This window comes from Ulvibacterium sp. (assembly GCF_965248315.1).
Classification (GTDB): Bacteria; Bacteroidota; Bacteroidia; order Flavobacteriales; family Flavobacteriaceae; genus Ulvibacterium.
Genome location: NZ_CBDFIX010000002.1, coordinates 1,789,951 through 1,905,293 on the forward strand (window position 1 = coordinate 1,789,951; position 115,343 = coordinate 1,905,293).

Genomic DNA, 115,343 nt, shown 5'->3' on the forward strand with positions numbered 1-115,343 from the left:
AAGAACGTGAACTTTCCCAAAGCAAATATGATTTGGCCCTTACGGAACAACAACTGATCCAGGAAAGCAATAAACGACAAAAATGGATTATCTATTCCTTGATTTTTGGGATGATCCTTACCGCTTTGGCCGCCTTTTTCTTTTATAGAAGTAATCAACAGCAGAAACTGGCCAATAATTTGCTTGCGTTAAAATCGTTGCGCTCACAGATGAATCCCCACTTTATTTTTAATGCGCTAAATTCCGTGAATAACTATATAGCAAAGAGTGATGAGCGAAGTGCCAACAGGTATTTAAGTGAGTTCTCTACCTTAATGCGTTCCGTGTTGGAGAATTCCGAGGAGGACTTCATCCCGCTTTCAAAGGAACTGGAACTGTTGGAACTGTACGTAAAATTGGAACATTCCCGTTTCCCGGACAAGTTTGACTATGAGATAGTTGTAAGCGAAGATTTGGATATCGAATCCTATCAAATTCCACCTATGCTACTTCAACCCTACATAGAAAATGCAATTTGGCATGGCTTACGTTACAAAAAGGAAATGGGGTACTTAAAAATATGTTTAAAACAACAGGATAAGGAGACTTTGGAGATAAAAATAGTGGATAACGGGATTGGAAGGAAGAAATCAGCCGAGTTGAAGACCAAAAACCAAAAAAAACAAAAATCCAAGGGTACGGGAAATATCGCGAAACGGATTGCCATATTAAATGATATGTACAAGAATAGGATAGCGATTCATATTTCGGACTTGAATCCGGACGGTACAGGTACTCAAGTAACCTTTACCCTAAAAAAGAAGTAATGGAGATTAATGCAATTATTGTTGAGGATGAGGCCAGTAGCCGGGAAATCCTTAGAAACTATATAAACAAGTACACGAAGGAAGTTAATTTAAAGGGAGAGGCTGCTTCCATAAAGGAAGGATTGGACTTGATAAAAGAACATTCATTGGATTTGGTTTTTTTGGATGTGGAAATGCCTTTTGGTAATGCATTCGATTTTTTGGATCAGATTCCGGAGCGCACGTTCGAAACGGTTTTTGTCACTGCCTATGACCACTATGCCAAGGATGCGCTGAACCAACATGCTGCATACTATTTGATGAAACCCATTAACATTGATGAATTGGTCAAAGCCGTGGATTATGTGAAGGAAATTAAACAACGTGAGGCCTATTTGGAAGATCGGGTACTGCAACCGAAACTTAAGGCGGTGAAAGGAAAAATTACTTTGCCCCAACAGGATGGTTTTCAAGTGTTGAACGTATCGGATATTCTATATTGCAAAGCGGACGACAATTACACCGAAATCTATTTGGAAAACAAGAAGATACTGGTGAGCAAAACCTTAAAATATTTTGAAGAGGCTCTTTCGGATTTTTCCTTCGCCCGTATCCATAAGTCCTTTTTGGTCAATGTTAATGAGGTGGTAAAATATAGGAAGGGTAAGGGAGGTAGCGTAGTAATCTCAAATGGGAAGGAACTTTTGGTATCAGCCTCTAAAAAAAAGGAATTGTTATCCTATTTTTGAAAAGAATGAAGGTTTATGAAATACACTATTTTTTTCTTTTTTACCAAACACCAAACACCAAACACCAAACACCAAACACCAAACACCAAACACCAAACACCAAACACCAAACACCAAACACCAAACACCAAACACCAAACACCAAACACCAAACACCAAACACTTAACACCGAATCATGCCAATTATAAAGACCATTAATGGAAAAACCCCACAGATAGGAAAGGATTGCTTTATTGCAGAAAATGCGGTCATAGTTGGCGAAGTACATATGGGCGATCTTTGCAGCATTTGGTTCAATACAGTGGTTCGTGGGGACGTTCACTACATAAAAATGGGGGACAAGGTAAACGTTCAGGACGGTGCAGTCATCCATTGTACCTATCAAAAATCGCCTACTACCATAGGCAATAATGTCTCCATTGGCCATAATGCCATTGTTCACGGGTGTACTATTAAGGACAATGTATTGGTAGGGATGGGGAGTATTATCATGGACGATTGCATAGTGGAAAGTAATAGTATCATTGCCGCCGGCGCGGTTGTTACCAAGGGGACCCATGTACCTTCCGGAAGTGTCTTCGCGGGCATGCCGGCCAAAAAAATCAAGGACATAAGCCCTGAATTAAGTTCTGGGGAAATAGATAGGATTGCCAACGCCTACGTAAAGTATTCAAGTTGGTTCAAATAGCATGTCAACAGTCCTGTTTAGAGGGTACGGGTAAACTCCTGGATGGTAATCCAAAAAAGAGATAATCCAAATTAACCGACAATCTTTAATTCCTATATTTGTGGGGTCAAAACATAAATTATGAACGCACACGTATTTCCAGGTCAGGGGGCTCAATTTGTGGGAATGGGCTTAGATCTTTATGAAAAATATCCCATTGCCCAAGAGATGTTTGCACAGGCCAATGATATTCTTGGTTTTTCCATTACCGATATTATGTTCGAAGGTACTGCGGAAGACTTAAAACAGACCAAGGTAACCCAGCCCGCCATCTTTTTACATTCGGTCATTTTGAGCAAGGTTATGGGCGACGATTTTAAACCTGATAGCGTTGCAGGACATTCACTAGGCGAATTCTCAGCTTTGGTGGCCAATGGTACCTTAAGTTTTGAAAACGGGGTTCAACTGGTCTCCCGTAGGGCTATGGCCATGCAAAAGGCCTGTGAGCTAAAACCGGGAACCATGGCCGTGGTATTGGGGTTGGACGATGCAGCGGTGGAAAAGACATGCGCGGAGATTTCCGGTATTGTAGTTCCTGCAAATTACAATTGCCCAGGTCAGTTGGTCATTTCGGGGGAAGTGGATGCTATAAATGAAGCTTGTGTAAAACTAAAGGAAGCTGGTGCTAGAAGGGCCATGGCGTTACCTGTTGGTGGGGCATTTCATTCCCCATTGATGGAACCCGCAGGGGAGGAGTTGGCGGCAGCCATTGAAGAGACTACGTTTAGTGATCCAAGATGCCCCATTTACCAGAATGTAAGCACTACTGCAGTTAGTCATCCATCGGAAATCAAGAAAAATTTGATTGCTCAATTAACGGCCCCGGTAAAGTGGACCCAGAGCATACGGAATATGTCCAAGGACGGCACTTCCAAATTTATAGAAGTAGGTCCTGGAAAGGTATTGCAAGGGTTAATAAAGAAAATTGCACCGGATGTGGAAACCTTCGCTGCTGAAACGTAATAGTTCAAGTTTGCCATTGAATTCGGTATTTCATCCGAAAAACACCTATTTAATCTTTTAATTTAAGGACTGGATTATTTTTTTAGTAATATTGAGCCCATTTTGGATAACCTACCGACCCCACTTGAATTTGAATTCTTGGAATTCAATATCTGTTAGTTGTGCCGATGATTTGTACAAGTCAAAACGGCGTCGGCAAACTACACCTTAACTGTTTTTTGGGTTGAGGTGTAAACAAGTAAAAAGTGAAAAAGAAAAAAACTATGGACACCCCATCCAAAAACGCCCATGCCCTCAAAGACCTTTGGTTGTCTTTTCTATTCTTGTTTTTGGGTATTGTAGCGTATTCCCAGGAGTTTTCCGTTACTGCGATTGGTGATGCGAACGAAGATGGAAGTACAACAGCTACATTCAGATTTACACGTGGTGCCTCCCTTAACGGTAATGATATCACTGTAACTTTTTCGGTTGGTGATATTGGTGATACGGCTGCTTCAGGCGTCGACTACACACCACCTGCCAGTACATCCATTCTATTTCCGGGAAGTATTATTGCCACTTCAATTGATATTAACATTGCGAGTATTGCCGATTTGCTTATTGAAGGTGATGAAACCTTAACGGTGGCGCTGCAAACCGTTTCCGAAGGAACCATAAGCTTAACGGACAATAGTGCAGTGGCAAGTATCATCGATGATGATCAAGGTTTGGTTAGCATTTCGGTTTCCGATGGGGATGCAGCGGAACCTTCCAACGACGGGGAATATACCATTACTTTAGGCGGTGTCAACGGTACCGGTGGGGCAATCACCATATTTTTTGAGGTAGGAGGTGCAAGTACGGCCACGGAAGGTGTGGATTTTGCTACTTTTCCAGCTTCGATCGATATCATTGATGGACAACAGACCGCTACGTTGACTTTAGATGTTTTGGACGATACGGACATCGAACAACCTGAAATTGCTCGTATCCGAATGGATAATACAAGTAATACAACACTTTTTCCTATTGATTTGGTCAATGATCGCGTAGATATTACCATTCAAGACGATGACTGTTTTGCGGGATTTACCGCACCCACCATATTGGGAGGCAATCCGACCGAGTTTTGTGATTCCACTGGGGAAAGTTTGGATGATTTTGTGCAAGGAAGCGCGGGAAGTGCGCCCACAGGAGCTGAATTACGCTGGAGTACCAATCCGAATCCAGCCGGTGCAGGAGATTTGTTGGCTGCCAATCCGTCCGTAACAGTTTCGGACACCTATTACGCGGTCTATTGGGATGCTGCCAACGTTTGTTTTAGTCCGACATCATCCGTAACACTTACCTTTGGTACAACGCCTTCGATTACAGATACAACTGAGGATTCCAGATGTGGTCCGGGAACACTTACATTGAGTGCCACCGCTAGTGCTGGCACTCTAAGCTGGTTCGCTGCATCGACGGGAGGTTCAAGTATCGGAACAGGTACAAGTTTTGTGACTCCAAATATAACCACGACTACAACGTATTATGTAGAGGCCTCCCTAAATGGCTGTACTTCCACCAGAACAGCGGTAATAGCTACAGTCGATCCCATTCCGGTTATCACGGGCACCACCCCTGATTCCAGATGTGGCCCCGGAGTGGTAACATTGGGCGCTACTGCTAGTACTGGGACCCTAAGCTGGTATGCGGTACCCACCGGCGGTACGAGCATTGGTACGGGGACGAGTTTTTCAACGCCTAGTATAACAACGACAACCACCTATTATGTAGAGGCTACCCTAAACGGTTGTACCTCTGCAAGAAGTGCTGTTGTCGCCACGGTAAGCGATCAGCCATCAGCAGGGAATACTACCAACGCCAACGCTTGTACTGATGATAATTTTGGAGAGACGGAGATAGATTTGGACGATTTGATAGAAAATAATGATTCTGGGGATTGGGCATTTACTTCGGGTCCTGCCACTATTAACCCTGGAGGAGGCAATCGGGTGGATTTTGAAGGCGAACCACTGGGCACCTATGTGTATACCTATACTACCGATAATGCCGTAGTTCCATGTACCAACGAGTCTGTTGATGTAACCATTACTGTTATTGATTGCGACCCTTGTACCGCTGGAAACTTGGCACCGACCCTAAATCCTAGTGCCCCGGATACGGATTATTGTGGGGATAGTATTGTATTGGATTTGGATGATTTTGTTACGGGTAGCGGACCGGTGGGGACTGAATTGCGATGGAGTACCGTTTCCGATACTTCGGATGAAGCGGCCCACCTGTTATCAAGTGCTATAAACGTGTCTAACGGGGGATCTTACTTTGGTTTTTACTGGGATGATGTCAATAGTTGTGCCAGCCCGTTTTTGGAAGTGACGTTGGCATTACGGCCCATTCCGGTTATCACATCAACCACAGATGGTGAACGTTGCGGTCCAGGACCTGTGGAACTACAGGTAACTGGAAACGTTCCGGGACAGAGCCAACCCCCGACCTTTAATTGGTATACTGTGCCTACAGGTGGTGCGGCCCTTTTTTCGGGATCTACCGTTATGCCGGATTTAAGCGCAACAACCACCTATTATGTAGAAGCTACGGCGGATGGTTGTGTTTCATCACCGAGACAAGAAGTAATCGCTACCGTTGTACCTGAAGTTTCCCCCGGTATTGCAACCAATGGATCTTCATGTAACGATGCGGCTTTTGGCAGTACCACCCTAGATTTGGCAGATCAATTGACCGGGGAAGATGCCGGTGAATGGACGGTGACTTCACAACCTGCTGGCGGAACCATTGTAGACGGAATTAATGTAATCGATTTTGAAGGTCAACCGGATGGCGATTATGTGTTTACCTATACCACTACAGGGGCCCAGGCACCCTGTGTGAACGAATCTTCCACGGTGACCATTTCTGTAAGCAGTTGTGATACGGATGTAGACGGTGATGGCTTATTGGGTGGTGAAGAAGCCGCTCTAGGAACGGACCCAAATAATGCGGATACGGATGGTGACGGAATTGACGACGGTGAGGAAGTGGGGAACGATGTCCAAAATCCGTTGGACGAGGATGACGACGGTATTATCGATGCCCTGGACTCCAATGTTCTAGACAGCGATTTGGATGGTGTTGTAGATCAATTGGATCCCGCAAACGACAATCCATGTGTTCCATCCAGACAAAACGGCCAGTGCGATTTTGACATGGATGATATTTCAGATTTGGATGAAGAGGCCAACGGTTCTGATCCCGATGATCCCTGTGATCCCGATCCGGACCATCCCAATTGTAATCCAACCCCAATAGATTTAGAGATTACGAAAGTTGTGGACAATGCAAATGCCGTTATCGGCAGTCAAGTAACATTTACGATTACGGTAACCAATTTATCCGATCGGGATGCCAGTGGTATTTTGATAGGAGATCTTTTGGAGATGGGCTTTGAATTTGTTTCCGATGAACCTTCGGTAGGCACGTATGATGAAAATACCGGGGATTGGACCATCCCGGCACTGGCCGCGTCCGAGCAGGCCACCCTTACCATCATTGCCAATGTTTTGGAAGGAGGGCCCTATACCAATACCGCGGAACTTTTGGATTCCTTTCCTTTGGATGAAACTACGGCCAATAATAGCGCCACCGTTACTTTGAACATTGACCTCCCTGAAGGAATAGATTTGGTCATGCAAAAACTGGCACGAATCGGAAATGGTTCAAATTCCGTTAACATATATCCTTTGGTGGGACAAGAAATAACATTCGTATTGATTGTTACCAATGAATCTACTGAGGGTGATGTAATTTCCAATATAGAGGTGGAGGATATTTTGCCTTCAGGTCCGGATGGCCGGATAGATAATATTTCAGCTAGTGCCGATATTGGGACATACAATACCGACACTGGGATATGGCAAATTCCGAGCTTGCAAAGGGGGCAGGAGGCTACTCTTGAGATTACGGGAACCATACTTTCAGTTGTGGGTACTTTTGCGAATACCGCAACTATTTTAAGATCTTCCCCGGCGGATGGTAATCCGGGCAATAACCAGGCCACGGCCACGGTTACGGTTAGCTTACCTACCGAAGCTGATCCAGGATTTGTGTTCAACCAGTTTTCGCCCAATGGGGATGGCACCAATGATTTCTTGACAATAAGGGATATCGGAACCTTTACCAATACTTCTTTGGAGGTATTTAATCGTTATGGGAATCAAGTGTTCGCTACAAGTAATATGCAGGATGACAATGTTTGGGATGGGACTTGGAAGAATGAGCAAGCGCCGGATGGCACGTATTTTTACATATTAGATCTTGGGGACGGTTCCCAACCAAGAAAAGGCTGGATTCAGCTTATTAGATAACGTTTCAATGGCATACAACATAGGTATATCACCACCATATAAATACATTTATTTTTTCCTTGCACTTGTTGCTCTATGCAATACATATAGGGGTGAAGCCCAGAAGGAGCCCCAGTATACACAATATATGTACAATATTGGCAGCTTTAACCCCGCATATGTGGGTACCGTGGAAAACCCTGAGATTATTGGATTGTATCGCGCGCAGTGGTTGGATATTCCCGGATCGCCAAGAACCATTCGCTTTGGGGTCAATTTTCCATTTGAAAACAAGAAACACGGTCTTGGGTTTAATGTAGTTAACGATCAATTGGGACCCGTAACCCAAACTTACGTTGATCTCTCTTATTCGTACCAATTTAACGTTACCTATAATACTATGTTATCGTTTGGGATGGATGTTGGTGGAGGTTTTTTGGATGTTGATTTCTCTAAAGGAACATTTGAAAACCCTGGAGAACCAATATTGAATCGTAGTCCCCTCAACAATTTTTACCCCACCATTGGGGCGGGATTGTTTTTGTACAGTGAGGATGTTTGGTATTTTGGGCTCTCCATACCTAACTTTCTAACTGATGGAATTTATGATGAAGATGTCGCCGCCATTGTGGAGGACAACATACATTTGAATATTATTGGGGGATATGTCTTTGACCTATCGGAGACCTTAAAGTTTAAGCCGGCCTTTTTATTAAATTATGTAAGTGGGGCACCTTTGAACACGAATATCTCTGCAAATTTTTTAATTAACGATAGGTTTACGGCAGGAGCTTCCTATCGTATAGATAATGCCATTAGCGGATTGGCCGGGTTCCAAGTTTCAAGTAGCACCTTTATCGGATATTCTTACGACTATAACACCAATTTACTCGGGGAATTCAATAATGGTTCCCATGAAATTATTCTTAAGTTTTATTTAGGTAAGGGCAAGGGGCGTTCAAAAGATGAGAAACCGGATATTAAAGACCAACCAAAACAAATTGATACACCAAGGTTTTTTTAAATGATATTCCTATGAGAACACGACTTTTATTGTTGGCCTTTTGGGTAGTATCTACCGTTGGCCTGGCTCAGGAAAAAATGACAAAGGCGGACAAGTTGTTCTACAGTTATTCCTATGCAAATGCGATTGAGGCCTACCAAAAACAGATGCGGAACGGAAAATTGATGACCAACCATCAGTTTTTAAATCTTGCCGATTCCTATTTTCATACCGGAGATTATAAAAATGCTTCCAAACTGTATTTGCAGGTCAATGCCAAGGACACCATAATGTCCGTTCATCAATTTAACAAGATGTTACAGAGTATGGTCAAAAACTCGGAGAAGGACCGACTAAATGCGTTTTTGGACACAAAAAAGGAAATGCTTCCTATAGAGTTAATGGAAAATATGGACTTCAATTCCGAACTGCTCAAGGCTGAATCTGAATCGGATAAGGACTTTCAAATTTTCAATCTAGAGATAAATAGCCCTCAGGCCGATTTCTCACCTTCATTTTATAAGGATAGATTGCTCTTTAGTAGTTCGCGGCCACAAAAATCAAAAAAGATATATGAGCCCTCGGGAGATTCCTTTTTGGATATTTATGTAGGTAGGGTTGGATCCAACGGAGATGTGCTTAATGCCAATACCTTTGCGACTATACCGGACTCCAAATATCACAAGGCAACCCCTTATTATTCGGAAAGCATAGATCGATTTTTTTATATCCTTTCCAATACAGAGGATGATAGACTTGCCTTTGATGAGAACGGCAAAAATTCACTGGCCCTGGGTATGGTATACCCCAATGGGTTTTTTAGATTTCTCTTAAAGGATTTGAGTACATCGTTCTACTATCCATTTTTTCAGGATTCGACCAATAGGATTTATTTTGCGGCAAATTTTGAGGATAGTCTGGGAGGTACTGATATTTACTATGTAAATACGAATAATGGACAAATTATGTCTGAACCCTTTAACTTGGGTCCTCGTGTTAATACGGCTGGAAATGAAATAGCGCCCTATATTTTTGAAGGAAGCTTATACTTTTCCTCGGATGTCTTTTATGGCTTGGGCGGAATGGACATCTATAAAAGCAATATTCAGCCAGATGGAACCTTTACTATCCCTGTTAATTTGGGAAGTAGCATTAACTCCCCCTCTGATGATTTCGGTTTCATAATTGAAGAAAACGTTTTTGGCGGTTATTCTGGATATTTTTCATCCAATCGTAAAGGTGGTAAGGGAGGTGATGATATCTATGGATTTAAAATTAATCGTGTTCCGGGATTAAAAACCTTGATTTTACGTGGAAGTGTTGCCGAAATTGGGCAAAGACAGGAAATCGAAAAGGCATCCGTAAAAATTTTGGACGGAAATGAAAACTTGATCAAGGAAGTATATACTGATGAAGAAGGCAAGTTTCAAGTAGAGCTTCCTTGGAGAGATGTTGTACATTTGGAAGTTGGCAAAGACAGATATTCCGAGTTTAAGGCGAAATATGACGAAAAGGGCTTAGCAGAGATTCAAGAAAATCCTTTGGGTATTGAATTGCTGTACCTGGAAAGTGTGGTGACCGAAAAAGAGGACAAGACCGTTTTAAAACTAAAAGACTTTCTTTTTGCCAGGGGAGCCAGCAATCTTTCTCCGGATATTATGGCCGAACTAGATAAAGCCATAGTGGTTGCACAAAAATTTCCTAAAATGCGTCTTCGAATTGAATCCCATACGGATAGTCGTGGAAGTAAATATGCCAATAAAAGGCTATCCACCCAACGTGCGGAGGCAGTCCAAAACTATCTTTTGGGAAAAGGGGTGCCAGCGGCCAATATTTTATCTGTTGAAGGTTTTGGGGAGGAAAAAATACTCAACAACTGTACGGACGGGGTCTATTGTCTGGATTTTTTACACAATCAAAATTTGCGCACACTGATTGTGATTGAAAACTATGCGGAACTGGAATAAAAGTTTGCAAAACCCTTTCTATAGGTATAATTTGAGAATGGGGCTGTATTAAAAAACAATCATCCAAAAATAGAGGAGAGAAAAAAGGGATAGAAAAACAATTCCCAGATAAGTAAGGATTCGGAGTGCTTTTTTAGGGCGATGAGTTTCCGGAATTTCTTCACTCATAACGTTTTTGAGATTCATATATCCTATAATTGGGGCTACTACAAAGGATACAAAGGTTGCCAAGGCGACCAACTCTCCCATGTTTGCACTAAAAGTGGCGATTACCGCAAAATTGACAGCAGCCAGAACAAGAACGCCCAATGCGAAATAACCTTTTTTTCCGGTCAATTTAACTCGCGGATTCAATAAGTCCATAATGTCCAAAGCTACACGGGTAACGGCATCATGTGCCGTCATACAAGTGCTGAACATGGTTGCGAAAGCCGAAATGGCAATAAATATATAAGCCCAAGGTCCAATATGGGTAGTGAATAATTGTACTACTTGATCAGCAAAGGTTATTGCATTTCCGCTAAGTTCGGTTTGGGTCCCATAAAGTGTCATCCACCCGATTACCAGGAAAAAGATGGCCAACAGCGCCGTCATAAAATAGCCGGTATTAAACTCCTGCAATGACTCCTTTAAAGAAGGTTTCCCGTGCTGTCCTTTCCATTTTTCGATGCTCCATAGGCTTACCCAACTAGACGCTTCTACGGTGGTTGGCATCCATCCCATTAGGCTTATTAAGAACAAAATCCCGATTTCGTTAAAAATTGGAGGTGGAGTAAAATCCTCTACTTCCGTCACTTGTCCCTTAAAAACCACAAGAGCAGTGGTTACGATTAAGGCAATGAATAAAATTGATACTACAAATTTCAGGGAAACCTCTAAGAACTTATAACGGCCAACAATCAACAAGGAACTTATAAATGCAAATAGTCCCAAAGCCACCATGCCAACCGAAACGCCCGAAACCTTGAAAAGATTAATGAAAAGACCTGCGGTCACCGTATATAGGGCCGCCAAGATCGTAAATGTTGTTATTAATGTAATAAAGGCATAGAACCATAAATATCCCCTACCACGGTTCAGATAACCTTCTATAAGGGTTTTATTGGTGACATTGGTATAGCGTACACCAAACTCAAAAAAAGGATACTTGAACACATTGGCCAATACAATGGGAATAATCATGGCCCAACCATATTGGGCCCCTGCTTTGGTGGAAAGTACCAAATGCGAGGTGCCAATAGCCATACTGGCGAACAAGAGACCCGGTCCGAGGTTTCTCAAAAGCGTCTTGATTTTTGACATAGCTTAGGGGTTAGTTGGGCCTAAAATAAGGTATTTTGGATTAAACCAAGAAATGTATTATTTTATCTCTATGGGCTCTCCATAGAATTTGGGTTGGGTATTGAACAAAAGATCAAGAAAGACCTTGACCCTAGCAAAATATTCGCGAAACTGTACCTTAAAACCCTGTTGGCCGGTAATGTCCCGAGCATTATAACCAATGGCCCCAAGCCCTTTTTTTTCTGCTAGAAAAATGGCCCGCTCATTATGAAATTTTTGCGAAATTACCGTTACGCTATCCAATCCAAAAACTACTTTTGCCCGGACCATTGAATCTAGGGTTCGGAAACCGGCATAGTCCAAAAAGATTCTTTCTTTGGGAACACCATGTTTTACAAGGTCCTTTTTTATGGTAGAAGGCTCGTTGTAATAAATGGTAGCATTGTCCCCACTTACAAGTATATAATCGATTTTACCTGCTTTAAAAAGCCTTACCGTTGCAGCCACCCTAAAGGTATAATACGGATTTGCCTCCCCATTGATAAGTTTTTTAGACGTTCCCAGTACCAATCCTACGCGGTTTTTAGGAATCTCATCTACATTTGAGAATGTTTTTTCTTCTGCTGATGTATGTATGATAAAGTTGCACAACACAATGAGCAGTAATGGAAGTGAAACAAGCAAAATAAAGAACTTAAGGTATTTTCTTTTCATCTTGGGTAGGGGGGAATGGTACGTAAAGGTAAGGAATTGAAGGAAATTTAGGTAGTAAATAATACGAAAGCCCAATCAAAATATACCCTGAAGTAAGGGTTGGACTATTGGATTACCTTTTTCTCAACATGGCCTCTTTTCCAAAAGATGCTCTCCTCAGTTCGGCAATGGATAGCGCAAAGGAATGTTCTAGATACCAATTCCTATTTTGTACGCTTATTTTTTATTGACCAATCCCTTGGTGAACTCGTTTAAAGTTTCCACTTTTTCCTCAAAATCCCCTTTAATGGTTTTCCGGAACTCGTTTAGGTTTTTGACCAGATCATCAATGTTGTCGGGAATAACGTCCTCAAAAAACTGACGTAAGCGCTTGGCTGTAGTAGGTGATTTCCCATTGGTTGAAATAGCCACTTTTACATTGCCTTTGGTCACAATACCGCCCATATAAAAATCACAGAACGGAGGATTATCCGCTACATTGACCAGAATACTCCGTTTTCTGCAGTCATGGTAAACCAGTTCGTTCACGGAAACATTATCCGTAGTGGCTACCACTATGTGCTTACCTTCCAAGTAACTGTGGTCATAGGCGGCTTCAATCATTTCCACATCAAATTCCTTGGCCAATGCAATGGTATCCTCCCTGAACATTTTGGAGACCATTTTAACTTGGGCGCTTGGGCTCGACTTTAACAAAAAAGTAAGTTTTTCCAAGGCTACATTGCCACCTCCTACAATAAGGACGTTAAGTTGCGATACCTTTAGGAATATGGGATAGAGTTCATTTCGTTCCATTTAATACTGCTTTAGGGTTTCAGGCACATAATTTTCGATAACAATTTTGTTTTCATTCTTTAATGGCTTTGTTAACCAATTCATAGGCCCTTTTGGAAAGTGGTAAGCGTAATGCGGCTTTCTGTCCTTTTTCGGACATTTTACGCCAGGTTTTCCGGAGAATTTCCAAGCTCTTTTCTTTGGGGTGTTTTTCGGAGAAGGGTTCAAGGTAAAACTCCAAAAACACCAAACAAATAACATCTTCCAAAGTTTGGGTGTCCTCATTTTTTTTGAGTTGTTTCTTTTCCAGAAGAAAGGAAACCTTCTCAATACTATCCGCTCCATAGCCCACTTCTTTCAGAATTTCTGAGGCTTTTTGAACGTGAAACTTCTTCAATTCCTGTCGCCATTTCAAATATCCGATACGATCCATGGGATAGGAATTCCTAGGGATTTCCCAGCGTCGGATATGCTGGCAACGAGCGGTAAGTTGTAATGCCTCTGAAGCGTTCGGTGCAAAACCGTTCAGCTTTTCGGTCATACGGATGGCATACAGCAATTCCCTCGGGTAGGTTTTTCCCAAATGCTCTTCTTTATTCGGATCTTCGCTGTTGGCCTTATCAAATAGTCGAAAAGCTTTCGATAATTTGCCTAGGTCGGACATATCTATACATTTTGTTCGAAGATACAAAAAGACCACACCGGTTGCCCTTCAATTGACAGTTGGGATACTTTTTTACGGAAGTATTTAGAATTTGAGGTAGGGTTACCCCAATTTTCCTATAGCATATGCAGCTCAAAAATATAATAGGATTTATATATTAAACATAAAGAAGGGGATACATTGATGAAGTGTATCCCCTTTCCTTTCCATGTTTAGGCAGACCTTTTAGTGAAGGCAATAGGTCTGATCTGATCTTCGGATCCGTTTACTGTCTTGTATGTTGGATAGAAAAGCAAGCCTTCCGGATTCCATGGCTGATTGATTGATGAATGTTTCCATGATATTGTTCGTTAAATGATGATGTGCCTCCACCTAATTGGGATTAGCGGTTGAAATTTCTATACTGTGCCCATTGTGCCCTCTTGCTACTGCTAAAGGTTGAGAAGTATTGTCCTGTTTTTGATTCCGTTGCCGTTTTTGTAAATGATGCTTTCATGATTTCTAGTTTTTTTATGTTGTTGTTGTTTTAAATCTGTATTAGCGATTGAAGTTTCTGTACTGTGCCCACTTTGCTCTTTTACTTCCACTGAAAGAAGAAAAATATTGTCCTGTTTTTGATTCCGTTGCCGTTCTTGTAAATGATGCTTTCATGATTTCTAGTTTTTTATGTTGTTGATGTTGTTGTTTTTTAAATCTGTATTAGCGGTTGAAGTTTCTGTACTGTGCCCACTGTGCTCTTTTGCTTCCACTGAAGGAAGAAAAGTACTGTCCTGTTTTTGATTCTGTTGCTGTCTTTGTAAATGATGCTTTCATAATTTCTAGTTTTTAATAGTTTTCTATGTTGTTTTTTAATTGACTTCTGACTAATAGACGACGCAAAATATTTTTTGTTACAGTACTATGCATAAAAAGGTACTATTTTATATATTCTTTAACATTTGTTTCGTTCGAAATAAAACTCGATTCAAGTATAAATATTTAAAAATCAGAATGTTAAAGGAACTTTTTATTTCTTGTCGTTTGAATTAAAGACCATGGCATTTTAAAAAAGTTACACTAAACCTCATTTTTTTTTTAATTCAAGCTTGATTTTTTATTTGGGATAATTAGCCAAAAAGCGGATTCGGTTTCGGAGAATTCCAAAAAACAATGGAAGAAGGGCACTTGCAATTGAAGAGTATCGCTTCAAGGAAAGTTGGGAAACAAATGATATCGCGAAGATTCGAAGATAGGCCTCCTGGCGTGATATCCTTATATAACTATTCTAGGAACAGACGATCGACAAAACCATTTCAATGGGGCACTAATTAAATTCTTGCCAGTACTTTTTTATTTTTTTTCTTAAGAACAGAACGCTGCGTTCTAGTTGATCCATACCGTCAACGCCGTCCTCAATACTTATCCACCCGTCAAAACCCACGCGCTTTAATTCGGTAAAAATGGCATCATAATCATTAAGGCCTTGACCAATTTCTCCATGGCGCAATCGCTTGGCATAGCCTACGGAATCGTTTTCCTCTTTTCTTAGATCTTCCAGGGTTCCTTGAATAAGATAGCGATCGCTGGCATGCATGGTAACCACCCTATCGGATACCCTATATAACAATTCCAAAGGGTCTTCTCCAGCGAGAAATGTATTGCTAGGATCATAATTTACACCAAAGTAGGGATGATTTATTTTATCTACTAGGGTACAGAACACATCCATTTGCTGTGCAAATTCCGGATATTCCCAAAAATCGTCCTTGTAGTGATTCTCTAAAATTAGAGTTACACCCAATTCCTCGGCTTTGGGCAAACAGGCCTCAATACATTCAGCCGCGAGGTTTACGCCTTGGTGAATCCCCAGATTGGGCCGCCGTTGACCGGATAATACCCTGCAATACGATCCGCCCAGCGCATGGGTCATTTCTATCCAATGCAATTGCTTTTGAATTTCCATTTGCCGGAAGGAGGCATCGGGATGGGTAAAATCCGGGGAACAACAGAGCATGGGGATGCTTTTTTTACAGTCTTCTACCTGCTTTCTGAATAAGGGCCAGTTGGCTTTGTTTCCCATCTCTAAAAAACCGGCATACCATTCCAGGCCATGAACATCAAGATTGTTGGCCAATTGGATCCATTCGGAAACCTTCATGGTTCCATCTTTGCAAAGGGCCTGCATAAATGCTTTTGGAAAAACGGCTAATTTTGGCAAATTATAAGGGCTTTTAGATGATTTTAAATTACTGGTTTTCTACTGCCTTCAAATATCTATCCTTTATACGGGCCTACCAGGCTTTTGTTATATTTCGACCTATCATGGGGTATTGTTCCAGTTCAATGACCTGAGCGCTAACGGGACCGCACTCATCGGAAAGTAAAAAGACGGCCGCAGCTGCTATCTCCTCTGGTTTGAGTAATCTATTTGCGGGCGAAAATAGTTCTGGAAGTTCTTTATGCCAACCCTCCTGCTTTCCCGCCGCTTTTTGATTGGCCAATTCATTTTCCGTTAAAACCCACCCTGGATTGATCTGATTTACACGGACCCCATTTTCCCGGAACAGGGCATCCCCTAGATTTCGAGTCATGGTCATTAGGGCTCCCTTGGAAATGCTGTAAGCCAAGAGGCTAGGTTCGCCGCTCCACGCATTTATGGAACCTATGTTCAATACGCAGCCCTTGGTCTTTTCCAGATGGGGTAGGGCCGTCTGTATGATCGCAAAAGGAGCCAAGGTATTCACCGCTAACATACGCTTTAGAAAGTCCATGTCCGTAGTTGTGATATCGGAAGGCTTGATGATGGCAGCATTATTGACCACGGCATCCACCTTGCCAAAGGTATCAATGGCGACTTTTACAAGTTGTTCGGGAGCTGTTTCCTCCGTAACATCCTGGGTATGCGCCACCAGATTTTCAGTGCCCAATTCGTTGATAAGCTGTTCGGCCTTTTCTTCCCTCAGACCATTGACCACTAAACGGGCCCCTTCCCTAAGGCAAGCGCTGACAATGGCATTTCCAATTCCTGTATACCCTCCGGTAACTATAATAACTTTGTTTTCTAATCGCATGATTTATGAATTCGGTTGTAGAATACTTTTTATCACTTTTCCGGAATGCATGGCCGTAAAGGCGTCATGCCACTCCTCCACGCCCCAAATTCCACCAATAATTGGTTTTACATCAAGGCGACCTGATTGCAGTAAGGATAGTACTTTTTCCCAGATAGGCCAGTTATGGCTAAAACTACCTTGCAATCGTATATTTTTTTGAACCAAAGGGTCTAATGAAAAATTAAGGGGTTGTGGCCCCCAACCTACTTTTGTAATTTGGCCGTTCGGGCGAACCAATTGAAGGGCAACCTGCAGGGTCTGGCTCACGCCGGCCGCATCGACCACACAATCAACACCCAATCCATCTTTCTTTTTTGACCACTCCAAAGCATCTCCGATTATCGTATGGCAATTGTATTGTAGCGCAGTTTTTAGGCGTTCTTTATCGGATTCCAAGCCGACCACGGCCACTTCGGCACCACATAAATTGGCCATGGCGGCACAAAGGATACCTATGGTACCCGGACCTAGGACAATAACGCGATCTCCTGGGCCAATATTCGAATTTACGATAACCGCGTTGTAGGCCACTGAGCAGGGCTCTGTTAAACAAGCATGCTCAAAGGGAAGGTCTTTAGGAACCCTATGCAGGCATCTTGCCGGTACACGTACAAATTGCGTCATGGCCCCGTTCACACCATAGCCAAAACCTTTTCTATCCGGATCTAGATTATACAGCCCTTGTCGGGAGAGGGGGCTATTCGGGTTTATGATAGCCGCGGTTTCGCTGACTACGCTATCCCCTTCTTTCCAGTCTTTAACACGACTTCCTAATTCAATGATATGCCCTCCAAATTCATGGCCCAATACTACGGGGTAGTTTACCGGCCAGCTGTGATCTGCCGTCCATTGGTGTAGATCACTACCACATACCCCAACATGGGACACTTTTAGCAAAACATCATCTTCCCCAATGGTAGGTTTTGAAATTTCCCGTATCTCAACACTACCTTTTTCCGGTGCAAAATTAACTACTGCGGCGGATTTCATAAATACACGTTTCTTTTAGTTGGAAATTTGCCCATATCCGTGGATTTTTTCACAAATAAGTCGAAGTGAACCTTCAAGGTCACCCTCTGCCGTTTTGAAGGCATCGGCATCTATGGTTAATGGGGCGCCAAGAACGACCATAGGAGCACCATATTCCGGGCATTGAATGGCCTGTTCCAGGGAAAGTCCGCCTACGGCCTGTACGGGCACATTTACGGCGGCTACTATCTTTTGTAATTCATCCAATGGACTTGGCATGGGCAGTCCCGCTGCGGCTATCCCTCTTCTTTCATCGTACCCTATGTGGTGAATGATATAGTCACAACCAAGCCCTTCCAGTTGTTTGGCTCCCTCCACCATATCCGGGCAACCCAAATTGTCGCCCATTACCTTTACATTAAAATCCTTCCCGGCCTGTACCACCACTTTAATGGTCTCTTCATGGGCACGGGCCATCACCACCACATGGGTGGCGCCGGCTTTGGCCATCATTTCAGTTTCCAGGTACCCCCCATCCATGGTTTTCAAATCGGCTACAATGGGAACCTCCGGGAAGGCGGCCCTTAGTTTTTTTACGCCGTGTAGGCCTTCTGCCAAAAGTAGGGGAGTACCGGCCTCCAACCAATCCACTCCGGCACGCAGGGCCATTGCTGCGGTTTCCAGGGCTTCATCAATATGGGTAAGGTCTAGGGATATTTGAACAACAGGTCGCATACAAAAAGATTATTCTATAAATATAGAAATTTAGGAGCAAGGACGGTAGGGTAAAGTGAAGTGTTAAGAAACTATTACTTGAGGAACAAAAGAGGCTTGGTCTTATTAGTACTCGAGGCGGGAATTGCCCGGCCTTCCGGGTCTTAGCGAGTCCCAGTTCGAACGCGTTGAAAGTAAAAAATCAATTCAAACGAATTGATTTTATTTCACAAAATTTCACTCAAGTAAACTTGACTCATTTTGTTTCATAAAAAAACCAAGGCAAAAGCTTTGGTTTTTTTACTTATTCGTACTCGAGGCGGGTACCGCCATTCGGCGGCAGAGGTCACAAGTCCCGTTTTTATGTCATTACGTTCCATAAAAAACCCTGACACTTTGGTCAGGGTTTTCTCGTTGTACTCGAGGCGGGACTTGAACCCGCACGGCCATAATGGCCATTGGATTTTAAGTCCAACGTGTCTACCAATTCCACCACTCGAGCAGGACTTAACTATAATTTTTACTTCAATTAAAAAAAAACTCCACCCTTGGTGACTGAGCGGAGTCGAAGTCGAGCGAAAAACGGGATTCGAACCCGCGACCTCCACCTTGGCAAGGTGGCGCTCTACCAACTGAGCTATTTTCGCAGATCATTAAGAACGTAGTACAAAACTATTGCGCGTGCCTGCCTATCGTAAGGCAGGTGCAAATTTAAGACAATTCGGTAAAAGGCAAAGAAATTTAATTGAAAAACTTGTCTGGTCTCCTAGACCTGAAAGGTTTGATGCCTTTACGAGCTCACTTTTTGGTTCTTGGTCAGCAAACGTTTTATTTCATTCAATTTCATGAGGGCCTCTACCGGCGTAAGGGTATTGATGTCCAAATGGGTAATCTCTTCCTTAATCTCTTCCAAGAGCGGATCATCCAGGTTAAAGAAACTTAATTGCATTTCATTCTGAACGGATTGCAGTTTATGGGTCAGTTCTTCGCTGGAATGAGATTTTTCCAACTTCTTCAAGATTTTATGGGCCTTATGGATAACTTGTTGCGGGATTCCGGCCATTTTTGCCACATGGATGCCAAAGCTATGCTCACTGCCCCCGGGGGTTAATTTCCGAAGAAAAAGGACCTTGTCCTTTAGCTCTTTCACAGAAACATTGTAGTTTTTGATGCGCTCAAAAGTCACGGCCATTTCATTGAGCTCATGATAGTGCGTGGCAAAAAGGGTCTTGGCCCTGGCGGGGTGTTCGTGCAGATACTCCGAAATGGCCCAGGCGATGGAAATCCCGTCATAGGTACTGGTTCCTCGCCCTATCTCGTCCAAGAGCACAAGGCTCCGTTCGGAAAGGTTGTTCAAAATAGAGGCGGTCTCGTTCATCTCCACCATAAAGGTAGATTCACCCATGGAAATATTGTCACTGGCGCCCACCCTTGTAAAAATTTTGTCCACGACACCAATTTTTGCATCTTCCGCAGGTACAAAACTTCCTATTTGAGCAAGGAGCACAATCAATGCGGTCTGCCTTAAAATAGCCGATTTACCACTCATATTGGGCCCGGTAATCATAATAATCTGTTGATTTTCCCGATTCAACAATACATCGTTGGCAATATAGGCTTCCCCTAAGGGCAATTGTTTTTCAATAACAGGATGTCTCCCATTTTTGATTTCAATCTCGGTAGAATCGTTGATCAAAGGTTGTACATAGGAATTTTCCCGTGCCAATTGCGTAAACCCACAAAGACAGTCCAATTGGGCAATTTGATGGGCATTGTTCTGAACAGGTGCAATATATTCCTGCATCCAAACTACAAGTTGGGAGAATAACTGTTGCTCCAAGCTTAGGATGCGTTCCTCGGCTCCCAATATTTTTGCTTCGTATTCCTTAAGTTCCTCTGTAATGTATCGTTCCGCACTGACCAAGGTCTGTTTTCGGATCCATTCATCGGGCACCTTGTCCCTATGGGTATTCCGTACCTCAATATAATAACCGAATACGTTGTTGGAGGCTATTTTGAGCGAGCTTATACCCGTACGTTCGGTTTCCCGTTCCAACATTTTGTCCAAGTACTCCTTACCGGAATACGCAAGTTCCCGCAGCTGGTCCAATTCTTCAGAATACCCTTTGGCTACCGTGTTGCCCTTCTGTATGTTCATAGGGGCCTCTTCATGGAGCATTTCCTTGATTCGTGTTCTAAGCATATCGCAGGAGTGCAATTGATCTCCAATGGATTGTAGGGAAGGGTTGTTACTTTGTACAGCTAATTGTTGTATTGGGATAACGGATTCCAATGAATTTTTGAGCTGGATCGTCTCCTTGGGATGGATTCTGCCCGTGGCCACTTTGGAAATGAGTCGCTCCAAATCGCCCATTTGCTTAATATGATGCTGAAGTTTTTGAAGGATATCCTCATGCTGGGATAAATATGCAATTACCTGGTGCCGCCTTCTTATTTTTTCTATATTTTTCAGGGGTAAGGCCAGCCAGCGTTTTAGCATTCGTCCGCCCATTGGGGATAGGGTTCTATCTATAATATCTAAAAGCGTAACCGCTTCGGCATTGACCGAATGGTAAAGTTCTAGATTTTTAATGGTGAAACGATCCATCCAAACATGCTCCTCTTCCGCAATGCGTTTCAGGGCAGTAATGTGTTGCAATTGTCTATGTTGGGTCTCGGAGAGATAATGTAACACCACACCAGATGCCACAATACCGTAAGTAAGGTGATCCACGCCAAATCCCTTAAGTGTGGTCGTCTTAAAATGGGAATTGAGCATTTCCAGGGCATAGTCGTCTTGGAACACCCAATCCTCTATATAAAATGAATGATAATTGGTACCAAAAACTTCGGAGAACTCTTTTTTATGTGCCTTGGAAACCAATACCTCATTGGGCCCAAAATTTTGTAATAATTTATCGATTTGTTCCTCATCTCCCTGGGCCGTAAGGAACTCTCCCGTGGAAATGTCCACAAAGGAGACCCCCAATAGCTTACTTCCAAAGTGAACGGCACACAAAAAATTGTTAGTTTTTGCATGGAGGATATCATCGTTCATGGCCACCCCTGGAGTTACCAATTCGGTAACGCCCCGCTTTACTATGGTCTTTGTCATTTTCGGATCTTCCAGTTGATCGCAAATGGCAACGCGTTGTCCGGCCTTTACCAATTTAGGAAGATAGGTGTTCAAAGAGTGATGGGGAAAGCCGGCGAGTTCCGTACGGTCACCGCCATTGTTCCGATGTGTTAAGATTATACCCAAAATTTGGGAGGCTTTTACCGCATCCTCGCCAAAGGTTTCGTAAAAATCACCGACACGAAACAACAACAGGGCATCGGGATATTTCGTCTTGATGGTGTTGTATTGCTTCATCAAGGGAGTGACCTTTTTTATTTTTGATGTGTTGCGCAAAGCGATTTTAAACGTTTATTTTTACAAAAAATGACTCGAACGAATGTACCGATTTTACGAATCATTGAAAATGGATGTTGATATTTATGGATAAGTTTTCCCATACAACATATGACTCAAATTCCTTTGGGCTAGCGTACCATGGAACCAAAGGATGAATCTTGATGGTTTAACCTGAAATATAGAATCCCAATACCCAAAAATGCGTAAACTTAGAAACGAGGAATTGGAACGTTTGGATGTGATAACATTCAAAAGGACGCCTAAATCCCCTATAACCATTGTTCTCGATAATATCAGAAGTCTTAACAATATTGGTTCGGTATTTCGGACCGCGGATGCCTTTTTGATCGAAAAAATCCATTTATGTGGTATTACAGCGGTTCCACCACACAAGGATATCCATAAAACGGCCTTGGGCGCAACGGAGAGTGTATCCTGGGCATATCATAAAAATACGGTGGAGTTGGTACATGGGCTTAAAGCTCGGGATTTTTGCGTTATGGCCGTTGAACAGGTGGAACATGCTACAATGCTGAACCAATTCTCCATAGATGCCGATAAACAGTACGCTTTGGTTTTTGGCAACGAGGTAAAGGGGGTTTCCCAGGAAGTGTTGGATCTTTGTGATGGTGTATTGGAAATCCCGCAACATGGCACAAAACACTCTTTAAATATTGCGGTAAGTGTAGGCGTCGTCGTCTGGGATCTTTGGTCAAAACTGCATAAAATAAAAATGCCCTAACAAAAATGCTAGGGCAGAAATATATAGTTTGAGTTAGTTAGTTGCTCAATTGAGGGTGCAATAACGTAAATCCATAGGTATTGTGCAAGAAATTTGCCAAAATTGTGTTAATTGAATTGATGAAGTGCAAAGTTTTGGATAGTCCGTACCACAGTTTTGTAATCATCCCGATCCTCCACAAAATCCATTTGACTAATATCTATGGTCAGGCAATTATCCTTCGGGTAGCTTTTTAAAAAATCAAAATAACCCCTATTGATCTTTTCAAGATATTCTGGACCGATATTCCGTTCGTAATCCCGCCCCCGCTTCTTAATATTCTCCAATAGACGTTCCGTAGTTTGGTACAAATACACGTAGATCTGCGGTTTTTTCACTTCCTTGTACATAAAACCAAAAATTTTTCGGTACAGCTCAAACTCTTCTTTTTGCAGTGTGACCTGTGCAAAGATCAACGACTTAAAAATATCATAATCACTTATCATAAAACTCTTGAAAAGGTCGTACTGAGAGGTGTCATCCATAAATTGTTGGTATCGGTCCGCTAAAAATGACATCTCCAAAGGAAAGGCATAGCGACTTTGGTCTTCATAAAAATTGGGCAAAAAAGGATTTTCTGCAAACCTTTCCAAGACCAGTTTACCATTAAATTCAGTTGCCATTCTTTTGGCCAAAGTAGTTTTTCCAGCACCAATATTTCCTTCAATGGCAATAAACTGGACACTTGAAAAAAGTGCTTCCCGAGAGGGAAACAAGGTGTGATCGGTCTTTTTGGGAGTATTCCGATCTTTACATTCCTGCAGGAGATTGCGGGTATCCTTCTTCAGAAGGGGATGGTAATATTGTGGTGCAATATCTGCCAATGGCCTTAGAACAAAACGACGTTCATGTAATTTTGGATGGGGGATGGTGAGTTGGTCCGTATTGATTATCTCGTTTTCGTAATATAAAACATCGATGTCCACTGTTCTGGATGTGTACTCCTTTCCGTTTCGGCGTGTTCTCCCTAATCGCTTCTCAATGGACAACAGACAATTTAGAATGTCCAGCGGTGGTAGGGCAGTCCTAATGGATATACAGATATTATAAAAATCATCTCCTTCAAAACCCCATGACGCGGATTCGTAAATACAGGAAATGGCAGTGACTTCACCAATTTCCTCGTGAATGTGAAATAGAGCCTCTTGGATATTCAAAAATCGATTTCCCAGATTGCTGCCAATGGAAAGATATATCAGATTTGTTGCCTCCATAGATCGAACAAAATAAGTAAAACAAAATCACTTTGGTTATCTTTGGAAAGAATTCTAACAAAGCGTTGCGTGAAATTTTTAAGAAATCTGTTGGCCGCGATACTGGGATGTATGGTCGCCTTTGGAATCATCATGGTGATATTCATGGTATTCCTAAGTCTGGTAAGCAACATAGAGGATACCCCTAATATTAAGGAAAATTCCATTTTGGAACTTCAAATACAACGTCCGGTAAATGATTATGTGGGCACGAATGCCATGGATCCGTTTGCTGGAATTTTTGAGGATTCCCAAGGGCTGGACGACATTCTACAGGCCATTGAAACCGCCCGGGAAGATGCTAACATCAAAGGCATAAGTATCAGCAATAACTTTATCACGGCCGGACTGGCGCAAACCCAGGCAATCCGCAAGGCACTCTCTAAATTTCGTGAAAGCGGCAAATTCATCTATGCTTATTCGGATTACTTTACGCAAAAAGATTATTATTTGGCAAGTGTGGCCGATTCAATTTTTTTGAATCCTGTCGGCGGAATGGATTTCAAGGGGTTGTCTTCTGAAGTATTATACTTTAAGGATTTTCAGGAGAAGACAGGGGTGAAAATGGAAGTAATACGACATGGAAAATACAAAAGTGCGGTGGAACCATTTTTGTCCAATGAAATGAGCGATGCCAACCGAACCCAGATCAAGGAGTTGTTAGGATCGTTGTGGAACTCCATGGTAACCGAAATCTCCGAGATACGCAATATACCTGAAGAAAATTTGAATGTTATTGCGGATACCTTGGGCGGTAGGACTCCGGAATACGCAGTACGGAGCCGTTTGGTGGATTCCATCATATATTTTGACCAATACGAGGAAAAGCTTAGGAACGCTTCTGGTAGGGATACCGGTGAGACCCTAAATTATGTGCATTTGGATGACTATATAAGCTATTCCAATGCCCAAATAAGAACAACCGGGAAGGACAAAGTAGCCGTGGTTTTCGCACAGGGTGAAATTATATATGGTGAGGGTGGCCCCGATGTAATCGGACAGGGTATTATTAACGAAGCTATTATAAAAGCACGTGAGGACGATGCCATCAAAGCCATAGTACTCCGAGTGAATTCTCCTGGAGGTAGTGCCTTGGTTTCCGATATTATTTGGCGGGAAATTGAACTGGCCAAAGCGAAAAAACCGGTCGTTGTCTCCATGGGAAATGTGGCGGCTTCCGGAGGCTACTATATAGCTGCAGGGGCGGATAAAATATTTGCGGAGCCCACAACAGTAACAGGATCCATTGGTGTATTCGGAACAATTCCGAACATCGAACAATTGGCCGAGGATATCGGAATCAACGCGGAACAGGTGGGGACCAACAAAAACTCTATAGATTACTCCCTTTTTGAACCTATGACGGACAATTTTAGAAAAGTAGTACAAGAAGGCATAGAGGAGACCTACACCACCTTTTTACAGCGAGTATCCCAAGGTAGGGGTATTTCAATGGCCCAGGCGGATAGCCTTGCCCAAGGTAGGGTATGGAGTGGGGTGGATGCCAAACGACTGGGTTTGGTGGATGAACTGGGAACCTTGGAAGATGCTATCGGCGAAGTCGCTAAATTAGCTGAACTAGATCGCTATGGCGTTAAAAAATACCCAAAATACAAATCGGGTTTTGAGCGTTTCATGGAAGATTTGGGTGGTTCCAGTTCAAAGACCCGTGAAAGTATCATTGAAAAGGAAGTTGGCCTTGAAGCCTATAATATTATAAAACAGATAAAGACCGCCATGGGGCGAAAAGGTATTCAGGCTCGAATGCCTTTTATTCTCAATATTAAATAATTTATGACCAAAAAGGACAAGAAATTGGCCTACCAGATCTATCTCTATCTGGGGGCACTGTTCATTACCTCGTTGGTGGTGTCCAATCTGATTTTCCAAAAGTTTTTCTACTGGAATCCCTTCGGAAAGATAGAGCTTTTCGGAGCTCCCTTGTTTGAAATTTCAGTGGGTGTATTGCCGTATCCCGTTACTTTTTTGATTACCGATCTCATTTCCGAAATTTTTGGAAAGAAAAAAGCCAACCAGATTGTAACTGCGGGTATTTTTGCCTCCTTTTTTTCCATGGGATTCATTTACATTTCCGATGCAGTACCCGCTATAGCTTCTTCCCCTATTGATGATGCCCTTTTTAAAAAGGTCTTCGCTCTTTCTCCAGTAGCGGTTTTGGCTTCTATGCTGGCCTATCTTGCCGCTCAATATGTGGATATCGCTATTTATCATTTTTGGAAAAAATTGACCAAAGGAAAATACTTATGGCTTCGGAACAACTTTTCTACCTTTCTCTCACAATTTATTGACACGTTTACGGTAGTAGGGCTATTGTGCATTTTTGGCGTACTCCCTTGGAGCCTTTTTTACGGGCTTGTAATCAGTGGATTTGTTTTTAAGATTTTTATAGCATTTTTGGATACCCCTTTTCTCTATTTCTTCGTATATATTCTAAGAAGACGATTTAAACTTGCCATTGGTGAGGAAATCGACTTGGAAGCATAATAAAGAACGCTTTTTTAAGTTCTAATCGAAGAATATACATACTATGAAAAAGAAGGTCCTCCGAATTCTTGCTATTTTCTTACTGTTGGTCATTGCCCTATTGGTTGCGATTCCATTTTTTCTCGAAGCCAAAATAGGGGATATCCTTAAGAACAATGTGAATGCGAATGTAAATGCACATCTCGATTTTACCAATGCTCGTTTAAGCCTACTCGGCAGTTTTCCGAATGCCGAGGTCACCTTGGAAAATGTAACCTTGCTTACTAATGCACCATTTGAGGGAGATACCCTTTTTGCTGCAAGAATGATAGGTTTAAAAATGGGTTTGGGCGAATTGTTTAAATCACAAGGAGACCCTATTGGCATCAAAAATTTTCAAGTGGACGGGGCACAATTGAATATTAAAATTGATAGTGCGGAAAATGCCAATTATGACATTGCCAAGAAATCCGAGGTAGAGGACGTAGCGGAACAGCCTACAGATGGTTTCTCCTTTAACTTGGAATCCTATGGGATTACAGAATCCCAAGTTTCGTATACCGATTTGGCAACAGGTATCCGTTTGCTACTATCCGATCTCCAACATAGCGGAACAGGAGATCTTTCGCTGGAAACTTCGGAATTGGATACACAGACCCAAGCAGGGGTGACTTTTGGAATGGATGGCACCAATTATTTGAACGAAAATAAGCTGAAGCTGGATGCCTTGATAGGTATAGACTTGAAGGAGAATAAATATACCTTTTTAAAAAACGAAGCTCTGGTGAACCAACTACCCTTGATATTTGATGGATTTGTAAAAGTGAACGAAAATAATCAAGAGGTGGCTATTAGTTTTGAGACACCATCGTCTGACTTTAAAAATTTCCTGGCCGTAATTCCGGAAGAATATTCCAAGAATATTGAAAATGTAAAAACTACCGGGAATTTTACTTTGAAGGGGGATGTCAAGGGCGTGATTGATGAAACACATATTCCTAAATTTAACATTAGTATAAATTCTGAAAACGCCTCCTTTAAATATCCAGATTTGCCCAAATCGGTTCGTAACGTTTTCATTGATATGGAAATCAACAATACCACAGGTATAACCGAAGACACCTTCATAACCATTGAAAAATTGTCTTTTACAATAGATGAAGATCGGTTTAACATGACCTCAAAAATCTCCGAACTTATGGGCAATACCAAGGTCAATGCCCATATTGATGGCAAGATGAACCTTGCCAATATCTCCCAAGCTTATCCGGTTCCCGCTGATCTGGACCTAAGCGGAATCCTGAATGCAGATGTGACAACGGCCTTTGATATGGCCTCGGTGGAGAAAAACCAATATGAAAAGACAAAAACGGTTGGAAATGTTAGCGTACGGGATTTTGAATACAGCTCAGCCGAAATTGCCAAGCCCGTAAAATTGAATACTGTGGCCATGAGTTTCAATCCCGAAACGGTAAATCTTGAACAAATGAACGGCACTACGGGCCAAACAGATTTTGACATAACGGGCAAAATCAGCAATCTACTAGGGTTTATGTTCAATGATGAAAAGGTGCAGGGTAATTTCAATCTAAAATCTGGCACCTTCGCCTTAAATGATTTTATGGTGGAGGAAACAGCGGATACTACAGAAACCAAATCGGAAGCACCGGAAGCTATGGAAGAAAGAATAAAAATTCCTTCCTTTTTGGATGTCGGTATCAATGCTACGGCAAACACCGTGATCTATGATAATATTAGATTAAAGGATGTGAAGGGTAACCTGCGGATAAAGGATGAGAAAGCGATTCTGAGCAACATGACCTCCTCAATTTTTGATGGCCAAATGGCCTTTAATAGCGAGGTTTCTACCAGAGATGAAACGCCCACTTTTGCCATGGAACTGGATATGGACCAATTACAGATAGGGGAGACTTTTGAGGCTATGGAAATGTTTCAGGTCTTGGCACCCATCGCCCAGGTTTTAAAGGGGAAATTAGATGCCGAAATAAAACTTTCCGGAAATTTGACAGAAGATTTCACCCCGGACCTCTTAACACTGACCGGAGATTTGCTGGCCAATGTAATGACCCGGGAAATTAATGCCGAGCAGGCTCCATTGCTTTCTTCATTGGATGGTAAGTTGGATTTTGTTAACCTAAATGAACTGGACCTAAAGGACTTGAAAACGAAACTTTCCTTTGAGAACGGACTGGTTAGTGTAAAACCTTTTACTGTAAAATATAAGGATATCGCCATTAACGTGGATGGAGGCCATACTTTTAATAGAAAACTGGATTATAAGGCTACTATGGAAGTTCCGGCCAAATATTTGGGCAAACAGGTCAACGATTTAATAGCTCAAATTGATGATAAGGATTTGGAAACGCTTACTGTTCCCATAACCGCAAATATTGGAGGAAATTACTCCAGTCCTAATGTAAGTACCGATTTAACCTCCGGGGTCAAGAACTTGACCGCTCAATTGGTAGAGATCCAAAAGCAGAAACTCATCAATAAGGGAAAGGACAAGGCTACGGATTTAATCGGTGGATTACTCTCGGAAAACTCGGCTGAAAATGATTCTACTCAAAATGAGGATTCCAGTTCAGATGAAGTTAAAGCGGTGTTAGGGGGTATCTTGGGCGGAAACAAGAACGGAAAAGACAGCGCTCAAACTAATGTAGAGTCCCAGGCCACTCCGGAAAAAGACCCTGTGGAAGAAGCGGCAAAAGGTATTTTGGGAGGTTTGTTCGGAAAGAAAAAGGATACGGTGAAAAAGGAGTAGTTCAATCGATACTTAATCCAACGTAATATCCCTCGCTCCCACGAATATTAAAGACCGTATTATCCTCAAAAATGAGGTATTGTCCTTTAATTCCCTTTAGGATACCCTTATAGCTTGGTTTTTTATTAAGGTTTAGACTATTCACCTTTTCGGGATACTGAAGTACGGGAAACTGTAAATGGGTTTCTTGATTGGTATCAATATAATACTCCGAAGCCTCTTCCGGAATATATTCCTTTAACCGATTCCGCCAATCTACCAGGTTCTCATCCTTTACATTGTTGGTTAACATTTTGCGCCAATTGGTCTTGTCACTGATGTGGTCCTTTAGGGCTACCTCGGTAATACCGGCCAAATAACGATTGGGTACTTCTACAATTTCTATGGCCTCATGGGCACCTTGATCGATCCACCGGGTAGGTACCTGTGATTTCCGGGTTACCCCAACTTTTATGTTGCTGCTGTTGGCCAGGTAAACGATATGTGGTTGCAATTGCACCTTTTTTTCATATTCCAGATCACGATCCTCCTTGTCCAAATGAGCGGTACTAAGTTCGGGTCGCATAATCCAATCACCGGCGGAGGGAATTTTGTAAAAGCAAGTTTTGCAGAAACCTTGTCGATAAATGGGTAGGTCCTTTCCACAGCTTAGGCATTGGTATTTGATAAAGTCAATCTGCAGGCGCTTGTCCAATAGCTGGTTCATGTTCAAAAAGTCGTTCTCAAAAACCAAATAATATTGAATGGGTGTACCCATTTCCGTCTGCATCTTTTGTAAAACACCCTCGTACTGCATAAAAGTATTTCTTATTTGAAAATAATAAGGATTAAAGCTAATTTAGGCGGATAAAGATACCCAAAAATGCCGATACCGCTATTTAATTCCATTGCCTCGTGGTTACTTAAAAAACGTTATCACCAGATAGAACTTTTCCTGAAGTACCCCTTGGAGGTACAGGCGGAGGTACTACAACAATTACTTGAAATAGCCGAGGATACGGAGTTTGGGAAAAAGTACGATTTTGAATCCATTCCGGACTATGAAACGTTTAGAGACCGAGTACCTATTGTATCCTATGAGGAACTGGAGCCGGATATAGAGCGTACACGAAAAGGGGAGCAGAATATATTTTGGCCGACATCCATAAAGTGGTTTGCCAAAAGTAGTGGCACCACAAATGCCAAGAGCAAATTTATTCCAGTAAGTTCGGAGGCCCTTGAGGACTGTCACTACAAATCCGGGAAAGATTTACTTTGTTTGTACCTCAATAATAATGAGAATTCCCAATTGTTTGCCGGCAAAAGCCTTCGGTTGGGCGGTAGTAAGGAATTATATGAGGACAATGGATCTTTTTTTGGTGACCTTTCCGCTATTTTAATTGATAATATGCCCCTTTGGGCAGAGTTTAGCAGTACGCCCAGCAGTAAGGTATCGCTTATGAGCGAATGGGAAAACAAACTAAGGGCCATCATACATGAAAGTACCCAGGAAAATGTAACGAGTCTTGCCGGAGTTCCCTCATGGATGCTTGTCTTGTTGAACAATGTGCTCGAGGAGACCGGAAAATCACATCTGTTCGAAGTCTGGGAGAATTTGGAAGTATATTTTCACGGAGGGGTAAGTTTTGTTCCATATAAGGAGCAATATCAAAAGCTTTTACCTCGGAAAAATTTCAGGTACTATGAAATTTATAATGCTTCGGAAGGTTTTTTCGCCATCCAAGATCGTAATAATGCCAACGACCTTTTATTAATGCTGGACTACGGTATTTTTTACGAATTCATTCCTATGGATTGCTATGGGACCCCTCTTGAAAAAGCCATCCCACTTTGGGAAGTAAAAACAAAGACCAACTATGCCATAGTCATTACCACCAACGCTGGATTATGGCGATACAGAATTGGGGATACTATACGGTTTACCTCAACAAATCCTTATAGAATCAAAGTAACTGGACGTACCAAGCACCACATAAATGTCTTTGGGGAGGAATTGATAATTGAAAATGCAGAGGAGGCCCTAAAAAGTATTTGTAAAAAGACCGGTGCGGAAATAAAGGATTATACGGCAGGTCCCATTTTTATGTCGGGTAGAGGAAAGGGTGCGCATGAATGGATCATTGAATTTAGAAAGCCACCGGAGAAAATCGATTACTTTACTGAGTTTTTGGACAATGCCTTAAAATCACTCAACTCGGATTATGAGGCCAAGCGCTATAACAACATCACTTTAAAGATGCCCAAAGTACATGTCGCCAGGGAGAATCTTTTTTATGATTGGTTAAAATCCAAGGACAAGTTGGGTGGTCAACACAAAATACCGAGATTATCCAATACAAGGGACTACATAGAGGAATTGCTCCAAATGAACAAATAATGGTATCTTAGACAATAACCGTACTACCAACCTTATGTCATGACCGCTGTTTTCAATTTTCTTATGATTGCAGGGGCAGTACAGGGTTTTGTTTTTAACGTAGCCACTTTTTTTTCAAGAAAGAAAATAGAGAAAACTGTCCTTTTCTTGAATCTGTTCGTTTTTTTTCTTTCATTAAATAATCTACAATCCTGGTTGATTGAGAAAGGTTTTGTTTCTTCCCATGGCTTTTGGCAAAATTTTATCATACCCTGGTATGTTCTGATTGTACCGATGTACTATGCCTTTTTGATATCCTATCTTGAGATTGAAAGAAAAAGATGGACATTTATCCTTATCTCGGGAGGTATTTTTTTGTTGGAGTTTTTAACCCGAAGTTGGGTTACATACTTGGTTTATAATGGCGTATGGAACCGGCAGAGGTTGAATGATTATAATATCTTGGAGGATATTGTAACCCTGTCTTATTCCCTATTTCTTTTTTTTAAAGCATACCGGATACTATACAAATATGAAGGATTGCATAGTCCTATCTTGCCTTTTGATAATCTTAACTGGCTTAAACGGTTCATGTCCATGGGCGGGCTTGTGTTTGTTTTATGGATGATGGCCATTTTTTTTAATCTTACGGAAATAGTTGAACAACCCTATAGCTATTATCCCTTGCGCTTGGGCTCTTCTATCTTAATTTATTGGGTAGGGTACCAAGCTTTTTTTCAGTATGTGGTTTTAAAGGATAGAATAGTATTGCGTAGTGTAATCCGAAGCGAGCGAATTACACAAGGCAAAAATGGTCAAAGAGGTTTGCCAAATCTTGATAAGAGCCAAAAAGAAGCAAATACCTTCAAGGAAATTCAGCGCTTTATTTTGAGGGAACAACGATATTTAGACCCTTATTTGAGTCTGGAAAGTCTTTCCCGGGAAATGGATACCAGCACGAGCAGCTTGTCCAAATTGATAAACACATATTCCCATGGCAATTTTTCGGACCATATCAATAAATTACGCATCCAGGAAGCAAAGAAATTATTGTCCCATCCAGATTATGGTGCTTATACCATAGTAGCAATAGGCTTGGAATGTGGTTTCAATTCAAAATCTACCTTTTATACTGCTTTTAAAAAATTTACGGGCAAGACTCCTACACAATTTAGAGCGGAACATTCTTAAAAGTGTTGCTCTTGTCCGAAATCTTATCGACTGGATAATTTCGGACACCCAGGGATAACAGTCCATTAATTTTGCCTTCGAAGTTTAAATAAGAATCATGAAAACAAAGATTTGGTTGCTTATAGGCTGTATGGTTTTTTCCAGTTGCTACAGTTATAAAACAATAGACATTGGAATGCCCACAATTACCGAGGGCAAAAAATATAAGATTATTACCAGCGATGATAAAAAGCACAAAATATGGATTTTGAAGTACGGTGATACATTGATAGGGCGCAAATCAAAATCATCAGAGACTTTAACAAAGCTTGCTCAAGAGGAGGTTAAGGTTATAAAGGAACGAAAGTTTTCTTTCTTAAAAACAGCAGGTCTGCCCATAATACTTGGGGGTACGGCGCTTGGGATATTAGCTATTACCGTTGGACCTGACTTCGATTTGGACATAGACTACATGCAAAATTAGGTCAACATACTTTGCTCAATCATTTCTTTTAAGAAAAAGGACTACATCGAAGAATTACTTCAGATGAACAAATAAATGTGGAGATATGACGTTAAATGTACAATTTGTGGTGCAATTTAACCTAATCAATACTTAATCGTAGAATTCTCATGGCACAAAGACTTGTAGTAATTTCAGATATGTGGGGTGTTAAAAAAGGACTTTGGATTACATCCTACCTTGGTTATCTTCAGCAATATTATGATATAGTTTTCTATGATTGCCAACAATTGGCCAATATAGATTTAACGATCCAAACGGATACAAATATCCATCACGCCTTTGTAAACGGAGGTATAGATACTGCCGTGGCCCATTTATTAAAACGGGAGTACCGCTCAAGTCATTACCTGGCTTTTAGTACGGGTGGTACCATAGCTTGGAAAGCAGGTTTGAAGGGGCTTCCTATGAAATCTTTATATACCATTTCGGCGACTAGAATACGAATGGAAACTGAAAAACCAAACGTACCCATAAGTTTGCTATATGGGGAAAACGACGAATATAGTCCTTCCAGTGAATGGTTTTCCAAAGTTGGTGTTGAAGCGGAAATCGTAAAGAATTTTGGTCATACCTTGTATACAGACGAAAAGATAATTCAGAGCGTGTGCCAGAATTTATTGGATAGAGCAACTAAGAAGATATCGAAGCCCAAAAAAGCGGTATAAACTCTTAGGATGATACATTAAAAAAAGTCCCAAGGTTCTTAGAACCTTGGGACTTTTTTTAATGGCTCTTCAAACTATGAAACCGCTTTAAGTTTTTTTATGGTTTCATGGGACAATTTATTCTCTGCATAAGGTTTGGTAACCTTGAACTCCGTTTCGTCATTACTCGGCATTTCAAACATGGCATCTGTGAAAATTGCTTCGCACAACGAACGCAACCCGCGAGCCCCAAGCTTATATTCAATAGCCTTCTCTACTATGTAGTCCAAAGCTTGTTCCGTTATCTTGAAGGATATGCCATCCATTTCAAACAGCTTTTCATACTGTTTTATGATAGCATTTTTGGGCTCTGTGAGTATAGCTCTGAGCGTTTTTTTATCCAATGGATTCATATGGGTAAGAACAGGTAGCCTACCAATGATTTCTGGAATCAAACCGAATTCCTTTAAATCCCGGGGAATTATATATTGCAAGATGTTTCTTTCATCCAGGTTCTCCTCTGCTTTTGAGGCACTATAGCCAACGGCCTGCATATTAAGGCGTTTGGTAATGGCCCTTTCAATTCCATCGAAAGCACCTCCTGCAATGAACAATATGTTCTCCGTGTTTACTTCAATGAATTTTTGATCTGGGTGTTTTCTGCCTCCTTTGGGTGGTACGTTTACTACCGTACCTTCCAGAAGCTTTAAGAGTCCTTGCTGTACCCCTTCACCGGAAACGTCCCTGGTTATAGAGGGGTTATCGCTCTTACGTGCGATTTTATCGATTTCATCTATAAATACGATTCCTCGCTCCGTTTTTTCCAAGTTATAATCGGCCGCTTGCAAAAGACGAGTAAGTATGCTCTCCACATCCTCGCCTACATAACCCGCTTCGGTCAAAACCGTGGCATCCACTATGGCCAAAGGAACGTTGAGCATCTTTGCAATGGTCTTAGCCATTAAAGTCTTTCCAGTTCCCGTTTGCCCCACCATAACGATGTTGCTTTTTTGTATTTCTATTTCGTCCTCTTTTGAAGAGGGTTGTAGCAACCTTTTATAATGGTTATATACGGCAACGGACATTACTTTTTTTGTCCGCTCCTGACCAATAATGAACGTATCCAAAAATTCCTTGATTTCCAAGGGCTTTTTTAAAACCAGTTCCGAAGTAAGGTTGTTGGTCTTGGTCTGTCTAGATTCTTCGGCGACTATGCCATAGGCCTGCTCTATACATCGGTCACATATATGTGCGTCCAGACCAGCAATGAGTAAATTGGTCTCGGATTTTTTCCGTCCACAAAAGGAGCATTCTAAGTTTTCCTTTGCCATAAATATTTTTGTATATCCAAGATACTAACGAAATAATTTGGATTTTGGTTCATTGCACTTCACGGTAATATCCGTTTTTATTGCGCTTTGTCGAAATTAACTCCTCTCCCTTACCAGAATTTCATCGATCATACCATATTTTTTAGCTTCTTCCGCTTTCATCCAGTAATCACGGTCACTATCCTCATGCACCTTTTCAATGGGCTGTCCTGAATGTTTTGCAATAATTTGGTAGAGTTCCTCCTTGAGTTTAAGGATTTCACGGGCCGTAATCTCAATATCGCTGGCCTGCCCTTGGGCTCCTCCCATAGGTTGATGTATCATTACCCTGGAATGCGTAAGGCCACTACGTTTTCCATTTTCGCCAGCACACAGCAACACAGCGCCCATGGAAGCGGCCATGCCAGTACAAATAGTGGCGACATCCGGTTTGATGAACTGCATAGTATCATAGATGCCAAGACCTGCATATACACTACCGCCCGGAGAATTGATGTAAATCTGAATATCCTTGGAAGCATCTGTGCTTTCCAAAAACAAAAGCTGTGCTTGTACAATATTGGCCACTTGATCGTTGATTCCCGTGCCCAAAAAGATAATGCGATCCATCATAAGCCTAGAAAAAACGTCCATAGCCACAGCATTTAATTGTCTTTCCTCAATGATGTTGGGGGTTAAGCCCACCGGATACATACTGGTTAGGATGGTATCGTAATACGTACTACTTATGCCTTGATGTTTTATAGCGTAATTCTTAAATTCTTTTCCGTAATCCATTGGTTTTAAACTAACATTTTTTAATAAAAAAAGGTGCCGAAACTATTGCTTCGGCACCGTAAAGATACTTATTATTTTTTGGAAATTATCCGTACACTTCCTTCACGAAATTTTCGTAGGTAACCTCTTTTACCTTGAAATTTACTTTGTCTTTATAGAGGTTCAACAATTTTTGGCTCATTAACTGTTCGGATAGGCGCTTCACTTCATCCTGATTTCCCAAAACCCGTGCCGCAATATTGTCCAATTCCTCTTCTTGGGGGTCCAATTGTCCAAATTGCGCCATTTGGGATTTAATAAAGCCTTTGGCAAATTCCTTTAACTCATCAAACTGTATTTCCAAGTTATTCTCCTTGATGATTTTCCCTTCGATCAATTGATAACGCAAACCTTTTTCCGACTTTTCAAATTCCTCGGTGGCTTCTTCCGGGGAAAGGGGCTTTTCCCCTGTCATTTGAATCCATTTGGTTAGAAATTCAGATGGAAGTTCAAATTTTGTGTTTTCAATGAAATACTCCGTGATGTCGTTCAATAACTTCTGATCGGATTGCTGTTCAAACTGCTTCTCCGAATCTTCCTTTATACGCGCTTTCATTTCATCCTCGGAAGTTACTGTATCCTTGCCAAATAACTTGTCAAAAAAGTCTTGATCCAATTGTGCCGGTTCGCGTTCATTGACTTCTTCAATGGTAAAGGATACATCGGTCTTTAGGTCTTTGGCTTTTTCCTGTGAAATACCTAAAACACTGGACAAAAGATAATCCTCCTTAAAAAGGCCTTTGGTATTGAGTAAGACCGTCTCACCGACTTTCTTCCCTATCAGGGCTCCCAGTGCTTTTTTGCTTTTTACCTTCTCCAGTTCTATAGTGGCCTTGTTTTCTATTTCCTCGTCCTCATTCCGGAAAATACCATTTATTTCATCCTTTTTTTCCACTGCCGCTTTCGTAACCAATTTCCCATATTGTTTCCGCATACGTTCTACCTGCTCGGCCACCATTTTTTTGTCGGCCACGATCTTATACCGCGTGATGCTTTTTTTGGTTTTTAAGGGTACTTCAAAGGATGGTGCCAATCCCAATTCAAATTCAAAAGCAAAATCTTCCTTGTCCCAGTCAAAATTATCCTGTTGCTTTGGCAGGGGATTGCCAAGAACATCCAATTTTTCCTCCGTAAGGTATTTGTTTAGATTGTCCTGCAGCAGTTTATTGACTTCATCAACTAGAACGGCCCTGCCATACTGTTTTTTTATAAGCCCTATGGGTACTTGCCCTTTTCTAAAACCGGGGATTTTAGCTTGCTTTCTATAGTCCTTGAGAATCTTATCTACCTTATCCTGATAGTCGTCCTTTGTAATGGCCACTTTTACAACGGCATTCAACTCATCTATCTGCTCTTTGGTGATATTCATTTTTTGTATCTATTTAGAAAAATAAAATGGGATGCAAAAGTAGCACAATTAAAACATCCCGACAAGTTTTTGGATTACTGGATCACCAAAGAATAACCGTATTATTTGCTTTCTTTCAGCAGTGAAAACAATATGGATTGAAGAAACGATAAAAGTAAACTGAATAACAAGGCCCACCAAATACCGTCCACTCTAAATCCTGTGATAAGCTGATCCGCCAATAGTATTATAATCGCATTGATGATTAAGAGAAATAAACCAAAAGTAATGAGGGTTACCGGCAATGTCAGAATCACCAAAATAGGTTTTACGATAAAATTCAAAAGGCTTAACACTAGGGCAACAATGATGGCGGTAAGATAGGAGTCCACGAAAACATGGGGCAAAATTTTTGACAATATTACTACGGCCAATGCACTGAGTAGAATGCGCAGGATAAGCTTCATATCAAATTGTTTTGAAGGATTGAAAAAAGGCACCAGGATTATCCCGATTCCTCTAAAAGTATAAAATATATTTTAGATTCAATCGATATAAAGTCCGGTAAATTCCAATGGGTCTACTTCAGGCAGTTCTGCTCCATATTTTGTCTCAATCGCCTCTATGAACGCATTGGCTATGAGGGCATAGCCCCTTGGGGATAGGTGGACACCATCCAGTGAAAATCCACCACCAGTGGCGAATTCTGCCGTTATCGTACTTCCGTCGGAAAGGGGTATGCCTTCGCTTCCCGCCCTTTCCAATAGTGCTTTTACATCAATAACAGGGAGGTCATATTGGGCCGCTAAAGTGGTAATAATCCCATTGAATCTGTCCAAGGCTACGGCTATGGTCTCCTGCTCGCTGGGCGTAAGTACCCATTTGTCTTCCATAGGATAGGTAATTCCGTTTACCGATAATTGACCAGCGTCAGCTGCCGGTACACCAAGGTCTTGCAATGTGGCAAAGGCGGTTTCATTGAATTGAGCTATGGCATTTTGCGCGGGCAATACAATAAGATCGTTGGCGTTGGCCTGCCTCGCCTGCCCATACAGGAATCCGATTACTGTGGCCGTCGGAGCGTCCAAACCACCTACTTGTAGTGCGCCGGTTATCTGTGCCGATAAATCGGTCAATGATTCATCCCTAATAACCAATGCACTGGCGGCGCTAGCAGAAAACGTGATGGATCTTTCAGGAACACCCAAAAACTCAAAAACTTGGTTCAATTGCGCATAGGTGGCATTGAGCGTTGGGATTTGAGGCCCAAAATCGGGATTGGTAGGGTCTAGGGGCGCAAATGGTACTGTTGTAAAATAAGGTATGCTCGTAACATTGGGAATGTTTGCCAATACACCACCTGCTCCGTTGGCCGTTAGGGCTTGCAAAAGTTGATCGTAGACACTGGCAAAAACACCGGAATCCGTAATGTCACTTGATCCGTAGGTGAGTGGATTGGTATTTCCTTCCTGGTTTTCGCCATCACCACCTTCTGTGGCGTAGGCCAAAATATCGTTATTTCCGATCCAAAGGGTAAAAAAAGTTGGGTTTTGGGCAACGGCATCACCAATCATTGACGCAGTGGGCGCGGAAGCAAAACGGACGTAGTAAGGATTTGCCGCACCAATGGCCAAGGCATCCAAACTACCATAACCAGTGGCCGGTAAGTGATAGATCTTAGCACCGGGGACCCCCATGTTGTTAAAGGGGCCACTTAATATATTGGAGACTTCCGTGGATCCGGCCCCATCCAGTCGAACGGGTGTTGGAGAGCCTGATGCAAATGAAAGGATAAATCGATTTTCAAAATCTTCCAAAGGCATGCCGCCCAAGGTCAATCCCCCTAAATCGTCGTTCATGAATGGAATTGTAAATTCGCCTCCACCGGCCTGAGCAAAGCTTGTAGCCAGCATGTTGGGAAAGGATGCGGTCTGGCCGGCACTAAACAGGGCTCCGTCGGAATAACCCGCAGTTAGTGAATTTCCGAGAGCTACATAGGTGGAAAAATCCGCGGACCCACTGGTATAATTTACGGGTTCCGGCGTCATGCCACCGGTATCATCCGGAAGCGTGTCGTCATCACTACATGAAATAATCAAAAATCCGAAAAAGGCCAGTATTGTTATAATCTTTTTCATAGTTATAAAGAGTTAGTTTACGTAAAGTCTATGTTAAAACGATGTAAAATCAAAATTAACCAAAATTACGGGACGTACAATAATTCGGACAAAAAAATTATGCATGCATAATAAACAACCCTTTTTTTTATCGATTTAGAAACGAAAGGGATTTTTCAAAAAACTCCTTCGGGTTTTCCGCGTGTAGCCAATGTCCTGTGTTTTTAATGGTATCCAATTGCGCAATGGGAAAGTGTTTCTTAATTTCCAGGATATCATTTGGAGATATATATTCGGACCTGCCTCCACGTAGAAAAAGAGTGGCTCCCTCAAATTTCTCAGAGGAGCCAATGTTGTCCCCAATTTCTTCCATTTTGTGGCTCAAGACCTTCAGGTTAAACCGGAATCGTAAAATTCCTTTTTCTCTCCAGTACAGGTTTTTTAATAAAAACTGTCTGGTCCCTATTTCTGAAATTGATTTGGAAAGTTCCTGATCTACCTTTCCCCGGGTATCCAATACATCCAGATCCAAGCCGTTGAGTGCATCCAAAATAGGTTGGTGATGTGGTGGATAGTATTTCGGAGCAATATCGGCGACGATTAATTTGTTCACCCATCCGGGATATGTGCAAGCAAACTGCATTGCTGTCTTACCCCCCATGGAATGTCCCATAAGATAGCCTTTTTCCAATTCGTGCCGTAAAGTGTAGTTGTGCACATCATGGGCCAAAAGATCGTAATTGAAATCCTCCGACCAAAAACTCCTTCCATGGTTACGCTGATCAATTAAGTGCACCTCAAAGCCCTTTTCTACATATTGGCTTCCCAAGGTTTTCCAATTGTCCGACATTCCCAAAAAGCCATGGAGAATAATCAATGGTTTTCCGTTTCCCAGGATTTTGGAGTGCAGTTCCTGCATTACTTCAATTTGTTCAAATACATTCGTACTACATTTTCCAACCCGAGGTATAGCGACTCACAAATCAAAGCATGACCAATGGAGACCTCCAGTAAATGCCTTATATTGTTCTTAAAATATGCTATGTTCTCCAAACTAAGATCATGCCCGGCATTAATGCCTAGTCCCAATTTGTGCGCCAAATCCGCTGCATGTATAAAGGGTTCTATTGCATCTTTCCTTGTAGTTGTATATGATTTGGCATAACTTTCCGTGTAAAGTTCAATACGGTCTGCACCAGTTTCTGCTGCACCATCTACCATTTGGTAATCCGGATCTACAAAAATTGAGGTTCGTATGCCATTTTTGCTAAAAGTGGATATTACCTCTTTTAGAAAATTCCTGTTTTTAATCGTATCCCACCCGGCATTAGAGGTTATGGCATCCACTGAATCGGGTACTAGGGTTACCTGGGTCGGTTTTACTTCAAGGACCAAATCAATAAATTTTGGAATGGGGTTGCCCTCTATGTTCAACTCAGTAGTTACTATTTTCTTTAGGTCCCTTGCATCCTGGTAACGTATATGTCTTTCATCTGGTCTTGGATGTATAGTAATTCCCTGAGATCCAAATTCCTCGATATCCCTAACCATTTTGAGGAGGTCGGGAACATTTCCTCCTCTAGAATTTCGTAATGTGGCTATCTTGTTTACATTAACGCTAAGTTTGGTCATCTGATTTATTCATTAATATGTCGCAAAAATACAAATTAGGCATACCTTTTGATGTTTTTAATTGTTATTTTGCGCTATATTTAAAGTTATGCAGATTCAAACGCACATCCTTACGGACTTACCGGTTTTTGATATTGGCGAATCGTTGGAAAAGGCTGTTCTCTTTTTTGAAGGGAGTATCTTTTCGCACGTAGCTATATCAGAAAATGGTAGTTTTTTGGGAACATTGGGTGAGAACGATTTGGATACTTACAATACCGATAAAAAAATTGAGGACTACAGATATAATTTAGAAGCCTTTTTTGTACGAAAAGATAGTAATTGGTTGGATGTTCTTGAAACATTTGCTCGTAACGAGGCCAATCTTTTAGCCGTATTGGATGACAATGAGGAGGTAATTGGATATTATGACCTCACTGAAATAGTGGGAGCATTCATAGATACACCCTTTTTTACCGAGCCGGGTGACATTGTGGTGGTCGCCAAGGGTACAAAGGATTATTCCTTTAGCGAGATTGCCCAAATCATAGAAAGCAACAATGCCAAGATTATTGGTGCGTTCATTACGGATATGCGGAACGATGTGGTGCAAATTACCCTGAAGATAAGCACATCTAGCTTAAATGAAGTATTTCAGACCTTTAGGAGATACAACTACAACATCTTGTTCGGTAGCAAGGATGACCAGTTTTTGGAGGATTTGAAGCAGCGCTCGGATTATTTGGATAAGTATTTAAATGTTTGACCGTACAGAGGGGCTTTTTCTGGTTTCTTCACCCTGTGTGTTAGATTATAACGATAGGATTGCTAAATTTATATCTGCCTAAATGGCAGCAAGAAATAGATGTTTCCTCAATAATTTCAATGAAAACCGTTGCTGACTTTTTCAATTTCCAAAGCCAAGTTCAATGAAAGTTGCTATATATGGTCAAACGTATCAAGAAACAACTTCGGATTTCGTTGAAGAACTGTTAGAAGAACTCCGATTTGTATCTGCCGAGATATGCATTGAGAAAAATTTCCAAGCCTTTCTATCCCAGAATCAACCTAATACAAGGGATTTCCCAACCTTTACCGCTTCCGAGGGATTGGACAGTTCATTTGATATGTTCGTGAGCTTTGGGGGAGATGGGAGTATCTTAAGGGCCACCACTTATGTTAGGGATTTGGGTATCCCGATTGTTGGGGTCAATACAGGTCGTTTGGGTTTTTTATCCACTTTTAAAAAAGAAGATGTAAGAAAAGTGGTCCAAGAATTTGTAAAAGGGGACTATCATGTTGTGGAACGAAGTCTGGTTAAGGTAAGCTCCAATTCCAGTATCCCCGAATTTAAAGACTTGGATTTTGCACTTAACGAGGTGACGGTAAGCAGAAAGGATACCACATCCATGATTACCATTGAGACATATTTGGATGGCGAATATTTAACGTCATATTGGGCGGACGGGCTCATTGTTTCTACTCCTACAGGATCTACGGGTTACTCTTTGAGTTGCGGCGGGCCGGTTATTATTCCTACGGCAAAATCTTTAGTCCTAACTCCCATAGCGCCGCATAACCTTAATGCCAGACCTTTGGTAATTTCGGATGAAACGGTTATACGCCTAAAGGTTTCCGGTAGGGAAGAGCATCATTTGATATCCTTGGATTCCAGAATAGCATCCGTAGAAAATGGAACGGAAATAACTGTTGAAAAAGCTGATTTTGTCGTAAAGATGATAGAATACACTTCTGAGAGTTTCTTAAAAACTCTTAGGAATAAACTATTATGGGGAGAAGATCGGCGTAATTGACACTTCCTTGGAACAATAAATACAACTAAAAGCTGTTTATCAAGAGAGAACGGGAATATAACCAATGGAGTAGGTTAAAATTTTTATATTCGCAAACTTTTGGAATTTATGAGGCGATGCATTATCGTAATTCTTGTCTTGATCAGTTTTAAGTTGGGCGCCCAAACCTACGAAATAGGAGGATTTTTTGGAGGGGCCAATGTTATTGGGGACGTGGGAAGGACCAACTATATTCTGCCGTCCGATATAGCTGTTGGAGGACTGTTCAAATGGAACAAGAGTAAAAGATATGCTTGGCGGGCAAGTGTTATCTATGGAAAGTTCACCGCTGACGACTCCAAATCCAATAGCTCCGCAAGACAGCAAAGAGGTTTTGTCATGGATAATTCCATTTTGGAAGCTTCTGCAGGATTGGAATTTAATTTTGTAGAATACAACCTTCATAAACTAGGTCCGGCATTTACTCCATATTTATATACTGGATTAACCTACTTTCGGTATGACTATAATTATTTCGACGCCGGTCAATTTATAAACGCCAATCAGAGGGATGGGTCTTTTGCTATTCCAATGACAGTTGGTGCCAAATTAAGGCTCAACCAATTTTTGATACTTGGGGCAGAGATAGGTGCCAGATACACCTTTACAGATAATCTTGATGGAAGCAATCCTGAAAAATCCAATGTAATGCAACAGATTAATCCAGGGCCCGAGTTCGGAAATATTCTAAGCGATGATTGGTACGTATTTTCGGGAGTAACCTTAACTTATACCTTTGGTAGAAAACCGTGCTCCGATTGTTTTGAGTAACTTTGCATATGGGCACTTTGCAAGACATCAATCGTGAGAACCTCCCGAAACACCTCGCTATTATCATGGACGGTAATGGGAGATGGGCAAAAGAAAGAGGAAGACTAAGGGTCTTTGGTCATGAGAACGGGGTACGTACGGTTCGGAATACAGTGGAAGACTGTGTCAAAATAGGAATACAATTCCTAACACTCTATACATTTTCTACAGAAAATTGGAAACGCCCAAAATTGGAAGTGGATACCTTGATGAAACTTTTGGTCTCTTCCTTAAAAAAAGAACTCAGAACCTTTAAGGAAAACAATGTTAGGTTAAACACCATTGGCGATATTGGTTCATTGCCAAAAAAAGCCCGGCAAGAGTTATTGGAGGTTATGCAAAAAACAGATCACCATACTGGGATGACCCTTACTTTGGCCCTTAGCTACGGTGCTCGCGAAGAATTGAAAAATGCTGTACAGCGGATAAGTACCAAAGTTAAAAATAATATAATTTCTCCTGAAAATATTGATGAAACCATTATAAATAGCCATCTTTACACGCACGATTTACCAGATGTAGACTTGTTGATCCGTACCAGTGGGGAACATAGGATCAGCAATTTTTTGCTTTGGCAGATAGCGTATGCGGAATTATATTTTATTGACGTATTTTGGCCCGATTTTAGTGAGAAACATTTGGTAGAGGCCATCCGTAATTACCAGAACAGAGAACGACGATTTGGAAAAACTAGCGAACAACTCAACTAGCGATATGAAAAGGTTCATATCTCTTGAACCACTGATTACTTTCCTTTTACTCTTCATCACCACATTCACCTTCGCCCAAGTAACCTCATACGAGGAGGGGAAAAAATATATTCTTGGTGGTTTGGAGGTTACCGGATTGCAGAGTTATAACGAGCAGACCGTTAAGACGTATACCGGTCTTAGGGTAGGACAGCCCATCACCGTTCCCGGTGAGCAAATAAGCGGGGTAATAAAAAAACTTTGGGGGCTGGAGCTTTTCAGTGACATAGATTTTTATATTACCAAAGTAGAGGGAGACGAAGTTTTTTTGGAACTTAATATTATAGAGCGCCCTACTTTGTCTAAAGTTACCATAAATGGTATTAAAAAAAGGAAGGTAGACGACATTGTAAAGGATACTGATCTTAAAAAGGGTAAAAAGATTACCGAAAGCTTAATCGCAAATACCAAGAATTACCTTCAAAACAAATATAAAAAACAAGGATTTCTAAATGCACGGGTTTCCATAATAACGGTTAACGACACCTCGGAAACCAATGCGCAAAAGATGGTCATCAACGTAAATAAAGGTGATAAGGTTAAGATTAAGGATATCATTTTTGAAGGAAATGAAAAGCTCAAAGGCAAGAAATTGCGAAAAGCCTTTAAGAAGACCAAGGAAAAGAGATTAGGTCGTTTCTGGAAAAAATCCAAGTTTATAGAAGATGACTATGAAAATGACCTTTCCCTTTTAGTGGATAAATATGCCGAGAATGGGTATAGGGACGCTCGGGTGCTTTCAGATTCCATTATAAAAATAGACGAGAATAATATCAATATTAAGATTGCGGTAGAGGAAGGGGACAAATACTATTTTGGCGATATTGATTTTGTTGGAAATAGCGTGTATACCGATAGACAGTTGGGCCAAGTACTCGGTATCAAAAAAGGAGCTACCTACAATGGTGTATTACTCAGGGAGCGGATTGCGGACGATTCCAAACCAGATGCGCAAGATTTGAGCAGTCTATATCAGAACAATGGTTATCTTTTTTCCAGTATTAACCCCGTTGAGGTCTCTGCCCAGAATGATACTATAAATTTTGAAATTAGAATTATAGAGGGCAAAGAAACATTCTTGGATCATATTACGGTTACCGGAAATGACAAGACCAATGACCATGTTATCTTTCGGGAGCTCCGTACACGACCTGGACAGAAATACAATAAATCGGATATCATTAGAAGTATACGGGAATTGGGACAGCTCGGCTATTTTGATGCCGAACAGATAAAACCGGATATACAGAATCCTAATCCCAATGAGGGTACAGTGGATATTGCCTATAGTTTGGTAGAATCCGGTTCCAGTCAAATAGAATTGCAAGGCGGTTATGGAGGAGGAGGTTTTATCGGTACCTTGGGCCTTTCTTTCAGTAATTTTTCGATAAAGAATTTGCTTAAAGGGGAAGCCTATAAACCGGTTCCTATGGGAGATGGGCAGACTTTTGCAGTCAGAGTCCAGGCCAGTAGGACTTTTAGGGTATATAGCCTTAACTTTTCGGAACCTTGGTTGGGAGGCAAGAAACCTGTACGTTTTAATCTTTCCCTATCCAGGACACAGCAGTTCGGGACCAGTTTTGATAGTAGGGGAAGAATAGATGTGGATAAAAGCCGAGGTTTTGCCATTACCGGTGTTTCGGCCGGACTTGCCAAAAGGGTACAATGGCCGGATGATTATTTCACTATCTCCCACTCCTTGGGATATCAACTTTACGATTTCAACAATTATAATATCGGATTGTTTAGCTTCGGTAACGGATCATCTAATTCATTTACATACACCTTGGGGATATCAAGAAATGCGACTTCGGGAGGACGCATATTTCCACGTGGAGGATCCAATTTTGAGATTACCGCAAAGCTCACCCCGCCCTATTCACTTTTTAGCAACAAGGATTTTAAGGCTATTAGGGATGAAAGCGAGGAAATTTTGGAAGAAATTAGTCAGTTAGATCCCAATGATCCTGAGGCCATAACCCTAAATGAAAGACGAGAAGCACTGGAAGAAGAACGTTTTAAGTGGTTGGAGTATTACAAAATCAAGTTTAAGGGAGATTGGTATACCACATTAGTCGGCAGTGCCGACAAAACCTTGGTATTGCGATCCAATGCAGAATTCGGCTTTTTAGGCAGTTATAATACCGATATAGGAGACGTGCCTTTTGAACGTTTTTTCGTGGGAGGTGATGGTCTGGGGAATTTTACCTTGGACGGAAGGGACATTATACAATTAAGGGGATATGAGAACCAATCATTGACTCCCATAAACCCTACAACGGGAAGACAGGAGGGTGGATTGGTATATAACAAATTCTCTCTAGAACTAAGATATCCGCTCACCCTAAAACCTTCCGCATCTATTTTTGCCCTAACTTTTTTAGAAGCAGGGAACGCTTTCAACAATTTTCAGGAATTTAATCCGTTTGAGTTAAAACGATCGGTCGGGGCGGGGCTTCGGATTTTTATGCCGGCATTCGGTCTATTGGGTATTGATTTTGGGTATGGGTTTGATCCAGATAATGTCAGCCCCCAAGCAGGCCCAAGCGGATGGCAAACGCACTTCATCATTGGCCAACAGTTTTAGATTTAGAAATCGTGACCATAGCTAATCCTTTCATTTTAAAAGATTTAGTAATTTTGGCATGATATTTTCTATTGGATAAAACGAAAATATAATGAAGCAAAAATCAAATGTTCTTTTAATCTTGTCAATTGTGCTGTTTTCATGGTATTCCCATGCCCAGCGAGGAGTTCGCATCGCGTATGTGGATATGGAATACATCTTGGAAAATGTTGAGGAATACAGGGAAGCTAGTGAACAATTAGAGTCCAAGGTCCAAAAATGGAAAGTGGAAATTGAGCAAAAGCAAAGCTCGGTCGATCAAATGAAAAAAGATTTGATGGCTGAAAAGGTATTATTGACCGATGAACTCATTGCAGAACGTGAGGAGGAAATACAGATTTTGGAGAAGGAAATGTTGGAGTATCAACAAGACCGATTTGGTCCGCAAGGCGATCTTGTTTTGCAAAAACGCCAGCTTATCCAGCCCATACAAGATCAGGTATTTAACGAGGTGCAAAAAATTGGGGCCAACAAAAGGTATGATTTTATTTTTGATAAATCGGCAGATGTTGTAATGTTGTACTCCGAAAAAAGGCACGATATTAGCGATTTGATTTTAAGGGGTATTGCAAGGACCCGAAAAATAAGTAAGCCTAAGAAGAAAGCAGAGACTAGAAACCGACTTCAAGATTTCGAAGGAGAACCGGCGGAAGAAGAAATAAGCGACGCGCTTAAGGAACGGAAAGAAAAAGCGGAACAGGCCGCAGAAGCGAGGGCGAAGACCGCAGATGAAAGAAGAGCGGAGCAGTTAAAATTAAGGGAAGAACGTAAAAAAGCTTACGAAGCGAGAAGAAAAAAGCTTTTGGAGGAACGTGAGGCAAAACGAAAAGCCAAACAAGAAGCCCGAAAAAAACAAGAAACTGAGGCGGAAGAAGAAAATGATTCCACTAACTAAGATGAAATAAAAGTTTTTAACCATAATTAACACTCAAAAATTAGAATTAGGATCAGGGAATTGACCAAATCAAACAAATAATTATTTTTGAAAAAGATTTATTTGATGAACGAAGGTTCCGTGAGACCATTAAAAACAATTAAAATTTAACTCATGAAACAAGTAAGAAGGATAGCTGTAGCACTAGTTTTATTTATAGCCGCGAGCAGTTTTGTAAATGCACAAAGCAAGGTTGCACATATTGATGTGACCCAGTTATTGTCTGCCATGCCCGAGATGAAAGCTGCCGAAGCCGAACTTAAGAAGCTACAGGAAACATATAGCGCAGATATTGAAAGTTCCATGACGGAATTGAAAAACAAATCTACCCAATATGAAAATGAAGCTGCTTCCAAGACCAGGGAGGAAAATGAGAAGAGAGCCATAGAGTTACAGGGTTTTCAAAAGAGCATAGTAGACGCGGAACAGGCGGCACGACAGGAATTAGGGAAAAAACAAGCGGAGCTTCTTCAGCCTATTATGGAAAAAGCCAAGGCAGCTATTGAAAAAGTATCGGCGGCCCAAGGCTTTGACTACGTTATTGATGCCCAGGCGGGTGGCCCGCTAATAGTATCAAAAGGTGAAGATCTTTTGCCGGCAGTAAAGGCAGAATTGGGAATTTAAGAAAGAACGATTTTTGCTTATAGCAACAAAACCGCAAAGGATTACTTTGCGGTTTTTTCGTTTTACTTCCTTAAGAATTTGTTCCCGACATTTTTCCATCTTAACCTTCTAATAAACTTCGCCTCTGTTTCGGATATTAGATGGGGTTTTTTGTTTTTCTTGGCTTTAAAAAAGCCTCTCAGGTTATGAAAAAAGACGTTTGGATTTTGTTGTTTCAAAGCCATTTTCAAGGAGGCTATACTACTAAGTATAATTCCATACCCCATGGTATACATTGCTTCTCCTTGCAATAATCTTGCTTTCTTGTTGTAAGCCTTTCCTGTAGGGCGCAAATGTTTGACCTTAAGAGTTTCTTCGGTAAAAATCTTAAAACCGTGATATTGGGCCAAAAGCTCATCCACGGTATCCCAACCTATTGCATTTCTAAGGCCCTTTATTGCTATAAAACATGCTTTGGAATAAGCTTTGAAAGCACCTCTTACATGGTCTTTGTTCATGGGATGGTTCAATTTCCATGCTCCATTACTATCTTTTTCATAGGCAAATCCCCCGGCTATTCCAACTTCGGGTTGCGTTTTGAATATTTCCGCTATCTTTTCAAAATAGGTCTTGGGCAAGATAATATCAGCATCAAGTTTGACCAAAAAATCGTAAGTTCCATCAAGTGTTTCCAAGCCTTTATTGAAAGCATTGATTACCTTTCGACCCGGCAAGTGATCGGTGGATGATGTACTATTGAGTTTTTCAAAAAGGGAACTACCTTTTATAAAATCGTCGATAATGGATTCCGTGCCATCGGTTGAATTATCATTGACTACAACAACTTTTTTTGGAGGTAGGCTCTGTTGCTGAATGGAATTCAGTGTATCTGCCAAAAAGGATTCTTCGTTGTGGGCAGGTATTATTATGTAATAGTCCATGATTGCTACTGATTCTGAGTGCTAAATTCAGAATCCTTATTTTTTCGTACTGCATAGACAATATAGTACCGTGGGGTAAAACTTCTTAGTAAGGGACGTATACCTAACTTGTTTACAGGGTTCGTCCATTTGGCCGTGTCCTTGATTTCCCAACCCGATTTTTCCAGTAACCAATTAAACTGCCAATCCTCAAATTCATGATAATGCCTATCCCAGGGATCGGATTTATTTTGGTAGGCCGGTGAAAACCATAATCGCAAGGGGATGCTGGCAACCAGTTTATTGGATCTTACTTTTCTTAGCACGTTAAATGGAGCCACCAAATGTTCAAAGATTTCGAAAGCCGTCACCACATCCGTTGTCGTATTTTGAACTATGGAAAAATCAACATCCAAATCCTCCCCCATTGTATTCTTTACGGTGTATCCTTGCTTCAACATAATTTCGGAAAAAGGATTTTCTACCCCAAGATCTAAAATGGTTTCCTCAGGGGAAACGTGTTTTTGAAGAAACTCCAGCGTATGCTCAAATCGCTTGCTTGGATAGCTTTGTTCGTACATCATTTAAAAGGTGTCACAGGTTTAATGCGACTTCAATATAGGCTTTATAACTGATTGATTAGATAGTATTATGGTTTTATGCTTCGGCATAGGCCTCTATCGGCGTACAGGTACAAATCAGATTGCGGTCACCAAAGGCATCATCTACCCTTCTGACGGATGGCCAGAACTTATTTTCTGAAATATAGGGTAGGGGGAACGCTGCTTTCTGCCTACTGTAGGGGTAATCCCAATCATCATTGGTAACCATTGACAGGGTGTGGGGAGCATTTTTCAATACATTATTGGGCTTGTTCACATCTGAGACGTCAATTTCCTCTCGGATTGATAACATAGCATCACAAAACCGATCTAATTCGCCTAGACTCTCACTTTCCGTAGGTTCGATCATTACCGTTCCTGCAACAGGGAAGGAAACCGTAGGGGCATGAAAGCCATAGTCCATAAGCCGTTTGGCAATATCCACGACCTCGATGCCATTTTGTTTAAAAGGTCTACAATCAATAATCATTTCATGTGCGGCCCTACCATTTTCTCCACTGTATAGCACGTTATACTTTCCGGAAAGACGATGTTTGATGTAATTGGCATTGAGGATTGCGATTTTGGTAGAATATTTCAATCCTTGCTCTCCTAACATCTTGATGTACCCATAGGATATCAAACAGGCAAGTGAGCTTCCCCAAGGCGCCGCCGAGATAGCTGAAATAGCTTTTTCTCCACCAGTATTGATTATCGGATTTCCGGGCAGAAAAGGCACCAATTGCTCCGCAACGCATATGGGCCCAACCCCGGGCCCACCTCCTCCGTGAGGAATGGCAAAAGTCTTGTGCAGATTAAGATGGCAAACATCCGCTCCAATGGATGCTGGATTGGTAAGTCCAACTTGGGCATTCATGTTCGCACCATCCATATAAACCTGTCCACTATGGTCATGGATAAGTTTGGTGATATGCTTTATTGAGGATTCAAAAACCCCATGGGTGGAGGGGTAAGTGACCATTAGAGCGGCCAAATTATCAGAATACTTTGTCACTTTTTCCTCCAAGTCGCCCACATCTATATTTCCTTTTTCATCTGTTTTGGTCACTACCACTTGCATCCCGGCCATTACCGCTGAAGCTGGGTTGGTACCGTGTGCCGATGCTGGGATAATGCAAATATTGCGGTGCCCCTCACCCCTGGATTCGTGATAGGCCCGGATTACCATTAAGCCCGTGTATTCGCCTTGGGCTCCTGAATTGGGCTGTAACGAAGTCCCGGCCAAACCTGTGATTTCCGTAAGGTCCTTTTCCAACTCTCTTAGAACAATTTGATAACCCTCAGCTTGGTCTACAGGTACAAAAGGATGTATGTTGCCCCAATTTGTCCAACTTATGGGTAGCATTTCCGAAGCTGCATTGAGCTTCATAGTGCAAGATCCCAAGGAAATCATAGAATGGTTTAAAGATAGGTCCTTACGCTCCAACTTTTTGATATAACGCATCAATTCAGTCTCCGAATGGTAGGAGCTGAATACAGGGTTTTCCAGGAAGGGGGAAATTCGTGCAACATCCTCCAAAATGGCCAATCGATCCGATAGTGTCTTGATAGGATCCATCCATTTTTTTCCAAAAGCTTTGGAAAAAACCTTGAGAATTTGGTTCAAGTCATTAAGTGAAGTGGCTTCGTTTACCGAAATGGAAACGGTATCGGCATCTATATAGAGGAAGTTAATTTCATGTTCTTCGGCAATTGGTCTAAGTCTACTCGTTTCACATTTAACCGCAATGGTATCAAAAAAGGAGGTATTTAATTGATATAATCCCATTTTTTCAAGGCTTTCAGCCAATGTAACCGCGGTACGGTGAACTTTTTCAGCAATATATTTTAATCCTTTGGGGCCATGATATACAGCATACATGCCGGCCATAACTGCCAAAAGTACTTGAGCGGTACAAATATTGGAGGTAGCCTTATCTCTTTTTATGTGCTGTTCCCTAGTTTGCAGTGCCATACGCAAAGCGGGTTTTCCATCCGTATCCTTGGTAACGCCAATTATGCGGCCAGGGATATGTCTTTTGTATTCTTCCTTGGTGGCAAAATAAGCGGCATGGGGCCCGCCATATCCCAATGGAATACCAAAACGTTGGGTGGTACCCACAACGATATCCGCACCAAGTTCTCCGGGAGGGGTCAACAAAACCAGACTTAGAATATCGGCCGCCACTGAAACTTTAATGTTGTTTTTTGTTGCATTGGAGATAAAATCCGAATACGTATGAATCTGACCGTATTTACCGGGATATTGCAAAAGGACTCCGTAAAAATCGTTCCCAAAACCAAACTCCTTGTGATTACCAACAACGAGCTCAATCCCCAAGGGTGTTGAACGGGTTTTTAAAAGCGATAATGTCTGTGGCAAGACGTCTTGGGAAACAAAAAATTTGTTGACATTGTTCTTTTTTTGCTCACGGTTTCTTACGGCAAATAACATGGTCATGGCCTCAGCCGCGGCGGTACTTTCGTCCAATAGAGATGCATTGGCAATTTCCATACCTGTAAGGTCACAAACCATGGTCTGAAAATTAAGTAATGCTTCCAAGCGACCTTGGGCAATTTCGGCCTGATAAGGGGTGTAGGCCGTGTACCATCCCGGATTTTCCAGGATATTCCGCTTTATGACGGAAGGTGTTAGGCTTTCATGATATCCTAAACCTATATATGAGCGAAAAACAAGGTTTTTTTTTGACAGCTCCTTTAAATGGGCCAGGAATTTGTGCTCGCTCATCGGATTATCTAACCTTAAAGGTTCCTTAAGCCGAATTTCATCCGGAATTGTCTCATAGACAAGTTGTTCCAAGTTTTCTGCCTCAATAATCTTCAACATATGGGCGAGGTCTTCTTCTCGAATCCCAATATGGCGTAAAGCAAACAAATCTGTCCTCATAATTTTCAACAAAAGCTTCACAAAATTAGGGATAAATTCCCTGAAAATGGACAAAACGAGATGTGTGGAGAGGTAAAGTTTTTAACGAAAAAAGTGGTTTATGAACAGTTTGGCTACTTTTGTTCGATGAAGCTCTTGGGCCGTATTTTTAATTTTTATCTTGATGCAAGCATCCATGTAGCGTTGGCCATTCTTTCTTTGGTTTGTGTTACTTCCTCAATTTTAAATATTCCATCGGATAAGAACCTGTTTTCCTTCATATTCTTTTGCAGTATTGCCTGCTATAACTTCATTAAATATGGGGTAGAAATAAAGAAATATTTACGGCTAGGCAACCAATACCATGGATACATCCGGTTTTTCAGTTTTGTTTGCTTGGGAATTGCCATATACCATCTGTTTTTTCTTGAATGGGAAACCATCCTTATATTGGGGATATTAGGATTGTTCACTGGACTATATGCGCTCCCTGTCTTGCCCGGAACCCGGAATTTAAGAAGTTTGGCAGGCTTTAAAATGGTTCCAGTTGCTCTTGTTTGGGCAGGTACTACCGTAGTATTACCAGTATGGGCAGCTGGTTCCGCTCTTTCATGGGATGTTTGGATAGAAACGATACAACGCTTAATACTGGTACTTATCTTAATATTGCCCTTTGAGATTCGGGATATGAAATATGACCCACCGGAACTGAAAACGTTCCCTCGCCGTTACGGCATAGCGAAGACCAAAATTTTAGGGATACTGCTAATTTTCCTCTTCTTCTTCCTAACTCTCTTAAAGGATGAAATAACACAGCCTGAAATTTTATCTAAAACAATTTTGTCTTTGGGGATAGGAAGTATTTTGTTGATAACAAAGAAGAATCAGAATAAGTATTTTTCAGCATTTTGGGTGGAAGCTATGCCCATCTTCTGGTGGATATTAATTTGGGCATTCATAGGAGGGAAAAATTAGATTTTCTGTTCCAATTGTTGCTTCATTTTTATTTTTTCTCCTTCAGAGAGGCTATGTAGATTTGCTTTTTCGCACAAAGCGGTCAGCTCTGTATTCTTTTTGGTAAAAGCCGAACATGTCTTGCACATGAACAAGTGCATCTTCAACTTTATCTTTTCCATAAAGGTTGCTTCCCTATATTGTGTCTTATTACATATCAACGCCGCTTTCTCGCAGGATATCATCATTTAAAACCAATTTTGATTAAGGCAGCCCATCAAGGACGTTCTGGCCCTATGGATCATCACCCACAAGTTAGACGGGTTTATACCAAGTTCATTACAAATATCTTCAGTACTCATTCCACGTATGGTTTTCATGGTGAATACCAAAGATTGCTTCTTGGGCAGTTTGGAGATACAATCTTGTATGGCCAATCCCAATTCCTCGTTTTCAATAGCATCGTTTTCAAAGTTGCTGAACGGGTCCGCAACCTGCTCTTCCATCCAGTCGCCCTCCGATTCGCTTCCCGCACTATAGCTCATACGTACTTCCGCCTTACCTTTTTTTGAATTGATTTTTCTGTAATAATCAATTACTTTTCGTTTTAAAATGGCGATAAGCCAAGTACGCTCGGCAGCATCTCCTTTGTAATTCTTAGCTGAATTCAATCCGGCAAAAAATGTTTCCTGAACCAAATCCTTGGCTATTTCCGAATCGTTCACTCGTGCCACGGCATAGTTAAAAAGGTAATCCGCATAAGAGTCTACCCACGTTTCCGGATGAAGTTGTTGCATTGTCATAGATGCCTTGTCAATACCAAAAATAGATGAATTTGATTTAATTAACCGCATATTTTCATTTTGTTCACTATATTTTCTAGCTGCCATAATGCTTATTTTTGATTTTTAAATTGAATTCAATGAAGTTTTTACCTATAATTTTGGTTTTCTTGGGCTTCAATTTTGGCCATGGCCAAATAAAGTCAAAACCTATCACAGAGTTTTCACAAAAGGATATCAAAGACGGGATATTGATCGATGTACGCACTCCCAATGAATTTGGAATGGGGCATCTAGAGAATGCTTTGAACATCAACTGGTTCGATACTGGGTTTCAAAAACATTTCGATACCATACCTAAAGACAGAAAGATGTATCTGTACTGCAAAAAGGGGGGTAGGAGTGCCAAGGCCCAACAACTACTCGATTCCCTTGGCTACAGGAATGTGGTTAATTTAATAGGTGGCTATGATGTTTGGAACCACAATAATTGAAACTTCAAAGGCTACAATAATTTTTTGCCTACTTCCTTCCAGTCCTTGGCCCTCTCAAAACCATTGGTGTGGATGTTATGTGGGGAGCTGAACATAATGCCCCTGCCTTGAAAGGTCTCCAGATTTCGGGTGCGATCGTCAATTAAAATATCACCCTTTAAAATATGCTTGTGACCGCATAGAATACGTTGCTGCCAGGGTATAAAAGGGAAATGTTCATCCAACCATTCCGATTTTTCCTCAAGCGAATTTGGAAATTCCATGGCAGCGGAGGCAATGTATACCTCATATTTTTTGGATAGCTCCTTCACAACGTTTTGGCTATCGGGAATAACCTTAAGATTTCTAAAAAAACCTTTTAGGGCTGTATGTTTACGAATACTTTCCTGCCTGTTTTCAGGAACTTTTTGCCATACTTCCCAGCCGGAACAGAATTCGATGGTTAGATTTTCACCAAAGTCCAGGTTATACTGTTCAATATGCGCACCGTAAGTATCCGCAAGTACCTCGTCCATGTCTACAAATAAGACCATATTATATTAGTTTGGGCGAAGTTCGTTAAAAAGTATTAGAATAAGGGAATCCAGGAAAAGGCTTATCAATAAGTTAACCCAAAAAAAATTACTCTACAGTATTCAAAAGTCCGGCCCTTTCCAATAACGCCTCTATCCTTGGTTCACTTCCACGAAATCTTTTGTAGAGTATCATCGGTTTTTCGGTGCCCCCTTTGGAAAGTATATTTTCCTTGAATTTCCTTGCCACTTCCTTGTCAAAAATTCCTTTTTCCTTAAAAAGGGCGAAAGCATCGGCATCCAAAACTTCGGCCCACTTATAGCTATAGTAGCCTGAGGAATACCCTCCCTGAAAAATGTGGGAGAATGCCGTGCTCATACAGGTTTCTGGAGTATCCGGATACAGTTGGGTGCCTGTAAAGGCTTTAGTTTCATGAACTTTTATATCCGTTATATTTGAAGGATCCCCTCCGTGCCATGCCATATCTAACAATCCAAAACTCAATTGCCGGAGTGTGGCCATACCTTCTTGGAAGGTAGCGGAGTCCTTTATTTTTTCAACCAATTCCATAGGGATCACCTCACCAGATTCATAGTGCGTGGCGAATAGTTCAAGGGCCTCTTTTTCATAGCACCAGTTTTCCATCACTTGACTGGGCAGTTCCACAAAATCCCAATATACAGAAGTGCCCGAAAGGCTTGGATAGGTGGTATTGGCCAACATACCATGCAACCCATGCCCAAATTCATGGAATAACGTGGTTACTTCAGTAAAGGTCAATAGGGAAGGCTTGCTTGGTGTTGAACGTGTAAAGTTGCAGACATTTGAAACGTGTGGTCGAACATTTTCCCCGTTCCTTTTGTATTGCGATTTATAGGAGGTCATCCAAGCACCACCGCGTTTTCCTTTCCTAGGATGGAAATCGGCATAGAAAAGGGAGATGAAGTTGTTGCCTAAATCAAATACCTTGTAGGTTTTTACTTCCTCATGATAGGTATCCACATCAAAAACTTCCTCAAACCGTAATCCGAAGAGTTTTTCCGCAACCTTAAAAACTCCAGTGATAACGTTTTCCAATTTAAAGTAAGGTTTCAACTTCTCATCGTCCAAGTTAAAGAGCTTTTGTTTCAATTTTTCGGAATAGTAACTGCCATCCCATTTTTGTAAACGGTCTATAGTATCAAGTTCCTTGGCAAAATCTTCCAACTGTTTAAATTCCCGCTTAGCAGCTGGTTTGGCCTTTTCCAGAAGTTCATTCAAAAATGCATGTACCTTTTTGGGAGTTTCGGCCATACGCTCTTCCAACACAAAATGGGCATGTGTCTCGTAGCCCAATAAATTGGCTCTTTCGTGTCGAAGTTTGGTTATCTTAAGAACATTTGCCTGATTATCCAGTTCATCTTTATGAAAGCCCTTACTACCAAAGGCCAAGGTTAATTTCTTGCGCAGTTCCCTGTTTTTGGCATACTTCATAAAAGGAATATAGCTAGGGTAATCCAAGGTAACCAACCAACCTTCCTTATCTTTGGATTTGGCCAATTGGGCCGCAGCCTCTTTTTCACCTTCAGGTAAACCATCCAGGTCCGATTCGGTGGTAAGATGCAACTCATATTTGTTGGTTTCGGCCAGGACATTCTCCCCAAATTGTAATTTAAGTTTGGCCAATTCCGAATCAATTTCACGTAGCCTTTTCTTTTTGTTTTCTGGAAGATTGGCCCCGTTGCGGCTAAAACTCTTGTATTTTTTTTCCAATAAGGTCTGCTGCTCCGTAGATAAATTTAATGCATTCTTTTCCCCATAGATCGATTTGACTCTTTTGAATAGCTCTTCATTTAGAGTAACATCATTGCTGAATTCCGAAAGCAAGGGAGAGATTTCCTGGGCTATCCTTTGGATTTCAGGATTGGTCTCCGCAGAATTAAGATTAAAAAATAGACTTGAAATCCTATCCAAATGCTGACCGGTAAATTCTAACGCCTCAATAGTGTTTTCAAAGGTTGGATCATTTGGATTACCAGTAATGGCATCAATTTCCTTACGGGCAGCTTCCATGGCCTCAAGAAAGGCAGGTTTAAAGTGTTCATCCTTGATTTTTGAAAAAGGTGCCGTGTCAAAAGGACTGAGTAGGGGATTCATATGCGTTGATAGTTTAGGGTGATGTTCGACGGATACAATTTTGAATAAATATCCATCAACCAAGAATGGGTAAGTATTTTTATTTTTTGGTTCGTACTTCGTTTGCTCCGTCGATAACTTTCTGTTTCAACCCCTCCTTATAGAGTACAATTTTGTCCAGCACGCATGTGTCCGAACTACCGATAATCTGTGCTGCAAGGATACCTGCATTTTTGGCCCCGTTAAGGGCAACGGTGGCTACAGGAACGCCTCCGGGCATCTGCAAAATGGAGAGTACCGAATCCCATCCATCTATGGAATTGCTACTCTTTACAGGAACGCCTATTACCGGTAATGGGGACATGGAAGCCACCATACCGGGAAGATGTGCCGCACCTCCGGCACCGGCGATGATAACGGAATAACCATTTTCATGGGCATTTTTACTGAACTCGAACAGTTTTTCGGGTGTACGGTGCGCGGATACTATGTCCACATCCACCTCAATATCAAATCCTTTTAAAATATCTATGGCTTCCTGCATAACGGGGAGGTCGCTGGTACTTCCCATTACTACGGCTACTTTACTCATTCTGTTTGCTTATTACGTTTATCGTTTCCTTTACGCGCTGTGCTATTTCCCTTGCCTTGGAAATATTCTCGTTTACTATGGTAACATGGCCCATTTTACGAAACGGGCGCGTTTGCCTTTTTCCGTAGATATGCGGGGTTACGCCTTCCATTTGTAAAACTTGTTCCATATTTTCATAGGCTACATCCCCGGTATGGCCCTCTGCACCTACCAAGTTGACCATAATGCCCGCTACCTTACTTCTTGTATTTCCCAAGGGCAGATCCAATATGGCTCTAATGTGCTGCTCAAATTGATTGGTATAACTTGCCTCAATACTATAATGCCCACTGTTATGGGGCCTTGGGGCCACTTCGTTTACCAGGATTTCATCTTCTTGGGTCTGGAACATTTCAACGGCCAATAATCCAACATGCTGAATCTCCTCGGAGACCTTTAAAGCAACTTCTTGAGCTTTTTTGGCTACTTTGGCATCAATACGGGCCGGGCAGATAACATACTCTACTTGATTGGCTTCGGGATGGAATTCCATCTCCACTACGGGATAGGTGGTACGCTCCCCGTTAAAGCTTCTGGCCACAATGACCGCCAATTCGTTTTTAAACGGTATCATGTCTTCGGCAATGCATTCGCCGGGTGGCAATCCCTCTAAATCTTCAATTTTTCGAACAATCTTAACGCCTTGACCATCATATCCGAATTGGGCACTTTTCCAGACAAAGGGAAAATCCAATCCGCCATTTTCCAAACTATCCTTTATTTCACTGGCATAGGCAAAGCGCGAGAAAGGTGCCGTTGGGATGCCATGATCTACATAAAAAAGCTTTTGCTTGGCCTTATTTTGTATGGTACGCAAGGCTTTGGTAGGAGGATATACCTTTATACCTTCATCCTCCAGTTTTTCCAGGGCATCAACATTTACATTTTCGATTTCAATGGTAAGCACATCCACTTCCTTGCCAAATGAATAAACATCATCAAAATCCATAAGATTTCCTAGGATAAATTCATTACAGGCAATACGGCAAGGGGCAACTTTGGATGCATCCATTACCCGAGTATAAATGTCCCATTTTCGGGTTTCGTAAAGCAACATTTTCCCTAATTGACCACCACCTAAAATACCAAGTTTAAAATTGGAAGAAAAATAGCTCATTGGATTCCGTTTTGCCCGTGTTTGGGAGGCGATGCAAAAATACAATGAATTTCCAAAACAAAAGTTGCTCAGCTCAAAAAGCAAAATCAAATTGGTATATTTGCCATCCCAGATAAAATTGTGCCTTTGATAAAGCTTCACGATAAATATTTTAAACCTTTTTTGACCGAAAGTCAGATTACAGCAGCTATCCAGAAAATTGCTGATGAAGTTGCGGTAGACTATAAGGAGAAGACCCCTATTTTTGTAGGTGTCCTAAACGGTGCCTTCATGTTCGTTTCGGATTTCCTTAAGGCCTATGCCTATTCCTGTGAGGTTTCTTTCGTAAAATTGAGCTCCTACCAAGGGCTTACCTCAACTGGGATTGTGGAGACACTTTTAGATCCTCCCGAGAACATAGAGGGCCGTAGTGTAATTATCCTAGAGGATATCATAGATTCCGGACGTACGTTGCAGCAATTGGTCCATTTGTTTTCCAATTCCAACGTGAAGGAATTCAAAGTCGCAAGTCTTTTTTATAAATCCGAGGTATATAATGGAGAGTATTCAATAGACTACGTGGGCATTGAAATTCCGGATAGATTTATTGTGGGCTATGGTTTGGATTACAAGGAACTGGGTCGAAACCTAAAAGAAGTATACCAATTAAACCAAAAGCATATGATCAACCTTGTATTGTTCGGGAAACCGGGTGCCGGAAAAGGAACTCAGGCCGAATTTCTAAAAGAAAAATACAATCTAAAGCATATCTCCACCGGGGATGTATTTCGCTACAACATTAAAAATGGAACGGATTTGGGCAAGCTGGCAAAATCCTATATGGATCGAGGCGATTTGGTACCCGATGAAGTGACCATTAATATGCTGCGGGATGAGGTAGACAAAAATCCGGAAGCCAGTGGGTTCATTTTTGATGGTTTCCCAAGAACCAATGCCCAAGCCGAGGCCTTGGATAAGTTGTTGGAAACCAAGAATATGAAAATCAATGCCACTATCGCTTTGGAGGCGGATGACGAAGTGCTTATTCAACGGCTATTGGAACGTGGTAAGGTAAGTGGCCGTTCGGACGATCAGGACGAGGCCAAAATTCGCAACCGTTTTGAGGAATACAACCAAAAGACAGCTCCTTTAAAGGACTATTATGAGACCCAAGGCAAATTCCACAGTGTTAGTGGTATTGGGGCCATAGATGAAATTACCATGCGCTTAGGGAAGGTGATAGAAGAACTTTAGGGCGTATTATGCTTCAAAAATTGATCCGAGAATCAATTTTCCGACCGCTCATGATTTTGGCAGTTTGATGTTTAATATGTTGGGATGAATTTTGATCTTCAGCCGTTTTTGGAAAATGACTTGGTGACCATTAGACCGCTAAGAGGAGAAGATTTTGAAGATTTGTTCAAAGTAGCATCCGACTCCTTGATATGGGAACAGCATCAAAACAAAGATCGTTATATTTTAAAGGAATTTAACCGGTTTTTTGAGGAATCCCTTATATCCCAAGGCGCTTTGCTCATACAGGATGGGCAATCGAAAAACGTTGTGGGGAGTTCCAGGTTTAAGATAGTGGACGAAATTGATAGCGTTGTGGAAATAGGATGGTCATTTTTAGCCAGGCATTATTGGGGCGGCCTTTACAATCGGGAGGTTAAGAAGTTAATGGTGAACTATGCCCTAAAGTCCTGCGGACATGTTGTTTTTTATGTCCACCCAAAGAATTTTCGTTCTCAAAGAGCACTTGAAAAAATTGGGGCCAAAAGATTAAACGAAACTGAAAGGCCTTGGGTATTACCTGAAGAAGAAGGGATTACCTATGTGATTTCGAGCCCACTTAAATAAATAGGGCTTACCTAAAGGATGCCGATTTAGGCGATTATGAAATTAGATTTATGACCGAAGGTAATTTTGTAGACTACGTAAAAATTCACCTAGCCTCGGGTAAGGGAGGCCAGGGATCTACGCATCTTCGGCGCGAAAAATTTGTGGCCAAAGGCGGGCCGGATGGAGGTGATGGTGGTCGTGGGGGCCATATTATCATTCGGGGGAATACCAATTTATGGACATTGGTTCATTATAAGTTCAAAAGACATTTTAAGGCCGGCCACGGGGGGCATGGTGGTAAGCAGACCAGCACTGGTGCCAATGGGGAGGATATCATATTGGAAGTGCCCTTGGGTACGGTTGTCCGGGATACGGAGACCAATGCCATTCTTTTTGAGATTACGGACGAGGGAGAAGAAAAAATTGTATTGAAAGGGGGCAAAGGCGGTTTGGGCAATTCCCATTTTAAAAGTAGCACCAATCAAACACCCAGATATGCCCAACCTGGATTACCCGGGCAGGAAAAACAGATAACTTTGGAATTAAAGGTATTGGCCGATGTAGGTTTGGTTGGCTTCCCCAATGCCGGAAAATCTACCTTGCTTTCGGTCGTTACTTCTGCAAAGCCCAAGATAGCGGATTATGAATTTACGACTCTAAAACCCAATCTCGGGATTGTGAAGCATAGAGATTTCCAGAGTTTTGTAATGGCCGATATTCCTGGAATCATTGAGGGAGCTGCCGAAGGCAAGGGCCTTGGCCATTACTTTTTGCGACATATAGAACGGAATGCCACCTTACTTTTTTTGATTCCGGCGGATAGTAAGGATATCAGCAAGGAATATGAAATTTTACTGGATGAACTAAGACGTTACAATCCGGAACTACTGGATAAACAGCGTCTGTTGGCCATATCAAAAAGTGATTTATTGGACGAGGAACTGATGGAAATGATGCGTATGGAACTGGACAAGGATTTTAAGGAAATACCCTACTTATTCATTTCTTCCATAGCGCAGCTGGGTATGCAAGAGTTAAAGGATAGGCTTTGGACCATGCTCAACGGTTAATCGAATACAGTACCGAATACTAAAGTGTTATTTCTTTTTTCAGTATTTTTAAGGAAAGTAAGATGATGAAAATAACAGGATACATTCTTCTTGTACTTCTTTTGGGTTCTTGCAATGCTATTCGGGTCAACTATGATTATGACAAGGCCACTGATTTTTCCAACTATACTACCTTCAATTATTATTCGGACATGGATACTGGGCTTAGTGAATTGGATAATAAAAGACTATTTCGAGTATTGGATATTGCCCTAAAATCCAAAGGTTTAGTCTTTTCCGAGGAACCTGATTTTTTGATCAATATCCAGAGCAATACATTCCAAACTCCCCGCAATAGCAATGTGGGTTTAGGAGTGGGCGGTGGCGGTGGAAACGTTGGTGGCGGTGTTTCCATAGGCATCCCGGTAGGTAGGCCCAACCTGGAACGTCAGATTCAATTTGACTTTGTTGATAATCAAAAGGATATGCTCTTTTGGCAAGCAGTCAGTGAAAGTTCCTTCAAGGAAGATGCATCCCCCTTGGAGCGCGAGCAAAAGCTAAAAGAAATTGTGGAGAAAGTGCTATCCAAATACCCACCGAAAATAAGAAAATAAAGAATCAAACCTTTTATAAAGCTCTTTTTTGCATTTGCTTTCTTAAAGCCTATTGTCCATTACTTACCAAGACTCGAACTCCTTCGCTATGACTACTGAATTCCGGGGCATACATACTTTGAATTGTAGTTATGCCATTACTGAAATCTCCGGCATTGTTGACCCGAAGATCATACTCAAAGACATATACGCCTTTGGGCAAATAGTCAAAGAAAAAATTAGTACTGGCATCCTTGGTACTTTCATAATAACCCAGTCCATCCTGCAATTTGTAACTGGAAAGCACATTGACGGGTTCAAAACCCGCCGCCCGCATATCTTTCATATGAATGAATTCCATATCCCTATCGGCCCGGAGTTCAATACGTACCCGTACCAGGTCCCCCACTTTCAAATCAGTGGTTTGGGTTATCGCTGAAATTTCTTCGCCGGTATCCGTATTCTTTTTAAGGAAGAGTGTCTTTTTGAGTCGTAATGGGGTTTCCACAGAAGTAATTTTATCCAAATCCTCAAAATATTGCCAATATAATCCACCCCAAGCAATGCCCTGCCCCTTTTTCTTGAGTACAACATTTGCCATTTTGGATTCAATTTCCTTGCCGCTCCAAGAAGTTTTGTAATACCCGGTTCCTGCTTCCAACTTTACATTTTCAAGTTGGGAGGGATCTATCTTTTCCTTTCCTACAACCACATCTACCGTTTCGGTAACCGAAAGCCAATCGCTTCCCTGCAACAAAAGTGCATAGACTGCTTCTGTAGTTGCTTTTGTAGTTTCCCATTGGTTGGTCTTCTTATGTTTTAACAACCACACTTTTAAATGGTCCACTGCCTTGAAATCGTTTTCTATTTCTGAAAACGCCTCTATCATTAAGGCTTGCGTTTCTATGGGAGCTTTGTGCCAATGCCAAGAGGAGGTATTTTCCTTCCAGTACATGCCTAGCTCCTCATTGGAGATACTGTTCTCCCTCAAGGACTTTAAAATTTTGTTGGCCGTAATCTTATCATTCATACGAAAAAGGGCCAAGGCCAGCATCCCTTTAGAGTACAATCCTTTTTTTGTCCAAAACTTTTGTGCTTGCTCCTGATAGTATGCCAAAATTTCATCCACCTTTTTGGTGGCCTTAATGTTCTTGAAAAAACTACGCATGTAGAGGTAATGGATTTGCATTTGGCTTAAATGATCATCTTTTAGGTTCTTCGCATACTTTTTCATCTGCTCATATTCCTTGAGAAATTCAGTATCGAGATAACGAATGGCGTTTTGAAGCATTTGGTGGGTACCATCATCCCCATCGGTAACTTTCAAATGTTTCAAATGGCCTAATCCCGTAATGATGTGCTGTGTGATATACCGGTTGGCCCGTCCCCCATTGAACCATGCCCAAGCCCCGGAAGACATTTGGTTCTGTTGAAGTTTGCCCAAGGAATTGGCCCGCTCGTTCCGCATAGTGTTAAGATCGAATAACAGGGCAATCCGCTTTTTTTGTTCCGTCTCCGATTGAGCATCCCGTAACCATGGGGTTTCCTCTATTAAAAGTGATTTTAGCTCCGGGTTCTTTTCCAAATTGCTTAGGAGTGCATCGGAATTCCGCCACTGATTAAATACCTCCTGTATCCTTGGATTGTTATGGGCAATATGGTTGGCCAAGGTATTGGCATAATACTTTGCAAAGATTTGCTCGTTACACTCATGGGGATACTCCAGGAGATAGGGTAGGGCCTGTACCGCATACCAGGCCGGGTTGGAGGTGATTTCCAAAATCAGTTTATGGTTGCTAAGCGTGGTAGAGGTATTGTCTCTTAACTTATCCAAAACAAATGTTTTAGTCTGATTACCATTGACCCACATCGGCAAGGTTTCCGTTACCAAAATCCGATTGGTCAAAACGGGAAGTACATTTTGTTCCCCATCGCTAAAATCTCCTGCTTTGGTAAGTACGGTGTACTGTACGGCCTGTGTGCCTTCAGGAATCTTTAATCGCCACGAGACTTGGGTATTGCCCAATGAATCAACGGAAAATCCCTTTTTTTCTGATCGGACGGACATCTCTTCGGAAGAGGAAGAAATCAAAATTAATTTTTTTGTAATGTCCTCACCTGTAAGGGCATCGGCCAATTGTAACTTAGCTTGGCCGGAAAGTTTTTTATTGGTAAGATTGGCAATCTTGGTACTCAGGGTAATTTCATCGCCCTCGCGTAAAAAACGAGGAGCATTGGGAATAACCATAAGCTCCTTTTGGGTTACCGATTCCATGGACCTGTATGCACTTTGCAAATTCTTGTCATAGGCCAATAACTGTAATTTCCAAGTAGTCAAAGCTTCTGATGTGGTGAAACTAAAGGATACATTGCCTTCTTTGTCCGTGTGTAGCTGCGGAAAGAAAAATGCAGTTTCATTAAGATTTTTGCGAATGGGAACAGTGCTAAAATCCTCCTCTTTTTGCTCACGTTGACTGTCCTCTGGTGCTTTGTCAAATTCCGCAATCCCGGCGACATTTCCTGTAAGGCCATTTTGAACCACAACCATTTCCTCCAGCTCGGAACTATCTTCCAGAATTTCCACTGGGGCTGATGAAGGAGGCCCAGATTTTCGGACCAAACCACTGGCATATCCACGGATTCCTGGCCCAACTCCAAAATGAAACCCAAACCAATCAAAAGTATCATAATACTGAGGCTGGTAATTGTATCCATTGGAAAAAGCGTTGTATACCCGGAAACCTTCTATTCCAAAACTTCTATAGGCGTTACTATAGATATCTGAATAGTAGTTAGGTCGGTAATCAAAACCGGTGTTCCAAGAGTGTCCTCGAAAAGCATCCAAAGAAGCATCGTACATGCTAGCCAAAAGTTCTGCGGCTACTTTATCGCCCTTTGGACCTTTTATTTTGAAGGTCCAGGTTTCCTCTGTATTCGGTTTGAGTTTATCCCGAAAAGTCACCGTTTCGATTTCTAGATCAGTCTTGGGATAAGGTACGGGAACCATTAAGGAGCCTGAGGTAAAGGCATTGAATGCCGAAAAACTATAATTTATGGCAAAACCACCCAAATCAGCTTCCGTTATCGGAATGGTAAAGCTTTCTGTATTTTTATTCAATCGAATGATTCGGGTATCTACGATTTTTCGATTTTTTTCCACGGTTACGTTTACCCAAAGGTTTTTGGCCGCTGAGGCTAAGGCGACTTTTGCCCTATCACCAGGGAGATATACGGATTTATCTAGCCTTATATCAAACAATGGGTTGTCAGCCAAAGTCGCGTCTTTTTCGCTAAAGAGTGTTGTAACGGTTTTGGCCTCTACCTCTTGTCCGAATTTGTCCTGGGTTTTGAGTTCCAAAATGTATTTCCCCGATTCCCATTTTTTCGAAGCGTTAAAGAGGATTTCAGTAGATTTTTCTGTATCAAAACTAGACTCCCACACCAATTTTCCTTTTGCCCAAGTCGTAAAATCATGTTCATTGGTATAGGCATCATGTGGGAAAAGTTTCTTAAAACTGGCCTTGTCCCAATTTTGATAGTCAGGTGCGGCCCAAGGCCGATTGCGCAGAATATGTTTAGGGCCCCGTAACTTGTACATTTTAAGAGTCCCCTTGGCACCAACGGCTTGACCGTTTAAATTAGTTGTAGTTACTTCAATTTTATGGTCTTTTGCATTTTTATTCAGTCTATCTTGGGCCCTGACTTCGGCGTTGAGGCTGTGGTAACCCACACGGACGATATGGGTCGCCGTGTGCGTCTCACCATTAATATCCGTTACGTCTGCGATAATTTCATAACTGAAGGTTGGGAGATGTTCTTTTCCAATGCTATTATCCGGGATTGCCTTGAAATGGATGGTATAGTTCCCTGAAGCATCGGTAACGGTGTTGCCGTATGCAATTTCTTGTTCAGATCTATTAACAGAGGGCCTGCTCCAATAATACCATCTTGGAAAATACACAACTCGACGTACGGTATAGGCCACTTGGGCATCGGTAATGGCACTACCTGCATATGCAGTGGCCGTACCCTTCACCGTAATACTATCATTAACCTTATAGATTTCCGTTACCGGTTCAAGGGAGGTTTGGAATTTAGGTCGCTTATACTCCTCCACGGAAAAGTCCGCAGTTCCATTGATTTGGATGGTTTTTGAGCTTACCCCCAATGAAAAATTTCCGGTAAGTCCGGTTACTGGCAATATGAATTTTCCGGAAAACGAACCATATTCATTGGTTGTTACCTCTAATTCAGCCACTTCCTGATAATTCACATCCCTTAAGCTTACCGTTGCCGAAATATTGGGCAAGATTTTGGACACATCGTTTTCTCTCGAAACCGTTATTCCTTTAAAATATAATGTTTGCCCTGGTCTATAGATACTTCTATCGGTAAATAAAAAAGCGGAATTATCAATGGACTGGTTAATCTGTGGATTTGATTTTGAGCCGATATAATACTCCCCAAAATAGGCGGTATCTTCATTATAAATCGCCTTTATACCTGTTGAGGTCCATCGTTTAGTGCCAAGTGGAATCCGTATAAAACCCTTGTCATTGGTTGTAAATGTTTTGGATAAAAACTTACGATCGTAGTTTTCTTGATATGTAAATTGCAACGTAGCGTTTTCCAGGGGTTTTCCACCGTTTCGGTCAATGAGTTGAAACTGATGGTATTCCGAGGTTTGGGTCTCTACCAAGGCTAAATTCGTCACCTGGACCTTGGCATAGGCGAACGTTTTGTTTATATCTCCCTTGGGAACAGCCAAAATAATGTATTGTCCATTGCCCAATTTAGGCATCAAAACTTCAATACCATGCCGTTGGAAATCATTTTCATTTTTCAATGGTGCCTCCCATTGTTCGATGGCGGACAATTTTTTGATAAAGTCCAGTTGTTTGGATTCCGGGTACAGCTTGGTCAATTGCTTCATATCATTTTTTGAAGCTCTATAGGCTACAAACTGAAGTTGGTTAAGGTTTTTGTAGCTGACCAATATTCGGGAGGGAGAATCTATGGGAACATGTTGTTCTATAGTTAATTGCAGGCTTTTGGAAAGAATTTCCGATTGTAGGGCCCTACACTTTTCGGCACCCCTGCTTTCGGGAAATTGTGCAATGACCGATTCACAGAGCGTCAGTGCTTCTTTTAACTTCCACCGATGTTCTTCCTTGGTATTGGGTTGGTATGAGTTCCCCCATTGGTAGTATAACTGGGCGATTTCATATCGATACAAGCCGGATACTTCATGATGGCTTAAGTTTTCAGCTGAGTTTTGGAGAATATCAAGATAGGCCGTATCCTTATCTGCGAAAAGCGCATTTTGATGAATAAATCGTAATCGTTCAATATCCACATCTACCAAGGCCTCCAATCGAACATTCGGAAAATGAAATTCCACAAGTTCTTGATAGATTTTCAAGGCTTTGGATTGCAGGGAAGTCTTGTCGGTAAAATCAATGGATAGCTGTGTAAATTGATAAGCCTCGCAAAGTAACTTTGGGTCGTCTATTTCAAATTTGTCCGCTGGTCTTGTAATGCTGTTTTCTGAGACCTTATAGAACTCAAGAGCGTTATGTGCCAATAGGTCGAATAACGTTGGGCGATAGATTTCAGAACCTTTCTGCTTGGTCAGGATTTCTTGGAATTCATCCACATGTAAGGTCTGCAGTTCTGATGAATTTTCCAACGAGGCAGCAAAATGTATATTTATTTCTTCAAAAAGCGTGGTTAAGTCCCATGTCCGAAAGTCTGTACTGTCTACTTTGGTCGCCGTTTTTGTACGATTGTAGAATTGATAGCGATTCTGTTGAAAATACTGCCAATACAGATTTCCCAAGTAACTTTCCAATACATTTTTGGTAGGGAACTCCGTCTTTTGGATTTCGGACATAAAATCGCTTACAATCTTCAGCTGTGCGTCCTCTTCCAATGTTAGGGCGTATTTGGAGGTATATAACAACGCCTTGACTATTTGAGGCGAGCTACCTTCTCTCTTTGCTTTTTCGGAGATGGATTGAACAATCTTCAAGGCCGATTTGGTCAATGCCTCATTTTCCAATTTTTCCACTTGCTTCCAAAGTGCTTCGTAAGAAGTGCCCTTTTGCGCATTTGCCATTGAAAATAGAAGTATTGTAAAAGGTATTACTAGATATCTCATTTTAAAATGTATTCCGTCTCATCATGGGACCAACATGTTTTAGGTCACCTGAGATAAAATTACGCAACAAAAGTGAGCAAAACCTGTGCCATTGGAAAGTTTAAATGAGGGAACGTCGTTTTTGGATGAGTTTGAATAACCACTTTGCAACTTAAATAACATCAAAAGATTAAGGGATAGAAAAAACCAACGACAAAACATCAAAGTTTCGGTTTTCCATGAAACACTTTCTTTTTCTATCGGTTTTTGTACAATCGTTCGTATGTCTAGCACAATACACAGACCCTGATGTAGATCAACTCATTAATGAAAAGGAGTATGCCAAAGCCGAGGCTAAGCTTTTAAGACAACTTCGCCTTACTTCGGACAAGAGCATAAAGGATAAATTAGGGGAAGTTTATGGTTATCAGGGCAAATGGGACGAGGCCATTGCCATTTACAAAAAACTTACGGCTGCCTACCCCCAAGCCGCGGATTATGCTTTTAAGTATGGTGGTGTTTTGGCGAGAAAGGCCCAGGGCAGTAATAAAATTGTGGCCCTTGGACTAGTGGGCAAAATAAAGGAAAATTTAAAAAGGGCCGCATTCCTAAATCCTAAGTCGATCGGGATGCAGTGGGCTTTGGTGGATCTCTATATCACCTTGCCCGGTATTTTGGGGGGTAGTACGTCTAAAGCCTTTGACCATGCAAAAGAATTAAAATCCATATCTCCTATTGATGGCTATTTGGCCATGGGTTACATTCATGAGTATGATCGGGACCCCAAAAAAGCAAAGGACAATTATTTATATGCCTTAAGGCTTTTGGACGATTTGGGGAATATAGAACGAAACCAACTACATTATCAAATAGGAAAGGTCTGCGGGGAGTATGGTGTTAAATTGGGCCAAGGTCTGTACCACATGGGGCAATATATCAAAAACTATACGCCTTTGGACGGTGTACCTTTAAAATGGGCCTATTTTAGGATGGCAAAACTTTATAGAAAAAAGAAGGACAAACCTAATGCTGAAAAATGGATTGCCAAAGCACTAAGTATAGATGATACATTGAAACCCGCTTTGGAAGAGCAAAAGGTTATCAATACGATGGATATGGGGTCATAGACTTTTTAATAGACCACCATCTATGGGGATGGAAGTACCGGTAACATACGCCGCCTTATCCGAAGCCAAAAAAGTGACCAAGTAGCCGTACTCTTCTGGTTTTCCAATTCGTCTTAAAGGAACTCGGGATTCCATTTCCGAACGTACTTCGCCTGTGGAAATACCCAATTGCTCTGCTTTTTTTACATTGAGTTGCGCGATACGGTCCGTATCAAAATATCCAGTTAGAACGCTGTTTACGGTAATATTATAGGAGCCTACATCTGTCGCCAAACTTTTGGCCCAGGTAACCACTGCCGCCCGAATCGTGTTTGAAAGGGCCAGATAGGAAAGGGGTTCCCTGACGGATACGGAGGCCACATTAATTATGCGTCCCCATTGCTTTTGCTGCATTTGTTTTAAGGCCAGTTCTGTGGTAAATACTACGGTTTTGAACAAGAGATCGAAGGCTTCCTGATAATCTGATACATTTTTTTCCAATGTATTACCAGCGGTCGGTCCCTGGGTATTGTTGACCAAGATATCCACGGAATTGTGCTCAAAATAGCTGGAAATGATTTTTTTAAAGGCTTCAAAATCATTGAAATCCACCACCAAATATTGATGTGATTGCCCTTGGTCGGTAGGCAAGTCCGAAACAATTTCCTTTAGTTTCTCCTCGCTACGGGACATCAAGGTTATACTGGCACCGCTTTTTGCCAATTGAGAAGCTATTGCCTTTCCGATACCGCCGCTACTACCGCCGACCAAGGCCTTTTTCCCTTTTAAATCAATGTTCATGTCTTTTTTTAAGATAAATAGATTGCTCTCTAGTTTTCAAAGGGATACGATCCCATTATCTGTATTCTTCTCTGACCGGGCTAAAAACATCCATTAACCTACAGGAGGTCAAAGCCTTTCCTCTATGGGGTGTATGTGGTGGAATTACCACCATATCATCCTTTTCATAGATTTCGGTAATTCCATCCAAGGTAAACTCGAATTTTCCTTCCAAAACTTGCATTACTTGTTCATTTTCATGGGAATGCAAAGGGACTTTGGCGTCCTTTTCTACCTCCCAAAAAGCGATGCTCATATTCTGGGTATGGACAAGTTTGCCATGATAACCGGGCATGATTTCTTTGGAAGGGATATCGGTGAGGTTCATATGATGGATTCTATCTAACGAATATAAAGAATCCATTCAGGAAAGAAAACCCCGGAAGGTATTCAAAACCTTTCGGGGCTTTAACTATTTACCTCAATTTTGTAAAGTGGATTTCGATTACTTTGTTGGGAGCTGAGGTTTTGTCCCATGTTTCTTCTTGAGAAGTGGTTTTATCCTTTTATTCCCATTTAACAATAACCAGTTCACAACGTCTGTTCCACTCATGATCTTCCTCCGTACAGCTTTCCACAGTTTCGCATTCTACAATGGGTCTAGATTCACCATAACCTTTAGCAATAACCCTATTTTCTGCAATGCCGTTTTCAACAAGAAACTCTTTAGCTGAGTCCGCCCGCTTTTGGGAGAGCTTTCTATTGTATTCACTATTGCCACGAATATCGGTATGTGTACCGATTTCAAGAACTATTCCAGGGTTGGACTTCATGATTTTGATGACTTTGCCCAAGCGCTTGCGAGACTCTCTTCTGAGGTACCACATGCTGTAGTCAAAATGAATTTCTTCGGTTTTAATAAGGGTACGTCCATCTTCTTTAACAATGTCCTCTTCCTGCTGAATGACTTTTTCAATTTTTTGTAGATGTTCTTTTTCCGCTTTTTTCTCCGCAATTTTTTTCTTCTCCTCTTTTTCTTTTTCCATTCTTAGGCGTTGTTCCTTGGCTATTCTCTCCTCTTCGCGTTTTCTTTCGGCTTCTGCAAGGGCCATTTTTTCTGCTTCTTCCTTCTTTTTTTGGAGTTCCAATGCTTTTTGCTTTTGCCGCTCCTCCAAGGAGAACAAAGTAACGGAACCGTCTTTGATGGAATTTCGTTCCTTATCTGTTAGGACGATTTTGAAATTGTCTTCGTATCCTTCTTTTTTGGCCTCGATTTTGTATTCGACTGCACATTCTGCCAGAAATTTAAAGGAAGCATCCTGACCCGTCATAATTGTTTTTATGACTTTCCCTTCAGTATCCAACAAGCTTATTTTTCCCATGGAAATAGGAAGATTTGTGGTTTTATCGGTCAGGACTCCGGCGATAAATTGTTTGCAATCCTCAATGATGAGCGGTTTGTTTTCCTTAAAGGAATACATGTCATCACTACCTTTTCCTCCGGGACGGTTCGAGGAAAAGAAACCTTGTTTTTCATTGGGATTTAGGGATAGGGAAAAATCATCATAACCGCTATTTACAGGTAAACCTAGGTTATCCGGTTTTTGAAAAATTCCGTTCTCGTTTTTGGAGATATAGACATCCAATAAACCATAACCAGGGTGTCCGTTGGAGGAGAAATATAGATTGTCCTTTTGGTCTAAAAAAGGAAATTGTTCCTTTTTGTCCGTATTGATATCTTTTCCCAGATTAATAGGATTCCCATAGGATCCATCCGATCGGATATCGACATAGTAGAGATCAAAAGACCCAAACCCGCCTTCTCGGTCGGATGCAAAGTACAGTTTTGTTTCATCTTCATTTAACGCTGGATGTTCCGCGGAGAATGCATTGTCATTAAAGGGAAGTTCAACACTGTTTTTCCATTCCCCATCTACCCACTCCGCTTTGTATATCTTAAGATGTGTAATTTTTTTCGTGTCGGTCTTCTTCCCGCTGTTTCGGGTAAAGTAGATGGTTTTTCGATTTTTGGTAAAGGCAAAAGTACCTTCGTGCATCTTGGTGTTGATTGTATTGGATAACGGAGTACTTAAACTATCACCCAAGGTCAATTTTTGTATGGGGTGTGCATAGATATCCAAATAATTCTGGTTGTTCCACCGATAGAGCTTTGGAACAGCGCCAGATTTTTTCCTAGAGGCCGTGTATACCAAGTTCGAATCCACAAGTACAGCACCAAATTCAGAAGTAGACGTGTTGATATTTAGATTTTCAATAGCGAAACGCTCACCAATGGCACCAACATTTTCTAAATACACAAATTCCTTTTTGAGCTGGTCTACTTTTTCCATTTGGTTGCTTTGGTAATAGAAATCCAACAAAACCGTGTTCGCTTGGTCATAGTCACCAATAGCCTTCAAAGATTGGTTTAGCTTAAAATGATAGCTCTCATCCACATTTTCCCCATAGTTTAATATCAAGTAAGCATACCATCGTGCGGCAGCTTTCATATTATAAGTTTTGTAATAACAGTCCGCAAGGTTCTTGATGAGCTTTGAACTCTTATTACGAGGTAATAATGCTTCGTATAAAGGAATCGCGTCGCTATAGAATGCCCTTTCAAAATAGGTATCCGCGCGCTTCAACTCCTGTTGGCCCAAAATGGGGGTCAATGAATTTACCACAAGAAATATGAATAGTAGCTTTCTCATAATTAGTAGAATCGGGGAGATTTGTCATATCCTTTTCCCATACCCAACAGGTCTAGATCAAAAAGAACAAAAATTTCGTGTGACCCGGAACTAAAATCGCTCAAGTTGGACAGTGTATAGTCATAGGCATACCCGATACGAAGGGCCGGTAGAACGGATAAGTTGAACATGGCACTTACAGAGTCTTCCAAACGGTAAGACAAGCCTCCCTCAAACCGATTGTTGAACAGCACGTTCAACGAAACATCCATGGTAAGAGGTGAGCCCTTTACCACTTTTGCCATTACGGAAGGTTTGATCTTAAGATTGGGATTTAGTTCATATACATAACCGGAGGTCAAGAACGTATGTATTTCTTCGGAACCGATACGGTTAATGCCATCTTTGTTTTCAATATGGGTGGAGGTCAATAAATTAGGTATGGAAAGGCCCGCATAGAAATTCCCCCGATGGTAAAAGGCGCCTATCCCAACATTTGGGAAGGTATTGTTTAGATTCTCATTAAAGGCGGGATCGTCCTGGAATTCGGGGAGCATAAATCCATTAAAACTCGTTTCAAAAGTGGTTATTCCACCCTTTACCCCAAGGGAAAGATTACTTTTTTCATCCAGTTTTAGGATATAGGCAAAGTCGGCATAAATATTATTTTCCTTCAGGGCCCCGTCGCCAATATCATCTGAAATAAAGGATAGTCCAATCTCCATCTTTTCACTCATTGGTATATGCGAGAAAAAAGTCAGGGTTTTTGGAGCACCCACTGCGTCGTTCCATTGTGAGCGATAGAGTAGACCAAAATTCAATATTCCCGGCTCGTTGGTGGTATAGGCCGGATTGATTACGTTCATGTTGTACATGTACTGCGTATATTGGGGATCTTGTTGTGCATAAACGCCAATTTGGACCAATAGTAGAACAAAACTTACGTATACTGTTTTTTTCAATATTCTCATGTTGCTATCTGGTCTAGCGATTAAGGTATAGTCGTCCCTGCTTGGGAGCATTTCCTTGTTTATTGAATTCAATTACATAGAAATACACACCGTTGGGAGCTTTCTCCCCATCCCATGCCGGATTGTTTCTATCCCCCTTAAATAATGTTGATCCGTACCTGTTGAGGATTTCCAAAGTAAAATCGGGAAATATCACTTCAATATCGGGTATAAAGAAAGTGTCGTTCCTACCATCGTTATTGGGCGAGAATCCATCCGGAATAAAAAATCCGTAATCCTCGGGATTGCAATTGCTCAATTCAACCGCTATGGGAATACGTTCGGGATTTGTACAACCTGTATCAGGATTAAAACTTTCCGCATAGTAGATCGTGTCCTCTGTTAGAAGCACATCGTTGGCCAATGGATTTCCATTTTCAGAACTGGTATACCATAGTACCTCAAATGGATTGTTGCTTTCAATATTCCTTAAATCAGTAACCGTAGGATTGTCCAGACCGCATAGGGCGAGATTCGTAAATTCCAAAGATGGGGGCTCAAGGTCAAATACCGCAGGTATAATTTCCAACCGTTGCGTACTTAAACACTGGCCATCCCCTTCGGTTGCCGCATAGTAGCTTTGGCCATCTACCAATGCTACAGAGTTTTCAAAAGCATTACCTCCGGATGGCGAATCAAACCAAACTACGGAAGATACGCTTGAGATGACCGCGTCCAAACTGCCCACTGTGGGATTATCCGAGGCACAAAAGAGAGGATTGGAGTCCGATGCAGTTGGTACTATGGGGTCTATCAGAGTAATAGTTACCTGTATTCTATCGGAACCCTCACAATTGTTCATCGGATCGATGTTCGAAATAAAGTAATCCTCACCGTTAGTCAACTCGGTATCCAATGGCAATATATCCATATCAGTTTCGGTAGCATAGAACAAAATGTCACCTGTAGCAGATACTTCAATGTCTTCCAAAGTAGGTAAATCCGGTACAATGGCGCTCAAGCATAAACTTTGTTGTGCTTGTGCTATAGGGATAGCCGGTATACCCTCTATAGCAAAGTTTTCATTCAGCTCAAAATCGAATACCAATCTACATGGTGTTGTATCGTTCTGAGTGCTTCGTACGCTGGCGGTGTAGTTTCCCTGCTCAAGAGAAGTCACATCCAGTTCATAGGAAGCTGTGCCGCCCGCAAAGTTTATGGTATTGGTAATGGCCACCTGACCCGTACTCACTTGGGTTACGTCATAAGTAATGGTATATGAACCGTCCGATAAGACTGGTGCATCTACTGTAACATCGATTCTGGTCGCATCACAAGAATTGTCTACAAGAAGGCCCAAATCTATGGATGGTGGAGTAGGGGTTACCATGAATGTATCCGTTATTTGGCAATCTAAAGGAAATCCACTCGCTACATCCAGGCTTATTTCATACTCCCCAGTTTCGGTGATTTGGGCAGCAGGTATGGAGAACGTAGCATTTCCCGAACTAAAGGAAACCTCGTTTAAAGCGAAATTGGTGCTCGCTCCGCTAGGAGCAGTGAGCGAATAGGTAAGTTCATAAGTACCGTTGGCGTTGTTTTGCGAAGAATCAAAAATATTCGTCAAGTCTACGGAAGAACCTTCCCCTTCACAACTATCCATGGCGTTGGCAGTTGGATTGGTCACACTAAACAAAATGGGAGGGACCTGTATATCAGAACACACGTTTGTGCCTAAGGAGGTAATGGTCAGGGTAGTGGGTTCGTTCAGGTTTATGGGATTAGCATCAATTTGGAAGGTCCCAGTTCCATCATTGTTTAGGGTTAATGATGCCGAATCTGTTTCGGTACCGCTAACGGATGTAAGGGAATAGGTTGCCGTATAGGTTCCGCTTGCTATTAAGGCAGTATCGTAGTCCGTTATTTCAATGGTATACTCCGAAGGCCCTTCGCAATAATTGACAGTGGCCATAGTGCCTTGTAAAACCGGAAGGATTACTATGTCCACGGCGGTGGTATTTACCGTGCAGACCGCATGTGAAGGAAATACAGTATGCCTAAACGTAAATGTACCCGAACTATTGGCATCCCTTATAGCCTCTACATTTATGATGTGATCGGTAAGATCGTCCAACTCATTGGTTAAGGGTCCCTCGGACCAAGTGCCATTGCTATCCTCATCAAGCAATAGGGCGTCTAGATCGTAATTGGTAAGACTTGATAAATCATCGGTTGTACACACCACTAAATTTGAACCGATGCCGGAATTTGCAGGCCTTTGTACTTCCAATAGTAATCTCACTTGACGGCTGGGACAAGTATCTACTACGGGTACCGTATGCGTAAATTCGTAAATACCCGGTCCTGCCGCATCGGCGTCAAAAAAGTTCTCATTCAAATGAGGTATGGCTTCTGGAGTAACGGCGGCCCAAATTCCATTAAAATCCTGAAATTTCCCTTCGGTTTCATCCCCAATATAGCTATGTAAGTTAACAGCGGGATCATCCCCGCACGCATCGGCGCTCCCATCTATATTATCTTCTCCAGGATATCCGCCTAGATTTATGGTCACGATGGCAGATTCTCCGCAAGCATCGTTGGTGTAGGTAAACTGATGGACTCCCGAGTTTTTAACTTCCCAAAGGTTGACGATGCCATTGGTGCGATCTAACGCGAAGAAATTGGCAGGATCATTGGTGGACCAAATACCCCCTGGGGTAGGGGTCCCATTTAGTTTATCGAAAAGCGTATAATTCTGTGTGGCAATATCGGTATCCTTCTCACAGACCGTTACCGTATTATCGGTACCTGCACATTGTGCCCTAATGTTTTGACTAAAACTCAATAAGAAAAGAACCAAGGCCCATAAAAAAATGGTCTTAGGTAAATTGTGGTCGGTCATTTTAGTTTCTTTGACAGCTTTGAACGTTTAACCTGGTCTTTCAAATGTATTTGCGATACGCAGCTTGAAGAAAAGAATGTTGTGAATATGGAATAATGAAGAGTGAACCTTACTAAAACTGTTAAAAAGAAGAAGATGTATATTGCATTTTATCGATTTTTTTGCACTTTTCAGCGGGTTTTTTGACCTATGAAATTCACTTTTTAGGCCTAATACCTTTAAAAGCAATCGCTATCTTTGAGTAATATTTTATGCATTTATGAATATCCATTTTATTGCCATAGGAGGTAGTGCCATGCACAATTTGGCTTTGGCCCTTCACCATAAGGGGCATATAGTTACCGGAAGTGACGATGTTATTTTTGAACCTTCTAAAAGTCGATTGGGCGAAAAAGGTTTGCTACCAGACGAATTTGGGTGGTTTCCCGAAAAAGTAACTGCTAATTTGGATGCCGTTATCTTGGGCATGCATGCCAAATCGGATAATCCCGAATTGTTACATGCCCGGGAGTTGGGAATACGGATTTACTCTTATCCCGAATTTTTATACGAACAATCTAAAAATAAGACTCGTGTTGTCATTGGAGGCAGTCATGGAAAGACCACTATTACTTCAATGATTTTACACGTACTGAATTATCACGACAGGGAGGTTGATTATATGGTTGGAGCCCAGTTGGATGGGTTTGAGCGTATGGTCCATTTAACGGAGGAGAATGATTTTATAGTTTTGGAGGGAGATGAATACTTGTCCTCACCTATAGACAGGCGACCTAAATTTCATTTATATAAGCCCAATATTGCATTGTTGAGCGGTATTGCCTGGGACCATATCAATGTATTTCCCACTTTTGAGAATTATGTGGAACAGTTTCGGATTTTTGTGGACAGTATCGTAAAAGGTGGAAGTATAACCTATAATGCAGAGGATAAGGAGGTCAAAGACGTGGTTGAGACATCGGAGAATTCTATTCGAAAATTGCCCTATCATACCCCGTCGTATTCCGTTAAGGACGGCCAAACGTTGTTGGATACCCCTGAGGGAGCCATGCCTATTGAAGTCTTTGGAAAACACAACCTTAGCAATCTTGCCGGGGCTAAATGGATTTGCCAAAATATGGGTGTCGATGAAGACGACTTTTATGAAGCCATAGCCACCTTTAAGGGAGCTTCAAAACGATTGGAAAAAATAGCAGAAGGTACTTCCAGTGTGGTCTATAAGGATTTTGCACATTCACCTAGCAAGGTATCCGCTACTACTAAAGCTGTGAAGGAACAATATCCGGACCGGCGATTAGTGGCCTGTTTGGAATTACATACCTACAGTAGCTTCAATGCGGAATTTTTAAAAGGATATAAAGGGGCCTTGGACGCTGCGGATGTGGCCGTTATTTTTTATTTGCCTGAGTCCGTAAAAATCAAACGCTTGCAAGAAGTAACCCCAGATCAGGTTACAGTGGCCTTCCAACGAGATGATTTGAAAATTTTTACACAGGCATCCCAATTTCAGAATTTTGTTTTTAACCAAAATTTTGAAAATACTGTGTTGTTGCTGATGAGTTCCGGAAACTATGGAGGATTGGATTTGGAAGCGGTTGGAAAAAAAGTTTCCAGTTGATATTTGATTTAGAATGGAAGATTTGTCATGTAGCCCTAGGTTGGAATAGGTTTTGACCTACGGGTAGTATGTTAGGTATAAAACTATACGCTATATTAAATCGTCTGTTTAGAACATTTAGACGTAAGACTTCCATAGTTTTAATCGCTGTTATGCTAGGGATATCCAATGCCATTATGGAAGAGGATAGAACGTTATATGATACCAGGAACCATTTGGAAGAGCGCGATATCCCATCCGATGATGATCCTTTTTAACCTTGTTCCCTATCGAATACTACCCCCTACGTGCTGAGATTCCTGTTGATTCAAACATTTAAAAAAGCATAATGTACTTCTGCTGGTTCATTGAACATCTTTTGTTGTCGTAGCGATTTTTTTCGATTGATTTTTCGAGGGATGCCGGGGATAAAAACTTTAGTTCATTATCTTTAGCAAATGCAAGAAAAACCAACTACTTTTTCCATAAAATATTGGGCAGATGACGACAAACCACGGGAAAAACTCTTGCAAAAGGGTAGGTTGGCACTTTCCGATGCGGAGTTGATTGCCATACTTATCGGATCCGGTAGCAGAAATGAGAGTGCCGTAGAACTCTCCAAACGTATTTTGGCATCTGTGGGCAATAACCTGAACGAACTTGGAAAGCTATCTACAAAACAATTAACGAAGTTTAAAGGGATCGGTGGGGCAAAGGCCGTAACCATAGCTGCGGCCCTGGAAATTGGGAGAAGACGGAGAGGAGAGCAGGGACCGAAGATTTCAAAAATTGGTAGTAGTAGGGATGCTTTTGAATTGCTACACCCTACAATGGGAGAGTTGGAACATGAAGAGTTTTGGATTCTATACCTGAACAATGCGAATAAGGTCCTGCACATGGCCCAGTTAAGTAAAGGAGGTATTACAGGTACTTTGGTCGATGTGCGTCTGGTGATGAGACAAGCTTTGGAGTTGGGTGCCGTGGCCTTAATATTGGCCCATAATCATCCGTCCGGAAACGTAAGGGCTAGCAAGGCAGATCAAGAGGTTACGCAAAAATTGCAATTGGCCGCCGCTGCCCTTGATCTAAAGGTATTGGATCATTTAATTATTGTCCAGAAAGATTATTTAAGTTTTGCCGATGAAAAATTACTGTAAGGATCGTTGTGGGTTTCTTAGGTTTGGGACTCCCAATTTAAATTGGAATAATGGGATGAAACAAAAGTAGAGGCCTACGGCTTTCCATAAAGAAATTTTAAAGAGTATGTTACTTATCTACACGCATAAAATCACTCCGCGCTTCAGCTATATTATGAAGCATATTTTTACGCGTATCTTGGGAATTGAAGTTTTATTTACCACGAAGGTAGAAGACTTCATCAAACATACCGGACCAAAGATTACCTATACCAAACAGGCCCTACAAAATGAATTTTTTGTTAGGAACAACGACCTGTTATTTGAGCAGGGCATCAACGATTTTGAGATTACCGTAGGGGATTGGGACGGTATTCCCTGTTTTTTTTCTTCCGGGGAGCGTAGTAATATTCCCTTCGATATTTTTTCTGCAAGTTTCTATCTTCTTAGTCGTTACGAGGAATACCTCCCCCATGTTAAGGACATTCACGGACGATTCTCACCCAAGGACAGTATTGCCTATAGTAATAATTTTTTAAGGCAGCCTGTAGTAGATCTATGGGCCTTTAAATTGTTGGAAGGTCTTTTGGAGAGGTTTCCAGATATTAAAAATAAGCAAAGGTCATACAGGTATACCTCAATTTTGGACATAACTAGTTCGCATTGCTTTGCCCATAGAGGTTTTGTACGAAGTTTAGCCGGATTTTTCCTAGATCTGGGACAGTTCAAGTTAAAAAGGGTCTTTCAGCGTATAGCGGTTTGGTTTAAACCTTCAAAGGACCCTTATAACAATTTTGGATTTTTGGTTGAGATGCACAAAAAATATGACATAAATAGTATATTCTTTTTTCAATTTGCTTCCTATTCCACCTATGATAAAAATGTATCCCCAAACAACAATAGGTTTCGATCTTTAATAAAATCCATTGCGGACTATAGCAAAGTTTCGTTGGCTGCTTCCTATAGTTCTTTTAACGAAACCGAGGTATTGAAAACAGAAAAAAAACGTTTGGAAGATGTTATAAACAGACCTGTAAATTGTACCCGAATGCGCTACAATAGGGTAGACGTTCCCAATACGTATAGGAATTTGGTAGAGGCCGAATTTACGGACGATTATACAATGGGCTATACCCATGAGATAGGTTTTAGAGCGGGAACCTGTACACCTTTTTATTTTTATGATGTGAATTTGGAAATACAACAGCCCGTTAAGTTATATCCTTTTGCCATACATGATTATGCCTTTCTAAACCACAAAAACAAAACTGAAATACTAGAAAAAATAGGAATGTTATACGCTTTGGTAAAAAAAGTAAAAGGACATTTCATTACTGTTTTCTCCAATGAGCTGTTGGGGGAGGATCATGACGTAGATTGGAAACGCTTATATGGCGATGTATTAAAAGAATATCATGTTTAGGGATATCGTAACCGACGTTTTTTTCGATTTAGATCATACCCTTTGGGATTTTGAAAAGAATTCTGCCTTGACCTTTGAAAAAATACTGATGGAAAATCAGGTTGAGGTAGAACTTTCGGATTTTTTGGAAATCTACATACCCACCAATTTGGCGTTTTGGAAACTGTATAGGGAAGAGAGAATAACCAAATCAGAGCTGCGTTATCAGCGATTGAAGACCGTTTTTGATGCCCTAAAATACCCCGTACCTGATGAAACCATAAACCTGCTTTCCGAGGAGTACATTGCACATTTATCCAACTACAACCATCTTTTCCCAAATACCATTGAGGTTTTGGAATATCTAAAACCGAAATATAACCTTCATATCATCACGAATGGTTTTCAGGAAATACAGGAAAAAAAGTTGAGAAATTCCAATATATCGGACTACTTTGCCCACATTATTAATTCTGAAATGGCAGGGGTAAAAAAACCGAATCCCATAATATTTCAATTAGCACTTCAGAAGGCAAACGTATCGCCCCAAAAAGCACTTATGATTGGCGATAGTCTGGAGGCGGATATCCTCGGGGCCAAGGGAGTTGGACTTCATACCTTGCATTTTAACGTGCATAATGAACCACAGCACGAATTTTGCGAAATGATTCATGATTTACGTGAAATAAAATCCTTTTTATAGAGTTATATAGGTTGATATGCCTTGTATTTGGAGGCTCAGCTTTTGGCATAAATGGGAAAACTACGTAAATACACTTTATTAGGGCTGCTATCGGCTTTAATTTTCTCATCATGTATGGAGAAACAAGATTTTGACCAGTATGATGATTTGGACATTGTTCCTACCTATGAAGCCAGTATCGTTTATCTAGAAACCCCGGAAAGTGTAATCAATGGCGCCGGCGGTACCAACTTTTATTCCCAAGAATTTAATTTTGATGCCTTTGCCGAGGATATTTTCTCGGAAAGAGTATTAGATGGTGTGCTTACATACGACGTGGAAAATACAACAAGCAAAAGACTGGACCTGACCATCGAATTTTTGGACGAGGACGGCAATGTACTTGATGTGGAATCCTTTTCCATGGATCCCGCCCCTACAGCAGTTCTACGTAGGGAGATAGCCTATGGCAACGCAGGTCGCAGTATAGACATTATTAGAAACACTTCCGGTATAAGGTTAAGTGGAACAAATTTGGGGGATTCTACTAGTACTTCCACACTCCCGGATCCCATGGTTACTTTAAAGTCAAGTGGAAAATTTAGGGTTCGCATAAAATGAGAATTCGACACTTATTTTTTGCAACCATTTTTTGGGCTTGCTGCTGTGCGTATACTCAAAATAAGCAGTTGCTGTATGACTTCACCGATGTTCCCCAATCCTTAATGGTCAATCCTGGGGTTAAGACCGACTTTCAATGGTATGCTGGTATTCCAACGTTATCGGGGATATCTTTACAAGGAGGGTCTAGTGGAATTACAGTGAATGACATTTTTGCGGATGATGGACTGGACATTAACGATAAGGTAAGGGATAGGGCCATTAATGGGATGAATATACGGGATGAACTCAGTGGCACCTTTCAACTAGAGCTTTTAAGTGGTGGTTTCAGGGGAAGAAATCCAGATTATTTTTATTCATTTGGAATTTATAACGAAGGAGACGCGATCGGTTATTGGTTTAAGGATTATGCCATTCTCGCCTTTGAAGGAAATGCAGATCGTTTAAATCAAGAGTTTGACTTGAGCCACTTAAAAACTCGAGGTGAAATGGTTAATGTATTCCATTTTGGCATCAACAAAAGAGTGGATAATCGACTTGTTGTTGGGGCCAGGGGAAAAATATATTCCAGTATTTTTGATTTTAACTCAACCCGGAACAAGGGTTTTTTTGTGACCAGGGAAGGCCAAAACAATCTTTTGGCTAGTACCCTTGATGCCGATATGAAGCTACGGACGTCCGGTATCTCTGAATTGGAAGATGCCGAGGATAATGGAAACCTGGCCAGTACTATTATGAAACGTGGTTTCTTTGGTGGGAACCTTGGATTGGGTTTGGACTTGGGATTTTCCTATAATCTTAACGAGCAAACTGTAATTACAGGAAGTCTTTTGGACTTGGGGTTCATCTACCATACCAATGATGTGCAAACCTATACATTGAACGGTGCGGCCACCGTAGAAGGAGTAGAGATAATACTTCCCGACGCCCTTTCAGATCCCGATGCGGATTTTTGGCAAGATTTGGTCGATGAAGTGGAAGCTTTGGTGCCTTTTGAGGATGACACAAAGGGGTATGTCACCTTTAGGCCCACCAAACTATATGCCTCCATTCGTCGTGATTTTGGAGAACATTTGGAGTCCAGGGAAATTTGTGATTGCAATACTGTAGTTAAAGGAGGTAACGGAGCGCGTTACAGATATTCCAATAGTTTTGGGGGGCAGCTCTATATGATTAACAGGCCCCGTGGACCACAAACCGCACTTACGGCTTTTTATCTAAGACGTTTCGGGAATGTTTTGACCGCCAAAACTACATATACCGTAGATAAGTTTTCCTATTCCAATATTGGACTTGGGGTAAGTATACAGGCAGGCCCTGTAAATTTATATCTAATGGCCGATAATCTTTTGGCTTATAGAAATGTAGCGGACACCCATTACGCTTCTTTCCAATTAGGATTAAATATCATATCTTGGGGCAAAAATTAATGGGATTGTGAAGTGGGCCTCAACTTCGAGAATATCTCTTTGGCACGTTTTTTTCATTACACAATACCATAAATCTCAAAAGGATTACTTGTGAAACGATTACTATTGACCCTTTTGCTCATATCGAGCTATATAAGTATGGCACAAACGGATTTAAACGATTATAAATATATCATCGTCCCCAAGAAGTTCGATTCCTTCAAAAGAGAGAACCAGTACCAGACCAGTACGTTCATAAAGCATTTGTTTGCCAAAAATGGTTTTGAGCCCGTTTATGAGGACGAAATGCCCGTTGAACTTTATGAGGATAGATGTCTGGGTCTTTTGGTAGGACTTCAGGATGATTCTTCCATGTTTACTACGAAGGTTGCCCTTGTACTAAAGGATTGTAGATCCGAAGAGGTGTTTACCACAATTCAAGGTAAAAGTAGATTGAAAGAATTCGTAGCCTCTTACAATGAAGCCCTAAGGGGTGCTTTTGTTTCTTTGGAAAATATGGATTACCGGTACAATGGTGCATCCACTAAATCGGAACCCGTCACGGTAAGTTTTAAGAACGATGTAAAAAAACTGGAAGGGAACACGGAAACTAGTCTTGGATTAAGTACTCGGCAGGATCCAACGGTACAAGAAAAAGCTACCTTAGAGGAACAAAGCTATAAAGATTTAAGACCCGTAGAATCGGATATTATAAAGAAAGTGGAAAGCGAGCAGGAAACGATCCAACAAGTAGCCACCTCAGAAGAACAGAGCTATGAAAATAGACAACCGGTATCATCCAACATATCAAAAGCGGATATGAATTCTGCAAAAAGGACTTCTGACATAAACGAAGCTAAAGATATCTGGTATGCCCAAGAATTACCCAATGGATATCAATTGGTCGATAGCACGCCTAAAATACGAATGAAACTTTTCGAAAGTTCGGTTCAGGGTGTTTATCATGCTAAGATGGAAAACAAAAATGGGATGGTCTATACAGAGGACGGGAAGTGGTTCTTTGAATATTATAAAGGGGGAAATCGCATCACCGATGAATTGAATGTCAAATTTTAACTTTCTTAACATTAAACATCATATTTATCCTTCCATCGGTTTTTTAAAAACTCCTTAATGCCCCTTTCACGTTGGTTGTTACCCGGCTTATAAAATGTGGTTCCTGAAAGCTCGTCTGGTAAAAATTCCAGGGACACAAAATTGTTTTCATAGTCGTGTGCATACTTATATTCCTCCCCATAACCCAAATCCTTCATTAATTTGGTAGGAGCATTACGTAAGGCTAACGGTACAGAAAGATCACCTGTCTGTTTTACAACCTGCTGCGCTTTCCCAACTGCTGCATAGCTCGCATTACTTTTTGGAGATGTTGCTAGGTAAATAGCACATTGGCTTAAGATGATTCGTGCTTCAGGATAGCCAATAGTGGTCACGGCCTGAAATGTGGAATTGGCAATGACAAGTGCTGTCGGATTGGCAAGGCCAATATCCTCGGAGGCCGAAATGAGCATCCGTCGGGCGATGAACTTTACATCCTCACCACCCTCGATCATCCGGGCTAACCAATAGACCGTCCCGTTAGGGTCACTTCCTCGAATCGATTTAATAAAAGCCGAAATAATGTCATAGTGCTGTTCCCCCGTTTTATCATATAAGACCGTGTTTTTTTGAACTTTGCCCATAACAAGGGCATCGGTTATTGTTAAACTATCGGTTTCTTCGGAATGTACAACAAGTTCAAAAATATTAAGAAGTTTGCGGCCATCTCCACCGGACAGGCGCAAAAGGGCTTCTGTTTCCCCTAATTTTATTTTTTTACTCTTCAGGAGTTCGTCCTGTTCCATTGCCCTTTGTAGAAGTGCTTCCAGATCTTCTTTTCCAAAAGGGTTTAAGACATAAACCTGGCAACGCGACAATAAGGCTGGAATTACCTCAAAACTGGGATTTTCGGTTGTTGCGCCTATAAGCGTCACCCAACCTTTCTCTACGGCTGCCAAAAGGGAATCCTGTTGGGATTTGCTAAAACGGTGGATTTCGTCAATGAAGAGAATGGGGTTCTTGGAAGTAAAGAGTCCTCCACTTTGTTTGGCCTTATCGATAACCTCCCGTATATCCTTTACACCACTGTTAATAGCACTTAGGGTATAAAACGGCCGCTGACTTTCGTTGGCAATGATGTTTGCCAAGGTCGTTTTACCAGTCCCTGGAGGCCCCCAAAAAATTAATGAGGGTATGATTCCTTTTTTTATCTGAAGGGTAAGCGAACCATTTTCACCTACCAAGTGGTTTTGACTTATGTATTCATCCAAACTTTTAGGTCGTACCCGTTCTGCCAATGGTGCGTTCATACCATAAAAATAGAACAAAATTCCAGATGACAATCTTTCAGCTTTTAGCGATATGGCCGACTTATTGAGTTAAATGAGCTAATTTTATAGTATGTCCGAGCAACAGTATTTTAAGTTTTCCAATCAGGTGGTCGTAGTACCTCTTTTGGCCATATTGTCTATTTGGACCATCTTTTTGATGGAATTACGTTTTCATATTAACCTTAACGAATATGGGGTCTATCCAAGAACGTTTTCCGGTTTAAAGGGCATTTTCCTTAGCCCTTTCATTCACGGTTCAGTGGAGCATCTTTACAATAATACAATACCTTTGGCTGTGCTTACGGCATCACTTTTCTTTTTTTATCGTAAGATAGCCTTAAGGGTTTTGTTTTGGGGGATATTTTTATCAGGTTTGTTAACCTGGATAATAGGTAGGTCTTCTTTTCATATTGGGGCTAGTGGTGTTATTTATGTCTTGGCCAGTTTTATTTTTTTTAAGGGTATTTTTTCCAAGTACTATCGCTTGGTTGCGCTTTCACTTATTGTGGTATTTATTTATGGCAGCCTGTTGTGGTATATTTTTCCGGTTAGGGACGGAATTTCCTGGGAAGGACATTTGGGAGGTTTCGTAACCGGACTTTTATTAGCCATCTTTATAAAAGCGGAAATACCATTGCCCAAAAAATTTGATTGGGAAAAGGAAGATTATAATGAGGAAGAGGATGAGTTTTTGCAACAATTTGATGAAAATGGAAATTTTGTCGAGAAAAAAGAATCTCGGGATTATGAAAATGAGGCTCTTCGGATTACTTACCACTTAAAAAAGGAACTCAAGGACAAAGGCAGTGAATAGAATCGGGATAAAAGGTACAAGGCCACTTGACCCTTTTTAGGACAAACTTCTTTGACGTATAACTTCATATAAAAAAACCCCGCAGGCAACGGAGACATTTAAGGACCCTATTTCCCCCATCATGGGTAATTTAGCTTTTTCATTCACGGACTTGAGGGTTGAAGGGGAAATTCCCATTCCTTCTGACCCCATTACAATAGAACAGGGCCCTTTGAATGAAACATCATAAATAGAGTTTTCGGTTTTTTCCGTAGCAGCCACAACTTTTACACCCGAAGCCTGTAAATAAAAGATGGCATCCTTAATATGATTTACTTTGGCTATAGGAACTTTAAAGGCTGCTCCGGCCGAGGTTTTAATCGTATCCGAGGTTACCGGGGCAGCCCCCTTACTCGGGACTATAATGCCGTCTACCCCTGTGCATTCCGCAGTTCGTATGATAGCTCCAAAATTTCTGACATCCGAAATTTGGTCCAGTAAAAGAAAGAGAGGTTGCTTTTTGGTATTGAGCGCCCCTTCTATAAGTTCTTCCAATCCGAAAAAAGAAATAGGGGATATATGTGCTATCACACCCTGATGGTTTCCTTTTGTAAGCCGGTTTAGTTTTTCTATAGGAACGTATGCCGCGTTTATTCCATTTTTTCGGATTAGAGTTTCTAATTCCCGATACAAGTCCCCTTTCAGTCCTTTTTGTAAAAAAACCTTGTCAATGGTCTCATCCGTATGTATTGCCTCGATAACGGCACGTATTCCATAAATTTTTTCGGTTTTTTGCATGGGCATAAAGGTAAAGAATTACTGCCGACCCAAGTTTTTGTCCCAAAAATAATTATAGTGTTATAAGAAGCAGGATGTTCTGAAAGTTTTTTATGTGTTGGGGGATTATTCCTTATTTGAAAATAAACCTTTGGAAGCATGACTTAAACACCCTTACCTTCAGCGGTGACCGTTTCCGCATACATAAGTAGACGTTGTAAATCTTCCTTTTTGCTTAAATCTATCTCATTCTTTTTAATGAAGGTCTTCAAAACACCAATTTTTTCATCTTCAAATACAGTTGAGAGCTTTTTCCTGGAGTCTGGAAAAAATTGGGGTGTTTCATCGGAATCTATTGCAATATAAAAATCTAATTTGTCCACAAATTTATCAGGAGTAGGGAGATGCAAAGAGGTTACGGGCTGCTGTCCTTCCTTAAATGCCTTGGACTTTTTTTCGTATAGATTGTATTTCTTGCCAGAAAAAACTTTGACCAAATATCCATTTTCCAGATTTCCCTTCTTGTTACGGTAATCGGAATAAATGAATCGATGCCCATTTATCTCACACGAAACTTTGGCACCCTTAAAAAGGGATTCCATTTGTTCTCGGTCATCCCTTTTGATTTCTATCTCGTCAGTATAGGCATTATAGCGTGCAAGGATACTTTTAAAGGGTTTGTTCGCATAATAAATCTTTCCAAGGCTAAAATCCTTGTTGTAATACATGGAACCTTCAATATCTGCTAAATCGACGGTCCGGTCTGCTGTAATGGCTTCTGGCTTATTGCTTAAACTATGAAAGTAATTTGCCAATCTAAAATTATTCTCCGTATCTCCAGAAGGGTTGGCCTGTATCCCAGTTTGTCCAAGTGCAGAAGACCCAAAAATGGCAGATACTACGGTCAATACTAATTTCTTATTCATTTTTTGTCATGTCATAGGCCTTGAAGAAGAAACCTGTTTTTTCATACTTTCGGCCGGTATCTGGAAATTTATGATTTCTTTTTAGCTAAAATGGAGTTTAGTCTCTTTTTTCGACCATAGCATCACTGCGGAGTTCTCAGACCATAACAACAGAAAACTCCTGAATCCTTTCTAGAAAGCAGAGAAAATCTTGTATCTTGTAATAAGTTTCTCTATCAATTGTTGGCCAAAAGAGTAAGTTGTCCTAAACCCCCTTGCCCTCAGGGGCAATAGTTTCCGCATATATGAGCAGGCGTTGCAGATCTTCCTTCTTGCTTAAATCGATATCGTTCTTTTTAATAAAAGTCTTTAAAACCCCGATTCTGTCTGCATCAAAAACAGTTGAGAGTTTTTTCTTGGAGTCAGGAAAAAATTGGGGTGTTTCCATATCTGCAGCGAAATAGTATTCCGATCTGTCTACAAATTTATCCGGAGTTGGAAGATGTAAAGAGGTCTTGGGTTGTTGCCCTTCCTTAAAGGCTTTAGACTTTTTTTCGTAGAGTGTGTATTTATTCCCAGAAAATATTTTTACCAAATAGCCATCATCTAAATTTCCTTTTTTATCGCGGTATTCGGAATAAATAAAGCGATTTCCATTTACCTCACAGGAGACCTTGGCATCCCTAAGAAGAGCCTCAGCCGCTTGTTGATTTGCCCTCTTTATTTCAATCTCATCCGTATAGGCATTATATCGCATAGGAATAGTCTTGAACGGTTTATTCGAATAATAGATTTGTCCAGGGATAAAAGCTTCCACATAGTACATAGATCCTTCTATATCCGATAAATTCAATGTCCGGTCCGCAACAAGGGCCTGTTCTTTGGTACTCATAGCATGTATAAAATTAGCCATTCTAAGATTGTTTTCGGCGACTCCTTTTGCGGTAGCTTGGGCCAATACGGGAATTCCATATGCCACCAATATGGCGGAAAGTAATAATTTCTTTGTCATGATTATCTTTTTTGGAATGTTAGTGAGGAGGGTAATTCAAATGCCTTCCCTATACTTCTAAATTTAATAAATAATTCAATAGGAATTGTAGGAAATCCTTCAAAATTATTAGAAAACTGCGATGCCCGTGGATTGTTGGGAAAAACTGAAGAAACTAAGCCTGGATTGCGGTATTCAAAACTACGATATGAGAGAGTAACTAAGGTCCATACTAAATAAGCCATGGTTCCCAAATTTGGGAACCATGGCTTATATTATCCAATAATTATTTTTCCTTATCTTAATTTACGCACAACAAGGGATTAGGACCAAAATCTCCGTAAGGACCTTCTGGTGAGGTAAGCGTAAAAGTATGCTCTTCTTCGAATGCACCGGAAGTATATCTGATAAACAACTCGGCACCGGCGGGAACATCAATAGTAAAATTTCCTTCAGAACCTCCACCAATAGTGAAATCGGTATCCACACCGTTTACAGTAAATGTAAGAAAGGCACCGTCCCAGCCATCCCCGAAACTATCAAAAATGTCGATGTTCCATGTACCGCCCACGCTAACGTCGGTTATCGGCGAACAATCCACTGTAACTATAAAGTTAAAGGCTGGCAATTGCTCGGCTTGGCCAAGAATACTCCCACTAAAATTATCCTGAGTCACCACAAGACCACTGGTCCCGGTGGCAGTACCCAAAAATCGCAGTACGTTGCCCCCAACAATTTCGGAAACATCGCTCAAGCCTAAAGCGCTCGCAATTTCTGGATAGGAAATAGAAATATCAGAGGGGAAGCTGCTCACCGAAGTAAGTGCTGCTGGCCCTGCTGCCGGGTCACCACCTTGCTCAAGGGTTACCGTTACATCCCAAGAAGCCACATTATTCTCCAAAGCGGAAACGGTGGCATCAAAACTTGAAGTTGGCAGTTCACTGGCGCCAAGTACGGTCGCGTTTGTCTTGATCCTAACATAAGGTGCCTTGTTGGCCTCATCCAAATGAACCTGCATCGGGTCTTTTTCGTCTTCCTCACAGGATACAAACCCCACGGAAAGGAGGCAGAACCCGATCATATACATAAATATTCTTTTCATTTTTTTCATTTTTATAAAAAGTTGTTTTTAATCAGTCTACAAATCCTTCCGGGTTGGTATCCCAAAATACTGGAGTATCGGGATTGGCTTTCTGTGTTATATTGGTATTATTGTCCGAAGCAGTCTGGGGGTACCACATGCTTCTAAGGAACGTACCAGGATCTGCAACTCGGGTAGCTGGTGTAAGATTATCAGGCTGTCCAGTTCTTCTGTAGGTGTTATAGCCTTCCATACCGTTACACCAAGATGCTATAAATACCTGTTCGGCTATGATACGCAACTTATCGGTGTCGTTCCCGGCAGCGTAAGCGGCAAGGACTTCAGCCACGTGGGCATTGATTGCGTCCGGGGTAGCCTCAAAGCCAGTTCCGGCCGCCAAAGACGCCCCAAAAGCTGCAACCTTGTTCATGGACTGCCGCATTCCTTCTTCCAAATAAACACTGTCGTCACCAGTAGTTCCCAATACAAGAGCAGACTCGGCCAACATCAAGTTCGTGTTGCTAGCCAATATGATAGGAGAGATGCCTCCACCTGCAAGTCCCTCACTTTGCGCAGTCGATCCAGCCACATTCCTAAAGGAGTCATCATCAAATGGACCACCAATCGGGTAAACACCGTGTAAGGTACGGAAAGAGTCATCGGGAGGAATACCGTCATCATCCAAATGGTTTCTACCCCACAGTCCATTTAAACCATTTGTTGCGGGGATTAGGCAATAGATATCAAAATCAGCCCACCAAGCCGGAATGGCAGGTTCCGTAACACATTCTTTGGTAATTACATCCGCTCCCGAATAGTCATCCTGTTGTCTGTAAAAATAATAGCGGGTCCTAGGATCAGCTTCACCGTATTGATTGGCCATTAGGTTCATATAGTAGTTACAGGTGTAAAAATCTGAACTAGGTCCTTGACCGTCATAGTTAGAGTCAAAATAAGGGTGACGGCTATCCGGGGCTGCTAAATTAGTGCCCCATTGGAATTGCAGATCATCCGCTGTATCCAGAATCAAATTGCCACCGGCAACCAAACTGTTAATAATGGCCGTAGACTCCGCGGGATTGACCAACCTGGACTGAACGGCGAGTCGTAATCGCATAGTGTTGGCCGCTTTAATCCACTTAGACTCATCACCTCCATAATAAAGATCGTTGGTAGGCAATACCAATTCGTCCCTATTTAAATTAACGATGGCATCCTGTAACAGCTGATCTGCCGCTGCATAAATAGATGCCCCCGTATCAACGGCCGGGTTAAAGATTCCTTCGTTACCACGAACAGCTTCAGCATAAGGTACATCTCCGAACATATCTACCATGGTCGTAATCAGATAGGCCTCCAAAATTTGGGCAATGGCGATATGGGTAAACTGACTGGCCTCTTGGGCAATTGGGGTCATGGTACGAATATCGATTAAGGCCTCTGCATACGTATCATCCCATATTTGGTCAAAATCAGCAGGTTCATATGACTCCCGATATGTGGGCCCAAAAGAATGTTGCATGCGTACTGCTTCCATACCGAATTGGGCCGTACCGTTTTCGGCAAGACCTTCTGTCCCGGAATGTACTTTAGCAACCAATTGCTGGATACTGTTCAGGAAGAAATCTACATCTGCCTGGTCCGGACTTAATTCGTTAGGGCTAGGAACCACACCTAAATCGGTGGTTTCACATCCATCGTTTATTAGCAATACCGATATGGCTACAAGTGCCAGACCCATATTTTTAATCCTGTTTTTCATAATGCTATATATATTTTTCATTTTCTTTTTCTGTTAGAAACTAGCTCTTACGGTAAAACCATATCTTCTTACGGAGGGACCTGTAAAAAAGTCAATCCCCTGACCGTTACCTACACCCGTACTGGATGAGTTGGTATCATATCGTACGTTATCGGGGAAATTGATGGCCTTAAACCATAGGTTCTGCCCCGAAAGGGTAAAGGAAAGACTACCAAAAGGAGTCTTTTCCAACATTTTGGATGGCAGGGAATAACCCAAAGAAGCTTCCTGTAATCGAATTGTGGAACCATCAAAAATACTGAGCGGATTGATATCCCCTCCAAAATAGGTGTTAAAACCTAGTTCAGTTGCACTGATAGCCGTATCATTGGGTGAGCCATCAGCTTTCACACCAGGAAGGATGTAATTAGCTTCCCTATCAATTGGAACATCGTCATCAACTACCCCACGACCGATCAATGCCGATGTAGTTACGGAGTATACATCCCCACCATGGCGGTATTGGAGGTTAGCGGACAACGTAAAATTCTTATAGGTAATGGTAGGAATAAGTGCCGTTTGCCAATCAGGATTAGGATCCCCGATTTCCCCAATAGTTGGATCGAACAAATATCTTCCCGCATCATTAACCACTCTATTTCCATTATCGTCAAAAACAAAGTTACTACCGAGAAGCACCCCAAATGGTCTGCCTTCTACGGCATAGTTGGCTGCTTCACCATTAATGGCATCGGTCAAGAGGATATTGTTCGTGCCATCGGCTAGGTCTGTAACCGTAGTCTCAATAGTGGTCCAGTTACCGGCGATATTAATGCCGATTCCATTTTCGAACTCCTTCAAAATAGCAAGATCAAAATCGATTTCGACCCCTTGCGCTTGAATCTCACCAATGTTCACTGTTGTACTCGTAAAACCTGTGGAGCTATCCAAGGTACGATCCGTAATCAAGTCTGTGGTGCGCTTGTCAAAGAGGCTAACATTCAAATTTAGTCGGTTGAACAAACGGGTATCAAGACCAACCTCATATTCCTGGATTCGTTCCGGTTTCAGATCGGCATTCCCCAAAGTATTATCTACGGAGTTTGATGAGATAACATTACCATTTAAATCTACAAGACTTCTAGAGGTTAGCCCCAATACACTTCGTGTGTTAAAAGGGGTAGGGAAACCTGCGGATGAACCGTATCCCAAACGGAGTTTGGCATAGTTCAAAAAGTTGCCCTGGATACCTTCAAATGCAGAAGTAGGTACAAAAGAGATACTTGCACCAGGGTAGAAAATGGAGTTGTTTTCCCGCTCCAAAGTGGAAGACCAGTCATTCCGTCCTACCGCATTCAAGAATAACCAATCTTTATAACCTAGAGTAAGATCCAAATAGGCACCTACCAAGTTTTCTTCAAAGTTCTGGTTGAGGTTTGGATTATTACTTCCCCTTGTCAACGAATTTTGGGAAGAAGGGGTGGTAAAGTTAAAGTGTTCTAACACTCCAAAAACAAGTTGACCTTGACTTTCAATACCATCCTGTTCAAATTCGTCTCTTCTGCTATTTAAACCAGCGATTGCCTTTAGGTTAAGATTTTCAGAAAGATCTTTATCCGCGGATAGGATAAGGTCATGGTTCCAGATAGTATTACGAACACTGTTGGTACGTAACAGGCCGATTGCCGGACCGTCTACTCCTCCTTTATTCTGACCATAAAAATTGAATTCACTATATGTATCCAAACCTAAGCGATAGGTAAGGTTCATCCAATCATTAATTTCATAGGTAAGTGAAGTATTACCGATGAAACGATCCGTATCCTGGGATGTCTTAACATTAGCCACGGTCCAATATGGATTCTGAATATCGTTTCCACCACGGTAGTAGACGCTTCTACCATCTGCCGCTTGGAAGGGCAAGTTGGTCAAATCCACACTACGTGGGGTATACAAAAGATCTCCGAAAACCGCACCTCCGTTAAAGGCGGCACCACTACCGGTACTTACCGCATTTGGAGGAGATTTAAATCCGGTCCGGATGAAATTGAAAACACCACTTACCGTTAGTTTATTGGATAATCTGGCATTACCACCTAAATTGAAGTTGTTTCTAAGAAGTGTGTTCCCTGGAGTAATACCAATATCCTCGGTACGTCCATAGTTCAAATTGAAACTTGCTTTTTCACCTCCACCCCTAACATTTACAGAGGTGCTGGATACATAGCCCGTACGAAAGAACTCCTCAACACCATTATAAGGTTGATAGGGATAAGGGTCGTCCAATAAATCTTCAAAACCTGCGACTAACGTCTGATCAGCTATAAAGTTATGGGGATGTCGTAAAATGGCAACACCTCCAGGACCATCGCTTGAATATTGCGCAGCTGTAGCAATACCGTCATCATCGGTACGGTCAAAACGTGGCCCCCAGTTACTAAAAAAGAAACCAAAACCTTGATGGAATCCACCACCGTAGTTATCCTGGTATTTTGGCAAAATGGCATTGGAAAGGAATACGGACTGGGTAACGCTCACTTCAGTTTTGGAAGGGGCCTCGCCCGTGGCTGCACCTTTCGTGGTAATCAAGATTACCCCGTTTCGTCCGCGGTTACCATAAAGTACCGTAGCACTTAGACCTTTAAGAACGCTCACACTAGCAATGGTATTGGGATCGATATCCAAGAATCGGCTGGATTCCGTGTTCCCATCCAAAAAGGAAGTTTGTGTATTGGTCCCTGAATCGATAGGGATACCATCTACAACGAACAAAGGCTGGTTGGACTGGGTAACGGAACTAAAACCACGAATAATAATGTTGGTTCCCGAACCTGAAAGCCCGTTGTTGGCAGTGATGTTAACACCAGCCACTTTTCCTTGAAGGACCCGCCCTATATCGGCTTCTGGCCTGGAACTTACTTGCTCCTCGTCTACCGTGGTAACAGCGTATCCCAGAGATCGCTCTTCCCTTTGAATACCCTGGGCCGTAACAACAACCTCTTCAAGAGCCTGTGCGTCTTCCACCATTTGTACATCAATGGTGTTTGCACTTCCTACGGTAATCTCTTGGGTTCTTTGCCCAATATAGGAAAAAACCAAAACAGCGCCCTCTTCCGCGTTAAGGGTGTAGTTTCCATCAAAATCAGTCTGAGTACCCGTTGTGGTTCCTTTGACCACTACGGAAGTACCAGGCAAAGGAAGACCGTCTTGGTCTGTCACGGTACCTGAAACCGCTTTTTCCTGTGCAAAAGATAGCTGCACAATTAACGCCAGAAATAGCGTTAAAATTCCATTAAGTTTTGTTCTCATTTTTTAATTATTTGAATTAGCTACCGGCAAAAGTCATAAATTCATGTTAATAATCCAACTTTTTTTATCTTAAAGTTATGCGTGCATAACTTTTTCGTTTGTTAAAAAATGGAAAATTGAAAGTAAATTCTAGTAAAATATCACATATGTACGTACCTAGATTATATATGCAACATTATTAAAAAGGCAATAAAGAGAATACCTACAAAAAAAAGTTAAATTTTTAACAAGTACGCAAAAATCGGTTTGGGGCCTCAGAAAAATTCTTAAAATATCATTTCCGTAATTTTTTAATTGAAAAAATGCGAAATCAAAAATGATATATCAAATGGATTTTGGAGATATGACATAATCCGATCGGCAAGCAACATTTTTATTAATAAGAATTGAATCAAAATACTCTACCCAGCAGCGTTTTTTGTTTCATCCGTTCATTATGGAATATATTATTTGATTTGGTTCAATTAAATGAGTTTTGCCGGAAACTGAATAACAAACATCTATGGACATCCAGCATGTCCAAATCTAAATCCTGAGATCTAGAAGAAGAGTTGCCGCAATATGCGTATACTTTATTAAATAATCTTCCATAATAATTTCGACAGGTCAAAAGATTTACGGGAGCTGCTCCGATGAATTAATGAATGTAACAGTTTTGCTTGATCAATTTATCTGGTTCTTATACAGGGGCCAGGGAGGCTATATTTTTATACAGGATTTCGTTCCTATGGTCGGCAATGTTGGGCAGCCTTGGGGACCCTTAAATAAATGGATGAAAAATAAATTTTTTACCGTTTGAATTTTTGGAAAATATCACTACATTTGCCAGCCCTTAAACAAGGGTTATATTATATACATATTATAAGTAATGCCAACAATTTCACAATTAGTACGAAAAGGAAGGGCCACAATTACCAAGAAGAGTAAATCGGCTGCTTTGGATTCGTGTCCACAAAGAAGAGGTGTATGTACACGGGTATATACGACCACTCCTAAGAAACCAAATTCTGCAATGCGAAAGGTTGCAAGGGTAAGGTTGACCAATGGGAAGGAAGTTAACGCTTACATTCCGGGGGAAGGACACAACCTCCAAGAGCACTCGATAGTATTGGTAAGAGGCGGAAGGGTAAAGGATTTGCCGGGAGTTAGGTATCATATCGTGAGGGGCGCCCTGGACACAGCCGGTGTGGCAGGCAGAACCCAACGTAGATCTAAATACGGAGCAAAAAGACCCAAAAAGTAAATTAACGGTTTATGTTCAATGGTTGGGCCGTTTTGTGCACAACTTCATTTGGAACCTTAAACTTTTAAGAAAGCAGTAATGAGAAAAAAACAGGCAAAAAAAAGACCCCTCTTACCGGATCCCCGGTTTAACGATCAATTGGTTACCCGTTTTGTGAATATGATGATGTGGGACGGAAAAAAGTCCGTTGCCTTCCATGTATTCTATGGTGCCATGGATATCGTTGAGGAAAAGAAAACAGATGAAGAAAAGACCGCTTTAGATCTTTGGAAAGATGCCCTTTCCAATGTAATGCCCCATGTTGAGGTTAGAAGCAGGCGTGTTGGCGGTGCAACTTTTCAAATTCCTATGCAAATTCGTCCGGACAGGAAGATTTCTACTGCCATGAAGTGGTTGATAAGCTATGCAAGAAAGCGAAATGAAAAGGGAATGTCACAAAAACTGGCGGCAGAAATATTGGCAGCGGCCAAGGAAGAAGGAGCTGCTGTAAAGAAACGGGTAGACACCCATAAGATGGCAGAAGCAAACAAAGCATTTTCCCACTTTAGATTTTAATCAAAAATGGCAAGAGATTTAAAATATACAAGGAATATTGGTATTGCGGCGCATATAGATGCCGGTAAAACCACTACTACCGAACGTATCCTGTTTTATACAGGAGTAAGTCATAAAATAGGGGAGGTGCATGATGGTGCAGCTACCATGGACTGGATGGAGCAGGAGCAGGAGCGCGGTATTACCATTACATCAGCGGCTACTACATGTACTTGGAATTTCCCAATGAAGAACGGTGAGATTACAGATATTACAAAACCCTACCATTTTAATATTATAGATACCCCGGGTCACGTTGATTTTACTGTTGAGGTGAATCGGTCCCTACGTGTTCTGGACGGGCTTGTTTTTTTGTTTAGTGCCGTGGACGGAGTTGAGCCACAATCAGAAACTAACTGGAGGCTTGCCGATAACTACAAAGTTCCACGGATGGGCTTTGTAAACAAAATGGATAGACAGGGCTCTAACTTCCTTAATGTGTGTAAGCAGGTTAGGGAAATGTTGAAGTCCAATGCCGTCCCTATTGTACTTCCTATTGGGGATGAAGCTGATTTTAAGGGTATAGTGGATTTGGTAAAGAACCGTGCTATTGTCTGGCATGAACATGATATGGGAGCTACTTTTGATGTGGTAGACATCCCTGCGGAAATGGAAGAAGAAGTCCATGAGCATAGAGCGGCGCTTATAGAGGCGGTTGCGGAATATGACGAGAACCTTATGGAAAAATTCTTTGAGGATGAGGATTCCATAACGGAAGAAGAGGTTCACACGGCACTTAGGGCAGCGGTTATGGATATGAGTATAATCCCCATGATATGCGGTTCCTCCTTTAAGAACAAAGGTGTTCAATTCTTACTGGACGCTGTATGTAGATATTTGCCTTCGCCTTTGGATAAGGATGCTATAGTAGGCACTAATCCCGATACAGGAGAAGAAATTGCTAGAAAACCAGATTTAAAGGAGCCTTTTTCGGCATTGGCATTTAAAATTGCCACGGATCCTTTTGTTGGTCGTTTGGCTTTCTTTAGGGCATATTCCGGGAAATTGGATGCCGGATCCTATGTTTTGAACAATCGTTCCGGAAATAAAGAAAGGATTTCTAGGATATACCAAATGCATTCCAATAAACAGAATGCCGTTGCATCAATAGGTGCTGGTGATATTGGAGCTGCGGTAGGATTTAAAGACATAAAGACTGGAGATACCCTTTCCGATGAAAAACATCCTATTGTTTTGGAAAGTATGAACTTTCCCGATCCCGTAATCGGTATCGCAGTTGAGCCCAAGACAAAAGCAGATGTTGATAAGTTGGGAATGTCATTGGCAAAACTCGCTGAGGAAGATCCAACCTTTCAGGTAAAGACTGATGAAGCTTCTGGCCAAACCATCATTTCCGGAATGGGAGAACTTCATTTGGATATTATTGTAGATCGTCTAAGGAGGGAATTCAAGGTTGAAGTAAACCAGGGACAACCTCAGGTAGAATATAAGGAAGCTTTGACAGCCTCCGCCGAGCATCGGGAAGTATACAAGAAGCAGACCGGTGGACGCGGTAAATTTGCGGATATCGTCTTCACCATGGAGCCCGCAAGTGACGAGACCAAGGCAGGATTGGAATTTGTTAACGAAATTAAGGGAGGTAATATTCCCCGTGAGTATATTCCGTCTGTGGAAAAAGGATTTAAGGAGGCCATGAAAAATGGACCTTTGGCCGGTTTTGAGATGGATAGTATGAGGATAGTGCTGAAGGATGGTTCTTTCCACCCTGTAGATTCGGATTCATTATCTTTTGAATTGGCAGCTAAATTAGGCTATAAGGAAGCGGCTAAAAAGGCACGCGCCGTTCTAATGGAGCCTATTATGAAATTGGAGGCGTTGACCCCGGAAGAAAATATGGGTGATATCGTTGGAGACCTTAATAGGAGAAGAGGGCAAGTAAACAATATGGATGATAGGGCAGGTTCCAAAGTAATAAAGGCTGAGGTTCCGCTTTCTGAAATGTTCGGTTACGTTACTGCTTTGCGTACGTTGTCATCCGGTAGGGCTACTTCCACAATGGAATTTTCGCACTATGCGGAAACACCATCCAATATCGCTGAAGAAGTAATAAAGGCAGCCAAAGGTGTAACCGCTTAATTCTAGTAAGATGAGTCAAAAAATCAGAATAAAATTAAAATCGTACGATCACAACTTGGTGGATAAGTCCGCTGAAAAAATCGTAAAAACGGTAAAGACTACCGGCGCTGTGGTTACAGGCCCCATTCCTTTGCCAACGCATAAAAAAATATTTACGGTATTACGTTCACCGCACGTAAATAAAAAATCCCGGGAACAGTTTCAATTGAGCTCGTACAAACGACTCCTTGATATTTATAGTTCCTCTTCCAAAACGATTGATGCGTTGATGAAGTTGGAGCTTCCTAGCGGGGTTGAGGTAGAAATTAAGGTTTAGTGAGACTTGGTTTTTATGAGCTGAAAGCTGCTCTTAAAAACTATTAGCCGAACAAACACTGAGCGAAGACGAAGTGTCTGTTTTGGAATTAGTAGAAAGTAAAAACAAATCCTGAAACGATTTCGGGAATGACATGTCCAGAGCCGCGAGCGAAGGAAAAACGGAAAAAAATTAATTCAGGGTTGAATAATTTTTGACCCTATTTTTTTGGAAAGTAAGGAACAGTAATACGTAGTTTAATAATAACGGATGATTGATTTTCGGCTTGAAAATTAAAAATCCAAAATCTAAATCAATATGTCTGGGTTAATAGGAAAAAAAGTAGGCATGACCAGCATCTTTGACGAAAATGGAAAAAACATTCCATGTACCGTTATCGAAGCCGGCCCATGTGTAGTTACCCAAGTCAGAACCGAAGAGGTAGACGGGTATAGTGCCCTTCAACTCGGTTTCGATGACAAGGCAGAAAAGCGTGCAAACAAGGCCGAATCCGGCCATTTTAAGAAAGCAGGCGCATCTCCTAAAAAGAAGGTCATTGAATTCCGCGATTTTGAAGGTGAATTTAAATTGGGAGACACCGTTGGTGTCGATGTTTTTGTAGAAGGAGAGTTTGTTGATGTAGTGGGCACTTCAAAAGGGAAGGGTTTTCAAGGCGTAGTCAAAAGACATGGTTTTGGTGGGGTTGGTCAATCTACACATGGACAGCATAATAGGCTAAGGGCTCCAGGATCTATCGGTGCGGCATCCACGCCCTCAAGAGTTTTTAAGGGAATGCGCATGGCCGGTAGAATGGGTGGAGATCGGGTTACCGTTCAGAATTTAAGGGTTCTAAAAGTAGTACCTGAGAAAAACCTTATTGTTGTTAAGGGATGTGTTCCCGGTCATAAAAATGCATACGTAACTATTGAGAAGTAATGAAGGTAGCAGTTTTAGATATCAAAGGAAAAGACACTGGTAGAAAGGCAGACCTTTCTGATGCAGTCTTTGGAATAGAGCCCAACAAACATGCGGTGTATTTGGACGTAAAGCAATTTATGGCGCATCAAAGGCAGGGTACCCATAAGGCCAAGGAGCGTGGTGAGATAGTTGGAAGTACCCGAAAAATAAAAAAACAGAAAGGTACAGGAACTGCCAGGGCCGGTAGTATTAAGTCTCCAATTTTTAGAGGAGGAGGACGTATTTTTGGACCGAGGCCAAAGGATTATTCCCAAAAACTAAACAAAAATGTAAAGCGTTTGGCCCGTAAATCGGCCTTGAGCATGAAGTCAAAGGACAAGGCAATTTTGGTTGTTGAGGATTTTGATTTTGAGACACCAAAGACCAAGGATTTCATTCAAGTTTTGAAGTCTTTAGGGCTGGAAAACAAAAAATCTTTGTTTGTGTTGGGCCATTCAAATAATAGCGTATATTTGTCTTCGCGTAATTTGAAGGGTTCAGAGGTTTTAACTAGCTCAGAATTAAGCACTTACAAAATTTTAAACGCCAATAATATTGTGTTGTTGGAAGGTGCTTTGGAAGGGCTTGAGACCAACCTAAATAAATAAGATGACCATGAGTGTGTTGATAAAACCTATAATAACCGAAAAGATGACCGCTGATAGCGAGTTGTATAACCGTTATGGTTTCTTTGTTGATCCCAAAGCGAACAAGTTGCAGATCAAAGATGCTGTTGAGGCCACTTATGGAGTTTCGGTCAAAAAGGTTCGGACCATGAACTATGGCCCGACCAGAAAATCCAGATACACCAAGACAGGAGTACAGCATGGTAAAACAAATGCCTTAAAAAAGGCAATTGTGGATGTAGCGGATGGAGATATCATCGATTTTTACAGTAATCTATAAAGACACGGAATGTCAGTTAGAAAATTAAAACCGATAACTCCCGGACAGCGTTTTAGAGTAGTAAACGGATTTGACACGCTTACTGCTGATAAGCCGGAGAAAAGCTTGCTTACTCCGTTAAAAAAGTCGGGAGGTAGAAACAGTCAAGGAAAAATGACCATTCGCCATCGGGGCGGTGGGCACAAAAGAAGGTACAGGATTATTGATTTTAAAAGGGACAAACAAGATGTCGCCGCTACGGTGAAATCTATCCAATATGACCCCAATAGGACAGCCTTTATAGCACTTTTGGAGTATTCTGATGGTGAAAAACGCTATGTAATAGCGCAAAATGGTCTTCAAGTCGACCAGAAAATTTCATCTGGGAAAGGTGTAGCGCCGGAAATCGGTAATGCATTGCCCTTGAGTGAAATCCCTTTAGGAACAATCATTTCATGTATTGAGTTGCGACCTGGACAAGGAGCTGTAATGGCAAGGAGTGCCGGTACTTTTGCCCAATTAATGGCAAGGGAGGGTAAATACGCCACCGTTAAACTACCCTCAGGAGAGACCAGATTAGTACTTTCTGGCTGTTTGGCTACCATTGGTGCAGTGTCCAATTCGGATCATCAGTTAATCGTATCCGGTAAGGCAGGTAGAAGTAGATGGCTAGGCAAAAGACCTAGAACACGACCTGTTGCCATGAACCCTGTAGATCACCCAATGGGTGGTGGAGAAGGAAGAGCCTCCGGAGGTCATCCTAGATCCAAGAATGGAATCCCGGCCAAAGGATATAGAACCCGTTCCAAGACCAAGGATACCAACCGATACATAATAGAACGTAGAAAGAAGTAAAATTAGAAAGAAGAATAAATGGCACGCTCATTAAAGAAAGGACCTTACGTTCATTATAGTTTAGAGAAAAAGATTCAGCAGAATGCAGCTTCTGGAAAGAAGAGCGTCATCAAGACGTGGTCCAGGGCCTCTATGATAACACCGGATTTTGTTGGCTTAACCATTGCGGTTCACAACGGACGACAGTTTGTGCCGGTCTATATCACCGAAAATATGGTGGGCCATAAGCTGGGGGAATTTTCACCTACTAGATCTTTTAGGGGTCATGCAGGTGCAAAGAACAAAGGTAAAAAGTAAGCTATGGGAGTTCGAAAAAGACAGATGGCCGAAAGATTAAAGGCTGAAAAGAAACAAATGGCATTTGCCAAGCTCAATAATTGCCCCACCTCACCACGTAAGATGCGCTTGGTGGCGGATTTGATTCGTGGAGAGGGTGTTGAAAGGGCGCTGGCGATTCTGAGGTTCAACCCTAAGGAAGCCTCCCGTAGATTGGAGAAGTTGTTGCTTTCGGCGTTGGCTAATTGGGAAGCTAAGAATGAAGAGGCTAACGTTGAGGATGCCGAGCTTTTTATTAAGGAAATCCGAGTAGATAGTGCCGGTATGTTAAAGCGATTACGTCCGGCCCCTCAAGGAAGGGCACACAGAATAAGAAAACGATCCAATCATGTAACATTGGTTTTGGGATCTAATAATAATATGGAAAGTTAGGATGGGACAAAAAACAAATCCGATAGGGAATCGTCTAGGAATTATCAGGGGTTGGGAATCCAACTGGTATGGAGGAAATGATTATGGCGAAAAATTGGCCGAGGACGAAAAAATACGGAAGTATATCCATGCGCGTCTTTCCAAGGCCAGCGTATCCCGGGTAATTATTGAGCGTACGCTAAAATTGATTACCGTAACCATCACTACGGCCAGACCTGGTATTATAATTGGTAAGGGTGGACAGGAAGTAGATAAATTGAAGGAAGAACTTAAGAAGATTACCAATAAAGAGGTCCAGATCAATATCTATGAAATTAAAAGACCGGAGTTGGATGCCAATTTGGTCGCTGCCAGTATTGCCCGTCAGATTGAAAGTAGAATATCGTTCAGACGAGCCATAAAAATGGCTATTGCCGCGGCAATACGTATGAATGCGGAAGGGATAAAAGTACAGATATCAGGACGTTTGAACGGGGCGGAAATGGCGCGGTCAGAGTCTTACAAGGACGGGCGGATTCCATTATCCACTTTTAGGGCGGATATTGATTATGCCATGCAGGAAGCCCATACCACGTACGGAAGGTTAGGTATTAAAGTATGGATCATGAAGGGCGAGGTCTATGGCAAGCGGGAGCTTTCCCCATTGGTCGGCATGTCCAAGGGCCAAGGAAAAGGTGGCAAACAAGATGGAGGAAGGAAACCACGCCGTAGAAAGTAATTTTTTAAAGAAGTAGAAAATGTTACAGCCAAAGAGAACCAAGTATCGTAAAATGCAGAAAGGCCGTATGAAAGGCAATGCCGGAAGAGGGCATCAACTTTCAAATGGTATGTTCGGTATAAAGACCTTGGATTCAAAGTTTATAACATCCAGACAGATTGAGGCAGCCCGTATTGCGGCCACCCGATATATGAAAAGGGAAGGACAATTGTGGATAAAGATTTTCCCGGACAAACCTATCACCAAAAAACCTTTGGAAGTACGTATGGGTAAAGGTAAGGGAGCACCGGAATATTTTGTGGCTATCGTTAAGCCTGGAAGGGTTCTTTTCGAGGTTGCAGGTGTGCCTATGGATATAGCCAAGGAAGCGTTGCGTTTGGCGGCACAAAAGCTGCCGGTCAGAACAAAATTTGTTGTTGCACGGGATTATGAGCATAAGGATTAATCGTAAGGTGATATGAAAAAACAAGAGATAAAACAAATGTCGGTCGAGGAGCTTACGGAAAAACTTGCCGAGTATAAAAAGCAACATGCCGATTTAAAAATGGCCCATTTTGTGACACCATTGGAAAATCCACTTCAGATACGAAAGGTCAGGAGAACTGTAGCAAGATTGGCAACGGAATTAACTAATAGGGAAAACCAATAATTGGTTCTGCTTTATGGAAAAAAGAAACTTAAGAAAAGAGAGAATAGGGGTCGTGACAAGTGACCGGATGGAGAAATCCATTGTGGTAGCGGAAGTCAAAAGGGTTAAGCATCCCATGTATGGTAAGTTCGTTTTAAAAACGAAGAAGTATGTTGCACACGACGAGAAGAACGACTGCAATATTGGAGATACCGTAAAGATTATGGAGACCCGTCCTTTGAGTAAGACCAAATGTTGGAGGTTAGTAGAAATTTTGGAAAGAGCTAAATAATTATGTTACAGCAAGAATCTAGGCTAAAGGTAGCTGACAACACAGGGGCAAAGGAAGTTTTGACCATTAGGGTACTCGGTGGAACAAAGAGAAGATATGCTTCTATTGGAGACAAAATAGTAGTTACCGTTAAGGAAGCCACTCCCAACGGAGGAATAAAGAAGGGAGCTGTTTCCACTGCCGTTGTGGTAAGAACGAAAAAGGAGGTAAGAAGACCGGATGGCTCTTACATACGTTTTGATGACAATGCCTGTGTATTGTTGAATCCAACAGGAGAAATGAGAGGAACCCGGGTTTTTGGACCAGTGGCCAGGGAGCTTCGGGAAAAACAATTCATGAAAATTGTATCCTTGGCGCCTGAGGTACTATAATATTGTATTGGAGATGAGAAAGTTAAAAATAAGGACAGGAGATACCGTACGGATTGTTGCCGGTGACCACAAAGGAACCGAAGGCAAGATTTTAAGTGTGGATATTAAGAAGAACAAGGCAATCGTGGAAGGTGCCAATATGGTTTCCAAACATGAAAAGCCTAGTGCCAAAAACCCGCAGGGAGGTATTGTCAAAAAGGAAGCGCCTATTCATATTTCCAATCTGTCATTGATCGATGCAAAGTCGGGAGAAACGACTAGAGTCGGATTTGAGATTAGGGATGGAAAGAAAGTACGGGTTTCCAAAAAATCGAATGAAGTAATTTAGTTATGGCTTACGTAGCAAGGTTAAAGAAAGAATACAGCGAGCGAATCATCGATGCTTTGAAGCAGGAATTCGGTTATAAGAATGTGATGGAAGTCCCGAAGTTGAAGAAAATCGTAGTTAGTAGAGGAGTCGGTGCCGCCGTTGCGGATAAAAAGTTGATCGACCATGCCGTTGAGGAACTTGGTATCATTACCGGCCAAAAGGCGGTTGCCACAATATCTAAAAAAGACGTAGCTGCCTTTAAGTTGCGAAAAGGAATGCCGATCGGTGCGAAGGTTACACTTCGTGGTGAGCGTATGTATGAATTTTTGGATAGACTCGTTACTACGGCTTTGCCCAGGGTAAGGGATTTTCAAGGTATTAGGGCCACCGGTTTTGATGGACGGGGCAATTATAACTTAGGTGTAACGGAACAAATTATTTTTCCGGAAATCAATATTGACAAGATTAATAGAATCAATGGGATGGACATCACCTTTGTTACCTCCGCAGATACAGATAAGGAAGCAAAATCATTGTTAACGGAATTGGGATTACCCTTTAAAAAGAACTAGTATGGCTAAAGAATCAATGAAGGCCCGTGAAAGGAAAAGAGCAAGAACGGTAGCTAAATATGCTGAAAAGCGCAAAGCCTTAAAAGAAGCTGGAGACTATGAAGCTTTGCAGAAGTTGCCAAGAAACGCCTCCCCAGTGCGTATGCACAATCGTTGCAAGTTAACGGGAAGACCCAAAGGGTATATGCGTACTTTTGGGATTTCCAGGGTAATGTTCAGGGAGATGGCCAACAAAGGATTGATTCCAGGAGTTAAAAAAGCCAGTTGGTAGATTATTATATAATTCTGAGTACAGATATTCTTAATAAAGAGAAATGGTTACAGATACTATAGCAGATTATTTAACAAGGGTTAGGAACGCCAGTAGAGCAGGGCACCGCGTAGTTGAAATACCCGCCTCCAACCTCAAAAAGGAAATAACCAAGATACTCTTTGATCAAGGGTATATTTTAAGTTATAAGTTTGAGGACAATGAAGTACAAGGCACAATTAAGATAGCCCTCAAGTATGATAAGGTGACCAAGGAGCCGGTCATCAAGAAAATTAAACGCGTAAGTAAGCCCGGATTAAGGAAATATGCGGGTTCCGAAGATTTACCTCGCGTCCTTAATGGTTTGGGAATTGCCATAGTATCTACCTCACATGGGGTAATGACAAGCAAGCAGGCCAAAAATGACAACGTTGGGGGAGAAGTTTTGTGCTACGTTTATTAATAGTATAGAAAAGAAGTATAAAGATGTCTAGAATAGGTAATAACCCGGTAGCAATTCCTGAAGGAGTGACCGTAGAGGTAAGTGACAATGTGGTTACGGTAAAGGGTAAACTTGGAGAGTTGACACAGGAATATTCCGGAGTATCCATAAAAATTGAGGACGGCCAGGTATTGGTTGCCAGACCTTCGGACTCCAAGGAACACAAAGCCAAACATGGTTTGTATCGGGCCCTTGTCAACAATATGGTAGAAGGTGTTTCCAAAGGATGGACCAAAGAATTGGAGCTAGTGGGCGTGGGATATAGAGCATCCAATCAGGGACAGAAGTTAGATCTTGCCTTGGGATTCTCCCACAATATCGTTATGGATTTGGCGCCTGAAGTTAAAATAGAGACAACATCCGAAAAAGGAAAGAATCCGATTATAAAATTAACCTCCCATGATAAGCAATTGGTGGGACAGATAGCGGCCAAAATCAGATCTTTCCGTAAGCCGGAACCTTACAAAGGGAAGGGCATCAAATTTGTTGGTGAGCAATTAAGAAGAAAAGCAGGTAAATCAGCTTAATAATACAAGTAATGGCATTATCAAAGATTGAAAGAAAATATAGGATAAGAAAGAGAATACGCAAGGTATCCTCCGGAACTGCCGAAAGACCCCGGTTATCCGTCTTTAGAAGTAATAGCGAAATTTACGTTCAAGTCATAGACGATAGGAAAGGTGAAACCTTAGCTGCGGCTTCTTCCAGAGATAAGGATTTGGCCAAGGCAAAAGGAACTAAAAAGGAAGTAGCTACGTTGGTGGGTAAGGCCATTGCTGAAAAGTGTTCTAAAGCGGGTATTGAAAAAGTTGCCTTCGATAGAGGTGGAAACCTCTATCATGGAAGGGTAAAAGCTTTGGCCGAAGGTGCCAGGGAAGCAGGACTAAAATTTTAAATTTAGGTATGTACCAGAAATACAAAAACGTTGAGACCGTTAAGCCTGGGGGCTTAGAATTAAAGGATAGATTGGTCGGCGTCCAAAGGGTAACCAAGGTAACCAAGGGTGGAAGGGCCTTTGGCTTTTCCGCAATAGTTGTTGTTGGTGATGAAAATGGTGTTGTGGGACATGGTTTGGGTAAGTCCAAGGAAGTGGCAACGGCCATTGCCAAAGCCATTGAAGATGCCAAGAAGAACCTAATCCGTATTCCTTTGAATAAAGGTACACTTCCGCATGAGCAAAAAGGAAAATATGGCGGCGCGCGGGTTTATATACAGCCGGCATCCCATGGTACCGGGGTAATTGCAGGTGGAGCCGTAAGGGCGGTGTTGGAATCCGTAGGTGTACAGGACGTATTGTCAAAATCCCAAGGATCGTCCAATCCACATAACGTGGTAAAGGCAACTTTTGATGCTTTATTACAACTTAGGGACGCTAGGACAGTTGCAAGGCAAAGAGGTATTTCCTTGGAAAAAGTGTTTAAAGGATAACAGGTAAGGACAATGGCAAAAATTAAAGTAAAACAGGTTAGGAGTAGCATCAAGCGACCACAAAATCAAAAAAGGACTTTAAAGGCGCTTGGTCTACGAAAAATAGGTCAGGTAGTGGAGCATGAGGACACACCTAATATCCTGGGCATGATAAACAAAGTAAAACATTTGGTTTCCACCGAAGGAGCTTAACATAAAAGATCATGAATTTAAGTAGTCTAAAACCAGCCAAAGGTGCTGTCCACAAGGAAGGGAAAAGAGTAGGAAGGGGCCAAGGCTCCGGAAAGGGAGGTACAGCTACCAGAGGTCACAAAGGTGCAAAATCAAGGTCCGGATACTCCAAGAAAATTGGTTTTGAAGGAGGACAAATGCCGTTGCAAAGACGTGTTCCCAAGTTTGGCTTTACCAATATCAATAGGAAGGAATACAAGGGCATAAATCTGGATACTTTACAGGAATTGGTCGATAAGAAAGTAATAAAGGATACGGTTACTATTGATACTTTGATTGAAAATAGATTGGCCCGTAAAAATGATTTGGTCAAAATCCTTGGGGGTGGTGAGTTAAAAGCCTCCCTTAAAGTTTCCGTTCATAAATTTACTGCTAGTGCCAAGGCGGCGATAGAGGCTGCAGGTGGAGAGGCAATAAGTTTATAAGGAAGAATACTATGAAGAAATTTTTTGAAACCATATCCAATATTTGGAAAATCGAAGAGCTAAGGAATCGTATCTTGATTACCTTGGGTCTTCTTTTGGTGTACCGTTTTGGTTGCCAAATTGTTCTTCCAGGTATTGATTCATCACAACTTGCCGAATTGGCTTCCAGCACGGATCAAGGTATTTTTGGTTTGTTGAACGCCTTTACGGGAGGGGCATTTGCTAATGCATCGATTTTTGCATTGGGGATTATGCCCTACATTTCGGCATCTATTGTGGTTCAATTAATGGGGATAGCCATACCCTATCTTCAAAAACTGGATAAGGAGGGCGAAAGTGGTAGAAAGACCAAAAACCAGATTACAAGATGGTTGACCATAGGCATCTGTATCGTACAGGCACCGGCATATTTATATGGATTGGAAGCTTTTGGGGTTAGGGACAGTGCATTCCTTTTGGGGAAAGGCCTAAACTTCATGATTCCTGCTGTAATTATTTTGGTAACAGGATGCGTCTTTGCGATGTGGTTGGGTGAAAAAATTACGGACAAGGGTATCGGAAATGGAATTTCCTTGTTGATAATGATCGGGATTATTGCAACCATGCCCCAATCATTTGTACAGGAGTTTTTCTCTAGGACTACGAATAACACCGGAGGCTTAATGTTTATTTTGATCGAGGTTATTCTATGGTTTCTTGTTATTCTGGCCAGTGTACTCTTGGTAATGGCCACAAGGCGTATTCCGGTTCAATATGCGAGGAGATCCGCATCAGGAGGATATGAAAAGAATGTAATGGGTTCAAGACAATATATCCCATTAAAACTAAATGCATCCGGGGTTATGCCGATTATTTTTGCCCAAGCAATAATGTTTGCCCCGGGATTGTTGGGAAAAACATTTAATGAAACAGCCTTTGGACAATGGATGGAGGTACAGTTCAGTGATATATTTGGTTTGGCATATAATATTTTATTCGGGGTACTTATCGTAATATTTACGTTTTTCTATACGGCGATTACAGTGCCTACCAATAAAATGGCCGATGATCTTAAAAGAAGTGGAGGTTTCATTCCCGGGATACGACCCGGTAAGGAAACGGCCGATTTTTTAGATAAAATCATGTCCTTGATAACACTCCCAGGCTCAATATTCCTGGCCTTACTGGCGGTTCTACCAGCAATTGTGGTAAAGCTTATGGATGTGCAGGCAGGATGGGCACTGTTTTATGGCGGCACCTCCCTGTTAATTATGGTAGGGGTAGCCATTGATACGGTTCAACAAGTAAACGCTTATTTGCTGAACAGACATTATGATGGATTAATGAAAACCGGAAAAAATAGAAAAGTAGCATAGTTTATGGCCAAGCAAGCACCTATAGAACAAGATGGTAGCATCATAGAGGCATTGTCCAATGCGATGTTTCGGGTAGAATTGGAAAATGGTCATGTAGTTACCGCCCATATCTCCGGAAAAATGCGCATGCATTATATAAAACTACTTCCAGGGGACAAGGTGAAGTTGGAGATGAGTCCTTATGACCTTACCAAAGCTAGAATTACATATAGATATTAAGAAGGAGACATGAAAGTAAGAGCATCGATAAAAAAAAGGAGTGCCGAGTGCAAAATCGTTCGGAGAAAGGGGCGATTGTACGTAATCAACAAAAAGAATCCTAGATTTAAACAAAGACAAGGATAGTTATGGCAAGAATTGCAGGTATAGATATACCAAAACAAAAAAGAGGTGTAATAGCCCTAACCTATATTTTTGGTATTGGAAAAAGTAGGGCCCAGGAAATTTTGGAAAAGGCCCAAGTAAGCGAGGATACCAAAGTATCTGACTGGAACGATGACGAAATTGGTCGTATTCGGGAAGCTGTATCATCCTATACCATAGAAGGCGAACTGCGTTCAGAGACCCAATTGAACATTAAACGTTTAATGGATATTGGATGCTATAGGGGCATTCGCCATAGATCAGGATTACCTTTAAGAGGGCAAAGGACAAAGAACAATTCCAGGACCCGTAAAGGAAAAAGAAAAACTGTTGCCAACAAGAAAAAGGCAACGAAATAACAAATTGGTATCAAGTATAGCAGCTTAATACTAAACACGAAAAGAAAATGGCAAAGGCAAGTACAAAGGCGGCAAAAAAACGCAAGGTTATTGTGGACTCGGTGGGAGAGGCCCATATTACCGCCTCTTTTAACAACATCATAATTTCATTGACCAATAAAAAGGGTGATGTCATCTCATGGTCCTCTGCAGGCAAGTTGGGTTTCAGGGGTTCCAAGAAAAATACACCATATGCCGCACAGGTAGCCGCCGAGGATTGTGCAAAAATTGCTCATGAGGCAGGCCTTAGAAAGGTTAAAGTCTATGTTAAGGGACCTGGCAACGGTAGGGAATCGGCAATACGAACTATTCATAATTCCGGCATTGAGGTAACCGAAATCATTGATGTTACCCCTATGCCCCACAACGGATGTAGACCTCCCAAAAGAAGAAGAGTTTAAACAACACATAAATATTTCATAGGAGTGTACCTAATGATTATCGAAGGATAAGCCTTAATTCATAATCGCACTTCAAACTATAGGAAAATGGCAAGATACACAGGACCAAAAAGTAAGATCGCCCGAAAGTTCGGAGAAGCGATTTTTGGAGACGACAAGTCTTTTGAGAAAAAAAATTACCCTCCGGGACAACATGGACAAAACAGACGTCGCGGAAAAAAATCGGAATATGCCATCCAGCTAATGGAGAAGCAAAAAGCCAAATATACCTATGGTATTTTGGAAAAGCAGTTTCGTAATCTTTTTGCCAAGGCAAAACGTAAGGAAGGCGTTACCGGCGAAGTACTATTGCAATTGTGCGAATCCCGCTTGGATAATGTGGTATACAGAATGGGTATTTCCACATCCAGAAGAGGGGCAAGGCAATTGGTTTCCCATAGACACATAACCGTAAACGGAGAGTTGGTTAATATACCGTCATACTCATTACGACCTGGGGATATAGTTGGTGTAAGGGAAAAATCCAAGTCCCTGCAAACCATACAGGATGCATTGGCTTCCAATAGCAGTGTATACGAATGGATTACATGGAATACTGAGAAGAAGGAAGGTACTTTTGTTTCTACCCCTGAACGTTTGCAGATTCCTGAGAATATCAAGGAACAATTAATAGTCGAGTTATACTCAAAATAAATCAACACTGATCCAATTATGGCATTATTTAATTTTCAGAAACCCGATAAAGTAATAATGATCGATTCCTCAGACTTCGAGGGCAAATTCGAATTTCGCCCTTTGGAGCCTGGTTATGGATTAACTGTTGGGAACGCATTAAGAAGGGTATTGCTTTCTTCCTTGGAAGGACACGCCATCACATCGGTAAGGATCGATAAGGTAGAACATGAATTTTCCGTAATTCCGGGTGTTGTAGAGGATGTTACGGAGATTATACTGAACCTAAAACAGGTTCGGTTTAAAAAGCAAATTGAGGATTCCGAAGCGGAAACCGTTTCCATATCCGTAAGTGGTAAAGAGCAAATGACCGCAGGTGATTTCCAAAAGTTTATCTCAGGATATCAAGTGCTGAATCCGGATTTGGTTATTTGCAATATGGATGCCAAAGTAAGCATCAATATGGAAATCACCATTGATAAGGGAAGGGGCTATGTACCTGCCGAGGAAAACAAGAAGTCTGGGACACCCCTAGGAACTATTGCGGTAGATTCTATCTTCACCCCAATAAAGAACGTAAAATACAGCATTGAGAATTTTCGTGTGGAGCAGAAGACCGATTATGAAAAATTGGTGTTCGAGATTGAAACAGATGGTTCCATTCATCCAAAGGACGCGTTGACCGAGGGAGCCAAGGTCCTTATACATCACTTCATGTTGTTCTCCGATGAGCGGATTACTTTGGAGGCGGATGAAATTGCACAAACGGAAACCTATGATGAGGAATCCTTGCATATGAGGCAATTGCTTAAGACAAAATTGGTAGATATGGATCTTTCCGTACGCGCCTTGAACTGTTTGAAAGCTGCCGAGGTAGATACACTTGGGGATTTGGTATCCTTTAACAAGAATGACTTGATGAAGTTTAGGAATTTTGGTAAAAAGTCCCTCACCGAGTTAGAGGAATTGGTTATCAACAAAGGTCTAAGTTTTGGAATGGACCTTTCAAAATATAAGTTGGACAAAGATTAATAATTTGCTTCTGTTGGAAGGGAGGGTCCCGGATAAGGAAGAAAATAGAAAACACAATGAGACACGGTAAAAAGTTCAATCATTTAGGACGAAAAGCTGCACATAGAAAAGCCATGCTGGCAAATATGGCCTGTTCCCTAATTGAACACAAGAGGATAAATACCACGGTGGCCAAGGCCAAGGCCTTAAAACAGTTTATAGAACCATTGATTACCAAATCCAAGGCGGAGAACAATCAAACAGTGGAAAAAGGCACACACAACAGACGCGTTGCCTTTAAGAACCTTAGAGATAAATATGCGGTTACCGAACTTTTTGATTCGGTCTCGGAAAAAGTTGGCGATAGGCCAGGGGGCTATACAAGAATTATAAAGCTGGGCAACCGCTTGGGAGATAATGCGGATATGGCCATGATAGAGTTGGTAGACTTTAACGAACTATATAATGCCGGTAAACCGAAGAAGAAATCCACGCGTAGGAGTAGAAGGGGTAAAGGAAGTAAGTCCGAAGCTCCGCCTGTTGCCGTGGCGGAAAACGCCGTAGAATCAAAAGAAGTAGCGGGCATAGAAGCTAAAGCGGATGATTCTGAAGAATAAAATGTTAGTATATTTTAATATTTACAAAAGGATAGACTTTATAGTTTATCCTTTTTTTATGTTTATTTGTGAAACAAAAATAGAGCAGCACTTATGAAGTACACATCCAAAAAAAAGGCATTATTGATATTGGCAGATGGAACAATTTTCCATGGAAAGGCAGTTGGTGATAAAGAAGGTACGGCGTTTGGTGAAGTATGCTTCAATACGGGTATGACGGGATATCAGGAAATATTTACGGATCCTTCCTATTTTGGACAGCTCATGGTAATGACCAACGCCCATATCGGAAATTATGGAGCACATAATGAAGAAGTGGAGTCCGATACGGTAAAGATTGCCGGGCTTA

Annotated in this window: 110 protein-coding genes and 2 tRNA genes (2 of these 112 only partly in view); 70 read left to right on the plus strand and 42 right to left on the minus strand. The window is 41.5% G+C overall.

The window, feature by feature from the left end:
• From ACP2AF_RS09200 to ACP2AF_RS09230, 7 genes are all read left to right on the plus strand, one after another.
• Positions 1 to 806, plus strand: the 3' end of a protein-coding gene (locus tag ACP2AF_RS09200) for a histidine kinase (protein WP_425235877.1). The gene continues 1,405 nt to the left of window position 1, outside the view; only the last 806 of its 2,211 coding nucleotides appear in the window; the start codon falls outside the window, past its left edge; it ends in the stop codon at positions 804 to 806.
• On the plus strand, positions 806 to 1,534 hold the full coding sequence (locus ACP2AF_RS09205) for a LytR/AlgR family response regulator transcription factor (RefSeq protein ID WP_425235878.1): 729 nt from the start codon (positions 806 to 808) through the stop codon (positions 1,532 to 1,534). Before ACP2AF_RS09200 ends, ACP2AF_RS09205 begins: the two co-directional genes overlap by 1 nt.
• A 176-nt stretch (positions 1,535 to 1,710) precedes the next feature.
• Entirely contained in the window at positions 1,711 to 2,223 is a 513-nt protein-coding gene (locus tag ACP2AF_RS09210) for a gamma carbonic anhydrase family protein (protein ID WP_425235879.1), read from the plus strand.
• 120 nt (positions 2,224 to 2,343) lie between these two features.
• Positions 2,344 to 3,225 (plus strand): ACP S-malonyltransferase, encoded by an 882-nt coding sequence (gene fabD / locus ACP2AF_RS09215; RefSeq protein WP_425235880.1) that lies wholly within the window; start codon positions 2,344 to 2,346, stop codon positions 3,223 to 3,225.
• A gap of 245 nt (positions 3,226 to 3,470) precedes the next feature.
• Positions 3,471 to 7,571 carry a gliding motility-associated C-terminal domain-containing protein gene (locus ACP2AF_RS09220; RefSeq protein ID WP_425235881.1) on the plus strand — a complete coding sequence of 1,367 codons (4,101 nt, stop codon included), beginning with the start codon at positions 3,471 to 3,473 and terminating at the stop codon, positions 7,569 to 7,571.
• Between the two features lie 7 nt (positions 7,572 to 7,578).
• Entirely contained in the window at positions 7,579 to 8,574 is a 996-nt protein-coding gene (locus tag ACP2AF_RS09225) for a PorP/SprF family type IX secretion system membrane protein (protein ID WP_425235882.1), read from the plus strand.
• An 11-nt stretch (positions 8,575 to 8,585) separates the two neighbouring features.
• Positions 8,586 to 10,520 (plus strand): OmpA family protein, encoded by a 1,935-nt coding sequence (locus ACP2AF_RS09230; protein WP_425235883.1) that lies wholly within the window; start codon positions 8,586 to 8,588, stop codon positions 10,518 to 10,520.
• 48 nt (positions 10,521 to 10,568) lie between these two features.
• Here the strand turns inward: ACP2AF_RS09230 and ACP2AF_RS09235 are convergent, their stop codons facing one another.
• The 11 genes from ACP2AF_RS09235 to mutS form a co-directional block, all read right to left on the minus strand.
• Positions 10,569 to 11,822, minus strand: a complete 1,254-nt coding sequence (locus tag ACP2AF_RS09235; RefSeq protein WP_425235884.1) for an NRAMP family divalent metal transporter — start codon at positions 11,820 to 11,822, stop codon at positions 10,569 to 10,571.
• Positions 11,823 to 11,879: 57 nt separating this feature from the next.
• Positions 11,880 to 12,515, minus strand: a complete 636-nt coding sequence (locus ACP2AF_RS09240; protein ID WP_425235885.1) for a SanA/YdcF family protein — start codon at positions 12,513 to 12,515, stop codon at positions 11,880 to 11,882.
• Positions 12,516 to 12,731: 216 nt separating this feature from the next.
• Complete coding sequence (locus ACP2AF_RS09245) at positions 12,732 to 13,310, minus strand: precorrin-2 dehydrogenase/sirohydrochlorin ferrochelatase family protein (RefSeq protein WP_425235886.1); 579 nt, start codon at positions 13,308 to 13,310, stop codon at positions 12,732 to 12,734.
• 52 nt (positions 13,311 to 13,362) lie between these two features.
• On the minus strand, positions 13,363 to 13,953 hold the full coding sequence (locus tag ACP2AF_RS09250; protein WP_425235887.1) for a DUF4202 domain-containing protein: 591 nt from the start codon (positions 13,951 to 13,953) through the stop codon (positions 13,363 to 13,365).
• Between the two features lie 1,303 nt (positions 13,954 to 15,256).
• Positions 15,257 to 16,117 (minus strand): sugar phosphate isomerase/epimerase family protein, encoded by an 861-nt coding sequence (locus ACP2AF_RS09255; protein ID WP_425235888.1) that lies wholly within the window; start codon positions 16,115 to 16,117, stop codon positions 15,257 to 15,259.
• A 106-nt stretch (positions 16,118 to 16,223) separates the two neighbouring features.
• Positions 16,224 to 17,003: an SDR family NAD(P)-dependent oxidoreductase gene (locus ACP2AF_RS09260; RefSeq protein ID WP_425235889.1), complete on the minus strand. Its 780-nt coding sequence runs from the start codon at positions 17,001 to 17,003 to the stop codon at positions 16,224 to 16,226.
• Between the two features lie 3 nt (positions 17,004 to 17,006).
• A complete protein-coding gene (locus tag ACP2AF_RS09265) occupies positions 17,007 to 18,035 on the minus strand; it encodes a zinc-binding dehydrogenase (RefSeq protein WP_425235890.1) in 1,029 nt (342 codons plus the stop codon).
• Positions 18,036 to 18,050: 15 nt separating this feature from the next.
• Positions 18,051 to 18,749 (minus strand): orotidine 5'-phosphate decarboxylase / HUMPS family protein, encoded by a 699-nt coding sequence (locus ACP2AF_RS09270; RefSeq protein WP_425235891.1) that lies wholly within the window; start codon positions 18,747 to 18,749, stop codon positions 18,051 to 18,053.
• Positions 18,750 to 19,145: 396 nt separating this feature from the next.
• A tRNA-Leu gene (locus ACP2AF_RS09275) sits at positions 19,146 to 19,230 on the minus strand.
• Positions 19,231 to 19,302: 72 nt separating this feature from the next.
• Positions 19,303 to 19,375: transfer RNA gene (locus ACP2AF_RS09280), tRNA-Gly, on the minus strand.
• A 143-nt stretch (positions 19,376 to 19,518) separates the two neighbouring features.
• The gene (mutS, locus tag ACP2AF_RS09285; protein WP_425235892.1) at positions 19,519 to 22,101 is read right to left on the minus strand and encodes a DNA mismatch repair protein MutS; all 2,583 of its coding nucleotides are present in this window, start codon (positions 22,099 to 22,101) and stop codon (positions 19,519 to 19,521) included.
• A gap of 241 nt (positions 22,102 to 22,342) precedes the next feature.
• Here mutS and ACP2AF_RS09290 point away from each other — a divergent pair, with 241 nt between their 5' ends.
• Positions 22,343 to 22,885 carry an RNA methyltransferase gene (locus tag ACP2AF_RS09290; RefSeq protein ID WP_425235893.1) on the plus strand — a complete coding sequence of 181 codons (543 nt, stop codon included), beginning with the start codon at positions 22,343 to 22,345 and terminating at the stop codon, positions 22,883 to 22,885.
• A gap of 107 nt (positions 22,886 to 22,992) precedes the next feature.
• Here ACP2AF_RS09290 and folK read toward each other — a convergent pair whose 3' ends face one another.
• Positions 22,993 to 24,138, minus strand: coding sequence for a 2-amino-4-hydroxy-6-hydroxymethyldihydropteridine diphosphokinase (folK, locus tag ACP2AF_RS09295; RefSeq protein ID WP_425235894.1), 1,146 nt, complete (start codon positions 24,136 to 24,138; stop codon positions 22,993 to 22,995).
• A gap of 69 nt (positions 24,139 to 24,207) precedes the next feature.
• Between folK and sppA the strand changes: the two genes are divergently transcribed.
• Genes sppA through ACP2AF_RS09310 form a run of 3 tightly spaced genes read left to right on the plus strand, consistent with a single transcriptional unit; the run spans position 24,208 to position 29,446 of the window.
• Positions 24,208 to 25,968 carry a signal peptide peptidase SppA gene (gene sppA, locus ACP2AF_RS09300; protein ID WP_425235895.1) on the plus strand — a complete coding sequence of 587 codons (1,761 nt, stop codon included), beginning with the start codon at positions 24,208 to 24,210 and terminating at the stop codon, positions 25,966 to 25,968.
• Positions 25,969 to 25,971: 3 nt separating this feature from the next.
• Complete coding sequence (locus ACP2AF_RS09305) at positions 25,972 to 26,682, plus strand: queuosine precursor transporter (protein ID WP_425235896.1); 711 nt, start codon at positions 25,972 to 25,974, stop codon at positions 26,680 to 26,682.
• 43 nt (positions 26,683 to 26,725) lie between these two features.
• Positions 26,726 to 29,446 carry an AsmA-like C-terminal region-containing protein gene (locus ACP2AF_RS09310; protein WP_425235897.1) on the plus strand — a complete coding sequence of 907 codons (2,721 nt, stop codon included), beginning with the start codon at positions 26,726 to 26,728 and terminating at the stop codon, positions 29,444 to 29,446.
• Between the two features lies 1 nt (position 29,447).
• On the opposite strand, the gene ACP2AF_RS09315 is transcribed toward ACP2AF_RS09310, so the two are convergent.
• Positions 29,448 to 30,242: a DUF2797 domain-containing protein gene (locus ACP2AF_RS09315; protein ID WP_425235898.1), complete on the minus strand. Its 795-nt coding sequence runs from the start codon at positions 30,240 to 30,242 to the stop codon at positions 29,448 to 29,450.
• Positions 30,243 to 30,308: 66 nt separating this feature from the next.
• Between ACP2AF_RS09315 and ACP2AF_RS09320 the strand changes: the two genes are divergently transcribed.
• From ACP2AF_RS09320 to ACP2AF_RS09335, 4 genes are all read left to right on the plus strand, one after another.
• Positions 30,309 to 31,823: a GH3 auxin-responsive promoter family protein gene (locus ACP2AF_RS09320; RefSeq protein WP_425235899.1), complete on the plus strand. Its 1,515-nt coding sequence runs from the start codon at positions 30,309 to 30,311 to the stop codon at positions 31,821 to 31,823.
• A 39-nt stretch (positions 31,824 to 31,862) separates the two neighbouring features.
• Positions 31,863 to 32,993: a helix-turn-helix domain-containing protein gene (locus ACP2AF_RS09325; protein WP_425235900.1), complete on the plus strand. Its 1,131-nt coding sequence runs from the start codon at positions 31,863 to 31,865 to the stop codon at positions 32,991 to 32,993.
• 97 nt (positions 32,994 to 33,090) lie between these two features.
• Positions 33,091 to 33,456, plus strand: a complete 366-nt coding sequence (locus ACP2AF_RS09330) for a hypothetical protein (RefSeq protein ID WP_425235901.1) — start codon at positions 33,091 to 33,093, stop codon at positions 33,454 to 33,456.
• A 149-nt stretch (positions 33,457 to 33,605) separates the two neighbouring features.
• Positions 33,606 to 34,163, plus strand: coding sequence for a hypothetical protein (locus ACP2AF_RS09335; protein WP_425235902.1), 558 nt, complete (start codon positions 33,606 to 33,608; stop codon positions 34,161 to 34,163).
• 74 nt (positions 34,164 to 34,237) lie between these two features.
• On the opposite strand, the gene clpX is transcribed toward ACP2AF_RS09335, so the two are convergent.
• The 7 genes from clpX to ACP2AF_RS09370 form a co-directional block, all read right to left on the minus strand.
• A complete protein-coding gene (clpX, locus tag ACP2AF_RS09340) occupies positions 34,238 to 35,473 on the minus strand; it encodes an ATP-dependent Clp protease ATP-binding subunit ClpX (protein WP_425235903.1) in 1,236 nt (411 codons plus the stop codon).
• A 96-nt stretch (positions 35,474 to 35,569) separates the two neighbouring features.
• Positions 35,570 to 36,250 (minus strand): ATP-dependent Clp endopeptidase proteolytic subunit ClpP, encoded by a 681-nt coding sequence (clpP, locus tag ACP2AF_RS09345; RefSeq protein WP_425235904.1) that lies wholly within the window; start codon positions 36,248 to 36,250, stop codon positions 35,570 to 35,572.
• Between the two features lie 85 nt (positions 36,251 to 36,335).
• A complete protein-coding gene (gene tig / locus ACP2AF_RS09350) occupies positions 36,336 to 37,658 on the minus strand; it encodes a trigger factor (RefSeq protein ID WP_425235905.1) in 1,323 nt (440 codons plus the stop codon).
• Positions 37,659 to 37,759: 101 nt separating this feature from the next.
• Positions 37,760 to 38,104, minus strand: a complete 345-nt coding sequence (locus ACP2AF_RS09355; RefSeq protein WP_120713145.1) for a phage holin family protein — start codon at positions 38,102 to 38,104, stop codon at positions 37,760 to 37,762.
• Positions 38,105 to 38,182: 78 nt separating this feature from the next.
• Entirely contained in the window at positions 38,183 to 39,775 is a 1,593-nt protein-coding gene (locus tag ACP2AF_RS09360) for an SGNH/GDSL hydrolase family protein (protein WP_425235906.1), read from the minus strand.
• A 127-nt stretch (positions 39,776 to 39,902) separates the two neighbouring features.
• The gene (locus ACP2AF_RS09365; RefSeq protein ID WP_425235907.1) at positions 39,903 to 40,673 is read right to left on the minus strand and encodes an alpha/beta fold hydrolase; all 771 of its coding nucleotides are present in this window, start codon (positions 40,671 to 40,673) and stop codon (positions 39,903 to 39,905) included.
• Positions 40,673 to 41,386, minus strand: a complete 714-nt coding sequence (locus tag ACP2AF_RS09370; protein ID WP_425235908.1) for a pyridoxine 5'-phosphate synthase — start codon at positions 41,384 to 41,386, stop codon at positions 40,673 to 40,675. Before ACP2AF_RS09370 ends, ACP2AF_RS09365 begins: the two co-directional genes overlap by 1 nt.
• A gap of 88 nt (positions 41,387 to 41,474) precedes the next feature.
• Between ACP2AF_RS09370 and ACP2AF_RS09375 the strand changes: the two genes are divergently transcribed.
• The 7 genes from ACP2AF_RS09375 to ACP2AF_RS09405 all read left to right on the plus strand — a co-directional run bounded on the left by ACP2AF_RS09375 (position 41,475) and on the right by ACP2AF_RS09405 (position 48,961).
• Complete coding sequence (locus tag ACP2AF_RS09375; RefSeq protein WP_425235909.1) at positions 41,475 to 42,131, plus strand: CBS domain-containing protein; 657 nt, start codon at positions 41,475 to 41,477, stop codon at positions 42,129 to 42,131.
• Between the two features lie 163 nt (positions 42,132 to 42,294).
• The gene (locus ACP2AF_RS09380) at positions 42,295 to 43,179 is read left to right on the plus strand and encodes an NAD kinase (RefSeq protein ID WP_425235910.1); all 885 of its coding nucleotides are present in this window, start codon (positions 42,295 to 42,297) and stop codon (positions 43,177 to 43,179) included.
• A gap of 108 nt (positions 43,180 to 43,287) precedes the next feature.
• Positions 43,288 to 43,989 carry a DUF6089 family protein gene (locus tag ACP2AF_RS09385; protein WP_425235911.1) on the plus strand — a complete coding sequence of 234 codons (702 nt, stop codon included), beginning with the start codon at positions 43,288 to 43,290 and terminating at the stop codon, positions 43,987 to 43,989.
• Positions 43,990 to 43,997: 8 nt separating this feature from the next.
• Positions 43,998 to 44,738 (plus strand): isoprenyl transferase, encoded by a 741-nt coding sequence (locus ACP2AF_RS09390; protein WP_425235912.1) that lies wholly within the window; start codon positions 43,998 to 44,000, stop codon positions 44,736 to 44,738.
• A gap of 4 nt (positions 44,739 to 44,742) precedes the next feature.
• On the plus strand, positions 44,743 to 47,364 hold the full coding sequence (locus ACP2AF_RS09395) for a BamA/OMP85 family outer membrane protein (protein WP_425235913.1): 2,622 nt from the start codon (positions 44,743 to 44,745) through the stop codon (positions 47,362 to 47,364).
• 91 nt (positions 47,365 to 47,455) lie between these two features.
• Positions 47,456 to 48,298, plus strand: coding sequence for an OmpH family outer membrane protein (locus ACP2AF_RS09400; protein ID WP_425235914.1), 843 nt, complete (start codon positions 47,456 to 47,458; stop codon positions 48,296 to 48,298).
• A 153-nt stretch (positions 48,299 to 48,451) separates the two neighbouring features.
• Complete coding sequence (locus ACP2AF_RS09405; protein ID WP_425235915.1) at positions 48,452 to 48,961, plus strand: OmpH family outer membrane protein; 510 nt, start codon at positions 48,452 to 48,454, stop codon at positions 48,959 to 48,961.
• A 62-nt stretch (positions 48,962 to 49,023) separates the two neighbouring features.
• Here the strand turns inward: ACP2AF_RS09405 and ACP2AF_RS09410 are convergent, their stop codons facing one another.
• The 3 genes from ACP2AF_RS09410 to gcvP all read right to left on the minus strand — a co-directional run bounded on the left by ACP2AF_RS09410 (position 49,024) and on the right by gcvP (position 53,370).
• A complete protein-coding gene (locus tag ACP2AF_RS09410; protein ID WP_425235916.1) occupies positions 49,024 to 49,881 on the minus strand; it encodes a glycosyltransferase in 858 nt (285 codons plus the stop codon).
• A 5-nt stretch (positions 49,882 to 49,886) separates the two neighbouring features.
• A complete protein-coding gene (locus ACP2AF_RS09415) occupies positions 49,887 to 50,441 on the minus strand; it encodes a methyltransferase (RefSeq protein ID WP_425238023.1) in 555 nt (184 codons plus the stop codon).
• A gap of 76 nt (positions 50,442 to 50,517) precedes the next feature.
• Positions 50,518 to 53,370: an aminomethyl-transferring glycine dehydrogenase gene (gcvP, locus tag ACP2AF_RS09420; protein ID WP_425235917.1), complete on the minus strand. Its 2,853-nt coding sequence runs from the start codon at positions 53,368 to 53,370 to the stop codon at positions 50,518 to 50,520.
• A gap of 501 nt (positions 53,371 to 53,871) precedes the next feature.
• Between gcvP and ACP2AF_RS09425 the strand changes: the two genes are divergently transcribed.
• A complete protein-coding gene (locus ACP2AF_RS09425) occupies positions 53,872 to 54,324 on the plus strand; it encodes a hypothetical protein (RefSeq protein ID WP_425235918.1) in 453 nt (150 codons plus the stop codon).
• Here ACP2AF_RS09425 and ACP2AF_RS09430 read toward each other — a convergent pair.
• Together ACP2AF_RS09430 and ACP2AF_RS09435 are read right to left on the minus strand one after the other, a co-directional pair.
• Complete coding sequence (locus ACP2AF_RS09430; protein ID WP_425235919.1) at positions 54,321 to 54,551, minus strand: hypothetical protein; 231 nt, start codon at positions 54,549 to 54,551, stop codon at positions 54,321 to 54,323. The two genes, ACP2AF_RS09425 and ACP2AF_RS09430, sit on opposite strands and share 4 nt — an antisense overlap.
• Complete coding sequence (locus ACP2AF_RS09435; RefSeq protein WP_425238024.1) at positions 54,552 to 55,106, minus strand: sigma-70 family RNA polymerase sigma factor; 555 nt, start codon at positions 55,104 to 55,106, stop codon at positions 54,552 to 54,554.
• Positions 55,107 to 55,225: 119 nt separating this feature from the next.
• On the opposite strand from ACP2AF_RS09435, the gene ACP2AF_RS09440 reads away from it, so the two are divergent.
• The gene (locus ACP2AF_RS09440) at positions 55,226 to 55,579 is read left to right on the plus strand and encodes a rhodanese-like domain-containing protein (RefSeq protein ID WP_425235920.1); all 354 of its coding nucleotides are present in this window, start codon (positions 55,226 to 55,228) and stop codon (positions 55,577 to 55,579) included.
• Between the two features lie 11 nt (positions 55,580 to 55,590).
• Here ACP2AF_RS09440 and ACP2AF_RS09445 read toward each other — a convergent pair whose 3' ends face one another.
• The 4 genes from ACP2AF_RS09445 to ACP2AF_RS09460 all read right to left on the minus strand — a co-directional run bounded on the left by ACP2AF_RS09445 (position 55,591) and on the right by ACP2AF_RS09460 (position 59,955).
• On the minus strand, positions 55,591 to 56,112 hold the full coding sequence (locus ACP2AF_RS09445; protein WP_425235921.1) for a 5' nucleotidase, NT5C type: 522 nt from the start codon (positions 56,110 to 56,112) through the stop codon (positions 55,591 to 55,593).
• Between the two features lie 88 nt (positions 56,113 to 56,200).
• Entirely contained in the window at positions 56,201 to 58,228 is a 2,028-nt protein-coding gene (locus ACP2AF_RS09450) for a M3 family metallopeptidase (RefSeq protein ID WP_425235922.1), read from the minus strand.
• 79 nt (positions 58,229 to 58,307) lie between these two features.
• The gene (gene purE / locus ACP2AF_RS09455) at positions 58,308 to 58,799 is read right to left on the minus strand and encodes a 5-(carboxyamino)imidazole ribonucleotide mutase (protein WP_425235923.1); all 492 of its coding nucleotides are present in this window, start codon (positions 58,797 to 58,799) and stop codon (positions 58,308 to 58,310) included.
• A complete protein-coding gene (locus tag ACP2AF_RS09460) occupies positions 58,792 to 59,955 on the minus strand; it encodes a 5-(carboxyamino)imidazole ribonucleotide synthase (protein ID WP_425235924.1) in 1,164 nt (387 codons plus the stop codon). The genes purE and ACP2AF_RS09460 overlap by 8 nt, the downstream gene beginning before the upstream one ends.
• 126 nt (positions 59,956 to 60,081) lie before the next feature.
• Here ACP2AF_RS09460 and ACP2AF_RS09465 point away from each other — a divergent pair, with 126 nt between their 5' ends.
• The 4 genes from ACP2AF_RS09465 to ACP2AF_RS09480 all read left to right on the plus strand — a co-directional run bounded on the left by ACP2AF_RS09465 (position 60,082) and on the right by ACP2AF_RS09480 (position 63,439).
• On the plus strand, positions 60,082 to 61,188 hold the full coding sequence (locus ACP2AF_RS09465) for an adenylate kinase (protein WP_425235925.1): 1,107 nt from the start codon (positions 60,082 to 60,084) through the stop codon (positions 61,186 to 61,188).
• Between the two features lie 84 nt (positions 61,189 to 61,272).
• A complete protein-coding gene (locus ACP2AF_RS09470; RefSeq protein ID WP_425235926.1) occupies positions 61,273 to 61,794 on the plus strand; it encodes a GNAT family N-acetyltransferase in 522 nt (173 codons plus the stop codon).
• Positions 61,795 to 61,844: 50 nt separating this feature from the next.
• Positions 61,845 to 62,846, plus strand: coding sequence for a GTPase ObgE (obgE, locus tag ACP2AF_RS09475; RefSeq protein ID WP_425235927.1), 1,002 nt, complete (start codon positions 61,845 to 61,847; stop codon positions 62,844 to 62,846).
• A 62-nt stretch (positions 62,847 to 62,908) separates the two neighbouring features.
• Positions 62,909 to 63,439: a DUF4136 domain-containing protein gene (locus ACP2AF_RS09480; RefSeq protein ID WP_425235928.1), complete on the plus strand. Its 531-nt coding sequence runs from the start codon at positions 62,909 to 62,911 to the stop codon at positions 63,437 to 63,439.
• A 49-nt stretch (positions 63,440 to 63,488) separates the two neighbouring features.
• Here the strand turns inward: ACP2AF_RS09480 and ACP2AF_RS09485 are convergent, their stop codons facing one another.
• On the minus strand, positions 63,489 to 69,578 hold the full coding sequence (locus ACP2AF_RS09485) for an alpha-2-macroglobulin family protein (protein WP_425235929.1): 6,090 nt from the start codon (positions 69,576 to 69,578) through the stop codon (positions 63,489 to 63,491).
• A gap of 218 nt (positions 69,579 to 69,796) precedes the next feature.
• Here ACP2AF_RS09485 and ACP2AF_RS09490 point away from each other — a divergent pair, with 218 nt between their 5' ends.
• A complete protein-coding gene (locus tag ACP2AF_RS09490; protein ID WP_425235930.1) occupies positions 69,797 to 70,684 on the plus strand; it encodes a tetratricopeptide repeat protein in 888 nt (295 codons plus the stop codon).
• Here the strand turns inward: ACP2AF_RS09490 and ACP2AF_RS09495 are convergent.
• The 5 genes from ACP2AF_RS09495 to ACP2AF_RS09515 all read right to left on the minus strand — a co-directional run bounded on the left by ACP2AF_RS09495 (position 70,679) and on the right by ACP2AF_RS09515 (position 77,985).
• A complete protein-coding gene (locus tag ACP2AF_RS09495; RefSeq protein ID WP_425235931.1) occupies positions 70,679 to 71,464 on the minus strand; it encodes an SDR family oxidoreductase in 786 nt (261 codons plus the stop codon). The two genes, ACP2AF_RS09490 and ACP2AF_RS09495, sit on opposite strands and share 6 nt — an antisense overlap.
• A gap of 55 nt (positions 71,465 to 71,519) precedes the next feature.
• Positions 71,520 to 71,831: a cupin domain-containing protein gene (locus ACP2AF_RS09500; protein ID WP_425235932.1), complete on the minus strand. Its 312-nt coding sequence runs from the start codon at positions 71,829 to 71,831 to the stop codon at positions 71,520 to 71,522.
• Between the two features lie 178 nt (positions 71,832 to 72,009).
• The gene (locus tag ACP2AF_RS09505) at positions 72,010 to 74,154 is read right to left on the minus strand and encodes an OmpA family protein (RefSeq protein WP_425235933.1); all 2,145 of its coding nucleotides are present in this window, start codon (positions 74,152 to 74,154) and stop codon (positions 72,010 to 72,012) included.
• A 2-nt stretch (positions 74,155 to 74,156) separates the two neighbouring features.
• Positions 74,157 to 75,104 carry a PorP/SprF family type IX secretion system membrane protein gene (locus ACP2AF_RS09510; protein WP_425235934.1) on the minus strand — a complete coding sequence of 316 codons (948 nt, stop codon included), beginning with the start codon at positions 75,102 to 75,104 and terminating at the stop codon, positions 74,157 to 74,159.
• Between the two features lie 13 nt (positions 75,105 to 75,117).
• The gene (locus tag ACP2AF_RS09515; protein WP_425235935.1) at positions 75,118 to 77,985 is read right to left on the minus strand and encodes a gliding motility-associated C-terminal domain-containing protein; all 2,868 of its coding nucleotides are present in this window, start codon (positions 77,983 to 77,985) and stop codon (positions 75,118 to 75,120) included.
• 259 nt (positions 77,986 to 78,244) lie between these two features.
• Here ACP2AF_RS09515 and ACP2AF_RS09520 point away from each other — a divergent pair, with 259 nt between their 5' ends.
• The 7 genes from ACP2AF_RS09520 to ACP2AF_RS09550 all read left to right on the plus strand — a co-directional run bounded on the left by ACP2AF_RS09520 (position 78,245) and on the right by ACP2AF_RS09550 (position 85,909).
• On the plus strand, positions 78,245 to 79,603 hold the full coding sequence (locus ACP2AF_RS09520; RefSeq protein WP_425235936.1) for a UDP-N-acetylmuramate--L-alanine ligase: 1,359 nt from the start codon (positions 78,245 to 78,247) through the stop codon (positions 79,601 to 79,603).
• A 437-nt stretch (positions 79,604 to 80,040) separates the two neighbouring features.
• A complete protein-coding gene (gene radC / locus ACP2AF_RS09525; protein ID WP_425235937.1) occupies positions 80,041 to 80,739 on the plus strand; it encodes a RadC family protein in 699 nt (232 codons plus the stop codon).
• 106 nt (positions 80,740 to 80,845) lie between these two features.
• Positions 80,846 to 82,141, plus strand: a complete 1,296-nt coding sequence (locus ACP2AF_RS09530; RefSeq protein ID WP_425235938.1) for a polysaccharide deacetylase family protein — start codon at positions 80,846 to 80,848, stop codon at positions 82,139 to 82,141.
• Positions 82,134 to 82,823: a YjjG family noncanonical pyrimidine nucleotidase gene (locus tag ACP2AF_RS09535; RefSeq protein ID WP_425235939.1), complete on the plus strand. Its 690-nt coding sequence runs from the start codon at positions 82,134 to 82,136 to the stop codon at positions 82,821 to 82,823. The genes ACP2AF_RS09530 and ACP2AF_RS09535 overlap by 8 nt, the downstream gene beginning before the upstream one ends.
• A 114-nt stretch (positions 82,824 to 82,937) precedes the next feature.
• The gene (locus ACP2AF_RS09540) at positions 82,938 to 83,423 is read left to right on the plus strand and encodes a hypothetical protein (RefSeq protein WP_425235940.1); all 486 of its coding nucleotides are present in this window, start codon (positions 82,938 to 82,940) and stop codon (positions 83,421 to 83,423) included.
• A gap of 68 nt (positions 83,424 to 83,491) precedes the next feature.
• Positions 83,492 to 84,853, plus strand: coding sequence for a DUF5723 family protein (locus tag ACP2AF_RS09545; RefSeq protein WP_425235941.1), 1,362 nt, complete (start codon positions 83,492 to 83,494; stop codon positions 84,851 to 84,853).
• Positions 84,854 to 84,943: 90 nt separating this feature from the next.
• Entirely contained in the window at positions 84,944 to 85,909 is a 966-nt protein-coding gene (locus ACP2AF_RS09550) for a hypothetical protein (RefSeq protein ID WP_425235942.1), read from the plus strand.
• An 11-nt stretch (positions 85,910 to 85,920) separates the two neighbouring features.
• Here the strand turns inward: ACP2AF_RS09550 and ACP2AF_RS09555 are convergent, their stop codons facing one another.
• Positions 85,921 to 87,198, minus strand: coding sequence for a replication-associated recombination protein A (locus ACP2AF_RS09555; RefSeq protein WP_425238025.1), 1,278 nt, complete (start codon positions 87,196 to 87,198; stop codon positions 85,921 to 85,923).
• 91 nt (positions 87,199 to 87,289) lie between these two features.
• On the opposite strand from ACP2AF_RS09555, the gene ACP2AF_RS09560 reads away from it, so the two are divergent.
• Positions 87,290 to 88,033 carry a rhomboid family intramembrane serine protease gene (locus ACP2AF_RS09560; RefSeq protein WP_425235943.1) on the plus strand — a complete coding sequence of 248 codons (744 nt, stop codon included), beginning with the start codon at positions 87,290 to 87,292 and terminating at the stop codon, positions 88,031 to 88,033.
• 36 nt (positions 88,034 to 88,069) lie between these two features.
• On the opposite strand, the gene rlmB is transcribed toward ACP2AF_RS09560, so the two are convergent.
• The 6 genes from rlmB to ACP2AF_RS09590 all read right to left on the minus strand — a co-directional run bounded on the left by rlmB (position 88,070) and on the right by ACP2AF_RS09590 (position 96,816).
• On the minus strand, positions 88,070 to 88,810 hold the full coding sequence (rlmB, locus tag ACP2AF_RS09565; protein ID WP_425235944.1) for a 23S rRNA (guanosine(2251)-2'-O)-methyltransferase RlmB: 741 nt from the start codon (positions 88,808 to 88,810) through the stop codon (positions 88,070 to 88,072).
• A 143-nt stretch (positions 88,811 to 88,953) separates the two neighbouring features.
• A complete protein-coding gene (locus tag ACP2AF_RS09570; RefSeq protein ID WP_425235945.1) occupies positions 88,954 to 89,715 on the minus strand; it encodes a hypothetical protein in 762 nt (253 codons plus the stop codon).
• A 244-nt stretch (positions 89,716 to 89,959) separates the two neighbouring features.
• Positions 89,960 to 90,706, minus strand: a complete 747-nt coding sequence (locus ACP2AF_RS09575; RefSeq protein ID WP_425235946.1) for a hypothetical protein — start codon at positions 90,704 to 90,706, stop codon at positions 89,960 to 89,962.
• Positions 90,707 to 90,986: 280 nt separating this feature from the next.
• Positions 90,987 to 91,787 carry a hypothetical protein gene (locus tag ACP2AF_RS09580; protein WP_425235947.1) on the minus strand — a complete coding sequence of 267 codons (801 nt, stop codon included), beginning with the start codon at positions 91,785 to 91,787 and terminating at the stop codon, positions 90,987 to 90,989.
• Between the two features lie 31 nt (positions 91,788 to 91,818).
• Positions 91,819 to 93,549 carry a SusD/RagB family nutrient-binding outer membrane lipoprotein gene (locus tag ACP2AF_RS09585; protein ID WP_425235948.1) on the minus strand — a complete coding sequence of 577 codons (1,731 nt, stop codon included), beginning with the start codon at positions 93,547 to 93,549 and terminating at the stop codon, positions 91,819 to 91,821.
• A gap of 12 nt (positions 93,550 to 93,561) precedes the next feature.
• Entirely contained in the window at positions 93,562 to 96,816 is a 3,255-nt protein-coding gene (locus tag ACP2AF_RS09590; RefSeq protein WP_425235949.1) for a SusC/RagA family TonB-linked outer membrane protein, read from the minus strand.
• An 868-nt stretch (positions 96,817 to 97,684) separates the two neighbouring features.
• Here ACP2AF_RS09590 and rpsL point away from each other — a divergent pair.
• From rpsL to carA, 33 genes are all read left to right on the plus strand, one after another.
• A complete protein-coding gene (gene rpsL, locus ACP2AF_RS09595) occupies positions 97,685 to 98,059 on the plus strand; it encodes a 30S ribosomal protein S12 (protein WP_013305196.1) in 375 nt (124 codons plus the stop codon).
• Between the two features lie 78 nt (positions 98,060 to 98,137).
• Positions 98,138 to 98,614 (plus strand): 30S ribosomal protein S7, encoded by a 477-nt coding sequence (gene rpsG / locus ACP2AF_RS09600; RefSeq protein WP_425235950.1) that lies wholly within the window; start codon positions 98,138 to 98,140, stop codon positions 98,612 to 98,614.
• Positions 98,615 to 98,620: 6 nt separating this feature from the next.
• On the plus strand, positions 98,621 to 100,750 hold the full coding sequence (fusA, locus tag ACP2AF_RS09605; RefSeq protein WP_425235951.1) for an elongation factor G: 2,130 nt from the start codon (positions 98,621 to 98,623) through the stop codon (positions 100,748 to 100,750).
• A gap of 10 nt (positions 100,751 to 100,760) precedes the next feature.
• The gene (gene rpsJ / locus ACP2AF_RS09610) at positions 100,761 to 101,066 is read left to right on the plus strand and encodes a 30S ribosomal protein S10 (RefSeq protein ID WP_007094989.1); all 306 of its coding nucleotides are present in this window, start codon (positions 100,761 to 100,763) and stop codon (positions 101,064 to 101,066) included.
• A gap of 297 nt (positions 101,067 to 101,363) precedes the next feature.
• Entirely contained in the window at positions 101,364 to 101,981 is a 618-nt protein-coding gene (rplC, locus tag ACP2AF_RS09615) for a 50S ribosomal protein L3 (protein ID WP_425235952.1), read from the plus strand.
• On the plus strand, positions 101,981 to 102,610 hold the full coding sequence (rplD, locus tag ACP2AF_RS09620) for a 50S ribosomal protein L4 (RefSeq protein ID WP_425235953.1): 630 nt from the start codon (positions 101,981 to 101,983) through the stop codon (positions 102,608 to 102,610). The genes rplC and rplD overlap by 1 nt, the downstream gene beginning before the upstream one ends.
• Positions 102,611 to 102,617: 7 nt before the next feature.
• Positions 102,618 to 102,908 carry a 50S ribosomal protein L23 gene (gene rplW / locus ACP2AF_RS09625; protein WP_120712442.1) on the plus strand — a complete coding sequence of 97 codons (291 nt, stop codon included), beginning with the start codon at positions 102,618 to 102,620 and terminating at the stop codon, positions 102,906 to 102,908.
• Positions 102,909 to 102,917: 9 nt separating this feature from the next.
• Positions 102,918 to 103,742 carry a 50S ribosomal protein L2 gene (gene rplB / locus ACP2AF_RS09630; RefSeq protein ID WP_425235954.1) on the plus strand — a complete coding sequence of 275 codons (825 nt, stop codon included), beginning with the start codon at positions 102,918 to 102,920 and terminating at the stop codon, positions 103,740 to 103,742.
• Positions 103,743 to 103,760: 18 nt separating this feature from the next.
• Positions 103,761 to 104,039, plus strand: coding sequence for a 30S ribosomal protein S19 (gene rpsS / locus ACP2AF_RS09635; RefSeq protein ID WP_120712444.1), 279 nt, complete (start codon positions 103,761 to 103,763; stop codon positions 104,037 to 104,039).
• 3 nt (positions 104,040 to 104,042) lie between these two features.
• Positions 104,043 to 104,450, plus strand: a complete 408-nt coding sequence (gene rplV / locus ACP2AF_RS09640) for a 50S ribosomal protein L22 (RefSeq protein ID WP_425235955.1) — start codon at positions 104,043 to 104,045, stop codon at positions 104,448 to 104,450.
• Between the two features lies 1 nt (position 104,451).
• Entirely contained in the window at positions 104,452 to 105,168 is a 717-nt protein-coding gene (gene rpsC / locus ACP2AF_RS09645) for a 30S ribosomal protein S3 (RefSeq protein ID WP_425235956.1), read from the plus strand.
• 19 nt (positions 105,169 to 105,187) lie between these two features.
• Positions 105,188 to 105,613 (plus strand): 50S ribosomal protein L16, encoded by a 426-nt coding sequence (rplP, locus tag ACP2AF_RS09650; protein ID WP_425235957.1) that lies wholly within the window; start codon positions 105,188 to 105,190, stop codon positions 105,611 to 105,613.
• 12 nt (positions 105,614 to 105,625) lie between these two features.
• The gene (gene rpmC, locus ACP2AF_RS09655; RefSeq protein ID WP_425235958.1) at positions 105,626 to 105,817 is read left to right on the plus strand and encodes a 50S ribosomal protein L29; all 192 of its coding nucleotides are present in this window, start codon (positions 105,626 to 105,628) and stop codon (positions 105,815 to 105,817) included.
• A gap of 13 nt (positions 105,818 to 105,830) precedes the next feature.
• Complete coding sequence (gene rpsQ / locus ACP2AF_RS09660) at positions 105,831 to 106,088, plus strand: 30S ribosomal protein S17 (protein WP_120712449.1); 258 nt, start codon at positions 105,831 to 105,833, stop codon at positions 106,086 to 106,088.
• Positions 106,089 to 106,090: 2 nt separating this feature from the next.
• Positions 106,091 to 106,459 carry a 50S ribosomal protein L14 gene (gene rplN, locus ACP2AF_RS09665; RefSeq protein ID WP_120712450.1) on the plus strand — a complete coding sequence of 123 codons (369 nt, stop codon included), beginning with the start codon at positions 106,091 to 106,093 and terminating at the stop codon, positions 106,457 to 106,459.
• A 13-nt stretch (positions 106,460 to 106,472) separates the two neighbouring features.
• A complete protein-coding gene (gene rplX / locus ACP2AF_RS09670; protein ID WP_120712451.1) occupies positions 106,473 to 106,787 on the plus strand; it encodes a 50S ribosomal protein L24 in 315 nt (104 codons plus the stop codon).
• 2 nt (positions 106,788 to 106,789) lie between these two features.
• Positions 106,790 to 107,341, plus strand: coding sequence for a 50S ribosomal protein L5 (rplE, locus tag ACP2AF_RS09675; protein WP_425235959.1), 552 nt, complete (start codon positions 106,790 to 106,792; stop codon positions 107,339 to 107,341).
• A 1-nt stretch (position 107,342) separates the two neighbouring features.
• On the plus strand, positions 107,343 to 107,612 hold the full coding sequence (gene rpsN / locus ACP2AF_RS09680; RefSeq protein WP_013993870.1) for a 30S ribosomal protein S14: 270 nt from the start codon (positions 107,343 to 107,345) through the stop codon (positions 107,610 to 107,612).
• A gap of 43 nt (positions 107,613 to 107,655) precedes the next feature.
• Entirely contained in the window at positions 107,656 to 108,054 is a 399-nt protein-coding gene (gene rpsH, locus ACP2AF_RS09685) for a 30S ribosomal protein S8 (RefSeq protein ID WP_425235960.1), read from the plus strand.
• Positions 108,055 to 108,077: 23 nt separating this feature from the next.
• Positions 108,078 to 108,620, plus strand: a complete 543-nt coding sequence (gene rplF, locus ACP2AF_RS09690) for a 50S ribosomal protein L6 (protein WP_425235961.1) — start codon at positions 108,078 to 108,080, stop codon at positions 108,618 to 108,620.
• An 11-nt stretch (positions 108,621 to 108,631) separates the two neighbouring features.
• Complete coding sequence (gene rplR, locus ACP2AF_RS09695; protein ID WP_120712455.1) at positions 108,632 to 108,988, plus strand: 50S ribosomal protein L18; 357 nt, start codon at positions 108,632 to 108,634, stop codon at positions 108,986 to 108,988.
• A gap of 8 nt (positions 108,989 to 108,996) precedes the next feature.
• A complete protein-coding gene (rpsE, locus tag ACP2AF_RS09700) occupies positions 108,997 to 109,521 on the plus strand; it encodes a 30S ribosomal protein S5 (RefSeq protein WP_120712456.1) in 525 nt (174 codons plus the stop codon).
• Positions 109,522 to 109,533: 12 nt separating this feature from the next.
• Complete coding sequence (gene rpmD / locus ACP2AF_RS09705) at positions 109,534 to 109,713, plus strand: 50S ribosomal protein L30 (RefSeq protein ID WP_120712457.1); 180 nt, start codon at positions 109,534 to 109,536, stop codon at positions 109,711 to 109,713.
• Between the two features lie 11 nt (positions 109,714 to 109,724).
• Positions 109,725 to 110,177, plus strand: coding sequence for a 50S ribosomal protein L15 (gene rplO / locus ACP2AF_RS09710; RefSeq protein WP_425235962.1), 453 nt, complete (start codon positions 109,725 to 109,727; stop codon positions 110,175 to 110,177).
• 11 nt (positions 110,178 to 110,188) lie between these two features.
• Complete coding sequence (secY, locus tag ACP2AF_RS09715) at positions 110,189 to 111,532, plus strand: preprotein translocase subunit SecY (protein WP_425235963.1); 1,344 nt, start codon at positions 110,189 to 110,191, stop codon at positions 111,530 to 111,532.
• 3 nt (positions 111,533 to 111,535) lie between these two features.
• Entirely contained in the window at positions 111,536 to 111,751 is a 216-nt protein-coding gene (gene infA, locus ACP2AF_RS09720) for a translation initiation factor IF-1 (RefSeq protein WP_015753973.1), read from the plus strand.
• A gap of 9 nt (positions 111,752 to 111,760) precedes the next feature.
• On the plus strand, positions 111,761 to 111,877 hold the full coding sequence (gene ykgO / locus ACP2AF_RS09725; protein WP_013621733.1) for a type B 50S ribosomal protein L36: 117 nt from the start codon (positions 111,761 to 111,763) through the stop codon (positions 111,875 to 111,877).
• Between the two features lie 2 nt (positions 111,878 to 111,879).
• Complete coding sequence (gene rpsM, locus ACP2AF_RS09730; protein WP_425235964.1) at positions 111,880 to 112,254, plus strand: 30S ribosomal protein S13; 375 nt, start codon at positions 111,880 to 111,882, stop codon at positions 112,252 to 112,254.
• Between the two features lie 47 nt (positions 112,255 to 112,301).
• Positions 112,302 to 112,694 (plus strand): 30S ribosomal protein S11, encoded by a 393-nt coding sequence (gene rpsK / locus ACP2AF_RS09735; protein ID WP_120712461.1) that lies wholly within the window; start codon positions 112,302 to 112,304, stop codon positions 112,692 to 112,694.
• A gap of 87 nt (positions 112,695 to 112,781) precedes the next feature.
• Entirely contained in the window at positions 112,782 to 113,387 is a 606-nt protein-coding gene (gene rpsD, locus ACP2AF_RS09740) for a 30S ribosomal protein S4 (RefSeq protein WP_425235965.1), read from the plus strand.
• Positions 113,388 to 113,405: 18 nt separating this feature from the next.
• Entirely contained in the window at positions 113,406 to 114,398 is a 993-nt protein-coding gene (locus ACP2AF_RS09745; protein ID WP_120712463.1) for a DNA-directed RNA polymerase subunit alpha, read from the plus strand.
• Positions 114,399 to 114,454: 56 nt separating this feature from the next.
• Positions 114,455 to 114,994, plus strand: coding sequence for a 50S ribosomal protein L17 (gene rplQ / locus ACP2AF_RS09750; protein ID WP_425235966.1), 540 nt, complete (start codon positions 114,455 to 114,457; stop codon positions 114,992 to 114,994).
• 93 nt (positions 114,995 to 115,087) lie between these two features.
• Positions 115,088 to 115,343, plus strand: partial view of a glutamine-hydrolyzing carbamoyl-phosphate synthase small subunit gene (gene carA / locus ACP2AF_RS09755; RefSeq protein ID WP_425235967.1) — the 5' end (the start) only. It continues 866 nt past the right edge of the window; the window shows 256 of its 1,122 coding nt (coding positions 1–256); the start codon lies at positions 115,088 to 115,090; its stop codon lies beyond the right edge, outside the window.

Coding starts and splice junctions, on each gene's coding strand:
- rplR (WP_120712455.1), top strand. CDS start 108,632: ATGGCATTATCAAAGATTGAAAGAAAATATAGGATAAGAAAGAGAATA.
- ACP2AF_RS09245 (WP_425235886.1), bottom strand. CDS start 13,310: ATGGAACGAAATGAACTCTATCCCATATTCCTAAAGGTATCGCAACTT.
- ACP2AF_RS09335 (WP_425235902.1), top strand. CDS start 33,606: ATGGCACAAAGACTTGTAGTAATTTCAGATATGTGGGGTGTTAAAAAA.
- ACP2AF_RS09265 (WP_425235890.1), bottom strand. CDS start 18,035: ATGAAATCCGCCGCAGTAGTTAATTTTGCACCGGAAAAAGGTAGTGTT.
- ACP2AF_RS09270 (WP_425235891.1), bottom strand. CDS start 18,749: ATGCGACCTGTTGTTCAAATATCCCTAGACCTTACCCATATTGATGAA.
- ACP2AF_RS09445 (WP_425235921.1), bottom strand. CDS start 56,112: ATGGTCTTATTTGTAGACATGGACGAGGTACTTGCGGATACTTACGGT.
- rpsE (WP_120712456.1), top strand. CDS start 108,997: ATGTACCAGAAATACAAAAACGTTGAGACCGTTAAGCCTGGGGGCTTA.
- clpX (WP_425235903.1), bottom strand. CDS start 35,473: ATGGCAAAGGAAAACTTAGAATGCTCCTTTTGTGGACGGAAAAAATCC.
- purE (WP_425235923.1), bottom strand. CDS start 58,799: ATGAGTAAAGTAGCCGTAGTAATGGGAAGTACCAGCGACCTCCCCGTT.
- ACP2AF_RS09360 (WP_425235906.1), bottom strand. CDS start 39,775: ATGAAAAAGATTATAACAATACTGGCCTTTTTCGGATTTTTGATTATT.
- ACP2AF_RS09505 (WP_425235933.1), bottom strand. CDS start 74,154: ATGAGAAAGCTACTATTCATATTTCTTGTGGTAAATTCATTGACCCCC.
- rpmD (WP_120712457.1), top strand. CDS start 109,534: ATGGCAAAAATTAAAGTAAAACAGGTTAGGAGTAGCATCAAGCGACCA.
- rpmC (WP_425235958.1), top strand. CDS start 105,626: ATGAAAAAACAAGAGATAAAACAAATGTCGGTCGAGGAGCTTACGGAA.
- clpP (WP_425235904.1), bottom strand. CDS start 36,250: ATGGATTACGGAAAAGAATTTAAGAATTACGCTATAAAACATCAAGGC.
- ACP2AF_RS09410 (WP_425235916.1), bottom strand. CDS start 49,881: ATGGACTATTACATAATAATACCTGCCCACAACGAAGAATCCTTTTTG.
- ACP2AF_RS09560 (WP_425235943.1), top strand. CDS start 87,290: ATGTCCGAGCAACAGTATTTTAAGTTTTCCAATCAGGTGGTCGTAGTA.
- ACP2AF_RS09330 (WP_425235901.1), top strand. CDS start 33,091: ATGAAAACAAAGATTTGGTTGCTTATAGGCTGTATGGTTTTTTCCAGT.
- ACP2AF_RS09320 (WP_425235899.1), top strand. CDS start 30,309: ATGCCGATACCGCTATTTAATTCCATTGCCTCGTGGTTACTTAAAAAA.
- infA (WP_015753973.1), top strand. CDS start 111,536: ATGGCCAAGCAAGCACCTATAGAACAAGATGGTAGCATCATAGAGGCA.
- ACP2AF_RS09205 (WP_425235878.1), top strand. CDS start 806: ATGGAGATTAATGCAATTATTGTTGAGGATGAGGCCAGTAGCCGGGAA.
- rlmB (WP_425235944.1), bottom strand. CDS start 88,810: ATGCAAAAAACCGAAAAAATTTATGGAATACGTGCCGTTATCGAGGCA.
- folK (WP_425235894.1), bottom strand. CDS start 24,138: ATGGAGGCAACAAATCTGATATATCTTTCCATTGGCAGCAATCTGGGA.
- secY (WP_425235963.1), top strand. CDS start 110,189: ATGAAGAAATTTTTTGAAACCATATCCAATATTTGGAAAATCGAAGAG.
- ACP2AF_RS09390 (WP_425235912.1), top strand. CDS start 43,998: ATGGGCACTTTGCAAGACATCAATCGTGAGAACCTCCCGAAACACCTC.
- ACP2AF_RS09365 (WP_425235907.1), bottom strand. CDS start 40,673: ATGCAGGAACTGCACTCCAAAATCCTGGGAAACGGAAAACCATTGATT.
- rpsM (WP_425235964.1), top strand. CDS start 111,880: ATGGCAAGAATTGCAGGTATAGATATACCAAAACAAAAAAGAGGTGTA.
- ACP2AF_RS09480 (WP_425235928.1), top strand. CDS start 62,909: ATGATGAAAATAACAGGATACATTCTTCTTGTACTTCTTTTGGGTTCT.
- ACP2AF_RS09495 (WP_425235931.1), bottom strand. CDS start 71,464: ATGAACATTGATTTAAAAGGGAAAAAGGCCTTGGTCGGCGGTAGTAGC.
- rpsN (WP_013993870.1), top strand. CDS start 107,343: ATGGCTAAAGAATCAATGAAGGCCCGTGAAAGGAAAAGAGCAAGAACG.
- ACP2AF_RS09210 (WP_425235879.1), top strand. CDS start 1,711: ATGCCAATTATAAAGACCATTAATGGAAAAACCCCACAGATAGGAAAG.
- ACP2AF_RS09250 (WP_425235887.1), bottom strand. CDS start 13,953: ATGTCCGACCTAGGCAAATTATCGAAAGCTTTTCGACTATTTGATAAG.
- ACP2AF_RS09385 (WP_425235911.1), top strand. CDS start 43,288: ATGAGGCGATGCATTATCGTAATTCTTGTCTTGATCAGTTTTAAGTTG.
- rplC (WP_425235952.1), top strand. CDS start 101,364: ATGTCTGGGTTAATAGGAAAAAAAGTAGGCATGACCAGCATCTTTGAC.
- rpsG (WP_425235950.1), top strand. CDS start 98,138: ATGAGAAAAAAACAGGCAAAAAAAAGACCCCTCTTACCGGATCCCCGG.
- rplB (WP_425235954.1), top strand. CDS start 102,918: ATGTCAGTTAGAAAATTAAAACCGATAACTCCCGGACAGCGTTTTAGA.
- ACP2AF_RS09745 (WP_120712463.1), top strand. CDS start 113,406: ATGGCATTATTTAATTTTCAGAAACCCGATAAAGTAATAATGATCGAT.
- ACP2AF_RS09435 (WP_425238024.1), bottom strand. CDS start 55,106: ATGACAATGCAACAACTTCATCCGGAAACGTGGGTAGACTCTTATGCG.
- rplO (WP_425235962.1), top strand. CDS start 109,725: ATGAATTTAAGTAGTCTAAAACCAGCCAAAGGTGCTGTCCACAAGGAA.
- rpsS (WP_120712444.1), top strand. CDS start 103,761: ATGGCACGCTCATTAAAGAAAGGACCTTACGTTCATTATAGTTTAGAG.
- rpsQ (WP_120712449.1), top strand. CDS start 105,831: ATGGAAAAAAGAAACTTAAGAAAAGAGAGAATAGGGGTCGTGACAAGT.
- radC (WP_425235937.1), top strand. CDS start 80,041: ATGCAAGAAAAACCAACTACTTTTTCCATAAAATATTGGGCAGATGAC.
- rplX (WP_120712451.1), top strand. CDS start 106,473: ATGAGAAAGTTAAAAATAAGGACAGGAGATACCGTACGGATTGTTGCC.
- ACP2AF_RS09490 (WP_425235930.1), top strand. CDS start 69,797: ATGAAACACTTTCTTTTTCTATCGGTTTTTGTACAATCGTTCGTATGT.
- rpsK (WP_120712461.1), top strand. CDS start 112,302: ATGGCAAAGGCAAGTACAAAGGCGGCAAAAAAACGCAAGGTTATTGTG.
- ACP2AF_RS09305 (WP_425235896.1), top strand. CDS start 25,972: ATGACCAAAAAGGACAAGAAATTGGCCTACCAGATCTATCTCTATCTG.
- rpsD (WP_425235965.1), top strand. CDS start 112,782: ATGGCAAGATACACAGGACCAAAAAGTAAGATCGCCCGAAAGTTCGGA.
- ACP2AF_RS09460 (WP_425235924.1), bottom strand. CDS start 59,955: ATGAGCTATTTTTCTTCCAATTTTAAACTTGGTATTTTAGGTGGTGGT.
- rplD (WP_425235953.1), top strand. CDS start 101,981: ATGAAGGTAGCAGTTTTAGATATCAAAGGAAAAGACACTGGTAGAAAG.
- rpsC (WP_425235956.1), top strand. CDS start 104,452: ATGGGACAAAAAACAAATCCGATAGGGAATCGTCTAGGAATTATCAGG.
- ACP2AF_RS09470 (WP_425235926.1), top strand. CDS start 61,273: ATGAATTTTGATCTTCAGCCGTTTTTGGAAAATGACTTGGTGACCATT.
- ACP2AF_RS09405 (WP_425235915.1), top strand. CDS start 48,452: ATGAAACAAGTAAGAAGGATAGCTGTAGCACTAGTTTTATTTATAGCC.
- rplV (WP_425235955.1), top strand. CDS start 104,043: ATGGGAGTTCGAAAAAGACAGATGGCCGAAAGATTAAAGGCTGAAAAG.
- rplN (WP_120712450.1), top strand. CDS start 106,091: ATGTTACAGCAAGAATCTAGGCTAAAGGTAGCTGACAACACAGGGGCA.
- rpsJ (WP_007094989.1), top strand. CDS start 100,761: ATGAGTCAAAAAATCAGAATAAAATTAAAATCGTACGATCACAACTTG.
- ACP2AF_RS09485 (WP_425235929.1), bottom strand. CDS start 69,578: ATGAGATATCTAGTAATACCTTTTACAATACTTCTATTTTCAATGGCA.
- ACP2AF_RS09325 (WP_425235900.1), top strand. CDS start 31,863: ATGACCGCTGTTTTCAATTTTCTTATGATTGCAGGGGCAGTACAGGGT.
- ACP2AF_RS09370 (WP_425235908.1), bottom strand. CDS start 41,386: ATGACCAAACTTAGCGTTAATGTAAACAAGATAGCCACATTACGAAAT.
- ACP2AF_RS09230 (WP_425235883.1), top strand. CDS start 8,586: ATGAGAACACGACTTTTATTGTTGGCCTTTTGGGTAGTATCTACCGTT.
- ACP2AF_RS09535 (WP_425235939.1), top strand. CDS start 82,134: ATGTTTAGGGATATCGTAACCGACGTTTTTTTCGATTTAGATCATACC.
- ACP2AF_RS09240 (WP_425235885.1), bottom strand. CDS start 12,515: ATGAAAAGAAAATACCTTAAGTTCTTTATTTTGCTTGTTTCACTTCCA.
- ACP2AF_RS09255 (WP_425235888.1), bottom strand. CDS start 16,117: ATGCAGGCCCTTTGCAAAGATGGAACCATGAAGGTTTCCGAATGGATC.
- ACP2AF_RS09310 (WP_425235897.1), top strand. CDS start 26,726: ATGAAAAAGAAGGTCCTCCGAATTCTTGCTATTTTCTTACTGTTGGTC.
- ACP2AF_RS09570 (WP_425235945.1), bottom strand. CDS start 89,715: ATGAATAAGAAATTAGTATTGACCGTAGTATCTGCCATTTTTGGGTCT.
- obgE (WP_425235927.1), top strand. CDS start 61,845: ATGACCGAAGGTAATTTTGTAGACTACGTAAAAATTCACCTAGCCTCG.
- ACP2AF_RS09555 (WP_425238025.1), bottom strand. CDS start 87,198: ATGAACGCACCATTGGCAGAACGGGTACGACCTAAAAGTTTGGATGAA.
- tig (WP_425235905.1), bottom strand. CDS start 37,658: ATGAATATCACCAAAGAGCAGATAGATGAGTTGAATGCCGTTGTAAAA.
- ACP2AF_RS09395 (WP_425235913.1), top strand. CDS start 44,743: ATGAAAAGGTTCATATCTCTTGAACCACTGATTACTTTCCTTTTACTC.
- rplP (WP_425235957.1), top strand. CDS start 105,188: ATGTTACAGCCAAAGAGAACCAAGTATCGTAAAATGCAGAAAGGCCGT.
- ACP2AF_RS09235 (WP_425235884.1), bottom strand. CDS start 11,822: ATGTCAAAAATCAAGACGCTTTTGAGAAACCTCGGACCGGGTCTCTTG.
- fusA (WP_425235951.1), top strand. CDS start 98,621: ATGGCAAGAGATTTAAAATATACAAGGAATATTGGTATTGCGGCGCAT.
- ykgO (WP_013621733.1), top strand. CDS start 111,761: ATGAAAGTAAGAGCATCGATAAAAAAAAGGAGTGCCGAGTGCAAAATC.
- ACP2AF_RS09290 (WP_425235893.1), top strand. CDS start 22,343: ATGCGTAAACTTAGAAACGAGGAATTGGAACGTTTGGATGTGATAACA.
- ACP2AF_RS09520 (WP_425235936.1), top strand. CDS start 78,245: ATGAATATCCATTTTATTGCCATAGGAGGTAGTGCCATGCACAATTTG.
- ACP2AF_RS09400 (WP_425235914.1), top strand. CDS start 47,456: ATGAAGCAAAAATCAAATGTTCTTTTAATCTTGTCAATTGTGCTGTTT.
- ACP2AF_RS09380 (WP_425235910.1), top strand. CDS start 42,295: ATGAAAGTTGCTATATATGGTCAAACGTATCAAGAAACAACTTCGGAT.
- rpsL (WP_013305196.1), top strand. CDS start 97,685: ATGCCAACAATTTCACAATTAGTACGAAAAGGAAGGGCCACAATTACC.
- ACP2AF_RS09450 (WP_425235922.1), bottom strand. CDS start 58,228: ATGAATCCCCTACTCAGTCCTTTTGACACGGCACCTTTTTCAAAAATC.
- ACP2AF_RS09500 (WP_425235932.1), bottom strand. CDS start 71,831: ATGAACCTCACCGATATCCCTTCCAAAGAAATCATGCCCGGTTATCAT.
- rplW (WP_120712442.1), top strand. CDS start 102,618: ATGAGTGTGTTGATAAAACCTATAATAACCGAAAAGATGACCGCTGAT.
- rpsH (WP_425235960.1), top strand. CDS start 107,656: ATGGTTACAGATACTATAGCAGATTATTTAACAAGGGTTAGGAACGCC.
- ACP2AF_RS09440 (WP_425235920.1), top strand. CDS start 55,226: ATGAAGTTTTTACCTATAATTTTGGTTTTCTTGGGCTTCAATTTTGGC.
- ACP2AF_RS09515 (WP_425235935.1), bottom strand. CDS start 77,985: ATGACCGACCACAATTTACCTAAGACCATTTTTTTATGGGCCTTGGTT.
- rplE (WP_425235959.1), top strand. CDS start 106,790: ATGGCTTACGTAGCAAGGTTAAAGAAAGAATACAGCGAGCGAATCATC.
- ACP2AF_RS09510 (WP_425235934.1), bottom strand. CDS start 75,104: ATGAGAATATTGAAAAAAACAGTATACGTAAGTTTTGTTCTACTATTG.
- ACP2AF_RS09580 (WP_425235947.1), bottom strand. CDS start 91,787: ATGAAAAGAATATTTATGTATATGATCGGGTTCTGCCTCCTTTCCGTG.
- ACP2AF_RS09585 (WP_425235948.1), bottom strand. CDS start 93,549: ATGAAAAATATATATAGCATTATGAAAAACAGGATTAAAAATATGGGT.
- gcvP (WP_425235917.1), bottom strand. CDS start 53,370: ATGAGGACAGATTTGTTTGCTTTACGCCATATTGGGATTCGAGAAGAA.
- ACP2AF_RS09375 (WP_425235909.1), top strand. CDS start 41,475: ATGCAGATTCAAACGCACATCCTTACGGACTTACCGGTTTTTGATATT.
- ACP2AF_RS09575 (WP_425235946.1), bottom strand. CDS start 90,706: ATGACAAAGAAATTATTACTTTCCGCCATATTGGTGGCATATGGAATT.
- ACP2AF_RS09260 (WP_425235889.1), bottom strand. CDS start 17,003: ATGCGATTAGAAAACAAAGTTATTATAGTTACCGGAGGGTATACAGGA.
- ACP2AF_RS09355 (WP_120713145.1), bottom strand. CDS start 38,104: ATGAAGCTTATCCTGCGCATTCTACTCAGTGCATTGGCCGTAGTAATA.
- ACP2AF_RS09415 (WP_425238023.1), bottom strand. CDS start 50,441: ATGTACGAACAAAGCTATCCAAGCAAGCGATTTGAGCATACGCTGGAG.
- rplF (WP_425235961.1), top strand. CDS start 108,078: ATGTCTAGAATAGGTAATAACCCGGTAGCAATTCCTGAAGGAGTGACC.
- ACP2AF_RS09530 (WP_425235938.1), top strand. CDS start 80,846: ATGTTACTTATCTACACGCATAAAATCACTCCGCGCTTCAGCTATATT.
- ACP2AF_RS09430 (WP_425235919.1), bottom strand. CDS start 54,551: ATGATGATATCCTGCGAGAAAGCGGCGTTGATATGTAATAAGACACAA.
- mutS (WP_425235892.1), bottom strand. CDS start 22,101: ATGAAGCAATACAACACCATCAAGACGAAATATCCCGATGCCCTGTTG.
- ACP2AF_RS09225 (WP_425235882.1), top strand. CDS start 7,579: ATGGCATACAACATAGGTATATCACCACCATATAAATACATTTATTTT.
- ACP2AF_RS09315 (WP_425235898.1), bottom strand. CDS start 30,242: ATGCAGTACGAGGGTGTTTTACAAAAGATGCAGACGGAAATGGGTACA.
- ACP2AF_RS09590 (WP_425235949.1), bottom strand. CDS start 96,816: ATGAGAACAAAACTTAATGGAATTTTAACGCTATTTCTGGCGTTAATT.
- fabD (WP_425235880.1), top strand. CDS start 2,344: ATGAACGCACACGTATTTCCAGGTCAGGGGGCTCAATTTGTGGGAATG.
- rplQ (WP_425235966.1), top strand. CDS start 114,455: ATGAGACACGGTAAAAAGTTCAATCATTTAGGACGAAAAGCTGCACAT.
- ACP2AF_RS09540 (WP_425235940.1), top strand. CDS start 82,938: ATGGAGAAACAAGATTTTGACCAGTATGATGATTTGGACATTGTTCCT.